The organism is Sphingomonas sp. 22176, from assembly GCF_052045505.1.
In the GTDB taxonomy this organism is placed as follows: Bacteria; Pseudomonadota; Alphaproteobacteria; order Sphingomonadales; family Sphingomonadaceae; genus Sphingomonas.
Genome location: NZ_JBQEPL010000001.1, coordinates 560,699 through 672,088, shown reverse-complemented (window position 1 = coordinate 672,088; position 111,390 = coordinate 560,699). Strand labels below are relative to the sequence as shown.

The 111,390-nt window shown below is 68.4% G+C and carries 106 protein-coding genes, 1 tRNA gene and 1 riboswitch (2 of these 108 only partly in view); of the genes, 54 read left to right on the top strand and 53 right to left on the bottom strand.

Annotated features, from left to right (window positions below; genetic code table 11):
* Positions 1-49: the start of an NAD(P)H-dependent flavin oxidoreductase gene (locus ACTJKY_RS03190; RefSeq protein WP_440844149.1), read on the bottom strand. It extends 983 nt beyond the left edge of the window; only the first 49 of its 1,032 coding nucleotides appear in the window; the start codon lies at positions 47-49; the stop codon falls past the left edge of the window.
* 135 nt (positions 50-184) lie between these two features.
* On the opposite strand from ACTJKY_RS03190, the gene ACTJKY_RS03185 reads away from it, so the two are divergent.
* A complete protein-coding gene (locus ACTJKY_RS03185; RefSeq protein ID WP_440844148.1) occupies positions 185-2,767 on the top strand; it encodes a glycosyl hydrolase 115 family protein in 2,583 nt (860 codons plus the stop codon).
* A 27-nt stretch (positions 2,768-2,794) separates the two neighbouring features.
* On the opposite strand, the gene ACTJKY_RS03180 is transcribed toward ACTJKY_RS03185, so the two are convergent.
* The gene (locus ACTJKY_RS03180; RefSeq protein WP_440844147.1) at positions 2,795-4,066 is read right to left on the bottom strand and encodes an aspartate kinase; all 1,272 of its coding nucleotides are present in this window, start codon (positions 4,064-4,066) and stop codon (positions 2,795-2,797) included.
* A gap of 58 nt (positions 4,067-4,124) precedes the next feature.
* Between ACTJKY_RS03180 and ubiG the strand changes: the two genes are divergently transcribed.
* Genes ubiG through ACTJKY_RS03160 form a run of 4 tightly spaced genes read left to right on the top strand, consistent with a single transcriptional unit; the run spans position 4,125 to position 6,081 of the window.
* Positions 4,125-4,856 (top strand): bifunctional 2-polyprenyl-6-hydroxyphenol methylase/3-demethylubiquinol 3-O-methyltransferase UbiG, encoded by a 732-nt coding sequence (ubiG, locus tag ACTJKY_RS03175; RefSeq protein WP_440844146.1) that lies wholly within the window; start codon positions 4,125-4,127, stop codon positions 4,854-4,856.
* 5 nt (positions 4,857-4,861) lie between these two features.
* On the top strand, positions 4,862-5,560 hold the full coding sequence (gene ung, locus ACTJKY_RS03170) for a uracil-DNA glycosylase (protein WP_440844144.1): 699 nt from the start codon (positions 4,862-4,864) through the stop codon (positions 5,558-5,560).
* A gap of 53 nt (positions 5,561-5,613) precedes the next feature.
* Entirely contained in the window at positions 5,614-5,832 is a 219-nt protein-coding gene (gene relB, locus ACTJKY_RS03165; protein WP_440844143.1) for a type II toxin-antitoxin system RelB family antitoxin, read from the top strand.
* 24 nt (positions 5,833-5,856) lie between these two features.
* Entirely contained in the window at positions 5,857-6,081 is a 225-nt protein-coding gene (locus ACTJKY_RS03160) for a type II toxin-antitoxin system RelE family toxin (protein ID WP_440845212.1), read from the top strand.
* Between the two features lie 36 nt (positions 6,082-6,117).
* Here ACTJKY_RS03160 and thiC read toward each other — a convergent pair whose 3' ends face one another.
* From thiC to ACTJKY_RS03135, 5 genes are all read right to left on the bottom strand, one after another.
* The gene (gene thiC / locus ACTJKY_RS03155) at positions 6,118-7,989 is read right to left on the bottom strand and encodes a phosphomethylpyrimidine synthase ThiC (protein WP_440844142.1); all 1,872 of its coding nucleotides are present in this window, start codon (positions 7,987-7,989) and stop codon (positions 6,118-6,120) included.
* A 44-nt stretch (positions 7,990-8,033) separates the two neighbouring features.
* Positions 8,034-8,144: riboswitch (TPP riboswitch) on the bottom strand.
* A gap of 67 nt (positions 8,145-8,211) precedes the next feature.
* The gene (locus tag ACTJKY_RS03150) at positions 8,212-8,919 is read right to left on the bottom strand and encodes a PEPxxWA-CTERM sorting domain-containing protein (protein WP_440844141.1); all 708 of its coding nucleotides are present in this window, start codon (positions 8,917-8,919) and stop codon (positions 8,212-8,214) included.
* Between the two features lie 131 nt (positions 8,920-9,050).
* Positions 9,051-9,905, bottom strand: coding sequence for a MipA/OmpV family protein (locus tag ACTJKY_RS03145; RefSeq protein ID WP_440844140.1), 855 nt, complete (start codon positions 9,903-9,905; stop codon positions 9,051-9,053).
* Positions 9,906-9,971: 66 nt separating this feature from the next.
* Positions 9,972-10,331 (bottom strand): DUF2141 domain-containing protein, encoded by a 360-nt coding sequence (locus ACTJKY_RS03140; RefSeq protein ID WP_440845210.1) that lies wholly within the window; start codon positions 10,329-10,331, stop codon positions 9,972-9,974.
* Positions 10,321-11,118, bottom strand: coding sequence for a sterol desaturase family protein (locus tag ACTJKY_RS03135; RefSeq protein ID WP_440844139.1), 798 nt, complete (start codon positions 11,116-11,118; stop codon positions 10,321-10,323). Before ACTJKY_RS03135 ends, ACTJKY_RS03140 begins: the two co-directional genes overlap by 11 nt.
* A 186-nt stretch (positions 11,119-11,304) precedes the next feature.
* Here ACTJKY_RS03135 and ACTJKY_RS03130 point away from each other — a divergent pair, with 186 nt between their 5' ends.
* Positions 11,305-13,770: a TonB-dependent receptor domain-containing protein gene (locus ACTJKY_RS03130; protein WP_440844137.1), complete on the top strand. Its 2,466-nt coding sequence runs from the start codon at positions 11,305-11,307 to the stop codon at positions 13,768-13,770.
* A gap of 40 nt (positions 13,771-13,810) precedes the next feature.
* Here the strand turns inward: ACTJKY_RS03130 and ACTJKY_RS03125 are convergent, their stop codons facing one another.
* Complete coding sequence (locus ACTJKY_RS03125; protein WP_440844135.1) at positions 13,811-14,605, bottom strand: PEPxxWA-CTERM sorting domain-containing protein; 795 nt, start codon at positions 14,603-14,605, stop codon at positions 13,811-13,813.
* 198 nt (positions 14,606-14,803) lie between these two features.
* On the opposite strand from ACTJKY_RS03125, the gene crtY reads away from it, so the two are divergent.
* From crtY to ACTJKY_RS03105, 4 genes are all read left to right on the top strand, one after another.
* A complete protein-coding gene (gene crtY, locus ACTJKY_RS03120) occupies positions 14,804-15,961 on the top strand; it encodes a lycopene beta-cyclase CrtY (protein WP_440844133.1) in 1,158 nt (385 codons plus the stop codon).
* Complete coding sequence (locus ACTJKY_RS03115) at positions 15,961-17,439, top strand: phytoene desaturase (protein ID WP_440844132.1); 1,479 nt, start codon at positions 15,961-15,963, stop codon at positions 17,437-17,439. The genes crtY and ACTJKY_RS03115 overlap by 1 nt, the downstream gene beginning before the upstream one ends.
* Positions 17,440-17,603: 164 nt before the next feature.
* A complete protein-coding gene (locus ACTJKY_RS03110) occupies positions 17,604-18,185 on the top strand; it encodes a TIGR00730 family Rossman fold protein (RefSeq protein ID WP_440844131.1) in 582 nt (193 codons plus the stop codon).
* On the top strand, positions 18,185-19,108 hold the full coding sequence (locus tag ACTJKY_RS03105) for a phytoene/squalene synthase family protein (RefSeq protein WP_440844130.1): 924 nt from the start codon (positions 18,185-18,187) through the stop codon (positions 19,106-19,108). The genes ACTJKY_RS03110 and ACTJKY_RS03105 overlap by 1 nt, the downstream gene beginning before the upstream one ends.
* Positions 19,109-19,114: 6 nt before the next feature.
* Here ACTJKY_RS03105 and ACTJKY_RS03100 read toward each other — a convergent pair whose 3' ends face one another.
* From ACTJKY_RS03100 to ftsE, 4 genes are read right to left on the bottom strand one after another with little or no spacing between them, the layout of a single operon-like run.
* Positions 19,115-19,798 (bottom strand): lysophospholipid acyltransferase family protein, encoded by a 684-nt coding sequence (locus ACTJKY_RS03100; protein WP_440844129.1) that lies wholly within the window; start codon positions 19,796-19,798, stop codon positions 19,115-19,117.
* Positions 19,798-20,337: a YdcF family protein gene (locus tag ACTJKY_RS03095; RefSeq protein WP_440844128.1), complete on the bottom strand. Its 540-nt coding sequence runs from the start codon at positions 20,335-20,337 to the stop codon at positions 19,798-19,800. Before ACTJKY_RS03095 ends, ACTJKY_RS03100 begins: the two co-directional genes overlap by 1 nt.
* Positions 20,334-21,218, bottom strand: coding sequence for a cell division protein FtsX (locus ACTJKY_RS03090; RefSeq protein ID WP_440844127.1), 885 nt, complete (start codon positions 21,216-21,218; stop codon positions 20,334-20,336). Before ACTJKY_RS03090 ends, ACTJKY_RS03095 begins: the two co-directional genes overlap by 4 nt.
* Positions 21,215-21,916, bottom strand: coding sequence for a cell division ATP-binding protein FtsE (ftsE, locus tag ACTJKY_RS03085; RefSeq protein ID WP_440844126.1), 702 nt, complete (start codon positions 21,914-21,916; stop codon positions 21,215-21,217). Before ftsE ends, ACTJKY_RS03090 begins: the two co-directional genes overlap by 4 nt.
* 167 nt (positions 21,917-22,083) lie before the next feature.
* On the opposite strand from ftsE, the gene ACTJKY_RS03080 reads away from it, so the two are divergent.
* The gene (locus ACTJKY_RS03080; RefSeq protein WP_440844125.1) at positions 22,084-22,779 is read left to right on the top strand and encodes a zinc-ribbon domain-containing protein; all 696 of its coding nucleotides are present in this window, start codon (positions 22,084-22,086) and stop codon (positions 22,777-22,779) included.
* Here ACTJKY_RS03080 and ACTJKY_RS03075 read toward each other — a convergent pair.
* On the bottom strand, positions 22,751-24,109 hold the full coding sequence (locus ACTJKY_RS03075) for an MATE family efflux transporter (RefSeq protein WP_440844124.1): 1,359 nt from the start codon (positions 24,107-24,109) through the stop codon (positions 22,751-22,753). The genes ACTJKY_RS03080 and ACTJKY_RS03075 overlap by 29 nt on opposite strands.
* A 129-nt stretch (positions 24,110-24,238) precedes the next feature.
* Between ACTJKY_RS03075 and ACTJKY_RS03070 the strand changes: the two genes are divergently transcribed.
* The 4 genes from ACTJKY_RS03070 to ACTJKY_RS03055 all read left to right on the top strand — a co-directional run bounded on the left by ACTJKY_RS03070 (position 24,239) and on the right by ACTJKY_RS03055 (position 29,054).
* Positions 24,239-24,325, top strand: a tRNA-Leu gene (locus tag ACTJKY_RS03070).
* A gap of 168 nt (positions 24,326-24,493) precedes the next feature.
* Positions 24,494-27,085: a TonB-dependent receptor gene (locus ACTJKY_RS03065; protein ID WP_440844123.1), complete on the top strand. Its 2,592-nt coding sequence runs from the start codon at positions 24,494-24,496 to the stop codon at positions 27,083-27,085.
* Between the two features lie 80 nt (positions 27,086-27,165).
* A complete protein-coding gene (locus ACTJKY_RS03060; protein WP_440844122.1) occupies positions 27,166-28,503 on the top strand; it encodes a M28 family metallopeptidase in 1,338 nt (445 codons plus the stop codon).
* A 14-nt stretch (positions 28,504-28,517) separates the two neighbouring features.
* Positions 28,518-29,054 carry an NADPH-dependent FMN reductase gene (locus tag ACTJKY_RS03055; RefSeq protein WP_440844121.1) on the top strand — a complete coding sequence of 179 codons (537 nt, stop codon included), beginning with the start codon at positions 28,518-28,520 and terminating at the stop codon, positions 29,052-29,054.
* 138 nt (positions 29,055-29,192) lie between these two features.
* Here ACTJKY_RS03055 and ACTJKY_RS03050 read toward each other — a convergent pair whose 3' ends face one another.
* From ACTJKY_RS03050 to argH, 5 genes are read right to left on the bottom strand one after another with little or no spacing between them, the layout of a single operon-like run.
* Positions 29,193-30,143, bottom strand: coding sequence for a zinc transporter ZntB (locus tag ACTJKY_RS03050; RefSeq protein WP_440844120.1), 951 nt, complete (start codon positions 30,141-30,143; stop codon positions 29,193-29,195).
* On the bottom strand, positions 30,140-30,895 hold the full coding sequence (locus ACTJKY_RS03045; protein ID WP_440844118.1) for an NAD(P)-dependent oxidoreductase: 756 nt from the start codon (positions 30,893-30,895) through the stop codon (positions 30,140-30,142). Before ACTJKY_RS03045 ends, ACTJKY_RS03050 begins: the two co-directional genes overlap by 4 nt.
* A complete protein-coding gene (gene lysA / locus ACTJKY_RS03040; RefSeq protein ID WP_440844116.1) occupies positions 30,892-32,151 on the bottom strand; it encodes a diaminopimelate decarboxylase in 1,260 nt (419 codons plus the stop codon). The genes ACTJKY_RS03045 and lysA overlap by 4 nt, the downstream gene beginning before the upstream one ends.
* A gap of 34 nt (positions 32,152-32,185) precedes the next feature.
* Positions 32,186-32,431, bottom strand: coding sequence for a hypothetical protein (locus ACTJKY_RS03035; protein WP_440844114.1), 246 nt, complete (start codon positions 32,429-32,431; stop codon positions 32,186-32,188).
* A complete protein-coding gene (gene argH / locus ACTJKY_RS03030; protein ID WP_440844113.1) occupies positions 32,428-33,804 on the bottom strand; it encodes an argininosuccinate lyase in 1,377 nt (458 codons plus the stop codon). Before argH ends, ACTJKY_RS03035 begins: the two co-directional genes overlap by 4 nt.
* Here argH and ACTJKY_RS03025 point away from each other — a divergent pair.
* Positions 33,803-34,387 (top strand): TlpA family protein disulfide reductase, encoded by a 585-nt coding sequence (locus ACTJKY_RS03025; protein ID WP_440844112.1) that lies wholly within the window; start codon positions 33,803-33,805, stop codon positions 34,385-34,387. The genes argH and ACTJKY_RS03025 overlap by 2 nt on opposite strands.
* Positions 34,388-34,389: 2 nt before the next feature.
* Here ACTJKY_RS03025 and ACTJKY_RS03020 read toward each other — a convergent pair whose 3' ends face one another.
* The 3 genes from ACTJKY_RS03020 to ACTJKY_RS03010 all read right to left on the bottom strand — a co-directional run bounded on the left by ACTJKY_RS03020 (position 34,390) and on the right by ACTJKY_RS03010 (position 38,189).
* Positions 34,390-35,328 (bottom strand): alpha/beta fold hydrolase, encoded by a 939-nt coding sequence (locus tag ACTJKY_RS03020; protein ID WP_440844111.1) that lies wholly within the window; start codon positions 35,326-35,328, stop codon positions 34,390-34,392.
* Positions 35,329-35,346: 18 nt separating this feature from the next.
* On the bottom strand, positions 35,347-36,261 hold the full coding sequence (locus ACTJKY_RS03015; protein WP_440844110.1) for a hypothetical protein: 915 nt from the start codon (positions 36,259-36,261) through the stop codon (positions 35,347-35,349).
* A gap of 107 nt (positions 36,262-36,368) precedes the next feature.
* On the bottom strand, positions 36,369-38,189 hold the full coding sequence (locus ACTJKY_RS03010; RefSeq protein WP_440844109.1) for an ABCB family ABC transporter ATP-binding protein/permease: 1,821 nt from the start codon (positions 38,187-38,189) through the stop codon (positions 36,369-36,371).
* 90 nt (positions 38,190-38,279) lie between these two features.
* On the opposite strand from ACTJKY_RS03010, the gene ACTJKY_RS03005 reads away from it, so the two are divergent.
* Positions 38,280-38,516 carry a hypothetical protein gene (locus ACTJKY_RS03005; RefSeq protein ID WP_440844108.1) on the top strand — a complete coding sequence of 79 codons (237 nt, stop codon included), beginning with the start codon at positions 38,280-38,282 and terminating at the stop codon, positions 38,514-38,516.
* Between the two features lie 131 nt (positions 38,517-38,647).
* Here ACTJKY_RS03005 and ACTJKY_RS03000 read toward each other — a convergent pair whose 3' ends face one another.
* The gene (locus ACTJKY_RS03000; RefSeq protein ID WP_440844107.1) at positions 38,648-39,556 is read right to left on the bottom strand and encodes a prephenate/arogenate dehydrogenase family protein; all 909 of its coding nucleotides are present in this window, start codon (positions 39,554-39,556) and stop codon (positions 38,648-38,650) included.
* Entirely contained in the window at positions 39,556-40,650 is a 1,095-nt protein-coding gene (gene hisC, locus ACTJKY_RS02995) for a histidinol-phosphate transaminase (protein WP_440844106.1), read from the bottom strand. Before hisC ends, ACTJKY_RS03000 begins: the two co-directional genes overlap by 1 nt.
* A gap of 90 nt (positions 40,651-40,740) precedes the next feature.
* Here hisC and metX point away from each other — a divergent pair, with 90 nt between their 5' ends.
* The 3 genes from metX to ACTJKY_RS02980 are packed head-to-tail and all read left to right on the top strand — an operon-like array spanning position 40,741 to position 43,315.
* Positions 40,741-41,865, top strand: a complete 1,125-nt coding sequence (metX, locus tag ACTJKY_RS02990; protein ID WP_440844105.1) for a homoserine O-acetyltransferase MetX — start codon at positions 40,741-40,743, stop codon at positions 41,863-41,865.
* Positions 41,862-42,455, top strand: a complete 594-nt coding sequence (gene metW / locus ACTJKY_RS02985) for a methionine biosynthesis protein MetW (protein WP_440844104.1) — start codon at positions 41,862-41,864, stop codon at positions 42,453-42,455. Before metX ends, metW begins: the two co-directional genes overlap by 4 nt.
* Positions 42,452-43,315 carry a pirin family protein gene (locus tag ACTJKY_RS02980; RefSeq protein WP_440844103.1) on the top strand — a complete coding sequence of 288 codons (864 nt, stop codon included), beginning with the start codon at positions 42,452-42,454 and terminating at the stop codon, positions 43,313-43,315. The genes metW and ACTJKY_RS02980 overlap by 4 nt, the downstream gene beginning before the upstream one ends.
* Positions 43,316-43,480: 165 nt before the next feature.
* On the opposite strand, the gene pgmG is transcribed toward ACTJKY_RS02980, so the two are convergent.
* From pgmG to ACTJKY_RS02965, 3 genes are all read right to left on the bottom strand, one after another.
* Entirely contained in the window at positions 43,481-44,869 is a 1,389-nt protein-coding gene (pgmG, locus tag ACTJKY_RS02975; RefSeq protein WP_440844102.1) for a phosphoglucomutase/phosphomannomutase PgmG, read from the bottom strand.
* Positions 44,870-45,006: 137 nt separating this feature from the next.
* Complete coding sequence (locus tag ACTJKY_RS02970) at positions 45,007-45,270, bottom strand: J domain-containing protein (protein ID WP_440844101.1); 264 nt, start codon at positions 45,268-45,270, stop codon at positions 45,007-45,009.
* Positions 45,270-46,064 carry a division plane positioning ATPase MipZ gene (locus ACTJKY_RS02965; RefSeq protein WP_121072932.1) on the bottom strand — a complete coding sequence of 265 codons (795 nt, stop codon included), beginning with the start codon at positions 46,062-46,064 and terminating at the stop codon, positions 45,270-45,272. Before ACTJKY_RS02965 ends, ACTJKY_RS02970 begins: the two co-directional genes overlap by 1 nt.
* Before the next feature lie 80 nt (positions 46,065-46,144).
* Between ACTJKY_RS02965 and panC the strand changes: the two genes are divergently transcribed.
* Complete coding sequence (gene panC / locus ACTJKY_RS02960) at positions 46,145-46,978, top strand: pantoate--beta-alanine ligase (RefSeq protein ID WP_440844100.1); 834 nt, start codon at positions 46,145-46,147, stop codon at positions 46,976-46,978.
* 90 nt (positions 46,979-47,068) lie between these two features.
* Complete coding sequence (locus ACTJKY_RS02955) at positions 47,069-47,365, top strand: hypothetical protein (protein ID WP_440844099.1); 297 nt, start codon at positions 47,069-47,071, stop codon at positions 47,363-47,365.
* Between the two features lie 6 nt (positions 47,366-47,371).
* Here ACTJKY_RS02955 and ACTJKY_RS02950 read toward each other — a convergent pair whose 3' ends face one another.
* Positions 47,372-47,842 carry a hypothetical protein gene (locus tag ACTJKY_RS02950; protein ID WP_440844098.1) on the bottom strand — a complete coding sequence of 157 codons (471 nt, stop codon included), beginning with the start codon at positions 47,840-47,842 and terminating at the stop codon, positions 47,372-47,374.
* Positions 47,843-47,994: 152 nt separating this feature from the next.
* On the opposite strand from ACTJKY_RS02950, the gene ACTJKY_RS02945 reads away from it, so the two are divergent.
* On the top strand, positions 47,995-49,647 hold the full coding sequence (locus ACTJKY_RS02945; protein WP_440844097.1) for a hypothetical protein: 1,653 nt from the start codon (positions 47,995-47,997) through the stop codon (positions 49,645-49,647).
* Positions 49,648-49,656: 9 nt separating this feature from the next.
* Here ACTJKY_RS02945 and ssb read toward each other — a convergent pair whose 3' ends face one another.
* Positions 49,657-50,244 (bottom strand): single-stranded DNA-binding protein, encoded by a 588-nt coding sequence (ssb, locus tag ACTJKY_RS02940; protein WP_440844096.1) that lies wholly within the window; start codon positions 50,242-50,244, stop codon positions 49,657-49,659.
* 62 nt (positions 50,245-50,306) lie between these two features.
* Between ssb and ACTJKY_RS02935 the strand changes: the two genes are divergently transcribed.
* Genes ACTJKY_RS02935 through ACTJKY_RS02925 form a run of 3 tightly spaced genes read left to right on the top strand, consistent with a single transcriptional unit; the run spans position 50,307 to position 53,813 of the window.
* A complete protein-coding gene (locus ACTJKY_RS02935; RefSeq protein ID WP_440844095.1) occupies positions 50,307-50,492 on the top strand; it encodes a DUF4169 family protein in 186 nt (61 codons plus the stop codon).
* A gap of 52 nt (positions 50,493-50,544) precedes the next feature.
* Positions 50,545-53,283 carry an ATP-dependent DNA helicase gene (locus ACTJKY_RS02930; RefSeq protein WP_440844094.1) on the top strand — a complete coding sequence of 913 codons (2,739 nt, stop codon included), beginning with the start codon at positions 50,545-50,547 and terminating at the stop codon, positions 53,281-53,283.
* Positions 53,280-53,813: a SixA phosphatase family protein gene (locus ACTJKY_RS02925; RefSeq protein WP_440844093.1), complete on the top strand. Its 534-nt coding sequence runs from the start codon at positions 53,280-53,282 to the stop codon at positions 53,811-53,813. The genes ACTJKY_RS02930 and ACTJKY_RS02925 overlap by 4 nt, the downstream gene beginning before the upstream one ends.
* A 3-nt stretch (positions 53,814-53,816) precedes the next feature.
* Here ACTJKY_RS02925 and ACTJKY_RS02920 read toward each other — a convergent pair whose 3' ends face one another.
* The 5 genes from ACTJKY_RS02920 to rpmF all read right to left on the bottom strand — a co-directional run bounded on the left by ACTJKY_RS02920 (position 53,817) and on the right by rpmF (position 56,833).
* Positions 53,817-54,146: a MerR family transcriptional regulator gene (locus ACTJKY_RS02920; protein ID WP_440844092.1), complete on the bottom strand. Its 330-nt coding sequence runs from the start codon at positions 54,144-54,146 to the stop codon at positions 53,817-53,819.
* A gap of 8 nt (positions 54,147-54,154) precedes the next feature.
* Entirely contained in the window at positions 54,155-54,463 is a 309-nt protein-coding gene (locus tag ACTJKY_RS02915; protein WP_313536955.1) for an integration host factor subunit alpha, read from the bottom strand.
* 133 nt (positions 54,464-54,596) lie between these two features.
* Entirely contained in the window at positions 54,597-55,568 is a 972-nt protein-coding gene (locus ACTJKY_RS02910) for a beta-ketoacyl-ACP synthase III (protein WP_440844091.1), read from the bottom strand.
* A 24-nt stretch (positions 55,569-55,592) separates the two neighbouring features.
* The gene (gene plsX / locus ACTJKY_RS02905) at positions 55,593-56,624 is read right to left on the bottom strand and encodes a phosphate acyltransferase PlsX (protein WP_440844090.1); all 1,032 of its coding nucleotides are present in this window, start codon (positions 56,622-56,624) and stop codon (positions 55,593-55,595) included.
* 29 nt (positions 56,625-56,653) lie between these two features.
* Positions 56,654-56,833 (bottom strand): 50S ribosomal protein L32, encoded by a 180-nt coding sequence (rpmF, locus tag ACTJKY_RS02900; protein ID WP_064310610.1) that lies wholly within the window; start codon positions 56,831-56,833, stop codon positions 56,654-56,656.
* Between the two features lie 202 nt (positions 56,834-57,035).
* Between rpmF and ACTJKY_RS02895 the strand changes: the two genes are divergently transcribed.
* The gene (locus tag ACTJKY_RS02895; protein ID WP_440844089.1) at positions 57,036-57,437 is read left to right on the top strand and encodes an MAPEG family protein; all 402 of its coding nucleotides are present in this window, start codon (positions 57,036-57,038) and stop codon (positions 57,435-57,437) included.
* 4 nt (positions 57,438-57,441) lie between these two features.
* Here the strand turns inward: ACTJKY_RS02895 and ACTJKY_RS02890 are convergent, their stop codons facing one another.
* Positions 57,442-58,122 carry an MBL fold metallo-hydrolase gene (locus ACTJKY_RS02890; RefSeq protein ID WP_440844088.1) on the bottom strand — a complete coding sequence of 227 codons (681 nt, stop codon included), beginning with the start codon at positions 58,120-58,122 and terminating at the stop codon, positions 57,442-57,444.
* Positions 58,123-58,202: 80 nt separating this feature from the next.
* Between ACTJKY_RS02890 and pabB the strand changes: the two genes are divergently transcribed.
* From pabB to msrA, 3 genes are read left to right on the top strand one after another with little or no spacing between them, the layout of a single operon-like run.
* Positions 58,203-59,969: an aminodeoxychorismate synthase component I gene (pabB, locus tag ACTJKY_RS02885; RefSeq protein ID WP_440844087.1), complete on the top strand. Its 1,767-nt coding sequence runs from the start codon at positions 58,203-58,205 to the stop codon at positions 59,967-59,969.
* A gap of 33 nt (positions 59,970-60,002) precedes the next feature.
* A complete protein-coding gene (locus ACTJKY_RS02880) occupies positions 60,003-61,202 on the top strand; it encodes a pyridoxal phosphate-dependent aminotransferase (protein WP_440844086.1) in 1,200 nt (399 codons plus the stop codon).
* Between the two features lie 45 nt (positions 61,203-61,247).
* A complete protein-coding gene (gene msrA / locus ACTJKY_RS02875; RefSeq protein ID WP_440844085.1) occupies positions 61,248-61,925 on the top strand; it encodes a peptide-methionine (S)-S-oxide reductase MsrA in 678 nt (225 codons plus the stop codon).
* A 281-nt stretch (positions 61,926-62,206) separates the two neighbouring features.
* On the opposite strand, the gene ACTJKY_RS02870 is transcribed toward msrA, so the two are convergent.
* A complete protein-coding gene (locus ACTJKY_RS02870) occupies positions 62,207-62,368 on the bottom strand; it encodes a DUF1674 domain-containing protein (protein WP_440844084.1) in 162 nt (53 codons plus the stop codon).
* A gap of 113 nt (positions 62,369-62,481) precedes the next feature.
* Between ACTJKY_RS02870 and ACTJKY_RS02865 the strand changes: the two genes are divergently transcribed.
* The 4 genes from ACTJKY_RS02865 to purH all read left to right on the top strand — a co-directional run bounded on the left by ACTJKY_RS02865 (position 62,482) and on the right by purH (position 67,886).
* Positions 62,482-63,762 (top strand): RsmB/NOP family class I SAM-dependent RNA methyltransferase, encoded by a 1,281-nt coding sequence (locus ACTJKY_RS02865; protein ID WP_440844083.1) that lies wholly within the window; start codon positions 62,482-62,484, stop codon positions 63,760-63,762.
* Between the two features lie 131 nt (positions 63,763-63,893).
* Positions 63,894-64,550, top strand: coding sequence for a ribulose-phosphate 3-epimerase (rpe, locus tag ACTJKY_RS02860; protein WP_440844082.1), 657 nt, complete (start codon positions 63,894-63,896; stop codon positions 64,548-64,550).
* Positions 64,547-66,277: a heparinase II/III family protein gene (locus tag ACTJKY_RS02855; RefSeq protein WP_440844081.1), complete on the top strand. Its 1,731-nt coding sequence runs from the start codon at positions 64,547-64,549 to the stop codon at positions 66,275-66,277. The genes rpe and ACTJKY_RS02855 overlap by 4 nt, the downstream gene beginning before the upstream one ends.
* A 40-nt stretch (positions 66,278-66,317) precedes the next feature.
* Positions 66,318-67,886: a bifunctional phosphoribosylaminoimidazolecarboxamide formyltransferase/IMP cyclohydrolase gene (purH, locus tag ACTJKY_RS02850; protein WP_440844079.1), complete on the top strand. Its 1,569-nt coding sequence runs from the start codon at positions 66,318-66,320 to the stop codon at positions 67,884-67,886.
* Between the two features lie 392 nt (positions 67,887-68,278).
* Here the strand turns inward: purH and ACTJKY_RS02845 are convergent, their stop codons facing one another.
* From ACTJKY_RS02845 to nadB, 4 genes are all read right to left on the bottom strand, one after another.
* Positions 68,279-69,787 carry a lipopolysaccharide biosynthesis protein gene (locus tag ACTJKY_RS02845; protein ID WP_440844078.1) on the bottom strand — a complete coding sequence of 503 codons (1,509 nt, stop codon included), beginning with the start codon at positions 69,785-69,787 and terminating at the stop codon, positions 68,279-68,281.
* Positions 69,784-72,540, bottom strand: coding sequence for a DNA polymerase I (gene polA / locus ACTJKY_RS02840; protein WP_440844077.1), 2,757 nt, complete (start codon positions 72,538-72,540; stop codon positions 69,784-69,786). The genes ACTJKY_RS02845 and polA overlap by 4 nt, the downstream gene beginning before the upstream one ends.
* Before the next feature lie 69 nt (positions 72,541-72,609).
* Positions 72,610-73,758, bottom strand: coding sequence for a serine hydrolase (locus ACTJKY_RS02835; protein WP_440844076.1), 1,149 nt, complete (start codon positions 73,756-73,758; stop codon positions 72,610-72,612).
* Between the two features lie 94 nt (positions 73,759-73,852).
* The gene (gene nadB / locus ACTJKY_RS02830; protein WP_440844075.1) at positions 73,853-75,457 is read right to left on the bottom strand and encodes an L-aspartate oxidase; all 1,605 of its coding nucleotides are present in this window, start codon (positions 75,455-75,457) and stop codon (positions 73,853-73,855) included.
* Between the two features lie 93 nt (positions 75,458-75,550).
* Here nadB and ACTJKY_RS02825 point away from each other — a divergent pair, with 93 nt between their 5' ends.
* Both ACTJKY_RS02825 and ACTJKY_RS02820 read left to right on the top strand, forming a co-directional pair.
* Complete coding sequence (locus ACTJKY_RS02825) at positions 75,551-76,444, top strand: alpha/beta hydrolase family esterase (protein WP_440844074.1); 894 nt, start codon at positions 75,551-75,553, stop codon at positions 76,442-76,444.
* A 37-nt stretch (positions 76,445-76,481) separates the two neighbouring features.
* Positions 76,482-76,874: a hypothetical protein gene (locus ACTJKY_RS02820; RefSeq protein ID WP_440844073.1), complete on the top strand. Its 393-nt coding sequence runs from the start codon at positions 76,482-76,484 to the stop codon at positions 76,872-76,874.
* A gap of 16 nt (positions 76,875-76,890) precedes the next feature.
* On the opposite strand, the gene ACTJKY_RS02815 is transcribed toward ACTJKY_RS02820, so the two are convergent.
* On the bottom strand, positions 76,891-77,808 hold the full coding sequence (locus ACTJKY_RS02815; RefSeq protein ID WP_440844072.1) for an ABC transporter ATP-binding protein: 918 nt from the start codon (positions 77,806-77,808) through the stop codon (positions 76,891-76,893).
* A gap of 67 nt (positions 77,809-77,875) precedes the next feature.
* Here ACTJKY_RS02815 and ACTJKY_RS02810 point away from each other — a divergent pair, with 67 nt between their 5' ends.
* Positions 77,876-78,106, top strand: coding sequence for a zinc-finger domain-containing protein (locus ACTJKY_RS02810; protein ID WP_084582405.1), 231 nt, complete (start codon positions 77,876-77,878; stop codon positions 78,104-78,106).
* Between the two features lie 49 nt (positions 78,107-78,155).
* Positions 78,156-79,583 (top strand): metalloprotease TldD, encoded by a 1,428-nt coding sequence (tldD, locus tag ACTJKY_RS02805; RefSeq protein ID WP_440844071.1) that lies wholly within the window; start codon positions 78,156-78,158, stop codon positions 79,581-79,583.
* A 21-nt stretch (positions 79,584-79,604) separates the two neighbouring features.
* Here the strand turns inward: tldD and ACTJKY_RS02800 are convergent, their stop codons facing one another.
* Positions 79,605-79,886, bottom strand: a complete 282-nt coding sequence (locus ACTJKY_RS02800; RefSeq protein ID WP_440844070.1) for a CcdB family protein — start codon at positions 79,884-79,886, stop codon at positions 79,605-79,607.
* Entirely contained in the window at positions 79,886-80,131 is a 246-nt protein-coding gene (locus ACTJKY_RS02795; RefSeq protein ID WP_440844069.1) for a type II toxin-antitoxin system CcdA family antitoxin, read from the bottom strand. The genes ACTJKY_RS02800 and ACTJKY_RS02795 overlap by 1 nt, the downstream gene beginning before the upstream one ends.
* A 50-nt stretch (positions 80,132-80,181) precedes the next feature.
* On the opposite strand from ACTJKY_RS02795, the gene ACTJKY_RS02790 reads away from it, so the two are divergent.
* Complete coding sequence (locus tag ACTJKY_RS02790; RefSeq protein WP_440844068.1) at positions 80,182-80,397, top strand: putative signal transducing protein; 216 nt, start codon at positions 80,182-80,184, stop codon at positions 80,395-80,397.
* Here ACTJKY_RS02790 and ACTJKY_RS02785 read toward each other — a convergent pair.
* The 3 genes from ACTJKY_RS02785 to ACTJKY_RS02775 all read right to left on the bottom strand — a co-directional run bounded on the left by ACTJKY_RS02785 (position 80,387) and on the right by ACTJKY_RS02775 (position 84,098).
* Positions 80,387-81,604, bottom strand: a complete 1,218-nt coding sequence (locus ACTJKY_RS02785) for a UbiH/UbiF/VisC/COQ6 family ubiquinone biosynthesis hydroxylase (protein WP_440844066.1) — start codon at positions 81,602-81,604, stop codon at positions 80,387-80,389. The genes ACTJKY_RS02790 and ACTJKY_RS02785 overlap by 11 nt on opposite strands.
* An 80-nt stretch (positions 81,605-81,684) precedes the next feature.
* Positions 81,685-83,031 carry a Gfo/Idh/MocA family protein gene (locus tag ACTJKY_RS02780; protein WP_440844065.1) on the bottom strand — a complete coding sequence of 449 codons (1,347 nt, stop codon included), beginning with the start codon at positions 83,029-83,031 and terminating at the stop codon, positions 81,685-81,687.
* Positions 83,028-84,098 (bottom strand): Gfo/Idh/MocA family protein, encoded by a 1,071-nt coding sequence (locus ACTJKY_RS02775; protein ID WP_440844063.1) that lies wholly within the window; start codon positions 84,096-84,098, stop codon positions 83,028-83,030. The genes ACTJKY_RS02780 and ACTJKY_RS02775 overlap by 4 nt, the downstream gene beginning before the upstream one ends.
* A 304-nt stretch (positions 84,099-84,402) precedes the next feature.
* On the opposite strand from ACTJKY_RS02775, the gene ACTJKY_RS02770 reads away from it, so the two are divergent.
* The 4 genes from ACTJKY_RS02770 (at position 84,403) to ribA (ending at position 89,569) form a co-directional block, all read left to right on the top strand.
* The gene (locus ACTJKY_RS02770) at positions 84,403-86,793 is read left to right on the top strand and encodes a DNA translocase FtsK (RefSeq protein ID WP_440844061.1); all 2,391 of its coding nucleotides are present in this window, start codon (positions 84,403-84,405) and stop codon (positions 86,791-86,793) included.
* Positions 86,794-86,907: 114 nt separating this feature from the next.
* Positions 86,908-87,501, top strand: coding sequence for a LolA family protein (locus ACTJKY_RS02765; RefSeq protein ID WP_440844060.1), 594 nt, complete (start codon positions 86,908-86,910; stop codon positions 87,499-87,501).
* Positions 87,502-87,731: 230 nt separating this feature from the next.
* A complete protein-coding gene (locus ACTJKY_RS02760; protein ID WP_440844058.1) occupies positions 87,732-88,514 on the top strand; it encodes an exodeoxyribonuclease III in 783 nt (260 codons plus the stop codon).
* The gene (gene ribA / locus ACTJKY_RS02755) at positions 88,511-89,569 is read left to right on the top strand and encodes a GTP cyclohydrolase II (RefSeq protein ID WP_440844057.1); all 1,059 of its coding nucleotides are present in this window, start codon (positions 88,511-88,513) and stop codon (positions 89,567-89,569) included. The genes ACTJKY_RS02760 and ribA overlap by 4 nt, the downstream gene beginning before the upstream one ends.
* Before the next feature lie 42 nt (positions 89,570-89,611).
* Here the strand turns inward: ribA and ACTJKY_RS02750 are convergent, their stop codons facing one another.
* Positions 89,612-90,310: an HAD family hydrolase gene (locus ACTJKY_RS02750; RefSeq protein WP_440844056.1), complete on the bottom strand. Its 699-nt coding sequence runs from the start codon at positions 90,308-90,310 to the stop codon at positions 89,612-89,614.
* Positions 90,307-90,975, bottom strand: coding sequence for a YggS family pyridoxal phosphate-dependent enzyme (locus ACTJKY_RS02745; RefSeq protein ID WP_440844055.1), 669 nt, complete (start codon positions 90,973-90,975; stop codon positions 90,307-90,309). Before ACTJKY_RS02745 ends, ACTJKY_RS02750 begins: the two co-directional genes overlap by 4 nt.
* A 61-nt stretch (positions 90,976-91,036) precedes the next feature.
* On the opposite strand from ACTJKY_RS02745, the gene ACTJKY_RS02740 reads away from it, so the two are divergent.
* Positions 91,037-91,519 carry a thiamine phosphate synthase gene (locus tag ACTJKY_RS02740; protein ID WP_440844053.1) on the top strand — a complete coding sequence of 161 codons (483 nt, stop codon included), beginning with the start codon at positions 91,037-91,039 and terminating at the stop codon, positions 91,517-91,519.
* Between the two features lie 14 nt (positions 91,520-91,533).
* On the opposite strand, the gene ACTJKY_RS02735 is transcribed toward ACTJKY_RS02740, so the two are convergent.
* Positions 91,534-92,262, bottom strand: a complete 729-nt coding sequence (locus ACTJKY_RS02735) for a hypothetical protein (RefSeq protein ID WP_440844051.1) — start codon at positions 92,260-92,262, stop codon at positions 91,534-91,536.
* A 208-nt stretch (positions 92,263-92,470) separates the two neighbouring features.
* On the opposite strand from ACTJKY_RS02735, the gene ACTJKY_RS02730 reads away from it, so the two are divergent.
* From ACTJKY_RS02730 to ACTJKY_RS02710, 5 genes are all read left to right on the top strand, one after another.
* Positions 92,471-92,908: a DUF3576 domain-containing protein gene (locus tag ACTJKY_RS02730; protein ID WP_440844050.1), complete on the top strand. Its 438-nt coding sequence runs from the start codon at positions 92,471-92,473 to the stop codon at positions 92,906-92,908.
* Between the two features lie 13 nt (positions 92,909-92,921).
* Positions 92,922-95,453 carry a leucine--tRNA ligase gene (leuS, locus tag ACTJKY_RS02725; protein ID WP_440844049.1) on the top strand — a complete coding sequence of 844 codons (2,532 nt, stop codon included), beginning with the start codon at positions 92,922-92,924 and terminating at the stop codon, positions 95,451-95,453.
* Positions 95,450-95,953, top strand: coding sequence for an LPS assembly lipoprotein LptE (gene lptE / locus ACTJKY_RS02720; RefSeq protein WP_440844048.1), 504 nt, complete (start codon positions 95,450-95,452; stop codon positions 95,951-95,953). The genes leuS and lptE overlap by 4 nt, the downstream gene beginning before the upstream one ends.
* Positions 95,950-96,972: a DNA polymerase III subunit delta gene (holA, locus tag ACTJKY_RS02715; protein WP_440844046.1), complete on the top strand. Its 1,023-nt coding sequence runs from the start codon at positions 95,950-95,952 to the stop codon at positions 96,970-96,972. The genes lptE and holA overlap by 4 nt, the downstream gene beginning before the upstream one ends.
* 163 nt (positions 96,973-97,135) lie before the next feature.
* Positions 97,136-99,883, top strand: a complete 2,748-nt coding sequence (locus ACTJKY_RS02710; RefSeq protein WP_440844045.1) for a glycosyl hydrolase 115 family protein — start codon at positions 97,136-97,138, stop codon at positions 99,881-99,883.
* On the opposite strand, the gene ACTJKY_RS02705 is transcribed toward ACTJKY_RS02710, so the two are convergent.
* Complete coding sequence (locus ACTJKY_RS02705) at positions 99,859-100,737, bottom strand: PEP-CTERM sorting domain-containing protein (RefSeq protein WP_440844044.1); 879 nt, start codon at positions 100,735-100,737, stop codon at positions 99,859-99,861. The genes ACTJKY_RS02710 and ACTJKY_RS02705 overlap by 25 nt on opposite strands.
* 93 nt (positions 100,738-100,830) lie before the next feature.
* Here ACTJKY_RS02705 and dinB point away from each other — a divergent pair, with 93 nt between their 5' ends.
* The 3 genes from dinB to ACTJKY_RS02690 all read left to right on the top strand — a co-directional run bounded on the left by dinB (position 100,831) and on the right by ACTJKY_RS02690 (position 105,379).
* Positions 100,831-101,916 (top strand): DNA polymerase IV, encoded by a 1,086-nt coding sequence (gene dinB, locus ACTJKY_RS02700; protein WP_440844043.1) that lies wholly within the window; start codon positions 100,831-100,833, stop codon positions 101,914-101,916.
* 92 nt (positions 101,917-102,008) lie between these two features.
* The gene (locus ACTJKY_RS02695) at positions 102,009-102,950 is read left to right on the top strand and encodes a YihY/virulence factor BrkB family protein (protein WP_440844041.1); all 942 of its coding nucleotides are present in this window, start codon (positions 102,009-102,011) and stop codon (positions 102,948-102,950) included.
* 65 nt (positions 102,951-103,015) lie between these two features.
* Entirely contained in the window at positions 103,016-105,379 is a 2,364-nt protein-coding gene (locus tag ACTJKY_RS02690; protein ID WP_440844039.1) for a hypothetical protein, read from the top strand.
* A 6-nt stretch (positions 105,380-105,385) separates the two neighbouring features.
* Here ACTJKY_RS02690 and ACTJKY_RS02685 read toward each other — a convergent pair whose 3' ends face one another.
* Entirely contained in the window at positions 105,386-105,775 is a 390-nt protein-coding gene (locus ACTJKY_RS02685; protein WP_440844037.1) for a four-helix bundle copper-binding protein, read from the bottom strand.
* Between the two features lie 134 nt (positions 105,776-105,909).
* Here ACTJKY_RS02685 and ACTJKY_RS02680 point away from each other — a divergent pair, with 134 nt between their 5' ends.
* Positions 105,910-106,134 (top strand): DUF3072 domain-containing protein, encoded by a 225-nt coding sequence (locus ACTJKY_RS02680; RefSeq protein ID WP_440844035.1) that lies wholly within the window; start codon positions 105,910-105,912, stop codon positions 106,132-106,134.
* A 12-nt stretch (positions 106,135-106,146) separates the two neighbouring features.
* Here ACTJKY_RS02680 and kdsA read toward each other — a convergent pair whose 3' ends face one another.
* The 3 genes from kdsA to ACTJKY_RS02665 are packed head-to-tail and all read right to left on the bottom strand — an operon-like array spanning position 106,147 to position 109,299.
* Complete coding sequence (kdsA, locus tag ACTJKY_RS02675) at positions 106,147-106,968, bottom strand: 3-deoxy-8-phosphooctulonate synthase (protein ID WP_440844033.1); 822 nt, start codon at positions 106,966-106,968, stop codon at positions 106,147-106,149.
* 11 nt (positions 106,969-106,979) lie between these two features.
* Positions 106,980-108,308, bottom strand: coding sequence for a cytidylyltransferase domain-containing protein (locus ACTJKY_RS02670; RefSeq protein WP_440844032.1), 1,329 nt, complete (start codon positions 108,306-108,308; stop codon positions 106,980-106,982).
* Entirely contained in the window at positions 108,301-109,299 is a 999-nt protein-coding gene (locus ACTJKY_RS02665) for a KpsF/GutQ family sugar-phosphate isomerase (protein WP_440844030.1), read from the bottom strand. The genes ACTJKY_RS02670 and ACTJKY_RS02665 overlap by 8 nt, the downstream gene beginning before the upstream one ends.
* Before the next feature lie 241 nt (positions 109,300-109,540).
* Between ACTJKY_RS02665 and ACTJKY_RS02660 the strand changes: the two genes are divergently transcribed.
* Positions 109,541-111,390 carry the 5' portion of a membrane-bound PQQ-dependent dehydrogenase, glucose/quinate/shikimate family gene (locus ACTJKY_RS02660; RefSeq protein ID WP_440844028.1) on the top strand. Its footprint extends 553 nt past the window's final position, so 1,850 of the gene's 2,403 nt are visible here — the first part of the coding sequence; it begins with the start codon at positions 109,541-109,543; its stop codon lies off the right edge, out of view.

Sequence of the window (111,390 nt, the reverse complement as noted above, 5' to 3'; positions counted from 1 at the left end):
CCATGCGGCGGGCCAGGCGCTCGGCGCCGATCGTGGAGGTGCTGGTCATCGGCCGCGCCTAGCGCTGCAAGCCCCGTTTCTGCAAGGCCCCGCAATCGCGAGTCCGTGCCGCTTTGGCGCTTGCCGCCATCGCCCCCGCTCGCCATGATAGCGCTATCAAGAACAAGAAACTCCAGGAGTTGCGATGTCCGGGCCCTTCGATCCCGCCCTTTCGGTCGATCGCCGTACGCTGTTGCAGGCCTCGGCCGCGGCGACGCTGGTTGCAGGCAGCGCGCGTGCCGGCACCGCTCCCGAGCCGCTGAGCCTGGTGGCGACGGGCGCGGGCTTCCCGCTGATCCGCGGTGGGGTAGCGGCGACGCTGCTGGTCGATTCCGGTGCCGACCCTGCCCTCACCCATGTCGCCGACGCCTTCGCGCAGGATCTGGCGCGCGTCGGCGGCACTGCACCCAAGCGGGTCCAGCGGCTCGAGGATGCGCAAGGCCCGGTGGTGCTGATCGCCCAGCTCGGCCACTCCCAGATCCTCGAAGCGCTGGTGCACGCAGGCCGTATCGATGTGCGCGACCTGGCTGGCCAATGGGAGGCCTATAGCCAGATCGTGCTCGACCACCCTGCCCCCGGCATCCCCCAGGCGCTGCTGATTATCGGGTCGGATCGGCGCGGCGCGGTCTATGGCACCTATGACGTGTCGCAGCGGATCGGGGTCTCGCCCTGGCACTGGTTCGCCGACGTGCCGGTGCGCCGGCGCGCGGACGTGACGCTCGCCCCCGGCAGCCGGCGTGACCAGCCGCGGGTGCGCTATCGCGGCTTCTTCATCAACGACGAGGATCCCTGCTTCAGCGGCTGGGCCAAGAAGCATTTCGGCGGGATCAACGCCGCGATGTACGCCCATGTCTTCGAGCTGCTGCTGCGGCTGAAGGGCAATTATCTGTGGCCGGCGATGTGGGGCAAGGCGTTCAACGACGACGATCCCCAGAACATGGTGCTCGCCGATGCGATGGGCGTGGTGATGGGCACCTCGCACCACGAGCCGATGACCCGCGCGCAGGAGGAATGGCACCGGAACAAGGACCAGGGCGTCACAGGCGGCAAATGGGATTACGCGACCAACGCCGACAATCTCCGCCGCTTCTGGCGCGGTGGGATCGAGCGGATGATGTCGAAGGGCGACGGCAAGGGCTATGACTGCCTGGTCACTGTCGGCATGCGCGGCGACGGCGACGAGGCGATGGCGGAAGGCACCGCGACGGAGTTGCTCGAGAAGGTCGTCGCCGACCAGCGCAGCATCCTCGCGGAGGTGACCAAGCGCCCGGCCGAGGCGACGCCGCAGATGTGGGCGCTCTACAAGGAAGTGCAGGATTATTACGATCACGGCATGCGCGTGCCCGACGATGTGACGCTGCTGTTCGCCGACGATAACTGGGGCCAGATCCGCCGGCTGGCGACCGCCGATCTCAACCGCAAGGGCGGTTACGGCGTCTATTATCACTTCGATTATGTCGGCGCGCCGCGCAACTACAAGTGGCTCAACACCAACCAGATCGAGAAGAGCTGGCAGCAGATGGACCTCGCCTGGCAGCGGGGCGCGCGCACCATCTGGATCGTCAATGTCGGTGACCTCAAGCCGATGGAATATCCGCTCAGCTTCTTCCTCGATCAGGCCTGGAATCCGGAGGCGATGACGCTGGAGGCGCTGACCGCCTACCCGGCGCGCTGGGCGGGCGCGGCGTTCGGTTCTGTGCACGCGGAGAAGGTCGGCGCGCTGCTCACCCGCTACGGACAGCTCGCCGCACGGCGGAAGCCCGAGCTGCTCGATGCCGACAGCTTTGCGCTCGGCCCGGCCCGCAGCGACGGCAAGCTCGACGGCGGAGAATTCGGCCGCGTGGTTGCCGAATGGGAGGCGTTGGAGCGCGACATGGCGGCGGTAAAACCGCGCATCGCCGCCGACGCGCGCGACGCCTGGTTCCAGTTGGTCGAGCACCCGATTATCGCCGTCGCGAACGTCTACCGGCTCTATTACGCCGCCGCGTGGAACCGCCGCCTCGCCGCTGCGAACGACGCGCGCGCCAATGCCTTTGCCGAGCAGGCCGAGCGCGCCTTCGCCCGCGATGCGGAGATCGCCGCCGCCTATCACGCGCTTAACGGCGGCAAGTGGGACGGGATGATGGCCCAAACCAATATCGGCTATACCAGCTGGCAGGAGCCCAAGCAGCAGGTGATGCCGGCGGTGCGCCGGGTTGAGGGCAAGGCCGAGGCGATCGTTTTCGTCCCGCCCACGCCGCCCGCCGAGCAGATCGTGATTGAGGCGCCGGACTTTGCCGCAGCCACCGGCGGCAAGGGCCTGAACTGGCGCCGCGTGCCGCATCTCGGCCGCACGCTGGGTGCGGTGACCACTTTCCCGCAGGGCCGCCCTGCGACCGCCGCCGCCGACGGCGTGCATGTCGACTATGCCGTGATGCTGCCCAAGGGCGGCCCGCTCACCGTCGCGCTGGAGCTGGTCCCGACGCTCGACACCACCGGCCGCAACCAGCAGCGGATCGGCGTGTCGGTGAACGACGGCCCGGTGCAGATCCTAACCGACACGCTCGTCCCCGCCCCCAACGACACCAAAACCCAGGCGCAGCGCGACTGGAACAAGGCGGTCGAGGAAAACGGCCGCACGCGCACCGCGCGCTTTCCCGCGGTGGCTGCCGGCCGGCATGTCGTGAAGGTCTGGCGCATCGACGACAATGTCGTCCTGCAGCGCCTCGTCGTGACGACGGGGGCGTAGCCGGATCGGCCACGCCCCCGCGCAAGATCAGGCGGCGACGTCTTCCGCGTCGAGGCCATAGGCGGTGTGCAGCACGCGCACCGCGAGTTCGGTATAATCCTCTTCGATCAGCACCGAGACCTTGATCTCGGAGGTGGTGATCGCCTGGATGTTGATACCGCGCGCGCCGAGCGTCTGGAACATGGTCGCCGCGACACCGGCATGGCTGCGCATGCCGACGCCGACCACCGACACCTTCGCCACCCGCGTGTCATGGCTGATGCTGCCGAAGCCGATCGACTCCTGCGACTGCGCCAGGATCTCCAGCGAGCGCGCAAGGTCCGCCGCCGGCACCGTGAACGTCACGTCCGTCGCGCTGGCGCTGCCGGCGCTCTGGTGCGCGATGTTCTGGATGATCATGTCGACATTGATGCTGGCATCGGCAAGCGGCGTAAAAATCGATGCCACCGCGCCGGGCTTGTCCGGCACGGCAGTCAGCGTGATCTTGGCCTCGTTCTTGTCGTGCGCGATGCCGGTGATGAGCTGGCGTTCCACGTCCTGAATCTCCTCTTCGCCCACGATCATGGTTCCGGGCAATGTATCTGCCATCGGCGCGTCGTCGCCCGTGAAGGACGAGAGCACCTGCACGCGAACCCCTTCCTTCATCGCCAGGCCGACCGAACGGGTCTGGAGCACCTTGGCGCCGACGCTGGCGAGTTCGAGCATTTCCTCATAGGTCACCCGCTTGAGCTTGCGTGCGCGGGGCACGATGCGCGGGTCCGTCGTGTAGACCCCGTCGACATCGGTGTAGATGTCGCAGCGATCGGCCTTCACCGCCGCCGCCACCGCCACTGCCGAGGTATCCGATCCGCCACGGCCGAGCGTGGTGATGCGATTGTCGTGCACGCCCTGGAAGCCGGGGATCACCGCGACTTCGCCCTTCCCCATGCTGGCGAGCAGCGCGTCGGTGCCGATGTCCTCGATCCGCGCCTTGGCGAAGGCGTCCGAGGTCTGCACCGGCAGCTGCCAGCCGAGCCAGGAGCGCGCCGGCACGCCGATCGCCTGCAGCGCGATCGCCAGCAGGCCGCTGGTGATCTGCTCGCCGGCGGAGACGACGACGTCATATTCCTTGGGGTCGTAGAGCGACGAGGCCTCGCGACAGAAACCGACCAGCCGATCGGTCTCGCCGGCCATCGCCGATACGACCACCGCGACCTGGTTGCCCGCCTCCCACTCGCGTTTGACGCGCGCGGCAACGCTGCGGATACGCTCGATCCCGGCCATCGATGTGCCGCCGAACTTCATTACGATACGCGCCATGGCTGGTTGCTTGTTTCCTGCCCTTGGGAGAGATGGGCGTGCCTGATAGGAGCCAGCGATGCCGAACGCAACAATAGCTACGATTGACCCCCGTGAAGCGGAACATTTCGGTCGTTTGGCGGTCGATTGGTGGAATCCTAAGGGCTCCTCCGCCATGCTTCACAGACTGAATCCTGCGCGGCTCGGCTATATCCGTCGCGCGATCGATGCGCACTGGAGCGGCGATTCGACAGATTTCATGCCGCTGACCGGCAAAACCGCGATCGACGTCGGCTGCGGTGCGGGCCTGCTGTGCGAGCCGCTGGCCCGGCTCGGCGCGCGGGTGACCGGCGTGGACGCGGCGGACGAGAATATCGGCGCGGCGCGTGCGCATGCCGAACAGTCCGGGCTGCCGATCGACTATGTCCATGGCGGCATCGAGGATCTGGACGGCCGGACCTTCGACCTCGTCACCTCGATGGAGGTGATCGAGCATGTCAGCGATCCCGCAGCCTTTGTGCGCGGACTGGCGGGAGCGCTGGCCGGGGGCGGGCTGATGGTGCTCTCCACCCCCAATCGCACGCCGCTGTCGCGCCTCGCGATGATCACGCTGGCCGAAGGCACCGGCGCGATCCCCAAGGGCACCCACGACTGGAGCCGCTTCCTCAAGCCCGAGGAACTGGAGGCGCTGCTGACCGACGCCGGCATGCGGGTGATCGACCGCCAGGGCCTGACCTTCTCGCCCACCCGCGGCTTCGTGGTGAACGAGCACGACGCGCTCAACTATCTGGTCACCGCGGTCCGGGCCTGAGCGCCATGTCGAGCGTGAAGCTGCACCCGAGCTGGCTCGCCCCGCTCGAGGAAGAGTTCGCCCAGCCCTATATGGCGTCGCTCCGCGACTATCTCCGCGCCGAGAAGGCGGCGGGGAAGCGCATCTTCCCGGCCGGCAGCGAGTGGTTCCGCGCGCTCGACCTGACGCCCTTGGGGCAGGTGCGCGTCGTGATCCTCGGCCAGGACCCCTATCATGGCGAGGGCCAGGCGCACGGCCTGTGCTTCTCGGTAAAGCCGGGCGTGCGGACGCCCCCGAGCCTGGTCAACATCTACAAGGAGATGGAAACCGACCTCGGCATCCCGCGCGCGCAGCACGGCTTTCTCGAGCATTGGGCGGAACAGGGCGTGCTGCTGCTCAACGCGGTGCTGACGGTGGAAATGGGTCGCGCCGCCGCCCACCAGGGCCGCGGTTGGGAGCGCTTCACCGACGCGGTGATCCGGCTGGTCAATGCGAAGGCCGAGCCGGTGGTGTTCCTGCTCTGGGGCAGCCACGCGCAGAAGAAGGCGGCGTTCGTCGACTCGATCGACAAGGGCGGCCGGCATCTGGTGCTCAAGGCCCCCCACCCCTCGCCGCTCTCGGCGCATTCGGGGTTCTTCGGGAGCCGGCATTTCAGCAAGGCGAACGCGTTTCTGGAAAACATCGGGCAGAAGCCGATCGATTGGGCGCTGCCGCCGCTGGGGTGAGGCGTTGTGGCTCCCGCCTGGCCGCGCTATATTTGTATAGCAAGGAGGCGGCCATGCTCGCGGTACGGATCGACGCAGACACGGAAAAGCGGCTGGAAGCGCTGGCGGCCCGGACAGGGCGGACGAAGACCTTCTACGCCCGCGAGGCAATCCTGGCGCACCTCGACGATCTCGAGGACTTCTACCTCGCCGAAGAGCGGATGAAGGATTTCCGCTCCGAGGACGCAATCCCGCTGGCGGACCTGAAGGCCGAGCTTGGTCTGGGCGATTGAGTTCGCTCCCGAGGCGGCAGGGAACTGCGCAAGCTCGGCAAGCAGGAAGCCGGCCGCATTCTCCGGACGCTGGAAAAGCGGATCGCGCCTCTGGAGGATCCGCGATCGCTCGGCGCCCCGCTGACCGGGGAACATAGCGGCTATTGGCGGTGGCGGATCGGTCACTATCGCATCATCGCGCGGATCCAGGATGCGCGGGTGGTCATCCTCGTCGTCCGCGTCGGGCACCGCCGCGAGGTGTATCGGTAGCCGGGCGGGCAAAACGCCCACCCGGCTCGATCGTCTTCAATCGTGCTCGCGGCCGCCCGCGCCCATGTAGAGCTCGCTGCCGGTCTCGCGGAACACCTTGCTCATCTCGGCCATTCCGGTCTCGGCATCCACCGTCGCCGGCGTCGCCGCGAGGAAGGTGTCGGCCGAGGCGTTCTGCTTGGCGGCGAAGTCGCGCACTTCCTGGGTGATCTTCATCGAGCAGAATTTCGGCCCGCACATCGAGCAGAAATGCGCGGTTTTGGCGCCCTCGGCCGGCAGCGTCTGGTCGTGATACTGCTCGGCGGTGTCCGGATCGAGCGACAGGTTGAACTGGTCGCGCCAGCGGAACTCGAAGCGCGCGCGGCTCAGCGCGTCGTCGCGCACCTTGGCCGCCGGATGGCCCTTGGCGAGATCCGCCGCGTGCGCCGCCAGCTTGTAGGTGACCACGCCCACCTTCACGTCGTCGCGGTCCGGCAGGCCCAGATGCTCCTTGGGCGTGACGTAGCAGAGCATCGCCGTGCCGTACCAACCGATCATCGCCGCGCCGATGCCGCTGGTGATGTGGTCATAGCCCGGCGCAATGTCGGTGGTCAGCGGCCCGAGCGTGTAGAAGGGCGCCTCGCCGCACGCCTCAAGCTGCTTTTCCATGTTCTGCTTGATCTTGTGCATCGGCACATGGCCGGGCCCCTCGATCATCACCTGCACGTCCTGCTCCCAGGCGCGCTTGGTCAGTTCGCCCAGCGTGTAGAGCTCGGCGAACTGCGCCTCGTCATTTGCGTCGGCGATCGAGCCGGGGCGCAGGCCATCGCCCAGCGAATAAGCGATGTCATAGGCCTTCATGATCTCGGTGATCTCGTCGAACCGCTCGTACAGGAAGGATTCGCGATGATGCGCGAGGCACCACTTGGCCATGATCGAGCCGCCGCGGCTGACGATGCCGGTGACGCGCTTGGCGGTCATCGGAATGTACGGCAGCCGCACGCCGGCATGGATGGTGAAATAGTCGACGCCCTGCTCGGCCTGCTCGATCAGCGTGTCGCGGAAGATCTCCCAGGTGAGGTCTTCGGCGATGCCGCCCACCTTTTCCAGCGCCTGGTAGATCGGCACGGTGCCGATCGGCACGGGCGAGTTGCGCAGGATCCATTCGCGGGTGTCGTGGATGTTGCGGCCGGTGGAGAGGTCCATCACCGTGTCCGCGCCCCAGCGGATCGACCAGACCAGCTTGTCGACTTCGCTCGCCACGTCGCTGGCGACGGCGGAGTTGCCGATATTGGCGTTGATCTTGACTAGGAAGTTGCGACCGATCGCCATCGGCTCGCTTTCCGGGTGGTTGATGTTGTTCGGGATGATCGCCCGACCGCGCGCCACTTCGTCGCGGACGAATTCGGGCGTCACATAATCGGGGATCTCGGCGCCCCAATCCTGGCCGTCGCGGATATATTCGGCGAGGCGTTCGCGGCCGAGATTCTCGCGCTCCGCGACATATTCCATCTCGGGCGTGATGATGCCGCGCCGGGCATAGTGCATCTGGCTGACGTTCATGCCCAGCTTGGCGCGCAAGGGGCGCTTGGCCACGTTCGGGAACTGCGGCACGCCGGCCGAGCGGTCGGGCCCCTTCAGGCCATTGTCCTCGGGGCGGACTTCGCGCGCGTCATAGGCCTCGACATCGCCGCGGCCGAGAATCCAGTCGCGGCGGATCGCCGGCAGGCCGGCCATGATGTCGATCTGCGCATTCGGATCGGTGTAGGGGCCCGAGGTGTCGTAGACGCGCACCGGTGCCTCGCCGCTGCCCGGCTCGAGCTGGATCTCGCGCATCGCAACGCGGTGCTTGCCGACATGGATCTTGCGACTGCCGCGGATCGGGCCCGTGGTGACGCCGATTTCGGTCTTGGCGGGGATGTCGGCCATGCTCGTCTACTCCTTGGGCGGACGTAGAGAGCGAACGGACCTCGGGGAACAAGACCCTCCCTCCCTACGCCGGTGTCAACCGGATCAGGTTCAGCGGGTCGAAGGCTGCAGCCTTCCTCTCAACCGCTGCGCCAGCGGTCCCCCGGGGAATGGACCCATGTACGCGGAAGCGGCGCGCCGGGCAATCCCGACGCGCCGCTTGCCTACCAAAGGTTAGGATGATCAGGCGAAGCGGGCGGCCGTCCGCGCACGGCGGCGGCGGAGTGCCCCGCCGGCCAGGCCGAAGCCACCGATCAGCATCGCCCAGGCCGCCGGCTCGGGAACACCCGCGCCCGCCGTCGCGCCGGCGCTGAACTCGGCCTGGAACTGCACGTCACCGTAGAGTCCGTGGATGTCGTCCCAGGGCCGCCCGGTGATCGCGTCGAGACTGTCGCCCGCATTCGTGTAGACGAAGTCGCCGCCGGTATAGGCATTGCTGCCGAAACTGCCTGCGGTGGGCATCCAGCTGCTCTCGCCGGCGAGGGGCTGCGTGAGGCCCGCGGTGGTGAGGAAGGCGACATAGCGCTGGCCCGCGCGCAGATCGAGCGCGCCCACGTCGAAGTGGAGCGCCTGGAATGCGTCGCCCGTGGTGCCGCCGAAGCTGCGTGCGTCACTGGCGTAGAGCGCGGTGCCGAGCGCCCCGGCGCCGTTCCAGGAATAGACATAGGCGCGCACCTTGGCCGCGCCGCCGCCGAGATAGAAGGTAAAGCCGTTCAGCGCATTGTCGCTGCCGACCGTGAAGGTCTGCCCATATGCCGGGGTGTAACGCGCGCCGAAATAATCGATCTTCGACGTATAGCCGCCGCTGGTGTCGATCGCGGATGCCGCGGCCGGCGCGGCCATCGTCGCACCGAGCACGCCCATGGCGCCAACCAATGCTGCAAGTTTCATGCATCCCCCCTGATGTTGCCCCGCGACCACCCAAGCCGCGAGTCCTGGACGGGCGCGCTACCCATCAAGACTCGCAGCGGCAATTCATAACTTGTTAAGAAATAGGCATTCGTCGCAATGTGGGACGCAGCTCAGAAGGTATAGGCAAGCCCCAGCGCGCCGTACCACTGGTTGCGCGAACCGGCGATGCGGACCACCGGCGAGTCCGCGGCATCGTCGAGCATCCGCCGATAGGCGACGCCGCCGACCACCGACAGGCCATGGGTGAGATCGCCGGTAAGCGCGACATTGCCCATCGCGCCCAGCGTCCAGTCCTTCCAGCCCTTGTGGGCGTAATAGACCGGCAGACCGCTGCGGGCACTGCCGCCGGGCGTCACGCCGAAATAGGTCTGGGCATAGCCGTCGCCCATGTAGTTCGCGGAGGCATTGAGCAGCACATAGGCCTTGCGGCTGAGCGGCGTGCCGTAGCTGACGGACGGCGACATCACATAGCTTTTGTGCACGTTGCCGACGTCATGGATGTAGGAGACGCTGGCGGTCAGCGTGTCATAGTCGCTGGTGATCAGCCCCTGCTTGGCGATGCCGACGAATCCGCCGGCCTCGATCGCGGTATCGACCTTGCCGAGCGCTGCCACCTGGCGGTCGTCGATCCGCGAGGTGCGGTTGAGGTTGACGTTGACCACCGGGCCGGCCTGGAAATCCCAGCCCGGGCCGTTGTTATCGGCGATCACGTCCGCCCAGGCGCGGCTGCCGAGCACGACGAAGTTGATGCCGGAGACGCGGCCGCGGACCAGCGGCGCTGCGGTGAGGACGTTCTTGTCCGAACCTTCATAGCTCGGCACCATCGCCGCGCCGACGCCGAGCGTCACCGTATCGCGGGTCGTGTCCGGCGGGGTATCCGTATTCTGCTGGGCGAAGGCAGGCGCCGCCGCGAACAGCGGGAGCGAGACGAGCGCGGCGCTCGCCGCGTTGCGCAGGAAAGACATCGAGTACTCCGGGAACAGGATCGTGGCGATCAGAACCCGGCAAACGCCTGCAATCCGGTGCAGTTCCTAGAGCAGGTAGCGCAGCTTCACTTCCTGCCGGTCGTTGCCGCCCTCGAGCGGGAACCGGGCGGCGGAGAAGCGCGGCGGTCCGAAGCCGATCACCGGGTTGCGCGAAAAGCCGAAGCCCTCGCGCGGAATGCCCATGAAGGTGTCGAGCTTGCCGTTGCCGTTGGCGTCGTGGATCACCGCCACCGCATAGTCGCCGGGGGCGAGGCCGCTGAGGCGCAGCTTGCCGTCGGCGGCGGGAATCGTCCGCTTGATCGCGCCGTGCCCGTCGCGACAATCGGGAAACTCGCTCGCGGCGGGCGCGATGCAGATCTGCAGAAGCCCGCGGGTCGAGCGCAGGCTGGTGAAATCAAGCTCCAGCGTCGCCAGCGGCGCGGCGCTGGTCAGCAGCGGCAGGGCGACGAGGGCCCAGGCGCCGCGCCGCAGGATCGAACCGCCCCAGCCCCTGGTCGGTGCCGCACAACCGGTCCCAGAACCGGAAATATAATCCATAGTTGCACCCATACCGCTCATGATGCCGCTGGTGATGGCTCGCCGTGATCAGCCACGCACCCAGAGGCCCCCGCCACATCCACGCCGGGAAGATTTCCCAGCCCATATGATTGGTCACCCCCATAACCGTCATGATCGTCAGCACCAAGCCGAGCGCGGCGACATGAATGGGAATTACGAAGACCAGCAGCGGAATCACGATCGCGCCGGACAGCGCCTCGCCCCAGTGGAAGCTCATTGCCGCCCAGGCGGTGGGCGGGCGGCTGGCATGATGGACGGCGTGATAGCGGCGGAACAGCGCGGGCACGTGCATCGCCCGGTGCGTCCAGTAGAACCAGGTGTCGTGGAGGAACAGGTAGAGGAACACCGACAGCGGCAGGTACCAGAGCGGCATGGCGTGGACATCGGCATAGATCCGCGTCCAGCCTTGCGCCTTCCAGCCCCAGGCGACGATGCCGGCGGGGATGCCGTAGATCGCTACGGAGGCGAGGCTCCAGCCGATCTCCATGCGGATCTGCCTGGACTGGCCGGCATAGAGGCCCGGATGGCGCAGCCGGGTCGCCAGCGCGAACCCCGCCGAGGCAGCGACATAGCGCACCCCGACGATCACCGTCATGGCGATCGCGGAGGCGAGGATGGCTAGGGCGATATCCATGCCTGCCGCTGCTACGCCTTCGCGCCGCCACCGGCAATGCGGCGCAACCCCGATTGTCGAGCCGCACGAATGTTGCCGGCCCGTAACACTCGTAATTCTACGAAGAAGCGCAGCACCTAAATATCAATATCCAACATCTTAGACTGCTCCGCCCAGAAGAACACATATGGGTCGGGAGAGGTTGTCGTGAAACTGCGGTATATGCTGCTCGCTTTTTGCGCGAGCGTCATCGTCCAGCCTGCATTCGCCCAGTCCACGGACGGTGCGCCCAAGCCCGCCAAACCCGCGCAAGTGCCGGAGAAGGAAGTCTTCTCGACAGGCGTCGCCAAGGGCCGCGATCGGCTGGACAGCGCGACCTCCACCAGCGCCTATCGCGCCGCCGAGTTCGAGAAGCTGGGCCCGCGCCCCTTGGGCGACATCCTCCGCACCATGCCCGGCCTCCGCGTCGAGAGCGGTATCGGCGAGGGCAATGCCAATTATACCGTGCGCGGCCTGCCGCTGGCAGCGGGCGGCTCCAAATACATGCAGTTCCAGGAAGACGGGCTGCCGGTGCTGGAGTTCGGCGACATCTTCAACGTCGCGGTCGACGTGTTCATGCGCGCCGATTTCAACGTCGCGGCGATCGAATCGATTCGCGGCGGCTCGGGCTCGACCTTCTCGTCCAACGCGCCGGGCGGGTTGATCAACCTGATCTCGAAGACCGGCGAGACCCGCGGCGGTGCCGTCCAGGCCAGCGTTGGCCTCGGCTATGGCGAGAAGCGTGTGGACATGGATTACGGCCAGCCGCTCGGCGACGGCTGGCGCTTCCATGTCGGCGGCTATTACCGCTCGGGCGAGGGCCCGCGCGACATCGGCTTTACCGGCTACAAGGGCGGCCAGTTCCGCTTCAACGTCACCAAGCAGTTCGCCGCCGGCTATGTCCGCGTCAGCGGCAAGTGGCTGGACGACCGCTCACCCACCTTCGCGCCCTATCCGATCAAGATCGGCGGCACCAACGACAATCCCGTGGTCAGCAGCGTCAGCGGCTTCGACATCCGCAAGGATTCGCTGCTTTCCCCGTTCATCGGCCCGGTCACCACGCTGGACGGCACCAACAAGCTGGCACGCTTTGACGTCGCCAACGGCATGCACGCCAAGAGCAAGACGATAGGCCTGGAGGCGCAGTTCGACGTCGCCGGGATCACGATCAGCGAACGTGCGCGCTATTCGGCCAATTCGGGCGACTTCCTGCGCGTCTTTCCCTCTGCCGTCGGCCCGATCGCGACGATCGCCGCCTCGCAGGCGGGCGCCGGCGCGGTGGCGACCTATGCCAGCGGCCCCAATATCGGCCAGCTGGTGCCGGTGAACGCCAACGGCAACGGCCTGCTCTCGTTCAACTATATGGCGCAGACCCGGATCGGCGCGCTCGACAATTTCACCAACGACATCCGCGCGACCAAGGTGTGGAAGCTCGGCAGGGGCGACCTGACCGTCACCGGCGGCCTCTACAAGGCCAACCAGAAGCTCTACGCGACCTGGCTGCACTCGGGCATCGATACCGACGTGGCCGGGGACGGCCAGACGGCGATGGTCAACGTCACCAGCGCGGCGGGCGTCGCGCAGACCCAGAACGGCTATTACACCTTCAGCCGCAACGGCAGCAAATTCCGCCGCATCTTCGACGTATCGTACGACATCCTCGCGCCCTATGGCTCGGTGAACTACCATATCGGCAAGCTCTCGATCGGCGGCAGCCTCCGCTATGATCGGGGCCGGGTGCGCGGTTCGCTGATCGGCGCGGATCTGGGCGGCGGCCGCGTTGGGCTGATAAGCTACGACATCAACGGCAACGGCGTGATCTCCGCGCCGGAGAAGCGCGTCGCCTTCCTGCCGCTCGATACCCCGGCGCCGGTGAACTATAATTACGGCTATTGGAGCTATTCGAGCGGCATCAACTACCGCGTCGCCGAGCCCTTCTCGGTCTTCGCGCGGTACAGCCGCGGCGCGCGCGCCAATGCCGACAAGATCCTGTTCACCCCCGCGGTGAGCGCAACCACCGGCGGCGTGCCCAACGCGGCGGACAAATATGACCAGGTCCGCCAACTCGAAGGCGGGTTCAAGTTCCGCAAGGCGGGCGCGACGCTCAACGTCACCGCCTTCCGTGCGACCGCGGACGACCATAATGTCCTCAACGGATCGGCCAACCAGACCATCCGCAGCTACCGCGCGACGGGCGTGGAGATGGAAGGCGGCTATCGCCGCGGCATCTTCAGCATCACCGCCGGCGCCACCTACACCACCGCCAAGATCACCAAGGACTTCCTGGATCCGACGCTGACCGGCAAGGAACCGCGCCACCAGCCGGCCTGGACGCTGGAGGCTACCCCGCAGATCGAGCTCCGCAACGTGACCGTCGGCGCGAACGTGGTGACGATCACCAGCAGCTATGCGCAGGACAGCAACTTGCTCAAGATGCCGGGTTTCACCGTGGTCAACGCCTTCCTGGTGGTGAAGCCGATCGACCGGGTACAGGTGATGCTCAACGCCAGCAACCTGTTCGATCAGGTGGGCTTCTTCGAATTCAACCAGAGCGAAGTGCCGGCAAACGGCATCGGCTGGGGCCGCGCGATCAACGGCCGCACCGTCTCGATGTCCGCCAAGCTCGCCTTCTGACGAGGAGGAGGCGCCGGTCCGCCCGGCGCCTCCCGCATTCTCAGGCGAATACTGGCTTCTTCGCCCGGCGGCGCAGCGCCGCGCCGGCAAAGCCGAAGCCGCCGATCAGCATCGCCCAGGCGGCCGGCTCGGGCACCGCGCTCGGCACCAGCGTGGCGGTGAGCGTCAGGTCGTCGATCGCGAGACCATGGTCCGAGCCGCCGACGTCGCGATCGGTCCAGCGGATGGCGAAGCCGCCGCCATCGGCGATCAGCAGGTTGCCGATCGTCGCACTGATGTCCGTGCGGTTGCCCGCGGCATTGCCGTCGAGCGCGCTGCTCGCGCTGCCCGAGCCGCTACCGTTCTTGATGCTGGCAAAGTCGAGCGCATTGAACGACGTCCAGCTGCCGTTCGACAGCGACGTGGCGTCGAGCGAATATTCAAAGCTGAGCCGGTCGCTGCTTGCGGTGCCGAGGCGCCACTGCTCGCCGAAATAGTCGAGCGTGATCGACTGGATCGCGCTGCCCAGCGCGTTGGTGAAGAAGGCGCCGAACAGAATCGGCGTCGCGCTGCCCGAGGTGACGCTGCCCAGCGCGCGCTCGCTGCCGGTGCCGAAGGCATAGGCGGTGCCGGTATTGGCGTTGCTCGTCGCATAGGCGTCGTCCGAACCGGCGGTGCTGCTGCCGCGCTCGTCGAGCTTCCAGCCGGTGGGCAGCGCCTTGCTGGTGCCGCTGGTCGCCAGCGTGTTGAAATTCTGCGTGTAGGTCTTGGTCGTCAGCGCGACCTGGGCCTGCGCGACGGGCGCGCCGAGCAGCGTGGCGGCGACCAACGTCGCGCCAAAAAGCTTCTTCTGCATTGTGTTGGTTCCCCTACTTCACAAACCGCCAGCGCGGTTCCCCGGCACTAGGGGCGAAGTGTGCAAGCCGTGTGACGATAGTTAAAAGAAAATGAACCACTTGGCCCTGCGCCGGGGCGCCCCCGGCCAGCGACCGTTTCGCCGCGCGCCCCCAAAGGCGGGGTTCCCTCACCCTCGGCCTTGGGCTAGGCGACGGCGATGCCTTCAACCATCAGTTGTGACGTCGCCATTGTCGGCGGCGGCCTTGCCGGCGGGCTTATCGCGCTGGCAATCCGGAAGAAGAAACCTGACTGCACCGTCCGGCTGATCGAAGGCTCGGCACGGATCGGCGGCAATCACCTCTGGTCGTTCTTTGCGGACGACGTCGCGCCCGAGCATCGCTGGCTGTCGGCGCCACTGATCGGCCATGGCTGGAACGGCTATGACGTCGCCTTTCCCGGCCATTTCCGCAGCCTGCCCTCACGCTACTACTCGGTCGAGTCCGAGCATTTCGATCGCGTGGTGCGCGCCGAACTGGGCGAGAAGAGCCTGTTGCTCGAGCGTGAGGCGGCGGACGTCACCCCCACTGCGGTGGCGCTGGCGGACGGCGATCTGGTCGAGGCCGAGGGCGTGATCGATTGCCGCGGCGTGGGTGATACCAGCGCGCTCCAGCTCGGCTGGCAGAAATTCCACGGCGCCGAACTGGTGCTGAGCGACCTGCACGACGTGAAGCGCCCGGTGATCATGGATGCGACGGTGCCGCAGATCGACGGCTATCGCTTCGTCTATTGCCTGCCGTTCAGCCCGACGCGGATGTTCGTCGAGGACACCTATTACAGCGACACGCCCTCACTCGACATTCTCGCCACCGGCGACCGGATCGAGGCCTATGCCGACGCCGCGGGCTGGCAGGTCGATCGCGTGCTGCGCGAGGAAGTGGGCAGCCTGCCCGTCGCCATGGGCGGCGATCATGCCGCCTATTGGGCCGCCGGCGGCCGCGGCATCGCCAAGGCGGGGATGAAGGCCGGGCTGTTCCACCCGATGACCGGCTATTCCTTCCCCGACGCGATCCGTACGGCGGCGCTGATCGCCGAGACCCGCGACTATTCGGGCGAGGCGCTGCACCAAATGCTGTATGGCTATTCCCGCGCGCTCTGGCGCAAGCGCGGCTTCTATCGCATGCTCGCCGCGATGCTGTTCAAGGCGGCCGAACCCGAGGAGCGCTATCGCGTGCTGGAACGATTCTACCGTCTGGATGCAGGACTGATCCAGCGCTTCTACGCCGCACAATCGACCTTCGGGGACCGCCTCCGCGTGCTGTCGGGCAAGCCGCCGGTGCCGGTCGGCCGCGCGCTTTCCGCGATCTGGGGCCGCTGATGCGCCGCGCAGTCGTGATCGGCGCCGGGTTCGGCGGCCTCGCCCTTGCCATCCGCCTCCAGTCGGCGGGGGTCGACACCACCGTGATCGAAGCCCGGGACAAGCCGGGCGGCCGGGCCTATTATTGGCAGCGCGACGGCTTCACCTTCGACGGCGGCCCGACGGTGATCACCGATCCGGATGCGCTGAAGGAGCTGTGGCGCCTGTCCGGCCATGATATTTCCGAAGACGTGAACCTCAAGCCGGTCACGCCCTTCTACCGTCTGTCCTGGCCCGACGGCACGACCTTCGACTATACCAACGACGATGCCGTGCTCGCGGGCGAGATCGCCAAGCTCGATGCGAACGACATCGCCGGCTATCGCAAGTTCCTCGACTATTCCGAGCGCGTCTATCAGGAAGGCTATGTGAAGCTGGGCGCCAAGGCGTTCCTGGACTTCAAGTCGATGCTGAAGGCAGCACCCGCGCTGATGCAGAATCAGGCCTGGCGGTCGGTCTATTCGGTGGTCGCGGGCTATGTGAAGAACGAGAAGCTGCGCGAGGCGCTGTCGTTCCACACGCTGCTCGTCGGCGGCAACCCGATGGCGACCAGCAGCATCTACGCGCTGATCCACAAGCTGGAGCGCGACGGCGGCGTCTGGTGGGCCGAGGGCGGCACCAACCGGCTGATCGCCGGCATGATCACCCATTTCGAACGGCTGGGCGGCACGGTGCGGATCGGCGATCCGGTCGACGAGATCCTGACGCTGGGCGATCGCGTCGTCGGCGTGCGCACCCATAGCGGCTTCGAGGTCGAGGTCGACGCGGTGGCGAGCAACGCCGACATCGTCCACAGCTACCGCGACCTGCTGCGCAATTCGCGCAGCGCACGCCGGACGGCCAACCGCCTCGTCAACAAGCGCTTCTCGCCCTCGCTGTTCGTGGTCCATTTCGGGCTGCGGGGTACCTTCCCGGACATCCCGCACCACATGATCCTGTTCGGGCCGCGCTATAAGGGGCTGCTCGACGACATCTACACCCACGGCGTGGTAAGCGAGGACTTCTCGCTCTACCTGCACCATCCGAGCGCTTCGGACCCAAGCATGGCGCCTGCGGGGCATTCGACCTTCTACGTGCTGGCGCCGGTGCCGCATCTCGGCAAATTCCCGGCCGACTGGAGCGAGGTGGGGCCGATCCTCGAATCGCGGATCCTCGCCGAGGTGCAGCGCCGCCTGATCCCCGATCTGGCCGAGCGGATCGTCACCAAGTTCCACTATGCGCCGACCGACTTCCGAGACGATCTCGCCGCGCATCACGGCTCGGGCTTCAGCCTGGAGCCGATCCTGACGCAGAGCGCCTGGTTCCGCGTGCACAATCGCGACGACGCGATCTCGAACCTGTATTTCGTCGGGGCGGGCACGCATCCGGGCGCGGGCATTCCGGGCGTGGTGGGGAGCGCCAAGGCTACCGCCGAGCTGATGCTGGGCGAGATGGCCTGAACCATTTTAAGCCCCTCCTCCTTGGAGGCGGGGTTGGGGGAGGGTTTCCAGAACCTCTGTTGGTCTCGGTGAGACCTTGCCCCCTTCCTCCAGGGAGGAGGGGCTAAGTACCCCCTCTCCCTCCCCGCCAAAACACGCTATCAGCCCCGCCACAGGAGCATCACATGAAGCGTATCGCCGTCTATTGCGGTTCGGCCAGCCCGGCCGACCCCGTCTATATCGAAGCCGCCCGCACCCTGGGCCGCACGCTTGCCGAGCGCGGCATCGGCGTCGTCTATGGCGGTGGCCGTCTGGGCCTGATGGGCGCGGTCGCCGATGCGGCGCTGGAGGCCGGCGGCGAGGTGATCGGCGTGATCCCGACCCTGCTCGTCAATGCCGAGGTCGCACATAAGGGCCTCACCAGCCTCGAAGTCTGCGAGACGATGCACGAGCGCAAGGCGCGCTTCACCGAGCTGGCCGACGGCTTCATCAACCTGCCCGGTGGCACCGGCACGATGGACGAGCTGTGGGAAGCGATGAGCTGGGCGCAGCTCGGCTACCACGCCGATCCGATCGGTCTGCTCAACATCGCCGGCTATTACGACAAGCTGGTCGAGTTCTGGGAGCATATGGGAACGGTCGGCTTCGTGCGGCCCCAGCACCAGGGGCTGCTGCTGGTCGACAGCACGATCGACGGCCTGCTGACCAAGATGGCCGAGGCCCAGCCGGTAGTGCCGATCGCGCAGCTGCGGCGCGAACAGCTGTAATGCGCTTTCCCGGCCGCGATGCGATCGTCGCGACCGCGGGCGAATCGATCGCCCGCGGCTCGCGCAGCTTTGCAGCGGCCAGCAAGCTGTTCGACCCCAAGACCCGCGAGCGCGCTTGGCTGCTCTATGCCTGGTGCCGCCGCTGCGACGACATCGTCGACGGCCAGGACCATGGCCATGGCATGACCCGCGTCGCCGATCCGGCCGCGCGGCTGGGCGAGGTGCGCGAACGTACCGCAGCGGCACTGGCGGGCGAATGGGTTGGCGATTCGGCGTTCGACGCACTGCGCATCGTCGCGGCCGAGACCGGCATGCCGCACCGCTTCGCCTGGGACCTGATCGACGGCTTCGCGCTCGACGCCGAGGATTGGCGGCCGCAGAGCGAGGACGATCTGTTGCGCTATTGCTACCATGTCGCCGGCGTGGTCGGCTGCATGATGGCGGTGGTGATGGGCGTGCGTCCGGATAACGAGGCAGTGCTCGACCGCGCCTGCGACCTCGGCCTCGCCTTCCAGCTCGCCAACATCGCCCGCGATATCGGCGAGGATGCCGAAGCGGGACGCTGCTATCTGCCGGCCGACTGGCTCGCCGAGATGGGGCTGACCGCGGCAGATCCGATGGCGGACCGTAATGCACTGGCGATACTCGGCACGCGCCTCGCCGATCGGGCGGAAGGCTATGAGATCAGCGCGCGCGGTGGTGCGGCGGCGCTGTCGTTCCGCTCGGCCTGGGCGGTGCTGGCGGCCGCGGACATTTATGGCGGGATCGCGCGGAAGGTGCGCGCGCGCGGCCCGCAGGCCTGGGACAGCCGCACCACCACCTCCGGCCGCGAAAAGCTCGGCGCGATCGTGAAGGCCTGGGGCGAAGCCCGCCGCCGGGCACCGACCCCGCGCCCGGCAGGATTATGGACCCGGCCGCGCTGACCCGGCTCAGCCGTTCAGCGCATTGATCGCCGCGTGCACCCGCGCCTCGACCTCGCGGCGGGGCAGGCCCGGCGGGATCGGATCGCCGAAGCGGAAGACGATTTCGCCGCGATGCATCCGCCCCTTGCGCGGCCAGACATTGCCGCTGCGCACCGCCACCGGCACCACCGGCAGGTCGAGCGCGCGGTAGAGCCCGGCAAAGCCCGAACGCAGCGGCGGCGCCTCGCCCGGCAGCACGCGCGTGCCCTCCGGGAAGATCAGCACCGAGCGCCCGGTCGCCCGCGCCGCCTGCGCCGCGCGCATCATCGCCCGCAGCGCCGTCGCATTGGCCTCGCGATCGACCACGATCGTGCCATAGCGCTGCGCCGCCCAGCCCCAGAGCGGGATCTTAGCCAGCTCGCGCTTCATCACCGTCGCCGGACTGCCGAGCATGCGGGTCAGCTCCAGCGCCTCGAAATAGCTTTCGTGCTTGCCCGCGAACAGCAGCTGCCCCTGGGGCACGGTCCCCTCGATCCGCACCCGCGCACCGACGATCCTGCGGACCATCCATTGCAGCAGCCACGCCCAGAGGTTCGAATAGGCGCGCAGGAACCGGCTGCCGAACAGCGCCGCGATCGGTGCGCCCAGCACCAGCACGATCGACATGCCGTAGAAGAAGATGCGGAAGAGAAAAGTACGCACCGCGTCCATCAATCGACCCCCAGCAGCAGCGCCCCCCGGCGCACCAGATATTTGTGATATTCGCGCAGCAGCATCCGCCAGCCGGGGGTGCTCGGCACGCCGTCGCCGACGATCGCCACCCCCTGCAATACATGGCGCAGCTCCAGCCGGGCGCGCGCCATGTGCCAGTCCGAGGTGACCAGCCTTACACTGCGATAGCCGTGATCGCGCACCCAGCGGCCGGTCTCGTCGGCATTGGAGCGGGTGTCCACGGCCTCGTGGCCGAGGTCGACGCAGCAGCGGAACAGCGCGCGCTCGGCGGGGAATTGCGCCGCCAACTCGTGGGGGCGCACGTCCGGATTGACCCCGCTGACCAGCATCCGCCTGGCATCCTCGCGGCGCAGCGCATCGAGCCCGCGCTGGATTCGCCCCGGCCCGCCGGTCAGCACCACAACCGCGTCGGTGCGATACGCGCCCAGCGGCTTGCCCAGGCTGAACAGGAACAGCGCGAAGCCCGCAGCCCAGGCGAGTGCCAGCAGCACCAGCAGGAAGAACAGCCGCCGGATCACAGCTTGCGCCCCAACGTGTGGAGCACGGTCAACCGCGTCGCCACGGTGGCGAGCAAGGCAAAGCCGATCGGCAGCAGCAGGAGCAGCGTCCAGTCGACCGGCGCCAGCGTCGCGCCGCCCAGCACTTCCGAGCCGGTGAGCGCCAGCTTGGTCTGGAACAAGGCGACCAACGCCAGCGCCGCCAGCGTGCCGATCGCGCCGCCGAGCAACGTGTCGCGGGCGATTCGGCGCTGGAGGAGGCGCGCTACCTGGAGGTCGGTCGATCCGAGCATGTGGAGCACGTCGATGGTATCGCGGTGCGTGTCCAGCCCCGCGCGCGCAACGAGCAGCGCGACACCCGCGGTCGCCGCCGCGATCACCAGCACCAGCCCGATCGCGACCAGCCCCAGCGCCCCGAGCAGCCCGCGCACCGGCGACAGCCAGCGCGCGCTGCTCTCCACCCGCGCCTGCGCGGCGACGCGCTGTACGGCGGCGGTCACCTGCGCGGCGGTCCCTTCTGCCGCGGTCACGTCGATCAACACCGGCATCGGCAGCTCGGGATCGAGCCCGACATCGCCGAGCCAGGGCTTGAGCAGCGCCGCCAGTTGGGCGCGATCGGCCTCGCGCACCCGGGTGACGCCAGGCACCTTGGCGATGGCGGCGACCAGCGCCTTGGCCCGCACGTCGCGCACGCCGGCATCGGGCTCGACCAGCTGCACGGTCAGCTGCCCGGCAAGCTGCCGATCGAGCCCGACGGCCGAGCGCGCCACGCCCAGTCCCAGCGCGCCAGCCAACACGGTGAGGAACAGCATGATCCCCATGATGCCCGCCATCACCCAGCCGCGCTGGCCCTGCCCGAGCAGCCGCAGGTCGATCGCGGCGCGGTGTCGGAAGCCGTTCATGCGCCCCCCGGCGGATGGCGGAGCAGGCCGCTGGGATCGACCAGCCTGCCCTTTTCGACGCGCATCAGCTGCGCGCGCGGGATGCGGCCGATCAGGTGCAGGTCGTGCGTCGCGACGACGATGGTGGTGCCCAGCCGGTTGAGCGCCTCGAACAGGTGCAGCAGGCGGTCCGCCATCTCGGGATCGACATTGCCGGTCGGTTCGTCGGCGACGAGGATCTCGGGCCTGGCGATCACCGCGCGCGCGATGGCGATGCGCTGCTGCTCGCCGCCCGACAGCGTCGGCGGCTTGGCGGTGACGCGCGCGCTCAGCCCCACCCAGGCGAGCATCTCCATCACCGGCGCCTCGATCTCGCTCTCGCGCACGCCCGCCACGCGCAGCGGCAGGGCGACATTGTCATAGGCGGAAAGCTGGGGGAGCAGGCGGAAATCCTGGAACACCACGCCGATCCGGCGGCGAAAGCCGGGCAGTCGCGCCCGGGGCAGCGCGCCCGCATCCTCGCCGAACAGCCGCACCGCGCCGCGGGTCGGCCGCTGGGCGAGGTAGAGCAGCTTGAGCAGCGAGGTCTTGCCGGCACCGCTTGCGCCGGTGAGGAAATAGAAGCCGCCCGTCGCCAGCGTGAAGCTCACGTCCGACAGCGTTTCCGGTCCGGTCCCATAGCGCAGGCCGACATTTTCGAAGTGCACGATGTTGCCCATGCGCCGTGCGGCCCGGCCTCCTGTTCGCGGTGGTCTCTGGCCGCCATCGCACAGCCCCGGATGCCGCTCAAGCCGCCGTCCGTCCCAAGCCGCTTGCTGGCCCGAATCGGCCCCGCTAGACTCGACCGTCCTGTCGCGTTTCGGGCAGGTACCAGGGGGTTTTGGGCATGATCTTGGAGTGCAGCCAGTGCGGATCGCGCTACGAGGTGCCGGATTCGGCGGTCGGCCCGGATGGCCGCACGGTGCGCTGCGCCAATTGCAAGCATAGCTGGTTCCAGTCCGGCACGCAGCTGGCGCCGGCCGCCCCGCCCCCCGCCCCGGTCGCGGCACCCGCGCCGGCGGTGGAGCCCGCGCCACGCCTCTCGCGCAGCGTCGCCGCGGCGGATCCCGCTCCGGAACCCAGCTACGATCCGTTCGACGAGCCCGCGCCGAAGAAAAGCAGCGGCATCCGCTGGACGATCGCGGCACTGGTCGCACTCGTCTCGGTGCTGCTCGGCGGCGCGGCGTTGCTTTACTGGAAGGCGCCGCAGGTGCTGACCCAGCTCGGCCTGCCGATTGGGGGCGCGAATGCGCAGCTGGTGTTCAGCGAGAAGAACGTGGCCCTGCAGGCCCGCGCCGACGGCAGCAAGCTGTTCATCGTCTCGGGCAAGGTGCTCAACGACAGTGGCGCGACGCAGCACGTGCCGGACATCCGCATCCAGCTGCTCGATGGCGAGCGCCGCGAAGTCTATAGCTGGCGGATCACTCCGCCGATCCGCACGCTGGAGCCCAAGGCAGGCTTCGACTTCAACGGCGCGAAGGTCGACGTGCCGAGCGGCGCCAAATCGGTGAAGCTCAGCTTCGTGAGCGAATTCGACGGGTGACGACGAGCAGGCGGCCGCCATCGAGCAGTGCCGCCGCGACCATGCCCAGCCCCGAGGCGAGCACCAGCGCCTGCGCGCCCCAGCCGGACTGGACCAGCCAGAGGCCCAGGCCGCCGGTCACCACGAAGAAGGCGAGGATGCCGTTGATGCCGGCGGCAACCTGGTCGCCCAGCGAACGCAGCGCATAGACGAACACCACCTGGACGCCATCGAACAGGATGAACGGCGCCCAGAGCAGCAGCATCGTCGCCGCCATCGCATGCACCTCGCCCGGCGCGGGGAAGCGCGCCACGACGAGCATCGGCACCAGCATCAGGCACGCCGCGAGCAGCCCGGTGGCGAGCGCCGCGAGCAATGCGGCGATGCCGGCCCGCCCCGCCGCCGCCTGCGGCACGCCCTCGCCCAGCGCATTGCCGACCCGTACCCCCGCCGCCGATCCCAGTCCGAGCGCCACCGCAAAGGTGACGTTGTGGATCGAGAAGACGATCTGGAAGGCATGGGCGGTGGTTTCGCCCAACCGGGTCGAGAGCGCGATCAGGATCGAGAAGCCGACCAGCTCGAGTCCGGACGCCACCGCCGGCACCACGCCGAATCGGGCAAGCGCCCAGGCACCGCGCCAGGTCTCCGCCCGCCCCCAGTCGCCGAGCAACCGCACCCCGCGCGGCTCGGCCCGCGGCAGCGTCCAGGCGGCGGCGAGCATGCCGGCCGCACCCAGCGCCGAGGCGATGGCGGTGGCCGCGGCAGCGCCCACGGCCCCCAGCGCCGGCAGTCCCCAGGCGCCGGTCGCCAGCAGCCAGGCGAGCAGCGCGTTGATCGGCAGCACCGCGAGGTTGACCACCGTCACCCGGGCCGGGCGGCTGACGCCTTCGAGGAAGAAACTCGTCGCGATGGTGAGCAGCTGGAAGGGATAGGCCAGCGCCATCACCTGCACCACCGGCGTGCTCGCCGCGACCAGATCGGGCGCGACGCCCACCCCGGCGAGCAAAGGCGCGGCGAAGCCGAACAGGATGCCCATGCTCGCCACGCCGAGCAGCAGCGCGAGCAGCAGGCCTTCGTGGAGCACGCGGCCGGTCTGGCGCAGCTCGCCCGCGCCGTCAGCGCGCGACACATGGACGAGGATGCCGGTCAGCGCCCCCAGGCCCATCACGATTCCCGGGAAGGTGATCGTCCGGCTCGCGCCCAGCGCCGCGACCTGGTGGGTGCCGGCCAGACCGACCACCACCACGTCCGTCACGTGCAGAATCGTCCAGTTGAGCCCGGTCAGCATCACCGGCCAGGCCAGCGCGAGGAGGCGGCGCGTTTCAGCGGTGAGCGGCGTGGCAACAGGCATGGCCCGGGGCATAGGCGGAAGCAACAATGCAAGAAACCCGCACAAAGCGGGTTGCCAGCCCCATTTCGCTTTGCTAGGGGCCGCTGCCTTACCAGCCGCTGGTATGGAAATGCCGGCGGAAATTCACGTGCGGTCGTGGCGGAACTGGTAGACGCGCAACGTTGAGGTCGTTGTGGCCGAAAGGCCGTGGAAGTTCGAGTCTTCTCGACCGCACCATGAATACAGAGGATGGGGGCTCCGGCCCCCATTTTCGCATCCGCGCGACATGCGGAACAACCTATTCGATAATCCGGCACAGTTTTGCGACATGTGCGTCGTACCCGCTTCATGAAAGGAAGCGGGCCTGCGGGCCCGCTTGTGATTCGAAAAAGGGACGGAGCAACGATGAAGCGACTGGGGACCACCCTGGCAGGACTGTTGGCGGGCGTATCGCCGCTGGTGGCGCAGGCACAGACGACGACGCCGGCACAGCCCTCGGGCGGTCGCCCCGGCTCGACCCGGCCCGCCGCCCCGGCGCAGGACGATCCCTATACCGACGAGATCGTCGTCACCGCCGGTCAACAACGCGGCGCTGTGAAGGGAGACATTCCGCCCGAAATCCAGCTCAACCAGGCCGACATTCGCGCCTATGCCGTGTCGTCGGTCGCCGACCTGCTCACCGAACTCGCGCCGCAGACCGGCAGTGGGCGCGGCAGCGGCATGCCGGTGGTGCTGCTCAACGGCCGCCGCATCTCCAGCTTCGCCGAAATCCGCGACCTGCCGACCGAGGCGATCGAACGCGTCGACATCCTGCCCGAGGAAGTCGCGCTCAAGTTCGGCTATTCGGCCGATCAGCGCGTGGTGAATTTCGTGCTGCGCGAGCGATTCCGCGCGCTCACCACCGAACTGCAGGGCGGCGTGCCGACCGAGGGCGGCAACAGCACCCAGCAGGGCCAGGCGGACATCCTGAAGATCAACCGCGATCGCCGCGTCAATCTCGACGTGAAGTACCAGGGCACGACCGCGCTGCTGGAAAGCGAGCGCAACGTGCTGCCGACGACCAGCGACGGCAGCGGCGTAAACCAGGCACCGTATCGAACGCTGGTCTCCCCCAGCCAGGACCTCAACATCAACGGCAGCTATGCCCGCAACCTCACCGAGAAGGTCGGCGCGACGGTCAACGGCACGCTCGAGGTGCAGCAGAGCGAGGCGCTGCGTGGCCTCGCGCTGTCGCAGACCGCGGCGCCGGTCGGGCTTTCCGCCGATCCCAGCCCGCTTACCGCCAGCAGCCGCACGATCACCGCGCACCTCGGCACCACGCTGAACGGCGACGGCCTGCCCTGGGGGAATGCCTGGGGCTGGTCGCTGACCAGCAGCTACGACCGCGTCGAAAGCAAGACGATCACCGATCGCGGCTTCGATACGCTCGGCGCCGCGCGCCCCGCCGATCGCGGCAATTCGACCTCGAACGTCGGCACCGTCGACGCGCTGATCCGCGGGCCGCTGTTCAAGCTGCCGGCGGGCGACGTCTCCACCTCGCTCAGGATCGGCGGCAGCCTGAGCGGGTATGATAGCACCAGCTTCCGCAACGGCGTGGCGCAGCCGCCCGCCTCGCTCACCCGAAACATCGCCAGCACCCAGCTCAACGTCGACGTGCCGATCGCCAGCCGCCGCCGCGACGTGCTCCAGCCGCTCGGCGACCTGACGATCAACGGCAACGTCGCCGTCCAGCACCTGTCGGATTTCGGCACGCTCACCACCACCGGCTACGGCGTGAACTGGTCGCCGCTGAAGCCGGTGCGGCTGATCGCTTCCTGGACCGACGCGGAGGACGCGCCGACCACCACCCAATTGGGCGGCCCGTTGATCACCAGCCCGAACACCCGCGTGTTCGACTATCGCACCGGCCAGACGGTGACGATTACCACCATCACCGGCGGCAACCGCGCGCTCCAGGCCGAGCAGCGCCATGTGATGAAGCTGGGGCTGGAGCTGCGCCCGTCCGAGAAGACCGATTTCTCGATTCGCGCCGACTATGTGACCAGCCGCATCCGCAACGACATCGCTTCCTTCCCCGCCGCTACCACGGCGATCGAGGATGCGTTCCGGAGCCGCTTCGTCCGCGACGACGACGGTACCCTGATCAGCATCGACAATCGCGCGGTCAACTTCGCCGAGAACAACACCAGGCAGCTGCGCTGGGGCTTCAACCTGTCGGTGCCGATCAAGTCGTCGCTGGAAAAGAAGATCGCGGCGATGCGCGCCCAGCGCGAGAAGGAGCGCGCCGACGCCATCGCTGCGGGCAAGCCGCTGCCGGCGGAAGGCCAGGCGCGGATGTTCGGCCAGGGCCAGAACGGGCAGCGCTCGCCGTTCGGCGGCAGCCTGTTCGGACCGCCCCCGGCACCTCCGGCGGGCGCGGCACCGGGTGGCGCTGGCGGTCCGGGCGGCGGCGGCGGCCCGGGCGGCGGTGGCCGCGGCCGCGGCGGCTTCGGCGGGCCCAATGGCGCGCTGGCCGGCCGGCTGCAGTTCAGCCTCTACCACACCTGGTATTTCAAGGATCAGATCAAGATCCGCGACGGCGTGCCGATCCTCGACCTGCTGCACGGCGATGCCGCCGGCAACAATGGCGGCCAGCCGGCGCACCAGATCGACGCGCAGGCCGGCTTCACCAAGGACGGCGTCGGCATGCGGCTCGGCTTCAAGTGGCAGAGCAGCACCAGCGTCTATACCGGGCTGAACAACACCAACCAGCTCAACTTCGGCGATCTCGGCACCTTCAACCTGCGGGTGTTCGCGGACCTCGGCCGCCAGTTCAAGCTGGTGCGCGAACATCATTGGCTGCGGGGCACGCGGGTGAGCCTGAGCGTCACCAACCTCCTCAACAGCCGACAGCGGGTGACCGACCAGACCGGCGCGGTGCCGCTCAACTACCAGCCCGATCTGCTCGATCCCACCGGCCGCGCGGTGACGCTCAGCATCCGCAAGCTGTTCTTCTGATCGCCAGGCGGGCGCGGCGCCGGTTGCGCGCCGCGCCCGCTTGGCCCATCACCCGGCACGAACCGAGTGGGGGATGGCGAATGAAGCGTGGGTTGCTGCTGGCGGCATGGGCCGCGGCGAGCGTGCTGGCGGTACCGGCACAGGCACAGGTGAGCGCCGACTGGGTGCGCGCGCACGAGACCTTCCTCGCCGGCGACGAGCTCCGCGGCCGCGGCAGTGCGACGCCCGATGAAGCGATCGCCGCTGCCTATGTCGCCGCGCAGTTCCGCGGCTTCGGCCTCCAGCCCGCACCGGGCATGGACGGCTATCTGCAGAAGGCGGAGATCGTCCGGCTGAAGCTCAAGGCGCCGATCACCCTCACCGCCAACGGCCAGGCGGTGCCCGGTGCCGTGCTGCTCGCCGGCGACGGCCAGGGCAGCGAAGGCGTGGCGCGGCTCACGCCCGCCAAGGCGATGTCGAAGATGGCCCCCGCGTCGGTGATGCTGGTAACCGGCGATATGCCGGCGATGCAGCTCTATCGCATGGCACGGGCGCTCAAGAACCCGCGGCTGCTGCTGATTCGCGAGAGCGCCGACACAAAGGCGATGGTCCAGGCGTTGCACGGCGAGCCGCGGCTGCCCGGCGGGCTGCGCGACGTGCCGCACGATCCGAGCCCTTCGGTCGTGGTGGTCCCGGCCGCAGCCTTCGACGGGCTCGCGGCGCAGAAGGACGTGAAGGTCTCGCTCACCGTGCCGGTGGAAGAAAAGGTCGCGACCACCACCAATGCCATCGGCTGGCTGCCCGGCACCGATCCCAAGGCAGGCGTGCTGCTGCTCAGCGCCCATCTCGACCATCTCGGCGTCCAGGCCGACGGCACGATCCTGCACGGCGCCAATGACGACGCCTCGGGCACCACCGCAGTGCTCGAACTCGCCCGCACGCTGGCCGCCAAGGGCCGCACCAAGCGCGGCATCCTGTTCGTCGCCTATGGATCGGAAGAGATCGGCGGCTATGGCTCGACCTATTTCGGCGCGCATCCGCCGGTGCCGCTCGACCAGATCGTCGCCAATGTCGAGGTCGAGATGATCGGCGCGCAGGATCCCAAGTTGCCCGCCGGCACGATGATGATGACCGGGTTCGAGCGTTCGACGCTCGGCGAGACGCTCAAGAGCCACGGCGCGCTGGTGACGGCCGATCCCTATCCGGAGCAGAACTTCTTCCAGCGGTCGGACAATTATTCGCTCGCGAAGAAGGGCGTCGTCGCCCACACGATCTCCGGCTGGGCGGTGGTGCCGACCTATCACAGCAAGGACGACACCGTCGCCAATATCGACATCCCCTTCATGACCCGCGCGATCCAGTCGCTGGTCGAGCCGCTCCACGCGCTGGCCAACAGCGACGCCAAGCCGGAATGGAAGCCCGGCGGCAAACCCGAATGATCGAACGAGGTAGCATGACCACCCCCCATATCGTCGCGCTCGGCGGAACGCTTCGCCCGCAGTCCAGCACCGCACGCTTGCTCAGCGCCGCGCTCGCCCGCGCCGAGGCGCGCGGCGCGCGCACCACGCTGCTCACCGGGCCCGACATCGTCTTCCCGCATTTCGAGCCCGAGCATGGCGACACCGACGCGAAGGTGATCCGCTTCGTCGAGACGCTGCGAACGGCGGACGCGGTGATCATCGGCTCGCCGGGCTATCACGGCACGCTTTCCGGGCTGGTGAAGACAGCACTCGACTATGTCGAGCTGCTCAGCCGCGACGACCGCGTCTATTTCGACGGGCTACCGGTGGGGCTGATCGCCACGGCGGCGGGCTGGCAGGCCTCGGTCGCGACGCTGCAGGCGCTGCGGACGATCACCCATGCGCTGCGCGGCTGGCCGACGCCGATGGGGATTGCGGTCAACACCGTGGAAGCGCCTGACGTCGAAGCGCACTGCCAGGGCTCGCTCGACGTAATGGTGGGGCAGATCTTCGACTTCCTGAAGTGCTAAAGCCCCTCGGTTCCGCATCCGTGCCCCTTTTGTCATTCCGGCGAAAGCCGGAATCCATTGCGGTCTCCGCAGCCTTTTTAGCTGCAGCGTAGTGGCGAATGGATCCCGGCTTTCGCCGGGATGACAGATGTCAGGAAGTCACTCGAACCAGTGGCGGCGCAGGAAATAGCCGGTGATGCCTAATGCCATCGCCAGGCACACGCCCACCACGCCCCAGAATGCCCAGGGCTCGTGCGCATAGGGGATGCCGTCGACGTTCATGCCGAGCAGGCCGGTCAGGAAGGTCAGCGGCAGGAACACCATCGCGACGATCGCGATCACCAGCGAGCGCTGGTCGAGCAGTTCGCCGCGCAGGTCGGTGAGCGTTTCGTGGGTCAGCGCGGCGCGTTCGCGGATGCTTTCCACCTCTTCGGCCATGCGCGCCGCGCGGTCGGCGGCGGCGGAGAGGTGGAGCCGATCGTCCTCGCGCAGCCAGTCGCCGGGCAACCCGGCCAGCTTCTCGATCGCCGCGCGCTGCGGGTTGAGGAAGCGACGATAGCCGATCGCCTGCACCCGCACCTTGTTGACCATCCGCCGCAGCTCGAAGGCGCGGTGGCCGGAAATCTGCTCCTCGCAATCGTCGAGGGAATCGCCGAGTTCGGCGACCACCGGATCGAGTTCCTCGGTAATCTGCGAGGCGATGGCGGCGATCAGGTCGCCCGGATCGAGGATCTTGCCGCTCTCCACTTCCTCGCGCACCGGCTGGAGGGCGTTGAGGTGCTTGCGCGTCACCGAGAAGACGCAGCCGCCCATCGCATAGATGCGGATCGAGGCGAGCGGATCGGAGGCGGTGGTGGCCTCGCTCGAAAGCCCGCGCAAATTGATCACCGCGCCGTCGCCCACCGCGTCGCAGCGGGGGCGCGTCTCGGTCGCGGTCAGCGAATCGATGACGTAGGGCGAGAGCTTGGCCTCGCCGCCGAGCCAGAGCTGGGCACGCTCGTCATTGGTGGTGAGGTGGATCCAGGTGAGCCCGCCGGTCTCGGCGAGCGCGGCGCGCATCGTTGGCTGCTCGACCTTCCCGTCCTTCACGACATAGGCGAATCCGCTCAACCCGCCATCTCCAGCCAGAGCGACAGGCCTTCGCCGGGATCGGCAGGGGGTCGGGCGACGAAGCGTGCGGCATCGGCACGCGCGCGGTTGAGGATGGCGTCGGGCACATCGCCTAGATGGAAAAGCCGATCGGCCTGCGCAAGCAGCCGGGCGTGACGCAGCGTGAGGTCCTCGGGATCGGGCGAGGTCAGCCGCAGCGTGACGAGTTGTGCCTGCGGTGCGGCGCCCTCGGCCAGCCAGCGATCGACATCGCCGTCGCCCGCCAGCAGGTCGAGCATCCCGCCCTCCCCCAGCGCATCGGCCAGCGCCCGGCGCCGCGCACCGGCATCGGGCCAGCGCGCCTTCATCGCCGCGCGGCTGCGGCCCAGCCCCTTGGCGAGCGCACCGAGGCTTGCCGGCAGCAACGCCTCCAGCCGCTGGCGCAGCGCCGCCGCCAGTCCGGCCGACACACCGCCGGTGCCGATCGCGATCAGCACCGGATCGCGGTCGACGATCGCCGGCAGCGTGAAGTCGCACAGCTCGGGCCGGTCGACGCAATTGACCAGCACGCCGCGTGCCTTGAGTCGCGCGACCACCGCTTCGGGCGCGTCGAGCGCGACGATGGCGAGCGCGGCCGTCTCGTCCTCGCCCACCACCTTCGCGCCGGCGCGGTCGAGCAGGCGGCGCTTGGCGTCCGCCGGCTCGCCCTCGCCGACCAGGATCACCGGCCGCCCCGCCAGTTTGACGAACAGGGGCAGCGCGGCGAGCGTCACTTCAGCCAGTCCGGCACGTCTTCGGCGGCCATGATCTCCTCGGCGGAGATGCGGCCGGCGACGATGGCGTAGCGGTCACCCGAGACCAGCACCTCGGGCACCAGCGGGCGGCTGTTATAGGTGCTGGCCATGGTCGCGCCGTACGCGCCCGCCGTTTCCAGCACGGCGAGGTCGCCGGACTTCACGGCGTCGATTTCGCGCGCCTTCACGAACACGTCGGTGCTTTCGCACACCGGCCCCGCAACGTTCGCGACGAAGCGCTCGCCATTGGGCTTCACCGCCGCGAAGCCGTGATAGGCGTCATACAGCGCCACCCGGGCGAGATCGTTCATCGCAGCGTCGACCACCACCCAGGGATGGACCTGCCCCGGCTTCACCCACAGTACTTCCGTCACCAGCACCCCTGCGCTGCCGGCGATGGTGCGGCCGGGCTCGAACATCAGCTCGACGTCCCAGTCCTTGGTCACCCGCGCGACCATCTCCGCATAGGCTTCCGGCGTCGGCGGCACTTCGCCGGGGCGATAGGCGACGCCCAGCCCGCCGCCGAGATCGACATGGGTGATGGTGTGACCATTGGCGCGGAGCTCGGCGAGCAGCCGGCCGACCCGCTCGAACGCGGCTTCCAGCGGCGCGAGGCCGAGCAGCTGGCTGCCGATATGCACCGCGATGCCGTGCAGATCGAGGCCGGGCAGATTGCCGAGCCGATCGAAGATCGCCGGCGCCTCGCCGATCGGCAGGCCGAACTTGTTCTCCGCCTTGCCGGTCGAGATCTTCTCGTGCGTGCCGGCATCGACGTCCGGGTTCACCCGCAGCGCCGCCCGCGCGGTGAGCCCGCGCTCGGCCGCCAGCGCCGCCAGCACTTCGCCTTCCTCGACCAGCTCGAGGTTGAACTGACCAATCCCGGCTTCCAGCCCCTTCACCAGCTCGCGACGGGTCTTGCCGACGCCCGAGAAGACGATGTCCTTGGCCGCGACTCCCGCCGCCAGCGCACGCGCCATCTCGCCGCCCGAGACGACATCGGCGCCGAAGCCCTCGTTCGCCAGCAGCTTGAGCACCGCGAGGTTGGGATTGGCCTTGATCGCGAAGGCGAGGTGGATGCGCCCCAGCGGCTTCAGCGCGTCGCGAAAGGCGCGGGCATTGGCCTGGAAGCGTTCGGTGGAATAGACATAGACGGGCGTACCCACCTCGGCGGCAATGCGCGCGAGGGGCAGCGATTCGACGTGCAGTTCGCCGTCGATCATCGAAAAATCGGTCATGAGCCTCTGGGTGCGGCGCGAATGGCCGCCAAAATCAGTTGGGTGGCAGGTCGAACTCGTCGCTCCGCCGCGCTTCGGACGCCTGGATCAGATCGTCGCTGCGCGCCGGGCGGGTCTGTGCCGACGGTTTCAGAAGAGCGGGAGGCGTGGGCGTCGCCGCGGCGCCATACGGCGCTACTGGCAGCGGTGCCCCCGGCCGCGGGGCCAGGGCCTCGCGCGCGCCGCAGCCGCTCAGTGCCAGCCCAAGGGCCGGGACGGTGAGCAGCAGTCGCTTCCTCATGCTTCCTCCTCACGGCCCTTGCGGGCCGCTGCTATCGCCGCGCGAACGCGCGACGGTGCCGTGCCGCCGAAGCTGGTCCGGCTGTTCACCGATGCGTCGACGCTGAGAACGCCGTACACGCGTTCGTCGATCCGTGCATCGATTTCCTTGAGCGCTGCGATCGGCAGCTGATCGAGCCGGATGCCGTCGGCTTCCGCCTTCGCCACCGCGCGGCCGGTGATGTGGTGCGCCTCGCGGAACGGAATGCCGCCCTCGCGGACCAGCCAGTCGGCAAGGTCGGTCGCGGTCGAGAAGCCGGCCTCGGCCGCTGCGCGCATCCGCTCCAGCCGGAAGGTGGCGCTCTCGACCATGCCGGTCATCGCCGCAATGCTGAGGCCGAGCAGGTCGTGCGCCTCGAACACCGGCGGCTTGTCGTCCTGCATGTCCTTCGAATAGGCGAGCGGCAGGCCCTTCATCGTCATCATCAGGCTGAACAGCGCGCCGCTGATCCGGCCCGAATGCCCGCGGACCAGCTCGGCTGCGTCGGGGTTGCGCTTCTGCGGCATGATCGAGCTGCCGGTCGACCATTGGTCGGACAGCGCGACGAAGCCGAAGGGCTGGCTGGCCCAGATCACGAATTCCTCGGCCAGCCGGCTGAGGTGGAGGCTGCACTGCGAAGCCGCCGTCAGATAGTCGAGCGCGAAGTCGCGGTCCGATACCGAATCGAGCGAGTTGCGGGTCGGGCCGTCGAAGCCCAGCGCCTTGGCCGTCGCCTCGCGATCGAGGTTGAAGCCGGTGCCGGCCAGCGCCGCCGATCCCAGCGGGCACAGGTTCATGCGGGCGCGGGCATCCTGCAGCCGCGAGCGATCGCGCGCGAACATCTCGAAATAGGCCATCAGATGGTGGCCCAAGGTCACCGGCTGCGCGACCTGGAGATGGGTGAAGCCCGGCATCACGCTATCGGCATGCTGCTCGGCACGCGCGAGCAGCGCGTCCTGCAGCGCGCCCAGCGCCGCATCGGCCTGGTCGATCGCGTCGCGCACCCAGAGGCGGAAGTCGGTCGCGACCTGGTCATTGCGCGAGCGTGCGGTGTGGAGGCGGCCCGCAACGGGACCGATCTTCTCCGCCAGCCGGCTTTCGGCGAGCATGTGGATGTCTTCGAGCGCCAGATCCTCGGGCACGCCGTTGGCGGCGAAGTCCGCGGCGACCTGCTCGAGCCCCGCGCCGATCGTCGCGGCGTCTTCCGCCCCCACGATCCCCTGCTGGCCCAGCATTGCGACATGCGCCTTGGAGCCGCGCAGATCCTGCTGCCACATTCGCTTGTCGAAGGGGATGGAGGCGTTTATCTCGCGCATCACCGCGGACGGGCCTTCGGCGAAGCGCCCTCCCCACATGGAATTGGAGCTGTCCTTGCGCTCGGTGATCGGTCTTCTCCTTCTGGGCGCCCTCGCACTGGGCGCGTGCGATAAGCAATCGCAGCCTTCTCAGCAAGCGAACGAAACTTCGCCCCCGGCAAACGCCGCTGCACCCGCGCCCAGCGGCGCGATCGACCGCAGCCACAAGGGGGAAGCGGCGCCGACGATTTCCTTCACCGATGCGGCGGGCAAGAAGACCACGCTGGCGGCCTTCAAGGGCAAGCCGGTGCTGCTCAACCTGTGGGCGACCTGGTGCGTGCCGTGCATCAAGGAAATGCCGACACTCGATACGCTGGCGGGCAAGGTGGGTGACACGCTGGTCGTCCTGCCGCTGAGCCAGGACCTCAAGGGCATGGAGGTCGTCGGGCCGTTCTTCCAGAAGAACGGGTACCAGCACCTCAAGCCCTATCTGGATACGGACACCGCGTTCAGCGTCCAGCTCGGCGTCAACCTGCCGACGACGATCCTGTATGATTCCACCGGCAAGGAAGTGTGGCGCGTCTCCGGCGAGTTCGACTGGGCCGGCGACCAGGCCGCCAAGCTGATCGCCGAAGCGAAATAAGCTTAGCCCATCCGGGCCAGTACCTCGCGCAGCCAGGCGTCGGTTTCGGCGGCGTGGGTAACCGGCAGCATGTGTCCGCCTTCGATCAGGGTGAGCGTCGCCCCCGGTATCTCCGCCGCGGTCCGCTCGCCCTGCAGCGCCGGGTCGAGCACCGTGTCGCCGCGCCCATAGAGGATGGCGACCGGCAGCCGCAGCGCGCCATAGTGCGGCACCAGCGCGCCCATCGCATCGCGCGCCATCCGCACCTCGAAGCTGCCCATCTGATAGGATCGCGGCCGCGCCGCCAGCGCCCCGCCCCCGGCGGCGGCGAAGTCCGCCGGCACCGGATCGGGGGCGAACACCGCCACGGCATTGCGGGGGCCGAACACCACCGCCATCGGCACCGCGATCGTCCAGGCGATCGATTCGCGCAGGCCCGGCGGCGCCATCAGCCCGCGGAACACCGCCGGGGGATTCTCCACCACCTGGGTCAGCGGCGCGATGAGCGCGAGGCCGCCCGGCACCTCCGGCCGCTCGACGGCCAGCGCCAGCGCCACCGCACCGCCCATCGAATGGCCGACGACGAGCGGCTTTTCCAGCCCCAGCGTCTCGATCAGCTCGGCGATCATCCGCGCCTGCCCGGCGAGATCGGGGCGCGGGCCGGTGAGGTGCGAATGCCCCCAGCCCGGCCGGTCGACCAGGATCACGCGGCGATCCGTGGCGAGATGCGAGGTCAGCGAATGGCTGAAGTTGCGCAGCTGGCCCATCAGCCCGTGGATCATCACGATCGCCGGACCCGCGGCATCCTGCGGCCCCAGCTCGACGACATGCAGCCGCGCGCCGGCGACATCGACGAGGCGCCCGTCGACCGGCACCATCTCCTCGGCCTTGCGCCCCGCCCAGGCCGACCATCCGGCCAGTCCCAGTACGCCCAAGCCTGCCAGTCCGAACGATATCCGCATGTGCGCCTCCCCTGTCGGTCAGCGGCTATAACCGGTCTTGCGGAGAAAGGCTGCCAGCGACTGCGGGAAGGTCGCATAGTGCGTTTGCTTGCCCGACGGGCAGCCACCGCCATTCCACTGCGCGGGGGGCACGGTGCAGTCCTGCCAGATATCGATGCCCTCGCGGTTGTAGTGGCGGAGCATCTGCCGCCACGCCGCCGCATAGAGCCCCATCCGCGCGGCCGTCGCAACATAGGCCGCGCAGCTGCCGTTGCGATAGCGCTGCGCCCGGTCGAAGCAGCGCTTGCGGAACACCGGCAGGTCTGGGCGAAAGGCGGCGGCATAGTCGGGCAGCCGAGAGGCATCGATCGGCCGTCCATGGCGGACGGTGAGGACGATGGCGGGCCGCGGCGTACAGGCGTTGCAGCCGAATGCGTAGGCGAAGGCGCCGTCTCCCAGCACGAAGTCGATGCGGCCGTCGCCGGACAGATCCTTCAACCGATCCGGCAGTGCGCCTTGAAGATAACCCGGCAGCCAAGTCTGCCGGAATCTGCGCCCGCGCGGAAACAGCAGTTGCTCACGCACATCGCCCGACGATCCACCCGACTGGTTCTCGATCACGACCCCGGGCCGCGCGTCCCCCCGCTCGAAGCGGACGACAGCGACGCGGTACCTTGACGACTGGCGATCGCCGAGCACGCGATAAATGGGCAGGCCAGGTGCATGGACCGTCACCAGCGGCTGGTTGTTCTGCGGGTCGAAGCGGCAGCCCTCCGTCTGCGGCGGCGTGGCGCAGGGCGCCGGTTCGATCTGGATGCGGATGCCGCCCGACCGCCAAGCGACTCGTCCGTCACTGGGCTTCCATGGGCGAAAGGTACCGAGCGGAACCTTGCCCGGCCTAAGCTTGGCGGCCGCGGGCACCCCAAGCGACAAGGCGGCAACGAGTACCGACACGGGCAATGACACACGCATGGATCCAGCGGCTCCGGTTCGAGGAACGCCGCAACTCTATCGGGCGCGCAATCCACCGTCCATCGACAGAACGAAACGCTCCGTCGCACTCATTCCGCGACCGGCGCCTCGCCTTCCTCGCGCTCCTGCGCCTGCCGGGCCCACATTTCGGCATAGATCCCGTCCTGCCGCAGCAGCTCGGCATGGGTGCCCTGCTCGACCACGCGGCCGGCCTCGAGCACGACGATCCGGTCGGCATGGACCACGGTCGAGAGCCGGTGCGCGATGACGATGGTGGTGCGGCCCTGCTCGATCGATTCGAGCGTCGCCTGGATGTCGGCCTCGGTGCGACTGTCGAGCGCGCTGGTCGCCTCGTCGAGGATCAATATGGGGGGGTTCTTCACCAGCGTTCGGGCGATCGCCACGCGCTGCTTCTCGCCGCCGGAGAGCTTGAGGCCGCGCTCGCCAACCCGCGTGTCGAGCCCGTCGGGCAGCGCCTGGATGAAGTTCGCGATCGACGCGCCGCGCACCGCATCGGCGATTTCCTCGGGGGTTGCGCCCTCGCGGCCATAGGCGATGTTGTAGCCGATCGTCTCGTTGAACAGCACCGTGTCCTGCGGCACGATCCCGATCGCGGCGCGCAGGCTCGCCTGGGTCACGTCACGGATGTCCTGCCCGTCGATGGTGATGCGGCCGCCGGTGACGTCGTAGAAACGGTACATCAGCCGCGCGAGCGTCGACTTGCCAGCGCCCGAGGGGCCGACCACTGCGACGGTGGCGCCCGCCGGGATGTCGAGGTCGATGCCCTTCAGGATCTGGCGATCGGCATCATAGCCGAACTGCACGCCCTCGAAGCGTACATGGCCCTGCTGGATCGCCAGCGGCTGTGCGTCGGCAGCGTCCTTCACCTCGGCGCCGGTATCGAGCAGGTCGAACATCGCGCCCATGTCGATCACGCCCTGGCGGATCGTGCGATAGACCCAGCCGAGCATGTCGAGCGGGCGGAACAGCTGGCTGAGCAGGGTCGACACCAGCACCACGTCGCCGGGCGTGAAGCGGCCTGTCGACCAGCCGAACACGATCAACGCCATGCCGGCCGCGAGCATCAGGTTGGTGATCACCGCCTGGCCGATGTTGAGCCAGGCGAGCGAGTTCTCGCTGGTGACGGCGGCCTTCATATAGGCCGTCATCGCCTTGTCGTAGCGCGCGCTCTCACGGGCTTCGGCGTTGAAATATTTGACCGTCTCGAAGTTGAGCAGCGAATCGACCGCGTGCGCGACGGCGCCGGTATCCAGGTCGTTCATCTGCTCGCGCAGCTTGGAACGCCAGTCGGTCACCCAGCGGGTGAAGGCGATATAGACCACCACCATCGCCAGCGTGCCGGCGACCAGCCACCAGCCGAAGCGGGTGCCGAAGATGCCCAGCACCATGCCGAGTTCAAGGATGGTCGGCGCGATGTTGAACAGCAGGAAATAGAGCATCGTGTCGATGCTCTTGGTGCCGCGCTCGACCACCTTGGTGACCGCACCGGTGCGGCGGTTGAGGTGGAAGCGCAGGGACAGCTGGTGAAGGTGGCGGAACACGTCGGAGGCGAGGCGTCGGGTCGCATCCTGCCCCACTCGCTCGAACACCGCGTTGCGCAGATTGTCGAACAGCACCGTGCCCAGCCGCGCGGCGGCATAGCCGGTGACGAGCGCGATGATCAGCCACACCGCGTCACGCGGGCCCGAAGCCATCCGGTCGATCGCCCCCTGCAGCGCGAACGGCGCGCCATAGACCTGCACCAGCTTCGAGCAGAGCACGAGCAGCAGCGCCAGCACGATCCGCACCCGCAGCGCCAGCGCATGGCGCGGCCAGAGGTACGGCAGGAAGCGCTTCATCGTGCCGAAAATGGGCCGGTCGAGCTTGGCGGACGAGGTTTCGGGAGGCATCCGCCCTAATCTGGGACGCCACGCCACGCGACGCAACCACGGGAACAGCCCGGAGGTCTGTCCGTTGAATCAGGCAGGAGGTCATCTGCCATGGACCAACTGCTCTACGTGCTGGCGATCATGGGCTGCAGCGACGATGCGCAAGCCTGCCGCCAGGTCCGCCTGGAACCCGTCAACTATACGTCGCAGGTCGCCTGCCAGGAAGCCATGGAGGGCGCGCTTCGTCGCGCCACCGATGTCGACTATCCCGTCGTGCAGGCCGCGTGCCAGCGCCGGAGCGAGCGACTGGTGTCACGCGAACCCCAGCAGCCGATTACCGGGGGCTGAGCCCACTCCAACAAGCGTCATCCCGGCGAAAGCCGGGATCCATTGGGGTCTCCGTCACGGCGTTTGCTGAGACGTAGAGGCGGATGGATTCCGGCTTTGGCCGGAATGACGACTTAAAGGGCAGGCAGCGCTTACTCGTGCGAACGCCCGAAGTCCGGCCGCGCGTCGTCCTGCCCCTGGTCGATGATCGAGCGGCGGATCGTGCGGGTGCGGCTGAACAGATCGAACAGTTCGTCGCCCTTGCCCCAGCGGATCGCGCGCTGGAGCGCGGTGAGATCCTCGGTGAAGCGCTGGAGCATGTCGAGCACCGCCTCGCGGTTGTTGAGGAACACGTCGCGCCACATCGTCGGGTCGGAGGCGGCGATGCGGGTGAAGTCGCGGAAGCCGCCGGCCGAATATTTGATCACTTCGGACTGGGTGACCTCTTCCAGGTCCGAGGCGGTGCCTACGATCGTGTAGGCGATCAGATGCGGCAAATGGCTGGTCACCGCGAGCACCCGGTCGTGGTGCGTCGGCTCCATCGTCTCAACCATCGCGCCCAGCCGCCGCCAGAATTCGCTCACGCGCTCCACCGCAAGCGGATCGCTGCCCTCGGGGGGCGTGACGATGCACCAGCGATGGTGGAACAGCGAGGCGAAGCCGGCGGTCGGCCCGCTATTCTCGGTACCCGCCACCGGGTGGGCGGGGATGAAGGTCGCGGACGGCAGCGCCGCGCGCACCGCCTCGATCACGCTTTCCTTGGACGAGCCGACATCGCTGAGGATCGCCTCCGCCGGCAGATCGGCAGCGAGTTCGGCCGCGACCGCGCCCATCGCGCCCACCGGCACGCACAGGATGACGAGGTCGGCATCGATCACCGAGGTGCCCGCGCTGTCTGCCACGTCGTCGCACAGGTCGATCGCCACCGCGGTTTCGCGCACGGCGGGATCGGCGTCATAGCCGGTCACCCGCACGCTCGGCATATGCTGGCGGATGCCGCGGGCGATCGACGAGCCGATCAGCCCCAGCCCGATAACCGTGACACGCGCGAAGGGCAGCATCAGGCGCCGAGCAAGCGGCGCAGCGAGGCCGCCACGCCCTTGATCTCTTCCTCGGTGCCGATGGTGATGCGCAGCCCGTGCGGCAGACCCTGGCCGGGCAGCCAGCGGACGATATAGCCGTCCTCCATCAGCTGCTTATAGGCCTGTTCGCCGGTCACCTCGCCCTCGAACAGGACGAGCTGGAAGTTCGCCTTGGAGGGCACCGCGCGGACGCCCTTGTTGCCCATGCTGGTGATCTCGTCGGCGAACCACTGGCGCCACTTGGCGTTGTGCGCGCGGCTATGCTCCACGAAGTCCTTGTCGCCCAGCGCCGCGATCGCCGCGCGGCCCGCGCCGATGCCGAACGCGAACGGCGCGCGGATGCGGTGCATCGCGGCGATGATGTCCGGGTGGCCATAGCCCCAGCCCACCCGCTCGGACGCCAAGCCGAAGATCTTGGAGAAGGTACGCGTCACCAGCACGTTGGTCTGGGTGCGGGCGAGCTCGAGGCCGCCATCGTCATCCTCGGGCTCGAGATATTCGGTGTACGCCTGATCGAGCACCAGCAGCACGCTCTTGGGGAGCGCGGCGTGCAGGCGGGCGATCTCTTCGCGCGCCGTATAGGTGCCGGTGGGGTTGTTGGGGTTCGCCAGGAAAACAACCTTGGTCTTCTCGGTCACGCAGGCGAGGATCGCGTCGACATCGGTCGCATAGTCGCGATCGGGGGCCACCACCGGCGTCGCGCCGACCCGCCTAGTGGCGATATCGTACACCGCGAAGCCGTAGCGGACATAGATGATCTCGTCGCCCACACCCGCGAACGCGCCGGCGGCGAGGTGCAGCACCTCGTCCGAGCCGGTGCCATAGACGATCCGCTCGGGCTCCACCCCGTAATGCACGCCCAGCGCCTCGCGCAGCGCGACCGCGCCGGCATCGGGATAGCGCTCCAGCTCGGTCGCGGCGGCGGCATAGGCGTCGCGCGCGGCCTGGGGCGTGCCGAACGGATTCTCGTTGGACGAGAGCTTGGCGGCGGGCTTGCCCGAATCGGTGGTGGCGCGGCCCGCGACATAGGGGGCGATGGCCATCACCCAGGGCTTGGGGACGGGTGCGTTCATGGGCCGGGGGATTGGCCGAACGGGGGCCGAATGGCAAGCCGTCCAGCAGGGATGCTTGAACGGACGCGCGGGTGCGCCTAACCGCCGGACATGTCCGATGATCCGCGTTTCGGCCTTCGCCGCTCGGTAACGCTGCCGGGGCCGTTGCGCCTCGACGGCGGCGTGCTGTTCTCGCCGGTCGACATCGCCTACGAGACCTATGGCACGCTGAACGCCGATGCGAGCAACGCCATCCTGGTCTGCCATGCGCTGACCGGCGACCAGCACCTCGCCTCCGAGCATCCCGTCACCGGCAAGCCCGGCTGGTGGGCGCGGATGGTGGGGCCGGGCAAGCCGATCGATACCAATCGCTGGTTCGTGATCTGCTCGAACGTGCTGGGCAGCTGCCTCGGCTCCTCGGGCCCGGCGACGATCAACCCGGCGACCGGCCAGCCTTGGGGCATGCAGTTCCCGGTGATCACCATCCGCGACATGGTCCGCGCACAGGCCATGCTGCTCGACCATCTCGGCGTGCACCGCCTGTTCGCGGTGGTCGGCGGGTCGATGGGCGGGATGCAGGCGCTGAGCTGGGCGGCAACCGTCCCCGAGCGCGTCCGCGCCGCGGTGGTGATCGCCTCGGCCCCGCGCCACTCGGCGCAGAACATCGCCTTTCACGAAGTCGGCCGCCAGGCGATCATGGCCGACCCCAAGTGGCGCGGCGGCGCCTATTACGAGGCGCAGGATCCTCCCGCAGCCGGACTCGCCGTCGCACGGATGGCGGCGCATATCACCTATCTGTCCGAAGCAGGGCTGACCGCCAAGTTCGGCCGCAAGCTGCAGGGTCGCGAGGCCAAGACCTTCGGCTTCGATGCCGACTTCCAGGTGGAAAGCTATCTGCGCCACCAGGGGCTGGCGTTCGTCGACCGGTTCGACGCCAACTCCTACCTCTACATCACCCGGGCGCTCGACTATTTCGATCTGGCCGAGGAGCATGGCGGGCTGCTCGCCAACGCCTTCCGGCAATCGCAGGCACGCTTCTGCGTGGTGAGCTTCGACACCGACTGGCTGTATCCGACCGCGGAATCGCGCAGCATCGCCCATGCCCTCAACGCTGCCGGCGCGCCGGCCAGCTTCGTCGAGCTCAGCTCGCCCTTCGGCCACGACGCCTTCCTGCTGGAGAGCCCCGAGCTGGACCGCGTGATCGGCGGCTTCCTTGCGGCGGGAGAACGCGCATGAGCCTTCGTCCGGACCTCGCGATCATCGCCTCCCATGTGAATCTCGGCGCGCGTATCCTCGACGTCGGCTGCGGCGACGGCGCGCTGATGGCGGCGCTGCGCGACGATCGCGGCTGCGACGCGCGCGGGCTGGAGCTGGAGCCGACCAACGTCGCCGCCGCCGTGGGCCGCGGTCTGTCGGTGATCCAGGGCGACGCCGATACCGACCTTGCCGACTATCCCGACGACAGCTTCGATTACGCCATCCTCAGCCAGACGCTGCAGACGACGCGTCGACCCGACTGGGTGCTCGAGCAGTTGCTGCGGATCGGTCGCCACGCCTTCGTCTCCTTCCCCAATTTCGCGCATTGGCGGGTGCGCGCCTCGCTGCTGTTCGGCGGGCGGATGCCGGTGACGCGGCTGCTGCCGATCGCCTGGTATGCGACGCCCAACATCCACCATGTCACCGTCGACGATTTCCGCGCGCTGGTGAAGGAACGCGGCATCGCGATCGAGGGCGCCTGGTTTCTATCGGGCGACCAGCAAACCGGCTCCGGGCTCGCCAACCTCCTGGCGGAACACGCCGTCTTCCTGTTGAGGCACGACCGATGACCGACGTCGCCCTGCTTTCCACCCATGCCGCCTATCGCGACGATATCGGCGACCTCGTCACCCGCCGCCCGGTGCCGGGCCCGGGGCTGGAGCAGATCGGCGCCTTCCTGTTCCTCAACCATCACGGACCGCAAACCTACCGCCCGAACAATGCCGGCCTGCCCTTCGGCCCGCACCCGCATCGCGGATTCGAGACGGTGACCTTCATCCTGGAAGGTTCGCTCGCGCACACCGATTCGGCGGGGCATGAGAGCATCATCCGCACCGGCGGCGTGCAGTGGATGACCGCCGGGCGCGGCATCGTCCATGCCGAGGTCTCGCCCGCCGAGTTCAAGCAGGCCGGCGGGCCGATGGAGATCCTCCAGCTCTGGGTGAACCTGCCGAGCCGCCTCAAGATGACCGCGCCGCGCTATGTCGGGCTGCAGGCGGAGGCGTTTCCAGGCGTGGCGGCGGGCGACGGCGCGACGGTGCATCTGGTTTCGGGTGACTTTGACGGCCGCACCGGCGCGATCGAGTCGCTGACCGGCGTGTTCCTGTGCTGGGTCGAACTGGCGGCAGGCGCGACGCTGACCTTCGACGGTCTCAAGGACCGCGACCTGTTCCTCTATGCGGTGCGCGGCGGGGTGCGGGTGGGCGATCGCGCGCTGCCGACCTGGCACCTCGCCAGCCTCTCGGCGGGCGACACGCTGACGCTCACCGCCGACGAACCCGCGCTGATCCTATTCGGCCATGCCGCGCCGATCCCCGAGCCGGTGGTCGCCCACGGCCCGTTCGTGATGAACAGCGTGCAGGAAATCCACCAGGCCTATGCCGACTACCAGCGCGGCACGTTCGGCGTGGCGGAGATTGTGGCGGGCTGAGCCCGCCCTACCCTCTTAGCCGTCATTCCGGCGAAAGCCGGAATCCATTGGGGTCGCCGTTACAGCAGGAGCGACGACCGAGTGGCGTCTAGATCCCGACTTTCGTCGGGATGACAGAGAAAAAGAGGCCGCCCCTGCTCCTCGCAGCGGGCGGCCCCTGCGCTATCAATGCGCCGCCTGCTCGCCGCGGACGATGCCGCTCTTGCCGAGCTGGTCGTCGATCTGCGCCATCAGGCGATCGAGACCTTCCTGGTCCTTCGCCTCGGCACGCGCAACGAGCACGTCCTGGGTGTTGGACGCGCGCAGCAGCCACCAGCCGTCGTCGGTGTTGACGCGCGCGCCGTCGGTGCGGTCGACCTGGGCGCCGTCGGCTTCCAGCCGGTCGAGCACTTCCTCGACGACCGGGAACTTGCGGCTCTCGTCGACCTGGAAGCGCATCTCCGGCGTGTTGACCATCGCCGGCATCTCGTCCTTGAGCTGGGTGAGCGACTTGCCGATCACGTGCACCGCCTGGATCAGGCGGATCGCGGCGTACTGGGCGTCATCGAAGCCGTAATAGTCCTGCGCGAAGAAGATGTGGCCGCTCATCTCGCCCGCGAGCGGGGCGCCGGTTTCCTTCATCTTGGTCTTGATCAGGCTGTGGCCGGTCTTCCACATCACCGGCTTGCCGCCCAGTTCCGCAATGCGGTCGTAGAGCGCCTGGCTGGCCTTGACGTCGGCGATGATCGTCGCACCCGGATCGATGCGCAGCACCGGCTCGGCGAGGATCGAGAGGAGCTGGTCGCCCCACACCACCCGGCCCTGGCCGTCGATCGCGCCCAGGCGATCGCCGTCACCGTCGAAAGCGAGACCGAAATCGAGGTTCTTCTCGGCGACGAGCTTCTTCAGATCGGCGAGATTCTTCTCTTCGGTAGGATCGGGATGATGGTTGGGGAAATTACCGTCCACATCGGTGAACAGCGTATGGTGCTCACCCGGCAGCAGCTTGACGAGCTTCTCGATCACCGGGCCAGCGGCGCCGTTGCCGGCGTCCCAGCCGATCTTGTACGAACCGCCGGCATAGCCGGCGATCAGGCGACTGACATAGAGGTCCTCGATGTCCGCGTCGGTCACCGTCTCGGTGCCGTCGCCCTCGTCCCAATCGCCTTCCGCCGCCATCTTGCCCAGCGTCTGGATGTCCTGGCCGAAGAACGAGCGGTGCTGGAACACCATCTTGAAGCCATTGTAGTTGCCGGGATTATGGCTGCCGGTAATCTGGATGCCGCCATCCACCTCCAGCGTTGCCTCGGCATAATATAGCATCGGCGTCGGGCCCATGCCGGTGCGCACCACGTCGCAGCCCGAGGCGGTCAGGCCCTCGATCAGCGCGGCCTCGAGCATCGGCGAGGAGATGCGGCCGTCACGGCCCACCGCCACCCGGCGGCCACCGGCGCGGCGCAGCAGCGTCGCGAAGCCGCGGCCGATCGCCCGCGCGTCGTCCGGACCCAGCGTCTTCCCCACGATTCCGCGGATGTCGTATTCGCGCAGCGACGTCGGATCAAAACGGTGCGTCATGTAAGCCCTCCCGAAGGTAAAGATGCGCGCCTCTTCCGCGACTCGAAACCAAGTTTCAAGCCGCCCGAGGCACGAATAGATTAATATTTTGCACTGCAACATCGTCGCAGGCAAATGTTACGTGAAGAGGACGGACCTCAGCCGCGCAGCAACGTATCGCGGGCCAGATTGATCCGTCGGGTAAGCTCGGCCGAGCCCCCCTTGTCGGGATGCAGCGCCGAAACGAGCCGGCGGTGCGCCGCGCGGATTTCGTCGGGCCCTGCGGCCGCATCGACGCCGAGGATCGCCCGCGCCTCGCTCTCGCCCAGCCGGGGCGGCGGCACGACAGGGGCCTTCTTCTTCGGCTGCAGCCAGCGCCACAGGATGTAGAGCAAAGCCGCCGCGATGAGGAGCTTCGCCATCAGGCGAACAGCGGCGCGTTGACGTCGGGAAGCGCCAGGCCGGCCATCATCTCGCGCAGCTCCTGCCGCGCTGCGACATGGCTGAGCCCCATCTCGCCGAACTCGCGCGAGTCTAGCATGGTCAGCCCCTGCGGGAACAGCTCGCGATAGATCACCCGCTCGGACAGGCCCGAGATCACCCGGAAGCCGACGCGCTTGGAAAGCTGGTCAATTGCCTCGGACACGCGCTTCATGTTGCGCGCCTCGATATGCTGCATGCGGTTGCGCAGCACCACCCAGTCGATCGTCTCGCCGTCCGCCTTGGCGCGGCGCTTGCGCGATTCCCAGATCATCTCCGAATAGAAGCTGGGGCGCGTCACCCGGAAGCTGTCGGGATCGACCTGGCCGATCAGGTCGAAGTCCACGAAGCTGTCGTTCATCGGGGTAACCAGCGTGTCCGCGTTGGTCACCGAGATGCGGGCGAACTTGTCGTCACGGCCGGGGGTGTCGATCACCAGGAAGTCGGCGCCTTCGCCGAGCCGGTCCAGCGTATCGGTGAAGAAGTCCATGCTCTCGCCGTCATGCGTCTCATAGACCGGCATCGGCAGCTCGCGGCCCATCCGGCGCATCGTCGCGCGGCGATTGTCGAGGTAGCGGCCCATCGTCCGCTGGCGGTGATCGAGGTCGAAACAGGCGACGCGCGCGCCCTTGGCGGCCAGCGCGATCGCCGCGTGCACCGCGGTGGTCGACTTGCCCGTGCCGCCCTTTTCATTGGCAAAAACCAGCACATGCAGTCGTTTAGCGGGCTGATTCAATGCAGCTATTCCTTCACTTGATCGGGCGGCCTCCCCCCCATAGAAGGCCCCGCTTCCGTTCATATCGAAAGTGCCCAAGCGTGCAAACCGTTCGCCAGATCGACGATCTTCGCCAGGCGCTGGACGCCTTCCGCAGCGAAGGCGCCCGGCTGGCCTTCGTTCCCACCATGGGCGCGCTGCATGACGGGCATATGGCGCTGGTCGAAGCGGCGAAGCGCGCCGGTACCCGCGTGATCGTGTCGATCTTCGTCAATCCGATCCAGTTCGGACCAAATGAGGACTTGGCAAAGTATCCGCGCCGTGAACAGGCCGATTCGCGGCTGCTCGCCAATGCCGGGGTCGACCTGCTGTGGATGCCCACGCCGGAGATCATGTACCCGGAGGGCTTCGCCAGCAGCGTGCGCGTCTCGGGGGTGAGCGAGCCGCTCGACGGCGCCCACCGTCCCGGCCATTTCGACGGCGTCGCGACCGTGGTCAGCAAGCTGTTCCACCAGGTGCAGCCGCATGTCGCGCTGTTCGGCGAGAAGGACTGGCAGCAACTCCAGGTGATCCGCCGCATGGTCGCCGATCTCGACATGGCGATCGAGATCCAGGGCGTCCCCACCCAGCGTGAGGATGACGGCCTCGCCCTCTCCTCGCGCAACGCCTATCTGATGCCCGAGGATCGCACCCGCGCGGTGGCACTGCCGCGCGCGTTGGGCGCCGCCGCCAAGACGATCGGCGAAGGCGGCGACCGCGAGGCGGCGCTCGCCCAGGCACGCGATACGCTGACCGCCGCCGGCTTCGAGGTCGACTATGTCGCGCTGGTCGACGGAGAAACGCTGGGCGAGCCGATCAGCGGCAAGTCGATGCGGCTGCTCGCCGCTGCACGGATCGGCGGCACCCGGCTGATCGACAACATCCCCGTACTATGAACTAATACGGTTAAGCCGTTTAACCTTTTATTGTCCTTACCCCCCCAAATTCGGAGTCAACAAGGGCACCGAATCCGGGGTGGAACGACGATGGCGAATAGTGAAAAAAGTGCGCGGTTTCTGATCGAGAGCCGGTTGCGTGATGCGGCGCGCGGTAGTGCCGATGCCTGTTTCGATCTTGGCGTCGTCTATTCGAGCGGGGCGGAAGGCATGACGATCGACTTGGTCGAGGCGCACAAATGGTTCAACATCGCCGCTATGACCGGCAGCGTCGAGGCCCAGGCCTGCCGCGCCGACATCGCCGAAGACATGACCGCGCGCGAGATCATCGAAGCGCAGAAGGCTGCCCGCGCCTGGCTGCGGGGTCTCGAGAGCCGCGCCGCCTGAGACGCCTCACGGCGCCTTCTGACCCCAGGTGATCGAAACGCGGGTGCGGCCGAGATGGCCTTCCACCACCACGCGCAGGCTGCGTTCGTTTTCCTCGCCCGCCTCGTAGCTGAAGCCGGTCTCGCGACGATATTTAAGGCCCGAGGCATTAGCCTGGGCGCGCGACCAGCCGAGCACTTGCTTTTCCGGCGCGTCCGTCTCGTAGACGAGATTGCCGCTGACATGCCGCCCCGGCAACCCATCGGGTGCCGCCGTACAGCTGAGAATCGTCGCATTGGCATAGACCGGCACGAAATCCGGCTTGTTGCTGCAATCGATCGCCGCCGAGACATTGGCCGGCACCCCCGCCGCCGCCGCGGACGCGACATTCTGCCCGACCGGATCATCGGTCGTCTGCTCGCCGCCACGGCCGCAGCCCGCGAGCAGCACGAAAGCCCCGACCAGCGTGGCGCGCGCGATGATGTGACGACGTTGCATCCTGGCCCCTTTTCCGCCCGGTCTGTCTTGCACCGGCGCTGCGGCTAGGAACGGCCCGGCCCGCGCTTTGCTCCCCGCCCTTGGTACGACGGACTGGCGCTGCTAGCGATGGATGCGGGCCGCACAGGTCCATCTGGGGGATTGCCGCACACATGGTTCGATTGTCGTCCGCCGGGCTGGCGCTGGCCGGTGCCCTGCTCGCGTTGCTCTTTTGCGGCGGCCTGCTGGTTTATGGCGCCGGGCGCGGCATCGATCTGACCGACGAGATCTTCTACCTCGTCTGGGCGCGCGATCCCGAGGCCTATGCGCTGCTCTACCAGCCCTTCGGTTATCTGCTCCACCCCCTCTACGCGCTGTGCGGCGGCGACGTGGCGCGCTACCGGCTGGCGGGATTTGCGATCACCGCGGCGGCAGGTGCGCTGCTCGGCCGGCAGCTCGCACCAGAGCCGGCAGAGCGCTGGGGCTTCGCGGTCTTCGGCGCGGCGGCGGCGCTGGTCGTCTATTTTCCCTGGATCATCACGCCCAGCTACAATTCCACCGCCAATGTCGGCGCGATGCTGGTGCTGACGGGGGTTGCAACGCTGCTGCGAGATCAGGCAGCTCCAGCGAGCGCGAGCCCAGCAGCGGTAACGATCGCCTTTGGCCTGTGCCTTGCCGCCTTCGCCAAGCCGCCGCTGTTTGCGCTTTGCGGCGTGCTGCTGGTCGTCCTCGCCGCCGCCGCATTCCGACGCCATCGATGGCGCGCGGTCGCTCTCGTTAGCGCGCTGCTCTTCGCGGCATTGCAGATCAACTTTTTCCTGCCCTTTCGGCAGATCCCGGCTTTGCTCGCGCGGATCGCGGCGAGCCAGCATATCCTCGCGCTGCCCAACACGCCGCTCCGCCTGCCGATCAAGGTGCTCGGCGACTGGGCGGCGGTGCCGCCCTTGCTGTCTGTGTCGACGCTGGCGGCGATCGGCGCACTGGCACTGCGGCGCGCGCGCTGGGGTAAATGGCTCGGCTACGCCGCCATCGCATTTGGCCTGCTCTATCTGGCGTCGACGATTCCCGACACGCTCGACGGCGGCATCCCCGAATTTCTGGGTCTGGCGCTGCTGCTGATCGCGACCGGCTATGCGGCGCTGGTCGCCCGCCGCGACGCGCTGCTGCTGGCGCTGCTCCTGATCGCCCCGTTCGCGGTGGCGCTGGGCACCTTCAACAACCAATGGGCGCAGCTGGATTTCAGCATGGTCTTCCCGCTGCTCGCGCTGTTCCGGCTGGCCAGCGAGGATGCCGTCCGCTGGCGGCAGGCGGCGGCCTATGCGCTGAGCATCGTCGCAGCCCCGCTGCTGCTGCTCGCGGCGGCAATGGCGCCCTACAGCCTGCCCGATTCGATCTTCGCGCAGACGATTCCCGTGCGCCACCCGCTCACCGGCAGCCCGTTGCTGGTCGATGAAGAGACCGCCGATTTCCTGAAGGGTGCGCAGGGCAAGGCCGCTGGCGCCATACTGGTGGATCTGTCCGGCACCGGCCCCGGCGTCGCCGCCGCGCTGGGGGCAAAGGCCCCGGTGCTGCTCTGGCTCAATCCGGCGACCGCGACCTGGCCCGATGTGGTGTGGGATCGCCTGAGCGAAGCGGAGCGGGAACACGCCTGGTTCGTGGTGCCGGTGCTGCCGCTGTTCGCGCCTTCGGGACCGGCGCGCTGGCTGGCCGCGCATCGCGGCGGCTATTGCGCGACCCCGCTGCCGCGCATGACTTTCTGGTGGGAGGAGCGGGCGCTCGAACTCTGGCGGCCCTGCGCCGCGCCCACACCGGGCGCAGGCCGCTAGGTCGGCCGATCAGAACGGCACGTCGTCGTCCAGATCGTCCGGGAAGCCACCGCCGAAGCCGCCGCCGCTGGCACCGGCACCGGCACCACCGCTGCGCTGGCCGCCACCGTTGAAGTTGCCGCCGCCGCGTGCCGCCGGTGCACCACCGCCGAAGCCGCCGCCGCCACCGCCGCCGCCGAACGATTCGTCCGCACCCCAATCGTCGCCGCCGCCGCTGCTGCTACGGCCGCCACCCTGGCCGCCGCCGGGGCCGTCGAGCAGCACCATCTGGGCGTTGAAGCCCTGCAGCACGATCTCGGTCGAATAGCGGTCGGCGCCGCTCTGGTCCTGCCACTTGCGGGTCTGCAGCTGGCCTTCGAGATAGACCTTGCTGCCCTTGCGCAGATAGCGCTCGGCGACGTTGGCAAGACCTTCGGAGAAGATCTTCACCGTGTGCCACTCGGTCTTTTCCTTGCGCTCGCCGCTGTTGCGATCCTTCCAGCTCTCCGAGGTGGCGATGCGCAGCTCGACCACCTTGCCGCCGTTCTGGAACGCCCGGCTCTCGGGGTCGCGCCCCAGATTGCCGACGAGGATCACCTTGTTGACGCTGCCCGCCATGCTGCAAAAACTCCGATATACGATGGTGCGCCCGCGTGCAGGGGCGCTAGAAAGACTCAAATATGGCCGACATCCTTAACCTGAACAAAGCGAGAAAAGCGAGAGCGAAAGCGTCGGCCGCTGCCGAGGCCGAGGCCAACCGCGCGCGCTTCGGCCGCACCAAGGCGGAAAAGGCGCGCGACGCCGCGGAGGCGGAGCGCAAGGTGCGCACGCTCGATCAGGCGAAGCGCGAGATGCCGGAGGAGTAAGCCCTCGGCTCGACGCTTTGCCGCTGTCAAAGCGGAACGCATCGTGTACAACATGCCCCGTCCGATGCTGCCGCCGCTTCCCTATCCCGCGCTTCACGCCAGCCATTCGGGCGTATGGATCGCCACGGCCGAAGGCACGCGCGGGTTGAGCCGGGGCGAGGCGATCCGCATTGCCGCCGATACGCCGGTGCTGCTGCTCAACGCCCCCCTGGTCGGGCAGCGGCTGGGGCATCCGGAGCTGAGCGGGCTCGACCTGCTCGAGCTCTTCGCCTTTCTCCGTCCCGCCCGCTTCATGGTGCCGACCCCCAAGGGCCTCGCCCGCGCCTGCGGCCTCGAGCCGCCCAAGGACGACGCCCAGGTTGCCGCCTTTCTGCGCGACGCCGCCGCGAATCTGCTCGCGCTCGCGGAGACCAACTGGCCCGAGCGCGAGGGCGCCTGGCACGGACTGCAATCACTCGGGCGGCTGCGCTGGCAATGGTCCGCCGCGCTCGGCCAGCGCATCGCCAAGCCCGAGCGCGCCGAGCGCTGGCTCTTCTCCAAGCTGCCCGAATGGGAGGAAGGCGCCCCCCGCCCCGCCCCGCGCACCATCACGCTCGATCCCGCGCAGGTCGCCGAGCGGCTCGCCCGCCTGACCGGCGCCACCGCCGAGCGTCGCCAGGGCCAGCGCGACTATGCCGAGGCGGCCGCCCAGGCCTTTGCCCCGCGCAGCGTGCCCGACACCCCCAATCTGGTGCTGGCCGAAGCCGGCACCGGCATCGGCAAGACGCTCGGCTATCTCGCCCCCGCATCGCTCTGGGCGGAGCAGTCGGGCGGCCCGGTGTGGGTGTCCACGTTCACCAAGGCGCTGCAGCGCCAGCTCGGCAACGAAGGCGAGCGGCTGTTCCCCGATGCCGAGCAACGCCGCGCGCGGATCGTCACCCGCAAGGGCCGCGAGAATTACGTGTGCCTGCTCAACCTGGAGGATGCGCTACAGGGCGGGTTCGCCGGGCGCGCTGCGATCCTCGCCCAGCTGGTCGCGCGCTGGGCAGCCTATACCGCCGACGGCGACATGATCGGCGGCGACCTGCCCGGCTGGCTCCCCACCCTGTTCCGCCGCAACGGCTCGACCGCGCTCACCGATCGCCGCGGCGAGTGCATCTATGCGGGCTGCCCGCACTATCGGAAATGCTTCATCGAGCGCGCCGCCCGGGCCAGCGCCGATGCCGATATCGTCATTGCCAACCATGCGCTGGTGATGGTTAACGCCGCGCGGGGCCGCGAGAATCAGACGCGCCCGACCCGCTATGTGTTCGACGAGGGCCATCACCTGTTCGATGCCGCCGACGCGATGTTCTCGGTGGCACTGACTGGCCAGGAATCGATCGAGCTGCGCCGCTGGCTGACCGGCCCCGAATCCGGTTCGCGCGGACGCCGCCGGGGCCTCGCTGCGCGCCTGTCCGACGTCGCCAGCTATGACGATGCCGGCGGCCGCGCCATTTCCGAGGCGGTCGACGCCGCGCGCGCGCTGCCGAGCGACGGCTGGCTCCAGCGCCTGGGCGAAGGCGAGCCCTTCGGCCCCATCGAGGCGCTGCTCGCGGCCGTGCGCGGCCTGGTCTATGCTCGCGATGCCAATGGCGCGGCCGATGCCGGCTACGGCCTGGAGACCGAACTCACCGAACCCGATCCCGCCCTGGTCGAAGCGGCCGGCAACGCCACCGCCGCACTCGACGCGCTGCTCCGCCCGATGGTCGTCCTCGGCCGCCGCCTCGAAGCGGTGCTGGCCGAGGCGCCCGACTGGATGGACGGCCCGGCGCGCGCCCGCATCGAAGGCGCGATCGCGTCGCTCGGCTGGCGGGTGGATACGGTGGGCGCCTGGCTGGCGCTGATCGCCCGGATCGGCGGCCCGGCCGATCCCGAATTCGTCGACTGGCTGGCGGTCGACCGCGTCGAGGGCCGCGAATTCGATATCGGCCTGCATCGCCACTGGCTCGACCCCGCCAAGCCGCTCGCCAAGACCGTGCTGGAGCCCGCGCACGGGGTGCTCGTCACCTCGGCGACGCTGCGCGCCGGCGGCGACTGGGACGTGGCCGAAGCGCGCTCGGGCAGCGTCCATCTGCTCCGCCCCGCCCAGCGTTTCGAGGCGAAGAGCCCGTTCGACTATCCCAACCAGGCCGAGGTACTGATCGTCACCGACGTGAAGCGCGGCGACCTGCCCGCGCTCGCCAATGCCTATGCCCGGCTGATCGCGGCGGCGGGCGGCGGCACGCTGGGACTGTTCACCGCGATCCGCCGCCTGCGCGCGGTGCATGCCCGCATCGCCGACCGGCTAGCGCGCGACGGGCTGCCGCTGCTCGCCCAGCATGTCGATCCGATCGACACCGGCACGCTGGTCGACATCTTCCGCGACGATCCCCGCGCCTCGCTGATCGGCACCGATGCGCTGCGCGACGGCGTCGACGTTCCCGGCGATTCGCTGCGGCTGGTGGTGATGGAGGGCGTGCCCTGGCCCAAGCCCAGCGTGCTCCATGCCGCGCGGCGGCTGGCGGGCGGCGGATCGGCCTATGACGACCGCATCGTCCGCGCCCGGCTCGCCCAGGCGTTCGGCCGGCTGATCCGCCGGGCGGATGATCGCGGCGCCTTCGTGCTGCTCTCCGCCGCCACGCCGTCGCGGCTGCTCGATGCCTTTCCGCCGGGCACGCGGATCACCCGCACGACGCTGGATCAGGCCGTTGAGCGGGTTCGGCTTTCCTTGGGGCCCGGGTTGCGGCATGAGGCGGGCGAAGCCGCCAGCGTCCAACTCGGGGAAGCATGAAGACCCTTCTCGTCCTCCGCCACGCCAAGTCCGGTTGGGACGATCCGGTCGCCCGCGATTTCGATCGGCCGCTCAATCCCAAGGGCCAGCGCGCCGCGGTAGCGATGGGCCGCTATCTGCGTGCGGAGGGACTGCGCTTCGACCATGCTATCGCCTCGCCGGCGGTGCGGGTGCAGGAAACGCTGGTGCAGGTATCGAACGGCTATGGCGAGACGATCGCGCCGGCCTGGGACAAGAGGCTCTATCTCGCCTCGCTCGGCACGCTGCTCGATGCGATCGAGGCGCTGCCCGATACTGCCGATGTGGTGCTGCTCTCCGGGCATAATCCGGGGCTGGAGGAGCTGGTGCTCGACCGCGTATCCGCCCCCGGCCCGTTGCGCGACGAAGTCGAGCAGAAATACCCGACCGCAACGCTCGCCGTGCTGCGCTTCGATATCGAGCATTGGGCCGAGGCGTCCGGCGCGGACGCCGAACTCGTCCGGTTCGTGCGTCCGCGCGATCTCGATCCCAGCCTCGGGCCCGATGCCTGAGGCCTAGCGGCCTTCTTCCAGGGCGTCGGACAGCGAGTCCCGGATCGCCTGCAGCTCGGCGGCCTTGCTTCGGCCGCGCGCTGCCTTTTCCTCCGCCAGCAGCTTCTGCACGCCGCGGATGGTGTAGCCCTCCTCGCTGAGGAGCTGGTGGATGCGGCGCACGAGCGCCACGTCATCGGGTCGATAATACCGGCGGTTGCCCGCACGGGTGAGTGGCTTCAGCTGGGGAAACCGGGTTTCCCAATAGCGCAAGATATGCTGCGGCCTGCCGATTTCAGCGGCGAGCTCACCTATGGTCCGCAACGCACCGGCGGCCTTCTCGGTCGCCGGCATCGCGGGCCTCAGCGGGCCGAGACGATGCGGTCGCGCATCATCTGGCTGGCGCGGAAGGTAAGCACGCGGCGCGGTGCGATCGGCACCTCCACCCCGGTCTTGGGGTTGCGGCCGACCCGCTCGCCCTTGTCCCGCAGCACGAAGCTGCCAAAGCCCGAGATCTTGACGTTCTCGCCCTTCGCCAGCGATTCGCACATGTGCTTCAGGATCTGCTCGACGATCCGCGAGGCGTCGGCGCGCGACAGCCCCACTTCGCGATGCAGCGACTCGGCCAAGTCTGCCCTGGTCAGCGTACCCGCAGCATTCATTCCGGCAATTCCTTTCGTGTACTCGGCTACCCGTATCAGATTGTTACGCGCTATCAAGAATGATCTTGAAGCGGCAGTAACGCCTCAGACATATTCTGGAAAAACACGTAACTCGTCCAAAATGGGGATATCATGCCAACGCTTAGAAGCGGATGACGGCTGCACCCCAGGTGAACCCACCGCCCATCGCTTCCAAAACGAGTAGGTCGCCGCGCTGGATGCGCCCATCCCGCACTGCGGTATCGAGTGCCAGCGGAACCGACGCGGCCGAGGTGTTGGCGTGGCGATCGACCGTGACGATCACCTTTTCGGGTGCGAGATCGAGCTTGCGTGCGGTCGCATCGAGAATGCGGGCATTGGCCTGGTGCGGCACCACCCAATCGACATCGCTCGGGCCAAGGCCCGCCATCGCGAGCGATTCGTGCATCACCGAGGCAAGGTTGGTGACGGCGTGGCGGAACACCTCGCGCCCCTTCATCCGCAGCTTGCCGACGGTGCCCGTGGTCGACACGCCGCCATCGACATAGAGCAGGTCGTTATAGCGGCCGTCGGCATGAAGCTTCGTGGAGAGGATGCCCTGCGGCGCCTCGCCCTCGGTATTCTGCGCCTCGAGCACGATCGCGCCGGCGCCGTCACCGAACAGCACGCAGGTGGTGCGGTCTTCCCAATCGAGCAGGCGGCTGAACGTCTCGGCGCCGATCACCAGCGCGCGGCGATGCACACCCGCGCGCAGCATCGAATCGGCGACCTGCACGGCATAGAGGAAGCCCGAGCACACCGCGGCCACGTCGAAGGCGACGCAATCGAGGATGCCGAGCGCGTTCTGCACGCGCGTCGCGGTGGCGGGGAAGGTCTGGTCCGGGGTGGCGGTGGCCAGCACGATCAGGTCGATCGAGGACGCCTCGATGCCTGCCGACTCCAGCGCCGCACGCGCCGCATCCGCGGCCAGCGTGCCCGTCGTCTCGTCGGGCCCCGCGAGGTGGCGGAAGCGGATGCCGGTCCGCTCTACGATCCATTCGTCGCTGGTATCGACGCGCTCCGCCAGCTCCGCGTTGGAAACACGCTGTGCCGGCAGGGCCGAACCCGTACCGAGAATCACCGAACGTACGGTCATGCGACCCCTTCTTATCCCGTCTTCCTACGCGGCCTTGGCCTCGAAGTTCCCCAGATCCTCGGCAATACGCCGGGTCAGTTCGTCGCGCACCATCTTGGCGGCGAAGCCGATCGCGGTATCCACGCCGACTTCGTTCGCGCCGCCATGGCTCTTCACGACGATGCCGTTCAGCCCGAGGAAAACGGCACCATTATGGTTGTTCGGGTCGAGATGGTGGCGCAGCAGGTCGGTCGCCGGCTTCGAAATCAGGAAGCCGAGCTTGGACCGCAGCGAGGAACTAAACGCGCGGCGGAGCAGATCCGCCACGAAACGCGCGGTGCCTTCGGCGGTCTTGAGCGCGATGTTGCCCGAGAAACCGTCGCAGACGATCACGTCGACATCGCCGCGCGACAGCCGGTTGCCTTCGATGAAGCCGGTGAAGTCGAGCGGCAGATGCTTGGCCGCACGCAGCTGGGCGGCAGCATCGCGGATGCTGTCGGTGCCCTTCATCTCTTCGGTGCCGATGTTGAGCAGCGCCACACGCGGGCGATCGAGATCGAGCGCAGTGCGGGCATAGGCAGCACCCATCACCGCGAACTGGACGAGATTGCGCTCGTCCACTTCGGTGTTGGCGCCGAGATCCAGCATCACCGTGTCGTTGGCACCGAGCGACGGCAACAGCGCGGCGAGCGCCGGCCGGTCGATCCCCGCCATGGTGCGAAGCGACAGCTTGGCCATCGCCATCAGCGCGCCGGTATTGCCCGAGGAGACGGCCGCGCCGGCACGCCCCTGCTTCACCAGATCGATGGCAATGCCCATCGACGTGGTCTTGGCACGACGGATCGCCTGGCTCGGCTTGGCATCGGACGCAACGACTTCGGCCGCGTGGACGATCTCCGACGCGGCTGCCAGATTCGGATGTGCCTTCAGGCCGTCGCGAATACGCGACTCGTCGCCGACGAGAAGGAACTCCATCCCCTCGAAGCGGCGACGTGCACGTGCGGCGCCGGCGAGCATGACGGCGACCCCCTCATCGCCGCCCATTGCATCGACGGCGATCCGCGAGGGAACAGTCATACCGGCACCCCCCCGTTGCGGAACGCGGTTCAGCCCTCGACCGAAACGATTTCGCGGCCGTTATAGTGACCGCAAGCGTTGCACAGGTTGTGCGGACGCTTGAGTTCGCCGCAGTTCGGGCACTCCTGGAACGACTCGACAGTGAGCGAATCGTGCGAACGACGCATGCCGCGCTTCGAGGGCGAGGTCTTTCTCTTAGGAACGGCCATTTCGGCACCTTCAACAAGCTAATGAATCAATAAGTCGCGATACGCCCACAGGGTGGTTCAGGCAAGCGACGGCTAGGCCGGCCGCTCGCCGGACCAGCGGACAGGTCACGAAGCGAGCCCGCGCGTATAGCGATTCTCGTCCACGTTGCAAGCAGAAGCCGCACGTGGCAGGGGTTCGCGCCTTGGTTTTAGGGGGACGCGCATGTTTTTTCTGCCGGTTACACTCTCCAGCGCGGGCGCGGCGGCGCTGCTCAACCTGTGGCTGGCGATTCGCGTCATCCAGATTCGCCACGCCGAGCGAATCCTGACCGGCGACGGCGGCAGCCCGCGACTCCTCGCGCGCATGCGCGCGCAGATGAACTTCGTCGAATACACGCCCTTCGTGCTGATCCTGATCGGCCTGATCGAGCTGGCCCAGGGCAGCAGCCTGTACCTCTGGGCGGTGGCCGCGGTGTACCTGCTCGGCCGCGTGGTGCACGGCATCGGCATGGACGGCTGGCGCCGTGGGCGCGAGATCGGCGCGGGGATCACGTTCCTGATCGTCGCCGGGCTGGGCCTCTATGCCGCGTGGCTCGGCTATCCGGGGTCGAACCCGCTCCACTGATCCGTCAGGCGCGCGCCAGCACCGAATCGGCGACGAACGGGTTGGTGCGCCGCTCCTGGCCGAAATTGCTCGGCTGGCCATGGCCGGGCACGAACACGGTCTCGTCGCCCAGCGGCCAGAGCCGGGTGGTGATCGCGTCGATCAGGTCCTGGTGATTGCCCAGGGGGAAGTCGGTCCGCCCGATCGATCCCTGGAACAGCACGTCGCCGACGATCGCCAGCTGCGATTCGGGATGGTGGAACACCACATGCCCCGGCGTGTGCCCCGGGCAGTGATAGACGTCGAGCACCAGTTCACCCACCGTCACCTGGTCGCCCTGCTCCAGCCAGCGGTTGGGCTCGAACGGCTTGCCGGGCACGCCATAGGCGCGGCCGTCATCCTCCAGCCGGGCGATCCAGTAGCGATCGGCCTCCTGCGGGCCCTCGATTGGCACGCCCAGTTCCTCGGCGAAGATCCCCGCCGAACCGCAATGGTCGATATGGCCATGGGTGATCAGCAGCTTCTCGATGGTGACGCCGTGCTGGGTCGCCGCGGCGCGCAGCCGGTCGAGGTCGCCGCCCGGATCGACGAACGCGCCACGCATCGTCCTGGTGCACCAGAGCAGCGTGCAGTTCTGCTGGAGCGGCGTGACGGGCACGATCGCCGCGCGGAGCGGCGGCTGGGCAGCGTTGGGATCGGAAGCCATGCCCCCTCGCTACCCCGCGGGCGCGCGCGCGGCAACCAAGGCTTGCCCTTCGCGGCGCGGCTCTGCATTTCAGCGGGCTGATGGTTTTGCGTCCCCCCTTCGTCCTGCTCGACGACGCGCGCGCCGATGGCGAGGCGCGACTCTATGTCGATCCCGTCGAGATCGTCGTCGCGCACCGCCTGGAGGAAGTCGCCCCTGCGCTGGACCGCCTGCGCGCGGCAGCGGCCGAGGGCCTGGATGCCGCTGGCTGGCTCGCCTATGAAGCCGGCGCCGCGCTCGAACCCGCCGCACCCGCGCGCGAAACGGACGGCCCGCTGCTCTGGTTCGGCCTGTTCCGCGGTCACCAGCGCTTGGCCGCGGGCGCGGTCCCCGCGCTGCTCCCCGATCCCGCCGGTGCCTGGGCCGGGCGCCCCCGCCCGCTGCTCGACCGCGCCGCCTACGACACCGCCCTCGCGCGCGTGCTCTCTTATATAGAAGCCGGCGACATCTATCAGGCCAACCTCACCTTCCGCGCCGAGGTGCCCATCGCCGGCCACCCGGCGGCGCTCTACGCGCTGCTTCGCGCCCGCTCCGCCGCTGGCCATGGCGCGCTGGTCGCGACCGGCGACCAGTGGCTGCTCAGCCTCTCGCCCGAGCTGTTCTTCACGCTGGACGACGGCATTCTAACCGCCCGCCCGATGAAGGGCACCGCGCCGCGCGACGCCGACCCCGCTATCGACGCCGCCCTCGCCGAAGAGCTCGCGACCGATCCCAAGCAGCGCGCTGAGAATCTTATGATCGTCGATCTGATGCGCAACGATCTCGGCCGCGTCGCCCAGCCGGGCAGCGTCGCGGTGCCGCAGCTCTTCCACGTCGAGACCTATCCCACCGTACACCAGATGACCTCGACGATCACCGCCCGCCTCGCCGAAGGGCTCGGAGCCGTCGACGCCCTTGCCGCGTTGTTCCCCTGCGGATCGGTGACGGGTGCACCAAAGATTCGTGCAATGCAGGTAATTGCCGAAATCGAACCCAGTGCGCGTGGCGTCTATACCGGTTCGATAGGGAGGATCGACGCCGATGGTGGGGCAGAGTTCAATGTCGCGATCCGGACCCTGGCCATCGATGCGGCCGGCCGCGCCCGCCTGGGCCTCGGCTCGGGAGTCGTCGCGGATTCCTATGCCGACAGCGAATGGGCGGAGTGCCGCGCAAAGGGGGCGTTCGTGACGATGGGCGAACCGGGCTTCGACCTGATCGAGACGATGCGCTTCGATCCCGAAGACGGCATCCTCCTGCTCGAACGCCATCTCGAACGGATTCGCGATAGCGCCGCCACCTTCGGCTTCCCGTTCGACCGCCATGTCGTCCGCAACGAGCTGCAGGCCGCCACCTTCCGCCTGCGCGATGCCGCCAAGGTGCGGCTGCTGCTCGGCCCGTCGGGCGCGGTGGCGATCGGCATCTCCCCGCCGCCGGCCCCGCCGGCCGGGCCGGTAAAGGTCCGGATCGTACCCCATTCGGTGCCGCGCGACGATTTCCGCCGCGCCCACAAGACCACCCGGCGGGCGCTCTACGACGAACCCCGCCGCGCCGCAGGCAGTTGGGAAGTGGTGTTCACCGAAGCCGAGGGCTATCTGACCGAAGGCAGCTTCACCGCGATCTTCGTCGAGCGCGACGGCGTGCTGGTGACCCCGCCTTTGTCGCGCGGGCTGCTCCCGGGCGTGCTCCGCGCCGAGCTGCTCGCCAGCGGCCGGGCGGTGGAAGGCGACCTCCGCCCGGAGGATCTCAGACACGGATTCCTGCTCGGCAACGCGCTGCGGGGACTGATTGCAGCCGTTACAGTTGCGGAAGGCGCCGAAGCGGACCTATAGGCGCGCATCTTCCCCGGAAAAGGCGTCTAGACCATGCAGACTTCCGCCGCGCTCCAGCGCATCCAGCCCTCCGCCACGCTCGCCATGACCAGCCGCGTGTTCGAGCTGAAGCGTGCCGGCGTCGACGTGATCGGCCTGGGCGCCGGCGAGCCCGATTTCGACACGCCCGATTTCGTCAAGGAAGCCGCGATCCAGGCGATTCGCGACGGCAAGACCAAGTACACCAATGTCGACGGCACGCCCGAGCTGAAGGACGCCGTGATCGCAAAGTTCAAGCGCGACAACGGCCTGGACTACACGCCCCAGCAGATCACGATCAACGTCGGCGGCAAGCACACGCTGTTCAACGCGATCGTCGCGACGGTGGAAGCCGGCGACGAGGTGATCGTACCTGCGCCGTATTGGGTCAGCTATCCTGACGTAATCCAGTTCGCCGGCGGCACCCCGGTGTTCATCGCCGCCGGTGCGAACCAAGGCTACAAGATCACGCCCGAGCAGCTCGAGGCAGCGATCACGCCCAAGACCAAGTGGGTGATCCTCAACTCGCCGTCCAACCCGACGGGTGCGGCTTATTCGGCCGCCGAGCTCAAGGCGCTGGGCGCAGTCATCGAGCGCCACCCGCACGTCTGGGTGTTCGCCGACGACATGTACGAGCACATCCTGTACGACGGCTTCGAATTCGCCACGATCGCGCAGGTCTGCCCGTCGCTCTACGAGCGTACGCTGACGGTGAACGGCTGCTCCAAGGCCTATGCGATGACCGGCTGGCGCATCGGCTTCGCCGGCGGCCCGGCGCCGCTGATCAAGGCGATCGCCAAGCTCCAGTCGCAGTCGACCTCGAACCCGTGCTCGATCGCCCAGGCGGCGGCCGTTGCGGCGCTGAGCGGCGACCAGAGCTTCCTCAAGGACCGCGCCGCCGCCTTCCAGACGCGCCGCGACCTGGTCGTCTCGATGCTCAACGAAATTGACGGCATGCACTGCCCGACCCCGGAAGGCGCCTTCTATGTCTATCCGGAATTCAGCGCGCTGATCGGCAAGACCACGCCCAAGGGCAAGGTGATCGCCACCGACGAAGACATGATCGGCTATTTCCTCGACGACGCCCGCGTGGCGGCGGTGCACGGCGCAGCGTTCGGCCTGTCGCCGGCGATGCGGATCAGCTATGCGACCTCCGAGGCGCTGCTCCGCGAAGCCTGCACCCGCATCCAGACGGCTTGCGCCGACCTGCGCTGAGGGACCTGTAACGCGGGGGCTTCTTCTTCCCTATATGGGGGTATCATGATCCGAAGCACGTTGAAGCTCCCGCTTTCCCTCGCTGCCCTTGCCGGCGGTGCCTTCCTGCTGATCGCGGCCGGTGGCTTGCGCATCGAGAAGGTGACCGCCGTGGCGGTGCCGCCGCCCGCGGTCGACGTCTCCAAGGCGAAGAAGCCGCAGACGGCGGTGTTCGCCGGCGGCTGCTTCTGGGGCATGGAGGCAGTGTTCCAGTCGGTGAAGGGCGTCCAGTCGGTCACCAACGGCTATGCCGGCGGCACCGCGGGCACCGCGACCTACGACCAGGTCAAGAACGAGAATACCGGCCACGCCGAGGCGGTGAAGGTGGTCTATGATCCCACCCGCGTCAGCTATGGCACGCTGCTCCGCGTGTTCTTCTCGGTAGCGCACGATCCCACCCAGAAGGGCGGCCAGGGCCCCGATCGCGGCCCCAGCTATCGCAGCGCAATTTTCCCGCAGACCGCCGAGCAGCGCCGCGTCGCCGGGGCCTATATCGCCCAGCTGACCCAGGCCAAGGCGTTCGCCAAGCCGATCACCACCAAGCTGGAGACGGGCAGCTTCTACCCGGCCGAGGAATACCACCAGGACTTCTTCTGGCGGCATCCGACCCACCCGTACATCATGCGCTGGGACCAGCCCAAGGTCGCCGCGTTCCGCTCGACCTACCCGCAGCTGGCGCACTGATCGGGCGCCTGTCCTACAGGCAGCGTTGCTGCTATGTTCGGCAGGTTCTTTGAATGTGTCGGCTATTCGCCTTGCGCTCTAATCCCCCTCCCGCAGGCGGGAGGGGAACAAGTGCGGTGTCCCTAAACTTCCTGAACTTCACCCGACGAAAACGCGCACGGGCCTAAACTTCGTAAACTTCGCCCCAGCGAAAACCGCATGAGCCTAAACTTCGTGAACTTCAGCCCCGCTGAAAACGCGCACGAACCTAAACTTCGTAAACTTCGCCGCCCACCCGGCCGTCAAAAATCGACCGCGATGCCCTTCAACTCCCAGTCGCCATAGCGGACGGGATCCTTGTCCAGCGGGTCCTGTTCGGGCCGCTGCATCGGTTCGGGCTTGGGCACCGGCGGGCTCTTCGAGAGATAGGCCGGGGGCTGCACATGGTCGGGTCGCTTGCCCATCGGGATTGCCTTCCTTGGTTGCCCGGCCCATGTCGGCCGCCAAAGGAGCATGGTCAAGTGAACGGTTGGGTAGCGCAGGCACGAGCAGACAATATGATGGGAGTGCGCTGACCATGGGCCGCCCGACCACCCGCCGCCCCGCCGAGCGCGAGCCCGATGCCCCCGGCGTCCCCGCCCGCCGCGCCGCGCTCAAGCTGCTCGATGCGGTGCTGCGCCGCGGGCTCGCGCTTGAACAGGCGCTCGACTCCGCCGCACAAGGGCTCGCCCCCAACGACCGCGGCCTTGCGCACGCGATTGCCGCCGAGGCGCTGCGCCGGCTGCCCGATCTCGACGCGCTGATCGATTCCGCCACCCGCCAGCGCCTGCCCGACGACGCCAAGGCCCGCTTCGCGCTGCGCATCGCGCTGGTCCAGGCGATCGCGCTCGGCACCCCCGGCCATGCCGCGATCTCGACGGTGCTGCCGCTGGTCGATGGCGGCCCGCGCAAGCTGGTGCACGGCGTGTTCGGCACACTGATGCGCGGCAACGCAACGCTGCCCGACGTGCCGATGCTGCCCGATCCGGTGGCGCTGCGCTGGCAGGCGCAGTGGGGCGACGCGGTGGTGCAGGCCGCATGCGAAGCCATCGCCACGCCGCCCCCGCTGGATCTCAGCCTCAAGACCGACGGCGTGACGGTCGAAGGCGCGACCAGCCTCGCCCCGCGCCACGCCCGGCTCGAACCCGGCACCAGCGTGCCCGACCTCCCTGGCTTTGCCGAGGGCGACTGGTGGGTGCAGGATCTCGCCGCCTCGATCCCCGCCCGCCTGATCGGCGCGGGCACCGGCACCGCGCTGGACCTCTGCGCCGCACCGGGCGGCAAGACGCTCCAGCTCGCCGCCGCCGGCTGGCAGGTGACCGCGGTCGACGTCGCCGAGAACCGCCTCGCCCGCCTGCGCGAAAATCTGGAGCGCACCGGCCTGTCGGCACAGATCGTCACCGCCGATTTGCTGACCTGGAACCCCGCCGCGCCCGCAGACGCCGTGCTGCTCGACGCGCCGTGCAGCGCCACCGGCATCTTCCGCCGCCATCCGGACGTGCTCCACCGCGTCCGCCCCTCGCTGATCGCCGAGATGGCGGAGCTGCAGGCCAAGCTGCTCGATCGCGCCGCCGCCTGGGTGAAGCCCGGCGGCACTTTGATCTTCGCCACCTGCTCGCTGGAGCCAAAGGAAGGCGAGGCGCACCTCGCCCCCTTCCTCGCCGCGCATCCCGAGTTCGAACTGGTGCCCGCGACCGCCGACGAGCTTCCCGCCGGCATTGCGCCGCGCGAAGACGGTTCGGTGCGCGTTCTACCGGGCATGCTGGCTGAGCAGGGCGGGCTGGACGGCTTCTTCATCGCCCGGTTTCGCCGCCGCTGATCGCACGTTCGGGGCCCTTCGTCCCGCCTGTGCAGCAAGCTGTGGATAAGCCTGTGGAAAAGCAATGCGCAACCGGTGGGCACCCGCCCCCTCCGGTTGCGCCCGACTCGCCCCTTCCCTAGGAGACGCCCATGTCCGTCCGCATCGCCCCTTCGATCCTCTCGGCCGATTTCGCGCGGCTCGGCGAGGAAGTCCGCGCCATCGACGCCGCCGGCGCCGACTGGATCCATGTCGACGTGATGGACGGGCATTTCGTGCCCAACATCACCATCGGCCCCGCGGTGGTGAAGGCGCTGCGCCCGCACTCGGCCAAGAATTTCGACGTGCACCTGATGATCACGCCGGTCGATCCGATGCTCGCCGCCTTTGCCGAGGCCGGGGCGGACACGATCTCGGTGCACCCCGAGGCCGGCCCACACCTCCACCGCACGCTCCAGACGATCAAGGCGCTGGGCAAGCGCGCCGGCGTGGTGCTCAACCCGTCGACCCCGGTCGATGCGATCGATTATGTGATGGACCTGGTCGATCTGATCCTGGTGATGAGCGTGAACCCCGGCTTTGGCGGGCAGAAGTTCATCATGAGCCAGCTGCCCAAGATCACCGAGCTGCGCCACCGCATCGAAGCGAGCGGCCGGGCGATCGACCTCGAAGTCGACGGCGGCATCGACCGCGAGACCGCCCCCAAGGCGATCGCCGCAGGTGCCAATGCACTGGTCGCCGGCACCGCGACGTTCACCGGCGGCCCGAGCCAGTACGCCGCCAATATCGCGGCACTGCGCGGGGCTTGACCGACCCGACACCGGACTCCGCCGCCGACGGAGCCGAAGAAGGCAAGCGGCTGATCCGGGTAGGCGGCGACCGCGGCCTGTCGCTGGCCGACCGCATCGCCGATCGCTTCCAGCGCCTCGCCTGGCGCTCGCCGCTCTATGCGATGCGGCTGAAGGGCCGGCATCCGCTCAAGCTGCTCACCGCCGCCGACGATCCGTTCTTCGGCGATCCGCAGCGCGGCAACGCCCTGCTCGACGGCGAGCTGCGGCTGTGCGGCGAGGTCCGGGCGGTCGAGACACTCGATTTCGCCAAGCCCGACTGGTCCCCCGCCTTCACCCAGCATCTCCAGGGCTTTGCCTGGCTGCGCGACCTATCCAGCGTCGCCACCCGCCAGCAGGGCGCGCCGATTGCCGAGGACCTGATGCGCCGCTGGCTCAAGGTGCACGGCGAGCAGGTCGCGGACCCGGCCTGGCGGCCCGATCTGGTCGGCCGGCGCATCCTTGCCTGGGTGGCGCATGCGCCGCTGATCCTGTCCTCCACCGACCAGGTCTATCGCTCGGGCGTGATGCATGCCCTGGCCCGCGGTGCCCGCCATCTCGACCGCAGCGCCGACAAGGTGCCGGTCGGCGTGCCGCGGCTCGCGGCCTGGGCGGGACTTACCGTCGCGGGCCTCGTCCTGCCGGGCGGCGACCCGCGCCGCGCCTTTGCCGAGGCCGGGCTCAACCGCGCGATCACCGCCTCCGTTTACGAGGACGGCGGCACCGTCGGCCGTTCGCCCGACGGCCAGCTCGATGCGATCCAGCTGATCACCCTGCTCTGCGAAACCTATGCCGCCCGCCGCATCGAGCCGCCGGCCTTCGTGCTCGGCGCGCTCAACCGGATGGTCGCGGCGCTGCTGGGCGTCTGCCACGGCGATGGCGGGCTCTCGAGCTGGCAGGGCTGCGCGCCGATCAGCGGGGAGTGGATCGAGCAGGCGATCGAGGCGACCGGCGTCCGCACCCGCCCACTCAAGCAGGCGCGTGACTGGGGCTATCAGCGCCTGTCCTGCGCCGGCACCGTGCTGATCCTCGACGCAGCCCCCCCGCCCGACGCCCGGGTGGCGCAGACCGGCTGCGCCTCCACCCTCGCCTTCGAGCTGTCGGACGGCGCGGACCGGATCGTCGTGAATTGCGGCGGTAGTCGCGCCGCCGATGCCCGCCTGCCCGCCGAGTTGGTCCAGGGCCTGCGCACCACCGCCGCGCATTCGACGCTGACGCTGGGCGACAGCAACTCCACCGCGATTCATGCTGACGGCACGCTCGGCCGCGGCGTCAGCGAAGTGGAGCTGGTCCGGCAGGAGACCGAGCATGCCAGCCGGATCGAAGCGGCACAGGACGGCTATGTCCGCCGCTTCGGGCTGCTCCACCGCCGCGAGCTCACCTTGTCGCACGACGGGCGCGACCTGCGCGGCGAGGATCTGCTGCTCCCCGCGGGCAAGCGGCGGATCGAGTCGAAGCCCTTTGCAGTGCGCTTCCACCTCGCCCCGCAGGTCGAGGCATCGCCCACCGCCGACGGCCACGGCGCGATCCTGCGCACCGCCTCGGGCATGCTCTGGCAGTTCCGCGCCAAGGGCGGCACGCTGGCGATCGAGGAGAGCCTGTGGATCGATGCGCGCGGACGTCCGCACGCCACCCAGCAGCTGGTGATCCATGGCGAGACGCCGGCGGGCGGCGCCAGCCTAAACTGGGTGTTCCACCGCTCCAAATAGGGCTTGCCCCGGCGCGCCCGATTGAGGAGAGGGGCGGGCCATGGACATCAAGATCACCCGCGCGCTCCTCTCGGTCTCCGACAAGACCGGGATCGTCGAACTCGGCCAGGCTCTGGCCGCCCAGGGCGTCGAGCTCGTCTCGACCGGCGGCACCGCCACCGCCCTCCGCAACGCCGGCCTGGAGGTCCGCGATATCTCGGACCTCACCGGCTTCCCGGAGATGATGGACGGCCGGGTGAAGACGCTGCACCCCAAGGTGCATGGCGGCCTGCTCTCGGTGCGCAACAATCCCGAGCACCAGGCCTCGATGGCCGAGCACGAAATCGCACCGATCGACCTCGTGGTGGTAAACCTCTATCCCTTCGCCCAGACCGTCGCCAAGGGCGCGGACCGCGACGAGATCATCGAGAATATCGACATCGGTGGCCCCTCGATGGTGCGCTCTGCCGCCAAGAACCATGAATCGGTAGCGATCGTCACCGATCCGGCCGATTATGCGCTGGTGATGGGCGGGACGACCACGCTGGAGCAGCGCCGCAAGTTCGCCGCCAAGGCCTATGCCGCGACGGCCGCGTATGACGCGATGATCTCCAGCTGGTTCGCCTTTGCCGACCAGGGCGAGGCCTTCCCGGAGACGCTCAATATCTCGCTGAAGCGCGGCCAGGCGCTGCGCTACGGTGAGAACCCGCACCAGCAGGCGGCCTTCTATGCCGCGACCGGCCCGGCCGCGCGCGGCATCGGCCAGGCCCGCCAGCTGCAGGGCAAGGAACTCAGCTACAACAATTACAACGACGCCGATGCGGCGCTCGAGCTGGTCAGCGAATTCCGCGACGGCCCGCCGACCGCGGTGATCGTCAAGCACGCCAATCCCTGCGGCGTGGCGAGCGGCGCGACGCTGGCCGAGGCCTATGCCGCAGCGTTCGCCTGCGACACCGTCTCGGCGTTCGGCGGCATCATCGCGGTCAACCGCCCGCTCGACCGCGCGACCGCCGAGCAGATCACCGGCATCTTCACCGAAGTGGTGGTAGCACCCGACGCCGACGAGGAAGCGCTGGCACTGTTCGCGGCGAAGAAGAATCTCCGCCTGCTGCTCACCGGCGAGCTGCCCGATCCGGCGCGCGCGGGCCTGTTCGCCAAGTCGATCGCCGGCGGTTGGCTGGTCCAGGGCCGTGACAACGGCATCGTCACGCGTGACCAGCTCAAGGTCGTCACCAAGCGCCAGCCGACCGAGCAGGAACTGGCCGACTGCCTGTTCGCCTGGACGGTGGCCAAGCACGTCAAGTCGAACGCGATCGTCTATGCCAAGGACGGCAGCACGGCGGGCGTCGGCGCCGGCCAGATGAACCGTCTGGAAAGCGCCCGCATCGCCGCGTGGAAGGCCAAGGACGCCGCCGACAAGGCCGGCTGGGCGACCCCGCGCACGATCGGCTCGGCGGTGGCGTCGGACGCGTTCTTCCCCTTCGCCGACGGTCTGCTGGCGGCGGTGGAAGCGGGCGCGACCGCAGTGATCCAGCCCGGCGGCTCGATCCGCGACGACGAAGTCATCGCGGCAGCCGACGAAGCCGGGCTGGCGATGGTGTTCACGGGCATGCGCCACTTCCGGCATTGAGGCACAGGCGCCGCGCTTCCGGTGGGGGCGCGGCGCAGCTCTTAAGTTTACGAAGTTTAGGCTGTGGCGCGTTTTTCCGCGGCCTGAAGTTTACGAAGTTTAGGCCCTCGCGCAGTTTCAGTCCCGCTGAAGTTTAGGAAGTTTACGTCCGTGCGCGTTTCGCGCCGGGGATATGTTCGAGCGCGTGCGCATCCGTGGATGCGCACGGCATGGAGTGGCTCGCGGGTTCAAAGAGCAGCGTAGAACATATGGGGATCAAAGCGGGCCGAGCAAGGTTTGCCAGGGATACCGCTTCGCTGGCTTTCCGGCGGCGGTGTGCGCTGCGCCGCCCCCTCCACCACCGCCTGCGGCGGCGGTTCCCCTCCCCCGGCTTCGCCGAGGGAGGGGAACGGTTAGGCAGTCTCGCCTGCCATTGCCTCGGCACGCGGCGCTTTGCGGAACAGGGCGCGGTCCTCAGGGCCGAAGCCGAAGCGGATGATCACGAACAGGAAGGTGGCCAGGATCGCCGGCATGCCCAGGCTCATCTCGGCCCATTCGAAACGGTGCGGCAGCGCGGTGAAGGCGCCCCCCACCAGCCCTGCGGTCGCCATCGCGGCGAAGAAGCTGGGGCGGATGCTCACCACCGGCGCGCCGAGCTTGGCCTGGAGCAGCAGGCCCTTCGCTATCGAACCGATCGTCAGCGAGAGCGCCAGCGCCACCGCCGGGCCCGCCGACTGCACCGGCACCGGCCAGCCCTGACCCCGCGCGACGAAGATCAGCACGAAGCTCAAGCCGATCTGCAGCATCAGCACGCAGATCGAGATCGCCAGATTGGTGTGCCGGGCGATGTAGATCAGCGCCGTCTCGCACACCGCTCCGGGCGAGGCGAGCACCTCGGCGAAGAGCAGGATGCACAGCACCGCCGAGCCGATCACGAACTCGCGGCCGAGCAGACCCATCACCCCCTCGGCGGGGATCGAGAACATCACGGCGAGTCCCGCCTGCGCGCAGAGGATCCAGAAGCCGACCTGCCGCACCTGGTTCGCCACTGCCGGGCGGTCACCCGCCGCGAGGCTCTGGGTGATCACCGGCCCCAGGATCGGATCGAAGCTCGATTTCAGCCGCTGCGGCACCGAGGCGACCTGCTGCGCCATGTAATAGATGCCGACCACCGAGGGCGCGAACAGCAGGCCGAGGATGAAGCGATCGACATTGCGCGTCGCCCATTCGATCGCGTCGGCCCCCGCCAGCGGCGCGTTGAGCCGCGCCAGACCCCAGATCTCCGCCGGCTGCGGCCTCCAGCCGACGGGCAGGCCATATTCGCGCACGAACGGCACGATCGAGGCAACCAGGGCCGCGCTCATCGACAGCACATAGGCCATCAGCAGCCCGTCGCGCGACGAGACGAAGGAGAAGACATAGGCCGCGATACTGATCGTCCACGGCTCGATGATCGCCCGCGCGGTCACTGCCGCGCCGATATTGTGGCGATAGGCCAGCGCGGAAAGCGACACGTCCGATAGCGCGATCGCGATCACCGCGACGGAAAGGAAGCGCTCCAGCCCCATCACCGGGCTGTTGGGGAACATCGCCTGCGGGAACAGCATCATGATGCCGCTGGCGATCAGCGCCGCGACGAAGGCCACGACCATTGCGTCCCACACGACATGGGTGTGCGGCCGATCGGTGCGCGACAGCGCCTGCGCCAGCCCGCGCTTGAGCCCGAGCGTCGCGACCAGCGCGACGAACTCGATGACCAGCACCGCGATGGCGTACCGCCCGACGATCTCCGGGCCATAGGAGCGCCCGGCGATGAACAGGAACGGCAGCCGCGCCACCAGCCGGATGATGAAGCCCAGCATGTTGGTGCGCCCGCCCTTGGCGAGCGCGTTGATATCCTTGGACGCTTCCGTCTGGCTCAATGCGCGGCGCCCCAGCTGGGCCCGACGCCGATCTCCACGCCCAGCGGCACGGTGAGCTGGATCGCCGGTTCGGCGGCGGTGGCCATCACCCGCTCTATGATCGGCCGGGCGGCCTCGACATCGCCTTCGGGCAGCTCGAACACCAGTTCGTCGTGCACCTGGAGGAGCATGCGGACCTTATCCAGTCCCGCCTCGCGCAGCGCCGGGACCATCCGGGTCATGGCGCGCTTGATGATGTCGGCGCTGGTGCCCTGGATCGGCGCGTTGATCGCGGCGCGCTCGCTGCCCGCCCGCTCATTCGGGTTGGACGCCTTGAGCCGCGGGAAGTGCGTCTTCCGGCCGAACAGCGTGGTGGTATAACCGCGCTCCTTGGCCTCGCGCAGCGTGTCGGCGATGTAGCGGTTGATGCCGGGGAAGCGCTCGAAATAGCGATTGATCATCGCCTGCGCCTCGTCCGGCGTCACGTCGAGCCGGCCGGCCAGCCCCCAGCGCGAGATGCCGTAGAGGATCGCGAAGTTGATCGTCTTGGCGCGGCCGCGAGTGTCGCGGTTCACTTCGCCGAACAGCTCCATCGCGGTCAGGCTGTGGATGTCATCCCCGTTCGCGAACGCGGTGCGCAGCGCCGGCACGTCGGCGATGTGCGCGGCCAGGCGCAGCTCGATCTGCGAATAGTCGGCGGAGAGGATGACGTTGCCCGGCTCGGCGACGAAGGCGTCGCGGATCTGGCGGCCGGTTTCGGTGCGGACCGGAATGTTCTGCAGGTTCGGATCGGTCGAGGAGAGCCGCCCGGTCTGCGCGCCGGTGAGGCTGTAGCTGGTGTGGACTCGGCCCGTATGCGGGTTGATCTGCGCCTGCAGCGCATCGGTATAGGTCGACTTGAGCTTGGAGAGCTGGCGCCAGTCGAGCACCTTCAGCACCATCTCGCGGCCGGGCGAATCCTTGTCGGCGGCGATGCGCTCCAGCTCGTTGACGTCGGTGGAATAGACGCCGGACTTGCCCTTGCGGCCGCCCTTGATCCCCATCTTGTCGAACAGCACGTCGCCCAGCTGCTTGGGGCTGCCGATGGTGAACTTGAACCCGGCGATGGCGTGAATCTCTTCCTCCAGCGCGGCGATCTGCTGCGCGAAGTCGGACGAGAGCTTCGCCAGCACGGCGGCATCGACCTTGATGCCGGTGGCCTCCATTTCGGCCAGTACGGACACGAGCGGGCGGTCGACGCTCTCGTAGACGCGGGTCACGCTCTCATAGGCGAGCCGCGGCTTGAGGCGGCGCCACAGCCGCAGCGTGACGTCGGCATCCTCGGCGGCGTAGCGGGTCGCGGCCTTGAGATCGACCTGGCCGAAGTTGAGCTGGCTCTTCCCCGTGCCGACCACGTCCTTGTAGGCGATGCAGCTGTGCGCGAGGTGGGTGGCAGCGAGCTCGTCCATGCCGTGGCCGTGCAGGCCGGCGTCGAGATCGAAGCTCATCACGATCGTGTCGTCATAGGGCGCGACGCGGATGCCCGCGCGGCCGAGCACGATCATGTCATACTTCAGGTTGTGCCCGATCTTGAGGACGGCGGGATCCTCCAGCAGCGGCTTCAACCGGGCGAGCGCCTCGGCCCGGTCGATCTGATCGGGCTTCTCGGCGAACATGTCGGTGCCGCCATGGCCGAGCGGGATATAGCAGGCGAGATTCGGCGCCAGCGCCATGCTGACCCCGACGAGATCGGCCTGGGTCGCATCGAGCCCGGTCGTCTCGGTGTCGATCGCCACCCAGCCCTGGTGGCGCGAGACGGTGATCCAGCGGTCGAGCGCGGTCAGATCGGTGACGGTCTCATAGCCGTCATGGTTGCAGGGCGGGTCTTCCTCGACGCCGGGGGTGTCGTGCGTCTCCACCGGCGCATCGGCCACCGAGGACAGGCGCGAGAGCAGCGTCTTGAAGCCGTGATGCTCAAGGAACGCGCGCAGCGGCGCGTCGGGGATGCCCTGCAGCTCCATCGCTTCCAGCGGTTCGGGCAGCGGCACGTCGCAGGCGAGCGTGACGAGTTGGTGGCTCAGCCGCGCGAGATCGGCATGCTCGATCAGATTATCGCGCAGCTTGCCCTTCTTCATCGACGGGGCAGCGGCGAGCACCGATTCGAGATCGCCATGTTCAAGGATCAGCTTGGCGGCGGTCTTGGGGCCGACACCGGGCACGCCGGGGACATTGTCGACGCTGTCGCCCATCAGCGCGAGCACCTCGCCGAGCTTCTCAGGGCCAACGCCGAACTTCTCGCGGGTATCGTCCGGGCCCATCCGCTTGTTGTTCATCGTGTCGAGCATGTCGACGGAAGGGTCCGTCATCAGCTGCATCAGATCCTTGTCGGAGCTGACGATGGTCACCGCCCAGCCCTGCGCCAGCGCCGCCTTGGTATAGCTGGCGATCAGGTCGTCCGCCTCCCAGCCCAGTTCCTCGATACAGGGCAGGCTGAAGGCGCGCGTCGCGTCGCGGATCATCGGGAACTGGGGGACCAGATCCTCGGGCGCGGGCGGGCGATGCGCCTTGTACTGGTCGTAGAGATCGTTGCGGAAGGTATGCTCGGACTTGTCGAGAATCACCGCCATATGGGTGGGCCCATCGGCCTTGTGGAGCGCGTCGACCAGCTTCCACAGCATCGCGGTATAGCCGTACACCGCCCCCACCGGCTCGCCATGCTTGTTGGTCAGCGGCGGCAGCCGGTGATAGGCGCGGAAGATGTAGCTGGAGCCGTCGACGAGATAGAGATGGGGCATGGGGCGGGAGATAGCAGCGCGGTGCGCCGCCGTCATCCCGCCGAGCCCCTTGTTTTCAGTCCGTGATTTTCAGGCGCCGGCCTGATGCTCGTCGACGACCGCGCGGACCACCGCGTGCATCAGTAGCTGGCGCTCGTTGATCGGGCGCGGCGTGTCGCCGATCATCACCGCCAGCGCATAGGACCGGCCGTCGGGCGCGGTGAGCAGCGCCACGTCGTTATAGCCGGCGGTGCGGCCGAACAGATCCTGGCCGGTGCCGGTCTTGTGGGCGAGCTGCCAGCCCGGCGGCAGCGCGCCGCGCAGGCGGAACTTGCCGGTGTGCGAGGCCTGCATCGTCGCGATCAGCCACTGGGTGGAGACGGGCGAGAGCAGTTCGCCGCGCTTCAGCCGGGCGAGCGCGCCGGCAATGGCGAGCGGTGCCGCACCGTCGGGCGGATCGGCGACATAGCGCTGATAGGCGGCGACGCGAGTCTCGCGGGGCAACTGCGCGCGGGCCACCGCGAAGCTGTTGCCCATCGAATATTCGGGCTTCCAGGCGGTCAGCCCCGAGGTGCCGAGCTGGAGCAATTTCTCGCCCGGGCCGAAGCGGATCGAGCCGAGCGCGTTGCGGGCGATGAACGAGCGGACCGCCGGCGGACCGCCGACGAGGCGCAGCAGCTTGTCGTTGCAGGTGTTGTCGCTCATCGTCAGCGCGCGGCGCAGGATCTCGCCGACCGTGCTCTGATAGCCCTGGTCGCCCTTCACCAGCGAGGCGACCGGCTGGTGGAACAGGGTGAAATCGGCGCGGGTGATGACCAGCGGATCGTTCAGGCGGATGCGGCCCTGGTCGACCTGGTCGAGCACGGTCATCGCCACCCACAGCTTGGAGACGCTCTGCTGCGGCAGCTTGCGCGCGCCGCCCTGCGAGGCGGTCCAGTTGCGGTCGACGCTGGTCACCGCGATGCCGACGACGCCGTCGAAACTATGGGCGACCTCGGCCAGGCGATTCACCAGCGCCGCGGGCGGCGGCACTTCCGGGCGGGGTGCTGCCTGGGCGCGCGGAATCGGCATCAGCTCGCCGTAATTGGGCGCGGGCAAATAGGCGGCGAGTTCGGGATGTTCGTGGACGGCGCAGCCCAGCAGCACCGCGGGTCCCAGCCCCGCAACGGTCAGCGCACGCTCGACTTTCGAAAACCGGATTTTACGCACCGCAACCAACCTCTTGCCCAGGTCCATCATGCGACCGCCCCTAGAGGCGGCAAAGCAAGGGATTCCCGCAATGCGACGAAGCGAGTCGGAGGAGCGACGAGGCGTGGATCCGTCCGCAACCCGATCAAGGCACCAGCACCGTGTCGATCGCCTCGGCCGCCGTCTCCGGATAGTCGAGCGTATAGTGCAGCCCCCGGCTTTCCTTGCGGTGGAGCGCCGAGCGGACGATCAGGTCGGAGCTCTCCAGCAGGTTGCGCAGCTCGATCAGGTCGGGCGTTACGCGGAAATGGCCGTAATAGTCGGCGACTTCCTCGCGCAGCAGCTTGATGCGGTGCGCGGCGCGCTCCAGCCGCTTGGTGGTGCGGACGATGCCGACATAGTTCCACATGAAGCGGCGGATCTCGGTCCAGTTCTGCTTGATGACGACTTCCTCGTCGGAATCGGTCACCCGGCTCTCGTCCCAGGGCCGGATCGCCGGCGGCGGGGCGAGATCGCCCCAATGCGCGCCGATGTGATTCGCCACCGCCTCGCCGAACACGAAGCATTCGAGCAGCGAGTTGGAGGCCAGGCGATTGGCGCCGTGCAGCCCCGACTGGCTGACCTCGCCCGCGGCATAGAGGCCCGGCAGGTCGGTCCGCCCGTCGCGATCGATCATCACGCCGCCGCAGGTGTAATGCTGCGCGGGGACCACCGGGATGGGCTCCTTCGTCATGTCGATGTCGAGGTCGAGCAGCCGGTGGTAGATGGTCGGGAAATGGTGCTGGACGAACTCGGGCCCCATGTGGCTGATGTCCAGGTGCACATAATCGAGGCCGAGGCGCTTGATCTCATGGTCGATCGCCCGCGCCACGATGTCGCGGGGCGCCAGCTCCAGCCGAGGGTCGAAATCGGGCATGAAGCGGTGGCCCGCCTCGTCGCCCGCTTCGGGGGGCAGCAGCAGATGCCCGCCCTCGCCGCGCACGGCTTCCGTGATCAGGAAATTCTTGACGTCGAGATTGTAGAGGCAGGTCGGGTGGAACTGCATCATCTCCATGTTGGAGATGCGGCAGCCCGCACGCCAGGCCATCGCGATGCCGTCCCCGGTCGCGCCGCGCGGGGCGGTGGAGAAGAGGTAGGTCCGCCCCGCCCCACCCGTCGCCAGTACGGTCGCGCGGGCGGTGAACAGTTCGACCCGGTTGGTCTGGCGGTTGAAGGCATAGACGCCCCAGACATTGCCGGCGCCCGAATAGCGGAGCTCATGCCGGCTGGTGGCGAGGTCGATCACCACCATGTCCGGCACCAGCGTGATGTTCGGATGGGCCTGCGCGGCGCGGAGCAATGCGGTCTGCACCGCGAGGCCGGTGGCATCGTCGACATGCGCGATGCGGCGGTGGCTGTGGCCGCCCTCGCGGGTGAGGTGCAGCGCATTGCCCTCGGTATTGAACGGCACGCCGAGCTGGACCAGCCGCTCGATCGCGGCGGGGGCATTCTCGACCACCATCTCCACCGTCGCGCGGTCGTTGAGCCCGGCGCCGGCGACCATCGTGTCCTCGATATGGCTTTCGAAGGTGTCGCCCTCTTCCAGCACCGCGGCGATCCCGCCCTGCGCCCAGGCCGTGGAGCCCTCGGCAAAGCCGCCCTTGGCCAGCACCGTCACCTTGAACCGGTCCGCCAGATGCAGCGCGGTGGTAAGCCCCGCCGCGCCGGAACCGAGGACCAGGACATCGCTTTGGTGATTGGTGTCGGACAAAGAGGCACTCCTTTGCGGCGCTTAAAGCGCGCATGCGCCGGGTTCCGCAATCCCTACCCTTGGGCATAAGGGGGTTGCGCATAGGAGAAGCAGATGCGGTTGGGCTGGTGGATCGGAGTGGCGATGCTGTTCGGCAGCGGCTCGGCACAGGCGGCGACGTGCCGGCTTGGGGCCGCTGGAACGACGGTGCCGGTGGCGATCGAGGGCACCGGCCGATCGATGCTGGTGCATGTCCCCGCCGGTCGCAGCGCCGCACGGCTGCCTTTGGTGTTCGTGTTCCACGGCAGCACCGGCAAGGGACGCGACATCCTCGACCAGTCGAAGCTGGAGGCGACCGCGGACCGCCACGGCTTCCTGCTCGCCGCGCCAGACGGCGGCATCCCGGCGGAGAAGGGCTTCGTGTGGAACATCCCCGGCGTGCCGACGGTGACTGGCAAGATCCCCGGCCCGGACGATGCGGACGATGTCGCCTTCGTGCAGACCGCGATCGACCAGCTCGCGGCCAAGGGCTGCGTGGACCGCGCGCGCATCTACGCCACCGGATATTCAGGCGGCGGGCGGATGACCTCGTGGCTCGGCTGCGTCGCCGCGGACCGCTTCGCCGCGATCGCGCCGGTGGTGGGCCTGCGCGCTGGCAATCCGCGCAAGGACCTGCCCCGCGTCCCCGATCCGGCGACCTGCACGCCCGCGCGGCCGATACCGGTGCTGGCGTTCGCCGGCGATGCCGACACCACTAACCCCATCCAGGGCGGCGGCGCGGGATACTGGCAATACACGATGCACACCGCGCTGGTCCGCTGGGCGGATCTGAACGGGTGCCGGGTGGGGCCCGTGGAGCGCGAGGTGTCAGCCGACGTGCAGGAAGAGCGCTTCAGCCGCTGCTCGGGCGGCGCGGACGTGGCTGGTCGGGTGAAACATGGCGCCGGTCATGTCTGGGTGGCGGACAACGAAGCAATGTGGGACTTTTTTGCAAAGTATCGACGATAGTCGTCTATAATGAGAGTGTTTCTCTGAGGACCTCGCTGTGGCTTTCGATCTGAAGAATGAGCATGGGCGCGAATTTCGTATCGGCGGCGGCCCGTGGGCAGTTTACCTGAACCTCGCCAGCTCCTTTGGCTGGCAACCTGAAGGTACCACCCTCGAAAGCGATCCCGATTGGCGAGGTGGCTATGACTCCAATGATGGGCAGACTGTCAGCGCTAGCGATGCGCATAATCTTTGCCGCCACCTGGTCACAGCGGCGCATCATCCCAAGTTCGGCTTTGCTGTCGCTGACGTAATCCGCCGCCTCGAAGAGCAAATCGAAGCGACCGGGAGGGCGATCCCAGATGCGATGCGAATCAAGCCCGATACGATCACGGAAAGCTTTAACGACGTCTGCTTGTTCCTGAACGAGGGCTCGTTCCAGATTTGGTGAAGACCTAAGCCTCTCCCTACCCCGCCCGCGTCAAATTCAGGAACACATCCTCCAGGTCCGCCTCGCGGGTCGACACGTCGACGATCCCCAGCCCCGCCGCCTGCACCGCGCCCAGCACTTCGCCGGCATTGGCCTGGTCCTTGCGGTAGGTGATCACCAGCACCCGCTCGCCCTTCAGCTCCACCTTCTGGAAGCAGGCATTGTCCGGTGCCGCAGCGATGTCGCGGTCCACCGTCACCTCGACCACCTTTTCCTGCGCCATGCCGACCAGCTCGCGCGTGGGCTTGTTGGCGATCAGCTGGCCGTGGTTGATGATGGCGATGCGGTCGCACAGCTCCTCGGCCTCTTCGAGATAGTGCGTCGTCAGCACCACCGTCACGCCGCGCTGGTTGAGCTGCTTCACATAGGCCCAGAGCTGCTGGCGCAGTTCGACGTCGACGCCCGCGGTCGGCTCGTCGAGCACGATGATCGGCGGCGAATGCACCATCGCCTTGGCAACCATCAGCCGCCGCTTCATGCCGCCCGAAAGCGTGCGCGAATAGGCATTGGCCTTGTCTTCGAGATGCACCGCGCGGAGCAGCGCCATCGCATCGAACGTGCCCTTCGGCACGCCGTACAGGCCCGCCTGGATCTCCAGCGTCTCCTTGGGCGTGAAGAAGGGATCGAACAGGATCTCCTGGTTGACGATGCCGATGCTCGCCTTGGCGTTGCGCGGATGCGCGTCGATGTCGAAGCCCCAGATCGAGACCTTGCCGTCGGTCTTGTTGACCAGCCCCGCCAGGATGTTGATCAGCGTCGACTTGCCCGCGCCGTTGGGGCCGAGCAGGCCGAAGATCTGCCCGCGCGGCACGTCGAAGCTCACCCCGTCGAGCGCGCGCTTGCCGCCCTGATAGGTCTTGCACAGAGTGTCGATCGCGATCGCTGCCTGGGTCATGGCCGGCAGCTTTAAGACCCTGCGCATCCGATTGCGAGCCCCCGCGCGCTTTGCTAAGGCGCGGGACATGATCGCCCCGCCCGAAGTCATCCGCACCGCCCACGCCCGCGTCGCCTGCGACGGCACCGGCCCCGGCCTGCCCGCAGCGCTCGGCCACCCGCGCGTCTATCTGCAAATCGATGAGACCGGCTATGTCGATTGCGGCTATTGCGACCGCCGCTTCGTGCTGATCGGCGGCCCTGCCGACGGCGCCGACCAGAGCCAGCTGCCCGACCACCCGGCAGGCGCCAGCATCTGATCGTCGCGGGAGCGCGTGACTCTGCGCACGCGCCTCCTATATCGGTAGGATGAGCATTCCCAACGATCCCCGCGCCTTCCTCTATCGCGACGGGCTTGATCCCGACGCTGCCGTTCGCTTGACCGCCGATGCGCTGGGCCAGGCTGAGGATGGCGAGCTCTATCTGCAATATCGCAAGTCCGAGGCGTTCGGCTTCGACGACGGCCGGCTGAAGACCGCCGCCTATGACACGCAGTCGGGCTTCGGCCTGCGCGCGGTCTCGGGCGAGACGACGGCCTTCGCCCATGCCAACGAGATCAGCGCCGCCGCGATCCGCCGCGCCGCCGAGACGATGGCACTGATCGATCCGGCCAAGCAGGGCAAAGCGCCCCCGCCCCAGGGCAACAACCGCCACCTCTATACCGATGCCGATCCGCTCGACCTGGTGCCCTTCGCCGACAAGGTGAATCTGTGCCAGACGATCGACGCCGCCGCCCGCGCCCGCGATCCCCGGGTGAAGCAGGTCTCCGTCAGCCTCACCGGCCAGTGGAGCGTCGTCGAGGTGGTGCGCGCCGACGGTTTCGTCGCCACCGATGTGCGGCCGCTGGTGCGGCTCAACGTCTCGGTGGTGGTCGAGCAGAACGGCCGCCGCGAGACCGGCAGCTTCGGCACCGGCGGTCGCGTCGTCTATGACCGGCTGTTCCAGCCCGAGACCTGGAACCGTGCGATCGACGAGGCGCTGGCGCAGGCGCTCGTCAATCTCGATGCGGTCGCGGCCCCGGCGGGCGACATGACCGTATTGTGCGGCCCCGGCTGGCCGGGCGTGCTGCTCCACGAGGCAGTGGGCCATGGCCTGGAGGGCGACTTCAACCGCAAGGGCACCAGCGCCTTTTCCGGCCGCATCGGCGAGCGCGTCGCGGCGGCGGGCGTGACGGTGGTCGACGACGGTTCGATTTATGATCGCCGCGGCTCGCTCTCGATTGACGACGAGGGCACGCCGACCCGCGAGACGGTGCTGATCGAGGACGGCATCCTCAAGGGCTATATGCAGGACCGGCTCAACGCCCGGCTGATGGGGGTCGAGCCCACCGGCAATGGCCGCCGCGAGTCGTTCCAGCACGCGCCGATGCCGCGGATGACCAACACTTTCATGAAGGGCGGCAAGGACGATCCGGCCGAGCTGCTGTCGCGCGTGAAGAAGGGCATCTACGCCAAGAGCTTCGGCGGCGGACAGGTCGACATCGTCTCGGGCAAGTTCGTCTTCTCGTGCACCGAGGCCTACCTCATCGAGAACGGCAAGCTGGGCGCCCCGATCAAGGGCGCGACGCTGATCGGCGACGGGCCGACCGTGCTCCACCGCGTCACCGGCATCGGCAACGACTTCGCGCTCGATGAGGGAATCGGCATGTGCGGCAAGGGCGGCCAGTCGATCCCCGCCGGCGTCGGCCAGCCGACCCTGCTGGTGGAAGGCCTGACGGTGGGCGGGACGGCGGCCTGATCCGTCGTCAGTAGCCCGAGATCAGCATGTCCAGCGCCCCGGCACGACATATTCCTGGTCGCGGACAGAGCCAATGCGCGCTCCAAGCTCCGCGAGCGGGATGGCAGCGGCGAAATGGGTGAGCATGATGCGCGGCGCGCCCTCGACCTCCAGCACCGGGGTGAGGCGCCGGTCGATCTGAACTGCCTCTTCTGGCTTAGCGAGCGGCACCACCAGCCGCGTGTTGAGGTGCTGCAGTAGGTCGTTCTGGCAGTCGAGCAGAAGCGTGCCGCCTCCGCCGCGATGCACATCGAACTTAGCCATCAGAAAAGGCGATGTTTCGCCAGCGGCAGGCCGTGCTGCTCGACCCAGGCATTGTTCGCCTCGATCGCCTCGCGATGCTGCTCCTGCCAGAGACGGTCCTGTTCCGTCTTGGTGGCGCTACGGATGGCGGCCTCACACACCTGCGAAAGATTCAGTCCCGCCTCGCGCGCGGCGGCGACGATACCCGTGTCGAGCGACAGGTTCACCGCCTTGCGCTTGCCGGACGCGATCGGATCGTGCTTCATGCGAACAAGCTATGCGCATGCCCCATGCGCGTCAATCATCGGAGGCCGGCATGGCGCTCGTCGAACTCGGCCGGTTCAACCGGCAGGAAGCCTTCATCGTCCAGGGCCGGCTGGAGGATGACGACATCCCCAGCTTCGTGTTCGACGCGGGCGCCAGCATTGCCGACGGCAGCTATCTGCTGATCCCGGTACGCGTGATGGTGGACGACGAGGACCTCGACGCCGCCCGCGCCATCGTCGACGCGGCGGGTGACCCTACGCCGTAATCCCCTGGAGCAGCTTGGGCACGTCACCGCTCTCGCCCCGCGCCTCGCCCATGAACCAGTTCTTCAGCGGCGGCAGCTTGTCCACCGCCGACAGGCCGAAGCGCCGCACCGCATTGGGCAGCGCGCCGGGGATGCCGAACAGCCGGGTGAGCCCGTCGGTCGCCAGCGAGACCATGAAGGTGTCGAGCCCGCGCCAGCGCTGGTAGCGGGCGAGCAGCTCGGGATCGCCCATGTCGAGCCCCAGCCGCTTGCCGTCGACCAGCACCTCGACCAACGTCGCCACGTCGCGGAAGCCGACATTGACGCCCTGCCCCGCGATCGGATGGATGCCGTGCGCGGCGTCGCCGACGAGCGCCAGCCGCTCGGCGGTAATCCAGGCGGCATGGTGGAAGCCCAGCGGATAGGAAGAGCGCGACGACAGCGGCCCCAGCTTGCCCAGGAACCCGCCCATCTTCTTCTCGGCCTCGGCCAGATAGGCGCGGTCGGAAATCTTGTGCATCGCCGCCGCGTCGCGGGCATGGACGGTCCACACCACCGCCGAGCGATGGCCGCGTTCGTCGTCGAGCAGCGGCAGGATCGCGAACGGGCCCTGCGGGTAGAAAATCTCGTAGGCGATGTTCTCGTGGGACCGCTCGTGGTTGAGCGTCGCGATCATCGCGGCATGGTCATAGGTCCAGCGCGCGACCTTGAAGCCGGCCGAATCACGGGTGGGCGAGTTGCGCCCCTCCGCCGCGATCAGCAGCTGCGCGCGCACCGTCGCCCCCGAATCGAGCGTCGCGACCACGCCGTGGGGGCCGCGCTCCACCGAAACCGCCTGAGTCTGCATCCGAACATCCGCCAGCGGCGCCGCCTGCGCCGCCTCGAACAGCGCGGTGCGCAGCACGCGATTCTCGAACATATGGCCGAGCGCGCCGTCATCGGCGTCCGGCGCGAAATCGAGCTTGCCCGGCTCCAGCCCGTCGGAGACGCGGATGCCCTCGATCGGGCACCCCTTCCCCGCCAGCCGCCCGGCGACGCCGATCGCCTCGAACATCCGCATCGGCGCGCTCGCGATCGCCGAGGCGCGGCCGTCGAAGCTCGCGCCGAGGATGGTTTCGGGGTCCGCCGGATCGATCACGATCGAGCTGATGCCATGCGCGTCGAGCGCAACCGCCAGCGCGCTGCCGACCAGCCCGCCGCCTAGGATGAGAATGTCCGCCTGGTCCATGGCCCTGCCCTAGCAGGTTCGCACGCGCCTGCCAGCCGTCAACAGGTGCAGGGGCGGGAAACCCCTGCACCTGCCCGACATCAATGCTGGTGGAGCCGCTCGATCATCCCGTCCATCCGCTTGGCGAGGAAGCCGGGCGAATAGCTGTCGCGATAGTTGCGCGGATCGGCCTTGGTCGAGGCCATCGGCTCGAACGGCACGAAGCTGGTGGTCAGCGCCACCGCGCCGCCCATCGTGCCCGCGCCCTGGATCGCCAGCGTCAGCTCGGTCACGTGGAGGATGAAATCGGGCGGGATCGGGCACGGCTCGCCCATCCGCAACGCGCGTGCGGTCTCGGCGACGCCGAGCATCTTGTCCTGCGCACCGACCTCGCGGCGCTTGGCGCCGGCGACCAGCTTCTTGAAGAACGAGGTCTTGCCCGCGGCATTGGCGCGCATCGTCGCGAACGACTTCCAGTGGCGGACGAAGGGCAGCACCCGCCCGCCGACGCCGAAGCCGCGGCCGAACAGCGGCTGGAGCCGCAGGCTGCGCGCCTTGCGGGCATTGAGGCTGAGCTGGGAGAAGCGCTCGAGGAACACCGGCGACTGGTAATGCCGATAGGTATCGGTGCTCAGCTCGCCCTCGTCGCCGATCACCCGCATGCGGTGGTCTGCCGGCGCCGCGATGCTGCAGGTGACGCGCGCGGTGACGCCGCTGACGAAATCGAGCGTCGCGACCGAAAAGTCGGGCGTGTTCGCCGGGTGCATCGGCTGGTCGGTCTTGTGCGGTACGACGACCTTGGAGAAGGCGGTGACCGAGCGCACCGGCCCGAACATCGCCAGCATCCACACCAGATGGTAGCCGACATGCTCGAAGGTGCAGCCCATTTCATATTCGTGGATATAGGGCCAGGGCGCGCCGGTGCGGCTGCGCCAGGTCTCCGGCTTCATCAGGTAGATGGGGTTGTCGTCGAACTCGGCATAGATCAGCAGCGGCTTGCCGATCGCGCCGTCGCGCACCGCTTTCCACATCGTCTGAACGCTGTCGCTGAGGAAGTTGCACGGCGCGCTCGACAGGACGAGCCCGCGCTCCTCGGCGATGCGGAACAGCGTGCGCGCCTCTTCCAGATCGGTGGTGAGCGGCTTTTCCGAATAGACGTTCTTGCCGCCTTCGAGCAGCGCGCGGGTCAGCTCGAAATGCGCCTCGATGGTGGTGAGGTTGAGCACCAGCGTGACCGCGGGATCGTCCAGGATCGCCTGGAGATCGGGATAGACCGAGAAGCCGTAATAATCGGACACCTTGGCCGAGCGGGCCAGATCGATGTCGTACACGCCGCGCACGTCGATCTCCGGATGCGCCCATGCCGTCGTCATGTAATGGTCGAACACATAGCCGCAGCCGATGATGGCCACGCCCGTCTTGCCCGTGGTTTCGCCCTGCATCTTCATTTGCCCTGTCCCCCGATCCGTTCGCGCACTGTGTCCATGGTTTCCATCACCGCGATGCTGTCCGCCAGCGTCATCTCCGGACTCTCCTGGAGCCCCGCGGCGAGGCAGCGGCCGACTTCTTCGACCTGATAGTGATAGCCGTTGCCGGCGAACAGCTGCCGGTCGACCTTGCCGCCGCGCGTCAGCAGGCCGTGGAGCTGCGACAGCTTTTGCGGCAGCCCCTGTTCGCGGAGCAGCGCCTTGCGGCCGAGCCCGGAGCCGCTCCCCTTCCGCCGCGGGGTCATCCGCTGGAGCCGCACGCCAAAGGGGCGGAAGATCGGGCCTTCGAACGCGACGCTGCCATGCGTGCCGCCGATGCGCAGGCCATTGTCGCCGAGCGCGCGCAGGCTGGTATTGACCGTCGCCACCACCCCGCCGGCGAAGCGCAGGCTGATCGCCGCATCTTCCTCGACGCCGGTATCGCCGATCCGGCCGAACGCCTCCACCGCCTCGGGCGCGCCGAACAGCCAGTGGAGCAGCGAGATCGGATAAACGCCGAGCTGGGCGAGCGCCCCGCCCCCGCGCTGCGGATCGAAGCTGGTGTTGGCGGCATCGGGCTCGTTGGTGAAGCAGAATGCGCCGTGCGCCTGGCGCGCCTCGCCGATCGCGCCGTCGCGGACCAGGTCGCGCAGGCGGCGGGCGGCGGGATTGAAGCGGGTCCACATCGCTTCCATGCAGAACACGCCCTGCGCGCGGGCGGCATCGGCGATGCGCCGCGCTTCCGCCACCGAGGAGGCGAACGGCTTCTCGATCAGAACCGCCTTGCCCGCCTCGATACAGGCGATCGCGTGGCGGGCATGTTCGGACGGCGGGGTGGCGATATAGGCGACGTCGAAGGGCGAGGCCGCGGTGACGCTGTCATAGCCCTCGGCCACCTCGGGAATCCCGAAGGCATCCGCAAAGCGCCGGCCCGACTCCGCACTGCGCGATACCACCAGCTGCGGCTTGGCGCCCTTGGCGTGACGAAGGCCCGAGACGAACTTCGCCGAAATCCCGCCGGTGCCGAATATCGCCCAACGTGTGTTCACTACTGAATCCCCCAACGTCGTTGCCGCATAGTGCCGGTAGCCAAGAACGTTCGGCTCCGTTGCTGATACTGTTCGCGGTTTCCACTAAAAGCAGCGACCGCGGAACCGTTCCACAGGCGCACCGATTCCGATGCGCGGTTCGTTAACGGCATAGCAGGGATGAACTTGCTGCGCCGCAAAATGTTCGACGAGCCGAGTCCCGCATGCGATGGTAAGCATGCCGTAGTCCCCCGCGCCTTGACGGCGGAGTCCGCAGGCGCGATGATTCCGCCACGTTTTTCCTTACAGATCCGGAGGCTGGGCGATGGCGTCCCGCGCAGAAGCGCCGCATTGGCGCGACACGATGAAGGCGGGTGTCCGCCGCGGCGGGTTCGTCCTGGCGGGCACGGCGCTGTTCGTGCTGACCGTCGCGCTCGTGCTGGCGATGCTGAGCTACCATGCCTCCGATCCGGCATTGAACACCGCCGCGGGCGGGCCGGTGCGCAACTGGCTTGGCCCGGTCGGCGCCTGGATCGCCGACATCCTCTACACGATCGTCGGCCTGCCGGTGCTGCTGCTCGCCCCCGTGGGACTATTGAGCGCCCACCGGATGATGATCGACCGCCCGATCGAGCACCCGCGCCGGATGATCGGCAGCGCGCTGGCCGCCACTACGCTCGCCGCGATCGGGCTCGGACTGCTCCATTTCGACTGGTCGCTGCCGCTCGACTGGCGGCTGCCGGCCGGCATGGGCGGGATGATCGGGCTTTCGATCGCGGGCGGCGTCGACTGGCTGATCGGGCTTGCGGGCGATCCGGCGGTGTCCTTCTGGGTCGGCCGCGGCATCGGGCTGCTGCTGCTGCTCGGCGGGCTATGGCTGTGGTGGATACGGCTCGAGTTTACCTCGCCGCTGCGCCTGTTCCGTATGCCGCGCTTCACCCGCTCGACCGGCGAGGCGCGAATCGTCACGGCCCCCGAAGGCGCGGGCTTCCGCGCCCGGCCGCAGACGGTGGCGGCGTTCGACGAGGATCCCGACGAGGACGACGACGACCTGCCCTTCGACCGCGACCCGCCCCGCGCCGCCGAACCGCGCCGCGTGGTGGTGCCGGACAACCGCCCCGGCCCGGTGATCGCCGACCGCACCATCGCCACCGCGCCTGCCCGCACCAAGCCGCCGGTGCAGGCCGCCCTCGACTTCAAGGACAGCTACCAGCTGCCCCCGCTCGACCTGCTCACCCCGCCCCCGGCGAATCGCACCGCGACGGTCGACAAGGCCGCGCTGGAGCGCAACGCCCGGCTGCTCGAAAGCGTGCTCGAGGACTTCCATGTCAAGGGCGAGATCGTCGAGGTCCGCCCCGGCCCCGTAGTCACCATGTACGAGCTGGAGCCGGCGAGCGGCATCAAGGCCAGCCGCGTGATCCAGCTGGCCGACGACATTGCCCGCAACATGAGCGCGATCTCGGCCCGCGTCGCCACCATCCCCGGCCGCACCGTGATGGGCATCGAGCTGCCCAATGCGACGCGCGAAGGCGTGAGCCTGCACGAGCTGATCGGCAGCCAGCAGTTCGAGGAACAGGGCGCCACCCTGCCGGTGGTGCTCGGCAAGAACATCGCCGGCGAGCCGGTGATCGCCGACCTGGCGCCCATGCCGCACCTGCTCGTCGCCGGTACCACCGGCTCGGGCAAGTCGGTGGGGCTCAACTGCATGATCCTGTCGCTGCTCTATCGGCTCACGCCCGAGCAGTGCCGGCTGATCATGATCGATCCGAAGATGCTGGAACTCAGCATGTACAAGGACATCCCCCACCTGCTTGCCGACGTGGTGACCGATCCGCCCAAGGCGGTGCGCGCGCTGAAATGGGCGGTGGAGCAGATGGAGGATCGCTACCGGATGATGGCCTCGGTCAACGTCCGCAGCCTGGCCAGCTACAACGACAAGGTGCGCACGGCGAAGGCCAAGGGTCAGACGCTCGGCCGCAAGGTGCAGGTGGGCTACGATCCCGAAACCGGCAAGCCGATCTACGAGGAAGAGACGCTCGACCTGCAGGTGCTGCCGCTGATCGTCGTCATCGTCGACGAGCTCGCCGACCTGATGATGACCGCGGGCAAGGAAGTCGAATTCCTCATCCAGCGGCTCGCGCAGAAGGCGCGCGCGGCGGGCATCCACCTGATCATGGCGACGCAGCGCCCCTCGGTCGACGTCATCACCGGCGTGATCAAGGCCAACCTGCCGACCCGGATCAGCTTCCACGTCACCTCAAAGATCGATTCGCGCACCATCCTCGGCGAACAGGGCGCCGAGCAGCTGCTGGGCAAGGGCGACATGCTCTACATGTCCGGCGGCAAGGGCATCACCCGCGTCCACGGGCCCTTCGTCAGCGACGACGAGGTTCAGGCGGTCACCGATTTCTGGCGATCGCAGGGGGCGCCGGATTACATCTCGGCGGTGACCGAGGAGCCCGAGGACGGCGGCTTCACGCTGGAAGGCGCACCCGACGGCGAGGACAGCCCCGAGGAGCAGACCTATCGCCGCGCGGTGCAGCTGGTGGCGGAGAGCCAGAAGGCATCCACCTCCTGGCTGCAGCGCCAGCTCCGCGTCGGCTACAATTCGGCGGCGCGGCTGATCGAGCGGATGGAGCGCGAGAATCTCGTCTCCAAGCCAGACCATGTCGGCCGCCGCGAAGTGCTGATGGATACCGACGGGCGGCCGCTCTAAGGCAAGCCGTAACGGGATCGAATCGGGTGGGGTGCGGGTTCACAGCCCGTTCAAGCCCCGCCCGCTACCCGGGCGACCAGCAATTCGGAGACGTTCCTCGTGTTTTCCCGTCCCTTGGCCTTGTCCTTGCTCGCCGCCCCGCTGCTCGTCGCGGCGGCGCCGGCGCCCGAGCTGGATCAGGTCCAGCAGCATCTGAAGGCGGTCACCAGCATGACCGCGGACTTCACCCAGGAAGACCGCAACGGCCGCGTCGTCGCCGGCACGATGACGCTGAAGCGCCCCGGCAAGATCCGCTTCCAGTACGAGAAGGGCGTGCCCCAGCTGATCGTCGCCGACGGCAGCAGCCTCTATTTCATCGACTATCAGGTGCGGCAGGTGCAGCGCTGGCCGATCGGCAATTCGCCGCTGCGCGTGTTGCTCGATCCGAATCGCGACATCAGCGGCTATGCGACAGTGAAGCCCACCGCCGATTCCCGTGTGGTCTCGGTCGAGGTGCACGACAACAAGCATCCCGAATATGGCCGGATCACCCTCGTCTTCCAGAAGGATGCGGCCGCGCCCGCCGGCCTCAAGCTCCAGGGCTGGGTCGCGCTCGACGCGCAGAACAACCGCACCACGATTCGGTTGAGCAACCAGCGCTTCAACGTGCCCGTCGGCGATTCGAGCTTCCGCTGGACCGATCCGCGTCCGCAGGGCCGCACGCACTAATTTCGCTTTCTGTGCAATCGTTCATCCAAGCGACAGGTTCGCCGGTCTAAGAGCGTAAGTGCGGATGGGGTTTTTGCCCGGGATTTTTCCCCCTGTTGCCCGGGCCTGGTACCCCTTCCCGCCTGCGTGACGAACGCTAGGTCGGCCCTCGCTCCATTGCCCCCGGAGCGGGGGCCTTTCCTTTTCCGGCTGGTCTGGCGCTCCGCCGAAGAATCGCTACATCGGCGCGCGTGAAGATCGCCTCCTGGAACATCAACTCCGTCCGCTTCCGCATCGCCATCGTCGAGCAGTTTCTGCGCGAGGAAGCCCCTGACATCCTGTGTCTCCAGGAGACCAAGGTGATCGACGGCGACTTCCCCGAGTCGCCGTTCCACGACCTGGGCTATGCCCATGTCATCAAGCACGGCCAACGGATGCACCACGGCGTCGCGATCGTCTCCCGCGTGCCGCTGGTGGAGGACGACCGGCTCGACTGGCAGGCCAACCAGGAAGCGCGCCATGTCGGCGTACGGCTGCCGAACGGCGTGCGACTCGAGAATGTCTATGTCCCCGCCGGTGGCGACGTGCCCGACCGGGAGGTGAACCCCAAATTCGGCCAGAAGCTCGATTTCGTCCAGCGGATGACCGAATGGTCCGAGGGCCTGAACGTGCCGACGATCCTGACCGGCGACTTCAACATCGCCCCGCTCGAATCGGACGTTTGGAGCCACAAGCAGCTGCTCGACGTGGTCAGCCATACGCCGATCGAGGTGGAGGCGCTGGGCCGCTTGCAGGCAGCGCATGGCTGGGTCGATCTCGGCCGCAAGTTCATCCCCGCGCCGCAGCGCTGCTTCACCTGGTGGAGCTACCGCGCCAAGGACTGGGCCGCCTCCGATCGCGGGCGCCGGCTCGACCATATGTGGGCCAGCCCCGAGGTTGCGGAAAAGGCGACGGCGCACAAGGTATGCGAGCCGTGCCGCTCCTGGCTCAAGCCCTCGGACCATGTGCCGATCGTGACGGAGTTCGACTTTTGACGAGTGCCCGCGCCGCCGCCAAAGCCGTGGACGCGCTGCGTCGCGGCTGGCCGATCGCCATCAAGGGGGCGGAAGGCACGCTCAAGCTGCTGGCGATCGAGACCGGCGACGGCGCGCGGCTGGCGGCGTTCGATCCCGCGGGCACCGCGCCGGTGCTGCTCTCGGCCGGCCGTGCGGCGACGCTCAAGCTCGCCAACCAGCGCGATGCCGCGACGCCCGATGCGCCGGTGCTGGTCGAGCGGGTCGACTGGCTCGATTTCGATGCGGCGACGGCGCTCGCCGACCCGCAGTTCGACCTCGCGACGCCGCTCAAGGGGCCCTTCCGCGCGATTCCGGTGGTGCAGCCCGATGCCGCGACGGCGGCGCTTCGGCTGGCGCGAATCGCCGGGCTGCTCCCCGCCTTCTTCGTGCTCGAAGGCGATGCCGAGGACGCGATCACGCTCGCCGATATCGACGCGCATGAGGATGCCGATCGCCTGCGCATCGTCGGCCGCGCCCGGCTGCCGGTGGAGGCCGCCGAGGATGCCGAGATCGTCGCCTTCCGCACCGACGAGATGCCGGGCGAGCATATCGCGCTGCTGATCGGCCAGCCCAATGGCGACACCCCGCTGGTGCGGCTGCACAGCGAATGTTTGACCGGCGACATGCTCGGCAGCCTCAAATGCGATTGCGGGCCGCAGCTCAAGGCGGCGATCGCGGAGATTTCCAAGAGCGGCTGGGGCATCCTGCTCTATCTGCGCCAGGAAGGGCGCGGCATCGGCCTGATCAACAAGCTGCGCGCCTATGCGCTGCAGGACCAGGGCTTCGACACGGTCGACGCCAACACCCGGCTCGGCTTCGCGATCGACGCGCGCAACTTCCGGGTGGCGGCGCGGATGCTGACCCTGCTCGGCCAGCCGCGCATCCGGCTGCTCACCAACAATCCGCAAAAGGTGGAGACGCTGCGGGCCGCGGGTGTCGACGTGCTGGAGCGGGTGCCGCACGTGCTGCCGGCCAACCCGCACAATGCGCGGTACCTGGCGACGAAGCGCGACCGGACCGGGCACGAGTTTTGACTCTAGCGTATCCTCCCCCGCCAGGGGGAGGATACGCTAAGGTCAGGCAATCAGCCGGGCGACGTCGTCGAAATCCTGCGCGATGTGGTGCACGCCCAGCGCCTTGAGCCGCTCGCCGTGATCGGCCGCGCAGTGGGTGCCGCCGCACAGCCCGATCACCGTCGCGCCCGAGGCGACCGCGCCCTTCACCCCCACCGGCGAATCCTCGAGGATCACGCAGTCCGCAATCGGCACGCCCAGCGCGGCGGCGGCGTGGAGGTAGAGGTCGGGCGCCGGCTTGCCGTTGGCGACATGCTCGCGGCCGCTGAACAGCTTGTCGCCGAACAGGTCGCGCACCCCCAGATGCCGGAGATGGGTGTCGAGCCAATGCGTAGGGCTGGACGAGGCGATCGCCTTGGGCAGGTCCGCAGGCAGGCTTTCGAGGAAGCGGAGCGCGCCCGCCACCGCGGGCAGCCCCTCCGAGAGCGCCCTCGCATCTTCCTCGGCGCGGGCTTCGTGGAAGCCCTCGGGCACCGGACGACCGATCCAATGCTCGACCGCAGCGAGGAAATCATGCCCCGCCAGCCCCATGAAGTGCGCCATCGAATGTTCGGGCGTGGTCGGGTGGCCGATGCTGGTCAGATAGTCGGCGATCTGCTTGTTGCCGGCATATTCGCTTTCGAGCAGCACGCCGTCGAAGTCGAAAATGATGCCGGCGAAGCGCATCGGGATCGTGCTGGACAGGCCCGTCATCGCGTTCATGCCCGGTCTCCGAACAGTGCCGTGCCGACGCGGATATGGGTGGCGCCGAGCGTCACCGCGGTTTCGTAGTCGCTCGACATGCCCATGCTGAGCCCGTCGAGGCCATGGTCGCGCGCCAGCTTGGCGAGCAGGGCGAAATAGGGTGCAGCCTCCAGCCCGGCCGGCGGCACGCACATCAGGCCGGCGACCGGCAGGTTCGCCGCGCGCGCCTCGGCGAACAGCGCGGGCAATTCGGCCACCGGGCAGCCGCCCTTTTGCGGCTCGTCGCCGATATTGACCTGGAGGAAGCAGGCCGGGCGGCGATCGGCCTTGTCCATGGCCTTGGCGAGCGCGCTCACCAGCGACGGCCGGTCGACACCGTGGATCGCATCGAACAGCGCGATGGCTTCGTCGGCCTTGTTCGACTGGAGCTGGCCGACCAGATGGAGTTCGATGCCCGAAGTTGTCTCGCGCAACTGCGGCCATTTGCCCTGGGCTTCCTGGACGCGGTTCTCGCCGAAGACGCGCTGGCCGGCGTCGATCAGCGGCTGGATCGTCTCCGCATCATGGGTTTTGGAAACCGCGATCAGGGTGATGTCGGCGGGCTTGCGGCCGGCGATCTTGGCGGCGCGGGCGATCGCGGTCTGCACCGCGGCGAGCCGCTGGCTGGCATCGTCTTGAAGCATGGGGCGGGCTATAGGCACCCGAATGCCGACCCGCCACCCCCCAATCCCGCGCCTGTGGCTGATGACCGACCCGCGGCTGGGCGACGCGTTATGGGCGGCGCTGGCGCGGCTGCCGCGCGGCAGCGGGGTGATCTTCCGCCATTACCACCTGCCGAGTGCCGAACGGCGCGCGCTGTTCGCCCGCATCGCCAAGGTGGCGCGACGGCGCGGGCTCGTGCTGCTGCGTGCGGGTGCGGAACCGATGCGCGGCGAGACGGGCACCCATGGGCGGCGCGGGCCCGGCCTCAGGACGTGGCCGGTGCATTCACGGCGGGAAGCGATCGCGGCGATCCGCGCCGGCGCCGATGCGCTGCTGGTCTCGCCGGTCTTCCCCACCCGCTCGCATCCGGGCGCCGCGGTGCTCGGCCCGGTGCGATTCGGGCTGCTGATTCGCGGCCTCACCGTGCCGGTCATCGCCCTCGGCGGGATGGACGCGGACAAGGCCAGGCGTCTCAAGCCGCTGGGTGTGCATGGGTGGGCGGCGATCGATGCCTGGACCCGCTAACCGGGTCCAGCAGATCAGAAGTGGAAGGCCGTGCCGATATAGATCGACTGGCTGTCGCGGCGCGTGTCTTCGTTGAACTGCACCAGGCGATCGCGCTCGCTCTTGTAGCGCACGCCCGCGGTCACATCGAGGCGACGCGACACGGCATAGGAGCCACCGAGATCGAACGAATAGCTTGGCTTGTCACCGATCAGCACCGGGGTGCCCGCCAGCGGACGATCCTCGGCCGCGGCGATGCGGCCGCTCAAGCGCTTGCCGGTGTAGCTGAGCGCCACTTCGGAACGATCGCGGCTGCCCGGCTGGGTGTTGGCCATGTCGATATGGGTCACGTCACCCGACACGGCGAGACGCCGCCAGCCCACGGCGACGCCCAGATTATAGGCGATCGGGGCGAGGCTGACCGACGCAGGCTTGGCGGCCGCGAGGCGGCTGCCGGTATCGACCGCGCGATTCGAGGCCGTGTTCACTGCCACGGTCACGCCGCGATTCGCCCCGGTGCGCGATTCGGCCGGGGTGAAGCGGAAGCTCGCCCCGTTCATGCCGCTGCGCGCCAGCATGGCGGCGAGCTTGGGATCGGCGGATGCCGGGGTAAACCCGCCGGCGCCCTGCGCCAAGGGTGCGGGGTGAACGGCCGCCTTTAGTGCGCGGTCTCGTTCCTGTGCCTGGAGCGTGGGCGCGACGAGGAACCCGGCGGCGCAAAACGCCCCCAGCCCAAGTCCCGACATCCAACGTACCAAGCGCATTTGCATACCTCTCTTATTGGGGGTCCCTACCATGGAAACAAAGCGACGTTCCACCGGTGGCAGCAATTTTCCCGGAGTGTTGCACGCAACCCACAGAATCGTACCATTCGTGACCAATCGGATACCAGCGCGTCGCGCCTTGCTCCCGCCACATCCCGCCCTATAGATGCAGGCACTCATTCCCTTGCCGGTAGGAAGTACGACGTCCATGAACCGCCTGTTGCGCTTTGCGATCCTGGGGTCGCTCGCTGTTTCCGCCTCCGCCTGCAGCCACCACAAGAAGGGCGTGAATCCGGATCTGGCGGCGTCGAAGGTGACGACGATCGGCGTCAACGCCTATCTGTGGCGCGCCACGCTGGACACGCTGAGCTTCATGCCGCTGCTCCAGACCGATTCGAACGGCGGCGTGATCGTCACCGACTGGTATGTGAACCCCAACGTCCCCACCGAGCGGATGAAGGTGACGGTTACCGTGCTCGACCAGGATCTGCGCGCCGATGCGCTGCGGGTCGCGGCGCTGCGCGAAGTGAACCGCAACGGCGCCTGGGTCTCCGCACCCGTGCAGGCCGCAACCGTCCAGAAGCTCGAGGACATCATCCTGACCCGTGCACGCGACCTGCGCCGCGCGGCCGTCGCGACCAACTAATCGGAATCCCAATATGGCGTCTCGCTTCAATCCCTTGAAGGCGGACGCGGCGTGGCAGAAGGCGTGGGAGGAAAACCGCACCTTCGCCGCCCGCGACGATTCGCCCAAGCCGAAGTCCTATGTGCTCGAGATGTTCCCCTATCCGTCGGGGCGCATCCATATGGGCCATGTGCGCAACTACACGATGGGCGACGTGCTGGCGCGCTTCCGCCGGATGAAGGGCATGGAAGTGCTCCATCCGATGGGCTGGGACGCCTTCGGCATGCCCGCCGAAAATGCCGCGATGGAAAAGAAGGTCCATCCGGGCGCCTGGACCCGCCAGAACATCGCGACGATGAAGGCGCAGCTCAAGCGCCTCGGCTTCGCGCTGGACTGGACGCGCGAGATCGCCACCTGCGAGCCTGACTATTACGGCCAGGAACAGGCACTGTTCCTCGACCTGTATGAGGCTGGCCTGGTCTACCGCAAGGAAAGCGCGGTCAACTGGGATCCGGTCGACATGACCGTGCTCGCCAACGAGCAGGTGATCGACGGGCGCGGCTGGCGCTCGGGCGCCCTGGTAGAGCGGCGCAAGCTCAACCAGTGGTTCCTCAAGATCACCGATTTCGCCGACGACCTGCTCGAAGGGCTGAAGGGCCTCGAGCATTGGCCGGACAAGGTGAAGCTGATGCAGGAAAACTGGATCGGCAAGTCGGAAGGCCTGCAGTTCACGTGGGCGTTGTCCAACGGCGAAGGGCTGACCGTCTATACCACGCGGCCGGACACGATCTTCGGCGCGAGCTTCGTCGCGATCGCGGCGGACCATCCGATCGCGCAGGCCCTCGCCGCGGGCAATCCGGAAGTGCAGGCGTTCATCGAGCGCTGCAAGCAGGGCGGCACCACCGCCGCCGAGCTGGAGACGCAGGAAAAGCTCGGCTGGAACACCGGGCTCACCGCGCAGCATCCGTTCGATGCGAACTGGCAGGTGCCGGTCTATATCGCGAACTTCGTGCTGATGGATTACGGCACCGGCGCGGTGTTCGGCGTGCCGGCGCATGACCAGCGCGACTTCGAATTCGCGACCAAGTACCAGCTGCCGATCCGCCGCGTCGTCTCCGAAGGCGACAAGACCGATCCTAAGTTCGACGGCACCGAGGCCTATACCGGCCCCGGCACGCTGGTGAATTCGCACTTCCTCGACGGGCTCGACGTCGTCGATGCCAAGCGCGAAGTGATCCGCCGCGCCGAGGAAGGCGGCTGGGGTACCGGCAGCACCGTGTGGCGCCTGCGCGACTGGGGCGTCAGCCGCCAGCGTTATTGGGGCACCCCGATCCCGATCATCCATTGCGAGGATTGCGGTCCCGTCGGCGTGCCCAAGGCGCAGCTGCCGGTCTCGCTGCCCGAGGATGTGACGTTCGACGTCCCCGGCAATCCGCTGGATCGCCACGCGACGTGGAAGCATGTCGATTGCCCCAAGTGCGGCAAGCCCGCGCGCCGCGAGACCGACACGCTCGACACCTTCGTCGATTCGAGCTGGTATTTCCTGCGCTTCGCCAGCCAGCCTTCGGACAAGCCGTTCGACAAGGCGGTGGCCGAGCAGTGGCTGCCGGTCGGCCAGTATATCGGCGGCGTCGAGCATGCGATCCTGCACCTGCTCTATGCGCGCTTCTTCACCCGCGCGCTGCGCCATATCGGCCGCATCGACGTGGCCGAGCCATTTGCGGGTCTGTTCACCCAGGGCATGGTCACCCACGCCAGCTACTATCAGCTCGAAGAGCATGAGGGGCTGGAGCGGAAGCTGTATTTCGAACCGACCCAGGTCTCGTTCCGCGCCGATGGCTCCGCCTATCTGACCGACACCGGCGCCGAGGTTACCGTCGGCCGCGTCGAGAAGATGTCGAAGTCGAAGAAGAACACCGTCGACCCGACCGAGATCGTCGACCAGTACGGCGCCGACGCGACCCGCTGGTTCGTGCTCTCCGACAGCCCGCCCGAGCGCGACCTCGAATGGAGCGAGAGCGGCATCGAAGGTGCCTGGCGTTTCGTCAACCGGCTGTGGCGCCTGTTCGACGGGCTGGAGCAGGCCGAAGGCGAGGACAAGGATCTCGACCGCAAGCTGCATCGTACCATCGCCGGCGTGGCCGAGGACATCGAGGCGCTGACCTTCAACAAGGCCGTCGCCAAGCTCTATGAGCTGACCGCGGCGATCGAGAAGGCCAAGCCTTCCGCCTCGCGCACCGCCGCCATCCGCGCGCTGGTCCGCATCGTCGCGCCGATGGTGCCGCACATCGCCGAAGAGGCCTGGGCGGCGATGGGCGAGACCGGCATGATCGCCGATGCCGAATGGCCGGCGGTCGATCCGGCGCTGCTGATCGACGACGAAGTGACGATCGCGGTGCAGGTCAACGGCAAGCTGCGCGATACGCTGGTGATGCCGAAGGGCGCCGCCAAGGACGTGGTCGAAGCCGCGGCACTTGCGTCGGACAAGATCGTTCGGCTGCTCGAAGGCAACGCACCGCGCAAGATCATCGTGGTGCCCGATCGATTGGTGAACATCGTCGCATGAACAAGACCGTCGCCCTGCTCGCCCCCCTCGCCCTCGCGCTTTCCGCGTGCGGGCTGCATCCGATGTATCAGGGGGGCAGTAGCGGCCCGGTGGCGACGACGCTGTCGGCGGTCGAAGTCGCGCCGATCCAGGGCCAGTCCGGCTGGCTGGTGTCCAATGCGCTCAAGGACCGGCTTGCCAACAATGGCGGTGCACCGGCGTACCGGCTCGAAGTGAAGCTCGACGACCAGATCATCGGGCTGGGCGTGCGGCGCGACGACTCGGTCTCGCGCGAGCGGCGGACGTTGCGCGCCCGCTATCAGTTGATCGACCTGCGGAACGGCCAGGTGGTGCTCGACGCCACCGCCGGTTCGGACGCGGGCATCGACGTGGTCGGCTCCGAATATGCCACGATCGCCGCCGAAAAGTCGGCGCTGGAGCGGCTCTCGGGCATCGTCGCCGACCAGATCGTCGCCCGGCTGGCGCGGACGGTGCGCGAGGGCGGCGCGCGGCCCAAGTGAAGGCCAATGCGGGCCAGATTCGCGCGGCGGTAGACTCGCCGAGGCCCGATACCCGGCTCTATCTGCTCCACGGCCCCGACGAAGCGGGCGCCGCCGACCTCGCCCAGCGGCTCGGCAAGGCGCTGGGGCCGGACGTCGAGCGCATCGACATCGACATGAAGATGCTGCGCGACCAGCCCGGGCTGCTGGCCGACGAGGCGGCATCGCTCTCGCTGTTCGGCGGGGCGCGCTACATCCGGGTTACCAATATCGAGGAAGGCGCGGCCGAGGCGATCGCCCTGCTGCTCGGCGCCGAGCGCGCGGGCAATCCGGTGGTGGCGATCGGCCCCAACCTCAAGACCAGCGGCAAGCTGGTAAAGGCCGCGATCGCCGCGCCCAGCGCGATGGCATTCGCCTGCTATGTGCCCGAAGGCGCGGGCGCCGCGCAGCTGGCGGGCACGATCGCGCGCGAGCATGGCCTGCGCCTCACCGGCGACGTGCCGCACCGGCTGGCGCTGGCCTCGGCCGGCGACCGCGCCGTGCTGACCCGCGAGATCGAGAAGCTGGCGCTGTTCCTCGATGCCGATCCCGAACATCCCCGCGATGCCGATGGCGCGGCGCTGGATGCGATCGGCGCTGACCTCGGCGAAGGCGAGCTGTTCGGCGCGATCGAGGCGATTCTCGACGGGCGCGTCGCCGAAGTGGGCGAGGAACTGGCCAAGCTCGGCGAAGGCGGCGGCTCGGCCATTCCCTTGATGCGCCAGCTGGTCCGCCGGCTGATGACGCTCGCCGAACTGCGCGCCGAGATGGACCAGGGTGCCAGCGTCGACGATGCGATGGAGCGCCACCGCGTCTTCTTCAAGGAACGCCCCGCCACCGGCCGCGCGCTCCGCCGCTGGTCCGCACCGCAGATCGCCCGCGCGATCGAGCGGGTGCGGCTGGCCGAGCGGGCGATGATGAGCAGCGGCAGCGCGGGGGAGTTGCTGGCCGAAGTGGAATGCGTGGCGATCGCCCGGGCTGCGGCACGGGCGAAGGGCTGACAACCTGCGCTCCCCTCCCGCTTGCGGGAGGGGTCGGGGGAGGGGCTGGACCATAGCAGCGCCTCTTCCACGTCAGTCCCTCCCCTAGCCCCTCCCGTAAGCGGGAAGAGGACGTTTGCTCCAGGGGATTCCCTTCCGCCGCTGCGCATGCTTCAAGCCCCGCATGCGCTATTTCGCCCTGCCCGCCCTGCTCGCCCTTCCCGTCGCCGCGCATGCGCAGCAGGCGGTACTGTTCGACGGCCGAACCACCGCCACCATCGTCCATGACGACGCGACCTCGGCGAAGCTCGCCGGGGATCTGCTCGCCCGCGACATCGGCAAGCGCGCGGGCAAGACGCCGCTGGTCGCGGGCGACCTCGCCGCCTGCGAGAAGCTCTGCGTCGTCATCGGCCAGAAGGACTCCACCCTCGTCCGCACCGTCGCCGCCGATACCAAGGTCGATCTCGCCGCCTTGGACGGCCAGTGGGAGCGCTATATCCGCGTCCTCGCCCCCTCGAAGCAGCATCCCGGCCGGTCCTATCTGCTGATCGCCGGATCGGACCCACGCGGCGCGATCTGGGGTACGGTGGACCTCAGCCGCGCGCTCGGCATCTCGGCCTGGGAATGGTGGGCCGACGTCACCCCCCGCCATGCCGACCGGCTGGTCGTCGACGGCCGCCGCCTGCTCTCCGACGCGCCCTCGGTCCAGTATCGCGGCATCTTCCTCAACGACGAGGATTGGGGCCTCCAGCCCTGGGCGGCCAAGACCTACGAGCCCGAGACCGGCGATATCGGCCCCAAGACCTATGCCCGCGTCTTCGAACTAATGTGGCGGCTCAAGGCCAATCTGATCTGGCCGGCGATGCACGAAAGCACCAAGCCCTTCTACCAGATCCCCGGCAATGCCGAGATGGCAAAGGCGTACGGCATTATCGTCGGTACTTCCCATGCCGAACCAATGATGCGCAACAACGTCCGCGAGTGGGACGAGAGGACGCAAGGCCCGTTCAACTTCTTCACCAATCGCGACCGCATGGTCGATTATTGGCGCCGCCGCGTCGACGCGGTGAAGGCGTACGAGAACGTTTACACGATCGGCCTGCGCGGCAAGCATGACTCGGCGCTGGAGGGTGCCAAGAGCCCCGAACAAGCGCTTGCCGCCACGGCCCAGGCGATCGACCTGCAGCGCGGCCTGCTCGCCGCCGCGCAGGGCAGGCCGGCGGACCAGATCCCGCAGGTGCTGACGCTCTATAAGGAGGTGCTCGACGTCTATCGCAGCGGGCTCAAGGTGCCCGAGGACGTGACGCTCGTCTGGCCCGAGGACAATTATGGCTATCTCGGCCAGCTGCCGACCGCCGCCGAGCGCGTGCGCAAGGGCGGATCGGGCCTCTACTACCACATCAGCTATTGGGGCCGGCCGCACGACTATCTGTGGCTGGCGACCACCCATCCCGCGCTGATCCGCGAAGAACTCGACCGCGCCTGGCAGACCGGCACGCGCAAGCTGTGGGTGGTCAATGTCGGCGACATCAAGCCGGGCGAGGTGCTGGCCAGCTACTTCCTCGACGTGGCGTTCGACGCGAAGCTGCTCAACAAGCCGGTGCGCACCCAGCTGTACGACTGGGCGACCACGCAGTTCGGCGCGCAGGGCCCCGCCGTGGGCGACGTGCTGATGGACTTTTACGACCTTGCCTGGGAGCGGAAGCCCGAGTTCATGGGCTTCAGCACCGTCGAGCCCGAGACGCCGATCCGCATTGGCGACTATGTCCGCACCGGCGGCGACGAGGCACAGGCGCGGATCGCCCGCTATCAGGCGCTGCTCGACAAGGCCGAGGCGCTGGCGGCGACGATGCCGGCCGATCGCCGCGACGCCTTTTTCCAGCTCGTCCTCTACCCGGTCCGCGGGGCGGCCAAGCTCAACGAGCGCAACCTCAAGCTCGATCTCGCCGCGCTCTATGCCCGGCAGGGTCGTGCCAGCGCCAATGCGCTCGCCGATCAGGCCCGCGCCGCCCACCAGGCGATCGTCGCCGACACCACCGCCTACAATGCCCAGAACGGCGGCAAGTGGCGCGGCATCATGGACATGGCCCCGCGCCAGCTCGCGGTGTTCGCCGAGCCGCCCACTCCCAGGATCGACCTCGCGCCCGTCGCCCCCTGCGGCGCCGATGCCCGCGCGCTCGCCTTCGCGCCGGGCAAGGCGGAAACGCGGTTCATGACCGTCTATGGCAAGGGCGCGGTGAGCGACTGGACCGTGGAGGGGCTGGAAGGCGTCGAACTCTCCGCCCGTTCCGGCCGGCTCGATGCGAGCAACGGCTATGAGATGCGCGTTGCCGTGACCTATGACGGCAAGGGCGCCATCGCTGCCGGCAAGATCCGCTGCAACGGCGCGATGGTCTATCTCGAGCCGGTGCTCCAGCCCTTCCCCGCCGGCGACGCGACGCCGGAGGTGAACCACATCATCTCGCTGACTCCGGCGGACCTCAAACTGGCCGGCGCGCCGTGGGAGCGGATCGCGGAACTAGGCTCGCGCGGCGCCGTGCTGCGCAGCAAACTCGACCTGTCCTCCAGCGACCACGCCGATGCCGCGGCTCCGCTTGTCCTGCCCTTCGTGCTGGGCAACAAGGGCGATGCCGAGCTCAGGATCGTCGCCCTGCCGGTCCACGCCCTCACCTCCGCCAACAAGCTGCGGCTGGGCGTACGGGTGGATGGCGGGGCGATCACCGTGCTGGACTATGAGACCCATGGCCGCAGCGATGAATGGAAGGCCAACGTCCTCTCCAACACTGCGGTGCGCACGCTCAAGCTGGGCCTGCTGGCCGCGGGTGCACACAAGATCGAAGTGTTCGCGATGGACCCCGGCTTCCTGCTCGATCGGATCGACGTGCGCCTCGACGGCGCCCCCGATACTTACGGCGCGCCGCCGACCCGCTGAGCCGCCAGCTCGGCGGCGGCGACGTCGCGCAGCCGCCGGGCGACCTCGGGGTTGATCCCGAGATCCTCCGCGGCGCGCTCGCGCGGGCCGAGGCTGCGCGGATCGCGGCCGGTGATCCCGCCGAATTCGACCAGCGCCTCCAGATAATAGCCCTCGGCGCTGGCGTGATACTGGTCCCAGGTCCACAGGCTGAACTGGCCCCAGGCGATGCCGTCATAGGGATTGGCATCGGCAAAGCCGTCGCGGATCGCGCGGTTCCAGGCGGTGCCGACCGGCAGCACGCCGTGGATGCCAGCGCCCGGCACCAGCCCCAGCCGGTTGGCCGCCAGCAGGTCTTCCGCCATCCGGTAGATCGACGAGCCGTGCCAGTGCCCGCCCGGCCGATAGGTCTGGTCGGCGCGCGACCAGGTCGCGACCAGCTCCACCTGCGCCGCGGGATTGCGGGCATGGACCAGCGCGGCGATGGCGCGGGCGGCGGCGAGGTGGCGGGTGGGATCGCCCGGCCGCTCGGCATCCAGCGTGCTGAAGCCCTGCAGCACCACCACGTCCCAGCGCCGATCGATCAGCGCACGACGGTTGGCGAGGTGCCAGGCAAGATCCTTGCCGGGCGAGGTTTCCAGGCTCACCTGCCAGTCGAGCCCGGATTCGATTGCGAAGGTGCGGAACAGCGCAGGCACACCGCCGATCCCCTCATGGTTGAGGTCCATCACGCGGTCCGGCCGATAGCGCATCACCGGCGAATTGGCGCCGAAGGTAAAGCTGTTGCCGATGAACAGGATCGTCTTCGCCGCCGCGGGCAGTGTCCACAGAAGACAGGCGAGCAGGAGGGCGAAGCGGCGAGGAAACGTCTGCATGCCTTCTCCCTTAGCCGCGCACCTGCCCGTTTCACAATGACTTGGACCGGAAACGCTGTTCCCTATTCGTTCATCCGGCGGTATATCGGCGCCATGGCTGCGCCGCCCATCCGGAAGATCCTGCATATCGACATGGATGCGTTCTACGCCTCGGTCGAGCAGCGCGACGATCCCAGCTTGCGGGGCAAGCCGGTGGCCGTGGGCTCGGCCGCGGCGCGCGGGGTGGTGGCGGCGGCAAGCTATGAGGCGCGCACCTTCGGGGTGCGCTCGGCCCTGCCCTCGGTCACGGCGCTCAGGCGCTGCCCGGACCTGATCTTCGTGCGGCCGCGCTTCGACGTGTACAAGGCGGTGTCGCAGCAGATCCACGCAATCTTCGCCGACTATACCGATCTGATCCAGCCGCTGTCGCTCGATGAAGCCTATCTCGACGTGACCGCGGATCGCCGCGGGCTCGGCACCGCCTGGGCGACGGCGAAGGAGATCCGCGCGCGCATCCTGGCCGAGACCGGGCTCACCGCCTCGGCCGGCGTCTCGTACAACAAGTTCCTCGCCAAGCTCGCCTCGGACCATCGCAAGCCAAACGGCCAGTTCGCGGTGACGCCCGAGATGGGCGCCGCCTGGGTGGAGACGCTGCCGGTCTCGCGCTTCCACGGGGTGGGGCCGGTCACCGCCGCCAAGATGCAGCGGCTGGGGATCGAGACCGGGGCGGACCTGCGCGCCAAGTCGCTCGACTTCCTCCAGCAGCATTTCGGCAGCAGCGCCGAATGGTATCACCAGATCGTGCGCGGCGTGGACGAGCGGCCGGTAAACCCCAACCGCGAGCGCAAGTCCTCGGGCTCCGAGACCACCTTCAGCCGCGACCTGACCGAGGATGCCGAGATCGAAGCGGCAGTGCTGGGCCAGGCGGACGACGTGTGGGAATGGTGCGAGCGCACCCAGGGCTTTGGCCGCACCGCGACGGTGAAGATCAAATATGCCGATTTCCAGATCATCACCCGCAGCCGCAGCCACACCGCCCCGATCACCAGCCGCGAGCAGCTTCATGCCGCCAGTATCGCGCTGCTGCGCTCGGTGCTGCCGACGCCCAAGGGCATAAGGCTGGTAGGCGTGACCGTCTCCAATTTCGAGCGCGGGCTGGCAGAGCCGCTGCCGTTGTTCGGACATGCGGACGCGCAGTAACCGCCGCGTTCTCAATAGCCTGCACCTTGGGACGCAAGGAACCGGGCCCAAGGGTCGCGCGCTTTCCCGCGACAAGAAACAGGGGAAGCAGGATGGATCCGAAGGGGCGCGACGCGCACAGCCCATGGGCGATGCCTTGGGCGGGATGGAAGTCCGTGCTGTGGCGCAGCTGGAACGAGGCGAGCGACGACAATATCGGGCTGATCGCCGCCGGCGTGGCGTTCTACGGCTTCCTCGCGCTGGTGCCGCTGCTCGGCGCGGTGGTGCTGAGCTACGGGCTGATCGCCGACCCGGTGACTGTGCTGCACGACGTCCGCGCGCTTTCCACCGTCCTCCCGCGCGACATCGCCGCGGTGGTGGGCGACCAGCTGCTCGGGCTGGTCCACAGCCCCGATGGCCAGAAGGGCTTCGGCATCCTGATCGCGCTGGCCATCGCGCTGTTCGGCGCGCGCAACGGCGCCGGGGCGATCATCGCCGCGCTCAACATCGCCTATGAGGAGAAGGAGAAGCGCAACTTCATCTGGGTGAACGTGACCGCCATCGCGATCACCGTCGGCGCCGTGTTCGCAGCGGTGCTGGCGGCGGGGGCGATGACGGCACTCGGCGCGCTCGATCACCTGCTGCCCTTTGCCCCCGACGCGCTGCTCGTGCTCGGCAAGATCGCGAGCCATGTGCTGCTGACGCTCGCCGGCACCGTGGGTGCAGCGGCGCTGTATCGTTGCGGCCCGTCGCGGGCGAAACCGCGCTGGGCCTGGATCACGCCGGGATCGCTGCTCGCGGCACTGCTGTGGCTGGGGCTGACCCTCGGCTTCGGCGCCTATGTCCGCTATGTCGGGCGCTTCGATGCGACCTATGGCGCGCTCGGCACGATCGTCGCGCTGCTCACCTGGCTCTACCTCTCGGCCTATATCCTGCTGTTCGGCGCAGAGCTCAATTCGGAGCTGGAGCACCAGACCACGCACGACACCACCACCGGCGCACCCCAGCCACTCGGCCAGCGCCGGGCCTGGGTGGCGGACAATGTCGCCGAGTGATTGACGACAACGGCTCGTCGCGCAGGCCATGGCCCTGCCCTGCCCGCTTCCCCTATAGCGGCGCGATGCGTCGACTTCCCCTGATCCCGCTACTGCTGGCGCTGCTCTGCGCCGCGCTCCCCGCCCAGGCCCAGCAAAACGCCTTCGACCTGGTCGGGCCGGACCTGAAGCTGACGGTCACGCGCGGCAACACCACGCTGCCGATCGGCGCGGTGCCCTCGCTCCAGCCGGGCGACAAGGTCACGGCCGAAGCGGCGCTGCCCCCCGACCAGTCGGCGCATTATCTGCTGGTCGTCGCCTTCCTGCGCGGCGCGACCAACCCGCCGCCCAAGGACTGGTTCTTCGTCGCCGAGACGTGGCGCAAGAAGAAGAACAAGCTCGAACTGACCGTGCCGGACGGCGCCGAGCAGGCCGTGCTGCTGCTCGCGCCGGACACCGGCGGCGGGTTCGATGCGGTGCGCGACGCGGTGCGGGGGCGACCGGGCGTGTTCGTCCGGGTGGCGCAGGACCTGTTCCAGGCCTCGCTCGATCGCGCGCGGCTCGATGCGTTCGTGAGCGCCATCGCGCGGATCGGCGACACGGCCCCCGAGCGGCTCGCCACCGCCGCGCCGGTGCTCGCCAATGCGCTGCGGATCAAGCTCAACGCCGAATGCCTTTCTCGCCCGCGCGGGCTGCAGGCGGCCTGCCTCACCCAAAATCGCGATTCGCTGGTGCTGCAGACCCAGCGCGGCACCACCCTGGCCGAGACGCTGACCGGCACCCCCGCCGACCTCGCCTACAGCATCGCCGCGACGCCCCAGGCGGGCGGCGGCTATTACAGCTCGTATATCGGGCTGGCGCGCGACGTGGCGAAGCTGTTCGGCGCGTTCCGCAGCCCGCAATATCAGTATCTGCCGGCGCTGGCGCTCGGTCGCGGCGACACGCTGAAGCTGCTGCTCAACGCCGCGCCTTCGTTCCAGAGCCCGCGCTCGGTGCTCGCCGCGCCGCTGCCGCCGATCGGGCCCGCCACGCCGCCGATCTGGCAGGCGGGCGGGCCGACGCCGGTGTGCCTCGCCAAGCCCGATCTGGTGCTGCCGCTGGAGGACGCGCCGCTCCTCTACGCCACCGATTTCGGCCGATCGCTCTCGGTACGGGTGACCAGCAACGAGGGCGCGACGCGCGACTTCCCCGTGCTGCCCGATGTCGAGAAGGGCGGCGTGAAGCTGGACGGCGCGGTGCCGGCGGATCTCGGCACGGTTTCTAACGCGGTGCTGCAGGGCCGCTGGGGCTTCGACAGCTTCTCCGGCCCGCGGCTGCCGGTGCAGCTCGACACCATGGGCGCGTGGCGCGCGGTGCCGGACAGCAATGTCGTGGTGGGCCGCGAGCATCCGCTGGTGCTGCGCGGCGGGGCGGCCTTCTGCGTCAGCCAGATCGCGCTGAGCGACGCCGCCGGCACGCGCACCCCGGTGCCGTTCAAGGTGACCGGGCAGGACGAGCTGACCATGACGCTGCCGCTCAAGGACGCCAAGCCCGGCGCCCTGACGCTCAATGTCGCCCGCTTCGGCAGCGCGCCGCCGGACACGATCCCGCTGGTCGCGCGGCTCGAGGCGAGCCGGCTCGATCGCTTCGTGGTGCACGAAGGCGATGCCGAGGGGGTGCTGGAAGGCGCGCGGCTCGATCAGGTCGCGGGGCTCGACTGGCACGGGCTGCACTTCAGCGCCGGCGCCCTGTCGCGCGTCGGCGAGGGCGACCGGCTGGCGCTGATCGCACCGGGCCCGATCCCCGCCGGCGACGGCGAGGCGGTGGTGCGGCTCCGCGACGGGCGCAGCGTAAAGCTGGCGGTCCGCGCAACGGCCCCCCGCCCCGCGGCCACCCTGCTCAGCCGCGCGGCGAGCGGCAAGCCCGCCACCGGCGCGCTGCCGATCACCCTGCCCGACGGCGTGCTGCCCGCCGACGCCGCGATCGACTTCTCGTTCAAGGTCACCCGCGGCACGCTGGGGGATAGCGGTACGGTCGAAATCGCCGGTGGCGACGGTCCGAGCGCCCGCCTCGCCTTCCGTGACGGCGCGCTCCAGCGGGTCGGCGGCGATGTGGTGGTAGCCCATTTCGTGCCGCGCGCGCTGCTCGGCGCCGGCATTGCCGGGCCGCTACGCTACCGGCTGGTGCAGGACGGTACGCCGGGAGATTGGCAGCCGCTGGTCACCCTCGCCCGGCTGCCGGAGCTGACCGGGCTCGCCTGTCCCGCCGAGGCCACGCCGTGCACGCTGACCGGGCAGGACCTGTTCGTGCTCGCTGCGATCAGCGACAAGCCGGACTTCACGAGCGCCACTGCGGTACCGCTCGGCTTTGTCGGCAGCAGCATCGCGCTCCCACGCCCGGCGGGGAAGACCTTGTATCTGCGGCTGCACGACGCGCCGGACAGCGTCGCGACGGTGGCGCTGCCCGGCTGATCGGGCTTACTGCACGCTGGGCAGCGCCGCGCGGCAATCCTCGGCACATTCGCGGCACATCGTCGCGCAGAGCCGGCAATGTTCGTGGTCGTGCTTGGCGCATTCCTCGGCACAGAGTTCGCAGGCGCGGATGCACGTCTCCAGCATCGTCCGCAGCATCGCGATGTTCTGCCCGGTGCGCCGCGTCGCCAGCCGTGCGGTCGCCGCGCAGACATCGGCGCAATCGAGGCAGCTGCGCACGCATTGCCGCATGTCCATCGCTTCGGCGACACAGGCGTCGGCGCAGCTGGTGCACATCAGCGAACATAGCATGGCGTGGCGCGCCGCCTTGGCGAGCGCGGCGTTGGCATCGGCGCCCACATCGGGGTGCAGCGCGATCATCTTTTCGAGGGACATGGGATGGCTCCTTGCTGGCCGGCATCGGTCGCCTTCCCAACGGGCCGGAGCGCCGAGGGTTCAGATAAAAGACCGGGGAACCAGCGCGTTGCGCCGCCCGTTGTCGAACATAACAGGAACTTCAGGAGGCGATCATGGCCGAACCACTGCACAATCCGAAGCTCGACGAACATCCCGGCTCGAACACCGAGAAGGATCCCGACGACTGGGTATCGGGCGACGATCCGATGACCGGCGCGCAGGCCTCCTACCTCACCACGCTGCTCGAAGAAGCGGGCGAGCCGCCGATCGAGGGTGATCTCAACAAGGCCGAGGCCTCGAAGCGGATCGATGCGCTGAAGGAACAGCTGGGCCGCTGAGCGGCGCCAGGCTCAGCCCGCCTTGGCGAGGCCGTCGAACGCCTTGAGGCGGGTGAGCAGCGCGCGCATCTGATCGAGCGGCACCATGTTGGGGCCGTCGCTGGGGGCGGTATCGGGCGCCTGATGCGTCTCGACGAACACCGCCGCCACGCCCACCGCCACCGCGGCGCGTGCCAGCACCGGCACGAACTCGCGCTGGCCGCCCGAACTGGTGCCCTGCCCGCCCGGCTGCTGCACCGAATGGGTGGCGTCGAACATCACCGGATAGCCGGTCTCCGCCATGATCGGCAGCGACCGCATGTCGCTGACCAGCGTGTTGTAGCCGAAGCTGGCGCCACGCTCGCACAGGATGATGTTCTCGTTGCCCGACGAAGCCAGCTTGTTGGCGACGTTCTTCATGTCCCAAGGCGCGAGGAACTGGCCCTTCTTCACGTTCACCGCACGACCGGTCTGGGCGGCGGCGATCAGCAGGTCGGTCTGGCGGCAGAGGAAGGCCGGGATCTGCAGCACGTCGACCACCTCGGCCACCGGTGCGCACTGGCCGGCATCGTGCACGTCGGTCAGCACCGGGCAGCCGAACTGCGCCTTGAGGTCGGCGAACACCTGCAGCGCCGCCTCCATGCCGATCCCGCGCGGCGCGTCGATCGAGGTGCGGTTCCCCTTGTCGAACGAGCTCTTGTAGATGAAGCCGATGCCGAGTTCGGCGCACAGCGTGGTCAGCGCCTCGGCCATGAAGAAGGCATGGTCGCGGCTTTCCATCGCGCAGGGGCCGGCGACGAGCACGAACGGCTTGTCGTTGGCGATCTCGAGGGCACCGACCTTGACCGTCTTCATTCCCGAATCCTTCAGAACGTGCCGCAATCGGCGAGGATAGCATCCACGTCGCGGCCGCGTGCAGCCTGCATGCGGATCGTCGCTTCGTTGGACAGCACGTCCCACGCCGCCGCTTCGATCTGCGGCCATAGCGTCCTCGGCACCGCGACGATACCGTCATGATCCGCGAAGATGACGTCGCCATTGGCGATGCGCACCTCGCCCATGGTGATCGGGCGGTTCATCGCCTTGACCGTGCCTTCGTACTTGATGTCGTCGCAGGTCTGGCTGCGCGCATAGACCGGCAGGCCCAACGCCCGCACGTCGGCAGTATCCCGCGTCGCACCGTCGATCACCGCGCCCACCGCGCCCGATCGGATCGCGAGATTGGCGTTGAGATCGCCGAAATAGGCGAAGTCGGGCAGTTCGGTGGCGACCATGATCACGTCGCCGGGGCGCACGAAGCGATAGGATTGCAGCGCGCCATAGATGCCGTTCCACGCGCCGCCGGGCTCGCGATCGGGCCTATTGGGCAGCGCGGCGAGCTCGAGCGTCTTGGCGCGGCCGAGGAACTTGCCCCCCGTGGTCGGGCGCAGCGCCTTGGGCAGCACCACGCGCTGGCCGCGCTCCTTCAGGATGTCCGACAGCAGCGGCGAGGAGAGGTGCGGCAGCATCGCGCGGAAGCGGGAGACTTCCGCCTGGCGGAAGCCCGCCGCCACCGTCTCGGCGATTACCAGGTCGTGATGATGATTGATGTCGATCTGTTCGATCGGATCGAGATCGAACAGGATCGGGCGGGTGCCGAAGCGGCGCGTCGCCGGGCCCTCGCCGGTTCGGCGGACGATGTACAGGCTCATTGCCTCGACGATGGTTTCCGGCAGCTCGACGCTGTTGGGGATGCGGCCGGTGCCATAGGCGGGGCCCTGGCCGGTCCAGCAATATTGCTTGGCGCGGGTGACTGCCACCAGGCTGTCCGCCTCCGGATCGGCGAGCAGCCGCTCGATCGCGCGGCCGATCGTCTCGGCGGTGACGAAGGGCGCGGTGCAGAGCAGCTGGATCCAGATATCGGCGTCGGGGCGCTGCGCGCATTCCCAGGCGAACATGCCGTGCCCGTCGGTGGCGTTGGTGGCGAGTTCGGCGGGGCGCTGGAGCCAGGTGACCGGCAGATCGCTCGCCAGCTCGGCCATCGCCGCGCTTTCGGTATCGAGGCAAACTTCGCTGATCGCCGGGCAGTCGAGCGCCTGCAGCAGCTTGCGGCGGAACAGGTGCTCGCCGTCGAGGATGCGCGTGTTCTTGTCCGCCACGCGCTCGCTATTGCCCTTGGCGGGAACGAAGGCGACGATCTTCAGGGGCTTAGCCATTCAACAAGTCCTTGGCGTGCAGCATGCCGTGCAGAAGCCCCGCACCGTCGACCACGGGCAGGACCGAATAGCCGCCTTCGCGCTGGCGCAGCAGCAGGAGCGCGTCGCCCAGCGTGGCGGCAAGGTCGATCACCTGGGGGCGCGGCTGCATCAGCGCACGGGCGGGGGTATCGTAGACGTCCCGGCGGGACTGGAAATGGCGGCGAATGTCGCCGTCGACGACGAGGCCGAGCAGCTTGCCGTCCTCGCCCACCACACAGGCGGCCCCCATCCGCCCGCGCGACATCATGGCGAGCAGATCGGCGACCGGCGCGTCCGGCCCCACCATCGGCAGCTCTTCCCCCGTGCGCATCAGCGTGCGCAGCGGCAACGACTGGCGGCCGAGCAGCCCGGCGGGATGGTGGCGGAGGAAATCGGCGCGGGTAAAGCCATGGGTACGGCTGACCGCGACCGCCAATGCGTCGCCGATCGCGAGCTGCAAGGTGGTGCTGGCCGTTGGTGCCATGCCGATATGATCGGCTTCGCAGGCCGTGCAGGCCGGAATCAGGATATCGACGGCGCGGCCGAGCGGGGAATCGGGGCGGCCGATCACGCCGATCAGCACGCAGTTGCGGCCCTTGAGCACGGGCAGGATGCGCAGGATCTCGTCGGTGGTGCCGCTGTTGGAGAAGAGCAGCACGACATTGCCGTCCTGCACCGCGCCCAGATCGCCATGCGCCGCCTCGCCCGCGTTGAGCGCGAAGGCCGGTGTGCCCAGGCTGGAGAAGGTCGCCGCGACCTTGGCGGCGATCAGCCCGGACTTGCCCATGCCGAGGCAGGTGAGCGGGCTCGCCTGCCCGGCGATCACCGCGACGGCGTCGCCCAGCGACGGCGGCAAGGCGGACTCGAAGGCTTCGAGCGCACGGCGTTCGGCGGCGATCACCTCGGCCGCCCAGGCGAGTGCGGGCGCAGGCGCGGCATCGGCGCGCCGTGCGATCACGGCATGCTTCATGCCCCGCGGCTCCCGGCGACGGGCCGCCCGCAGGAATGCGCGTCGGACGAGAGAGATGCCGCCAATGCCTGCTCCGTTACGAACCCGGGCCAAGACGCCCATTGGTTTCTTATAGGAACCGCCACGCTTCGGCCGGGCGCGACGCTAGGAAAAACTTGCCTAGTTCGGGACGGGGCCGGAACCGCGGCGCGGCGCACCGGTTGGGCGGGCATCTCCCCGCGACGTGAATCGGAACGTTCCCATGGCCGACCATCAACGATCCTCGCGATCGCTCACCATCCTTGCCGTGATCGTGGCGCTGATCGGCCTGGCGATCGGCGGCGGCGGGCTGTGGCTCGCGCTGCTGGGGGGATCGATCTACTATCTGCTGGCAGGGCTGGCGCTGCTCGCCACCGCCTGGCTGCTGTACCGGCGGCGTGCGACGGCGCTGACGCTCTATGCGGTGCTGCTGGTCGCGACGATGGTCTGGGCGGTCGCCGAGGCCGGCTTGGACTTCTGGGCGCTCGCCCCGCGTGGCGACATACTGGTGCCGCTCGGCATCGTGCTGGCGCTGCCCTTCGTCACCCGGCGGCTGGGCTCGCCGCGCTGGCCGGGCCGCGCCTGGCCGCTGGTCGGCAGCCTCGGCATCGCGGCCCTCGTGTTGCTCACCACCGCCTTCACCGACCCGCACGACCTGGCCGGCGAGCTCCCCGGCGCCCGCGGCGTCGCGCCGGCCAGCGTGCTGGGCGGCACGCCCAAGGAGGACTGGAACGCCTATGGCCGCTCGTGGCGCGGCGATCGCTGGTCGCCGATCGACCAGATCACCCCCGTCAATGCGGCCAAGCTTGAAAAGGCCTGGGAATTTCACACCGGCGATCTCAAGACCGGCGCCGATCCGGACGAGTTCACCTATGAGGTGACCCCGATCAAGGTCGGCAACCTCGTCTATCTCTGCTCGCCCCACAACATCGTCTTCGCGCTCGATGCCGAGAGCGGCAAGCAGGTGTGGCGCTACGATCCCCAGATCCGGTCCTCGCAGGAGATGCAGCACCTCACCTGCCGCGGCGTTTCCTATCACAGCAACGGCGCCGCCCCCGGCACCGGCGGCGTGTGCGCCAACCGGATCCTCATGGGCACCAACGACGCCCGGCTGATCGCGCTCGACGCCGCGAGCGGCCGCCCCTGCCCCGGCTTCGGCACCAATGGGCAGGTCGATGTGTGGCCGGGCCTGCCAGGCCAGCAGCGCGGCTGGTGGCAGATGACCTCGCCGCCCGTGATCGTCGGCAACCTCGCGGTGTTCGGCGGCGCGGTCTATGACAACAAGACGACCTTCATGCCCTCTGGCGTGGTGCGCGGCTATGACGTGAACACCGGCCGCGCGGTCTGGGCGTTCGATCCGGCCAATCCGAACGACACCACCCCCAAGGCACCCGGCACCGGCCGCTACACGCCGTCGAGCCCCAATAGCTGGACGATCGCCGCCGCCGATCCCGCGCTCGGCCTGGTCTACATCCCGACCGGCATGGCCGCGATCGACCAATGGGGCGGCCGCCGCACGCCCGAAACCGAGCGCTTCGCCACCTCGGTGATCGCACTGGAAGCCGCCACCGGCAAGGTCCGCTGGACCTTCCAGACCGTCCATCACGACCTGTGGGACATGGACGTCCCCGCCCAGCCCGCGCTGGTCGACCTCAACCTGCCCGGCAAGGGCCGCGTGCCGGTGCTGATCCAGTCGACCAAGACCGGCAACATCTTCGTGCTCGACCGCCGCACCGGTAAGCCGGTGGTGCCGGTGCGCGAGATTCCGGTGCCGCAGGGCGCAGCACCCGGTGACCACACCTCCCCCACCCAGCCCGAATCCGCGCTGAGCCTGATGGAGAAGACCCGCGTCACCGATGCGGACATGTGGGGCGCGACGATGTTCGACCAGCTCGCCTGCCGCATCAAGTTCAAGCGGCTGCGCTACGAAGGCCCATACACCCCGCCCTCGCAGCAGGGCACGCTCGTCTTCCCCGGTAATTTCGGCGTGATGGACTGGGGCGGCATGGCGATCGATCCCGTGCGCATGATCGCCTTCGCCCACCCGAACTATATGGCGTTCGTCGACCGGCT

Excerpts from the sequence above, each read along its gene's own strand:
- ACTJKY_RS03185 (WP_440844148.1), top strand. The coding sequence starts at position 185 with ATGTCCGGGCCCTTCGATCCCGCCCTTTCGGTCGATCGCCGTACGCTG.
- ACTJKY_RS03180 (WP_440844147.1), bottom strand. The coding sequence starts at position 4,066 with ATGGCGCGTATCGTAATGAAGTTCGGCGGCACATCGATGGCCGGGATC.
- ubiG (WP_440844146.1), top strand. The coding sequence starts at position 4,125 with ATGCCGAACGCAACAATAGCTACGATTGACCCCCGTGAAGCGGAACAT.
- ung (WP_440844144.1), top strand. The coding sequence starts at position 4,862 with ATGTCGAGCGTGAAGCTGCACCCGAGCTGGCTCGCCCCGCTCGAGGAA.
- relB (WP_440844143.1), top strand. The coding sequence starts at position 5,614 with ATGCTCGCGGTACGGATCGACGCAGACACGGAAAAGCGGCTGGAAGCG.
- thiC (WP_440844142.1), bottom strand. The coding sequence starts at position 7,989 with ATGGCCGACATCCCCGCCAAGACCGAAATCGGCGTCACCACGGGCCCG.
- ACTJKY_RS03150 (WP_440844141.1), bottom strand. The coding sequence starts at position 8,919 with ATGAAACTTGCAGCATTGGTTGGCGCCATGGGCGTGCTCGGTGCGACG.
- ACTJKY_RS03145 (WP_440844140.1), bottom strand. The coding sequence starts at position 9,905 with ATGTCTTTCCTGCGCAACGCGGCGAGCGCCGCGCTCGTCTCGCTCCCG.
- ACTJKY_RS03135 (WP_440844139.1), bottom strand. The coding sequence starts at position 11,118 with ATGGATATCGCCCTAGCCATCCTCGCCTCCGCGATCGCCATGACGGTG.
- ACTJKY_RS03125 (WP_440844135.1), bottom strand. The coding sequence starts at position 14,605 with ATGCAGAAGAAGCTTTTTGGCGCGACGTTGGTCGCCGCCACGCTGCTC.
- crtY (WP_440844133.1), top strand. The coding sequence starts at position 14,804 with ATGCCTTCAACCATCAGTTGTGACGTCGCCATTGTCGGCGGCGGCCTT.
- ACTJKY_RS03115 (WP_440844132.1), top strand. The coding sequence starts at position 15,961 with ATGCGCCGCGCAGTCGTGATCGGCGCCGGGTTCGGCGGCCTCGCCCTT.
- ACTJKY_RS03110 (WP_440844131.1), top strand. The coding sequence starts at position 17,604 with ATGAAGCGTATCGCCGTCTATTGCGGTTCGGCCAGCCCGGCCGACCCC.
- ACTJKY_RS03105 (WP_440844130.1), top strand. The coding sequence starts at position 18,185 with ATGCGCTTTCCCGGCCGCGATGCGATCGTCGCGACCGCGGGCGAATCG.
- ACTJKY_RS03100 (WP_440844129.1), bottom strand. The coding sequence starts at position 19,798 with ATGGACGCGGTGCGTACTTTTCTCTTCCGCATCTTCTTCTACGGCATG.
- ACTJKY_RS03090 (WP_440844127.1), bottom strand. The coding sequence starts at position 21,218 with ATGAACGGCTTCCGACACCGCGCCGCGATCGACCTGCGGCTGCTCGGG.
- ftsE (WP_440844126.1), bottom strand. The coding sequence starts at position 21,916 with ATGGGCAACATCGTGCACTTCGAAAATGTCGGCCTGCGCTATGGGACC.
- ACTJKY_RS03080 (WP_440844125.1), top strand. The coding sequence starts at position 22,084 with ATGATCTTGGAGTGCAGCCAGTGCGGATCGCGCTACGAGGTGCCGGAT.
- ACTJKY_RS03075 (WP_440844124.1), bottom strand. The coding sequence starts at position 24,109 with ATGCCTGTTGCCACGCCGCTCACCGCTGAAACGCGCCGCCTCCTCGCG.
- ACTJKY_RS03065 (WP_440844123.1), top strand. The coding sequence starts at position 24,494 with ATGAAGCGACTGGGGACCACCCTGGCAGGACTGTTGGCGGGCGTATCG.
- ACTJKY_RS03060 (WP_440844122.1), top strand. The coding sequence starts at position 27,166 with ATGAAGCGTGGGTTGCTGCTGGCGGCATGGGCCGCGGCGAGCGTGCTG.
- ACTJKY_RS03055 (WP_440844121.1), top strand. The coding sequence starts at position 28,518 with ATGACCACCCCCCATATCGTCGCGCTCGGCGGAACGCTTCGCCCGCAG.
- lysA (WP_440844116.1), bottom strand. The coding sequence starts at position 32,151 with ATGACCGATTTTTCGATGATCGACGGCGAACTGCACGTCGAATCGCTG.
- ACTJKY_RS03035 (WP_440844114.1), bottom strand. The coding sequence starts at position 32,431 with ATGAGGAAGCGACTGCTGCTCACCGTCCCGGCCCTTGGGCTGGCACTG.
- ACTJKY_RS03025 (WP_440844112.1), top strand. The coding sequence starts at position 33,803 with ATGGAATTGGAGCTGTCCTTGCGCTCGGTGATCGGTCTTCTCCTTCTG.
- argH (WP_440844113.1), bottom strand. The coding sequence starts at position 33,804 with ATGTGGGGAGGGCGCTTCGCCGAAGGCCCGTCCGCGGTGATGCGCGAG.
- ACTJKY_RS03020 (WP_440844111.1), bottom strand. The coding sequence starts at position 35,328 with ATGCGGATATCGTTCGGACTGGCAGGCTTGGGCGTACTGGGACTGGCC.
- ACTJKY_RS03010 (WP_440844109.1), bottom strand. The coding sequence starts at position 38,189 with ATGCCTCCCGAAACCTCGTCCGCCAAGCTCGACCGGCCCATTTTCGGC.
- ACTJKY_RS03005 (WP_440844108.1), top strand. The coding sequence starts at position 38,280 with ATGGACCAACTGCTCTACGTGCTGGCGATCATGGGCTGCAGCGACGAT.
- ACTJKY_RS03000 (WP_440844107.1), bottom strand. The coding sequence starts at position 39,556 with ATGCTGCCCTTCGCGCGTGTCACGGTTATCGGGCTGGGGCTGATCGGC.
- hisC (WP_440844106.1), bottom strand. The coding sequence starts at position 40,650 with ATGAACGCACCCGTCCCCAAGCCCTGGGTGATGGCCATCGCCCCCTAT.
- metX (WP_440844105.1), top strand. The coding sequence starts at position 40,741 with ATGTCCGATGATCCGCGTTTCGGCCTTCGCCGCTCGGTAACGCTGCCG.
- metW (WP_440844104.1), top strand. The coding sequence starts at position 41,862 with ATGAGCCTTCGTCCGGACCTCGCGATCATCGCCTCCCATGTGAATCTC.
- ACTJKY_RS02980 (WP_440844103.1), top strand. The coding sequence starts at position 42,452 with ATGACCGACGTCGCCCTGCTTTCCACCCATGCCGCCTATCGCGACGAT.
- pgmG (WP_440844102.1), bottom strand. The coding sequence starts at position 44,869 with ATGACGCACCGTTTTGATCCGACGTCGCTGCGCGAATACGACATCCGC.
- ACTJKY_RS02970 (WP_440844101.1), bottom strand. The coding sequence starts at position 45,270 with ATGGCGAAGCTCCTCATCGCGGCGGCTTTGCTCTACATCCTGTGGCGC.
- ACTJKY_RS02955 (WP_440844099.1), top strand. The coding sequence starts at position 47,069 with ATGGCGAATAGTGAAAAAAGTGCGCGGTTTCTGATCGAGAGCCGGTTG.
- ACTJKY_RS02950 (WP_440844098.1), bottom strand. The coding sequence starts at position 47,842 with ATGCAACGTCGTCACATCATCGCGCGCGCCACGCTGGTCGGGGCTTTC.
- ACTJKY_RS02945 (WP_440844097.1), top strand. The coding sequence starts at position 47,995 with ATGGTTCGATTGTCGTCCGCCGGGCTGGCGCTGGCCGGTGCCCTGCTC.
- ssb (WP_440844096.1), bottom strand. The coding sequence starts at position 50,244 with ATGGCGGGCAGCGTCAACAAGGTGATCCTCGTCGGCAATCTGGGGCGC.
- ACTJKY_RS02935 (WP_440844095.1), top strand. The coding sequence starts at position 50,307 with ATGGCCGACATCCTTAACCTGAACAAAGCGAGAAAAGCGAGAGCGAAA.
- ACTJKY_RS02930 (WP_440844094.1), top strand. The coding sequence starts at position 50,545 with ATGCCCCGTCCGATGCTGCCGCCGCTTCCCTATCCCGCGCTTCACGCC.
- ACTJKY_RS02925 (WP_440844093.1), top strand. The coding sequence starts at position 53,280 with ATGAAGACCCTTCTCGTCCTCCGCCACGCCAAGTCCGGTTGGGACGAT.
- ACTJKY_RS02920 (WP_440844092.1), bottom strand. The coding sequence starts at position 54,146 with ATGCCGGCGACCGAGAAGGCCGCCGGTGCGTTGCGGACCATAGGTGAG.
- ACTJKY_RS02910 (WP_440844091.1), bottom strand. The coding sequence starts at position 55,568 with ATGACCGTACGTTCGGTGATTCTCGGTACGGGTTCGGCCCTGCCGGCA.
- plsX (WP_440844090.1), bottom strand. The coding sequence starts at position 56,624 with ATGACTGTTCCCTCGCGGATCGCCGTCGATGCAATGGGCGGCGATGAG.
- rpmF (WP_064310610.1), bottom strand. The coding sequence starts at position 56,833 with ATGGCCGTTCCTAAGAGAAAGACCTCGCCCTCGAAGCGCGGCATGCGT.
- ACTJKY_RS02895 (WP_440844089.1), top strand. The coding sequence starts at position 57,036 with ATGTTTTTTCTGCCGGTTACACTCTCCAGCGCGGGCGCGGCGGCGCTG.
- ACTJKY_RS02890 (WP_440844088.1), bottom strand. The coding sequence starts at position 58,122 with ATGGCTTCCGATCCCAACGCTGCCCAGCCGCCGCTCCGCGCGGCGATC.
- pabB (WP_440844087.1), top strand. The coding sequence starts at position 58,203 with ATGGTTTTGCGTCCCCCCTTCGTCCTGCTCGACGACGCGCGCGCCGAT.
- ACTJKY_RS02880 (WP_440844086.1), top strand. The coding sequence starts at position 60,003 with ATGCAGACTTCCGCCGCGCTCCAGCGCATCCAGCCCTCCGCCACGCTC.
- msrA (WP_440844085.1), top strand. The coding sequence starts at position 61,248 with ATGATCCGAAGCACGTTGAAGCTCCCGCTTTCCCTCGCTGCCCTTGCC.
- ACTJKY_RS02870 (WP_440844084.1), bottom strand. The coding sequence starts at position 62,368 with ATGGGCAAGCGACCCGACCATGTGCAGCCCCCGGCCTATCTCTCGAAG.
- ACTJKY_RS02865 (WP_440844083.1), top strand. The coding sequence starts at position 62,482 with ATGGGCCGCCCGACCACCCGCCGCCCCGCCGAGCGCGAGCCCGATGCC.
- rpe (WP_440844082.1), top strand. The coding sequence starts at position 63,894 with ATGTCCGTCCGCATCGCCCCTTCGATCCTCTCGGCCGATTTCGCGCGG.
- purH (WP_440844079.1), top strand. The coding sequence starts at position 66,318 with ATGGACATCAAGATCACCCGCGCGCTCCTCTCGGTCTCCGACAAGACC.
- polA (WP_440844077.1), bottom strand. The coding sequence starts at position 72,540 with ATGCCCCATCTCTATCTCGTCGACGGCTCCAGCTACATCTTCCGCGCC.
- ACTJKY_RS02835 (WP_440844076.1), bottom strand. The coding sequence starts at position 73,758 with ATGATGGACCTGGGCAAGAGGTTGGTTGCGGTGCGTAAAATCCGGTTT.
- ACTJKY_RS02825 (WP_440844074.1), top strand. The coding sequence starts at position 75,551 with ATGCGGTTGGGCTGGTGGATCGGAGTGGCGATGCTGTTCGGCAGCGGC.
- ACTJKY_RS02815 (WP_440844072.1), bottom strand. The coding sequence starts at position 77,808 with ATGACCCAGGCAGCGATCGCGATCGACACTCTGTGCAAGACCTATCAG.
- ACTJKY_RS02810 (WP_084582405.1), top strand. The coding sequence starts at position 77,876 with ATGATCGCCCCGCCCGAAGTCATCCGCACCGCCCACGCCCGCGTCGCC.
- tldD (WP_440844071.1), top strand. The coding sequence starts at position 78,156 with ATGAGCATTCCCAACGATCCCCGCGCCTTCCTCTATCGCGACGGGCTT.
- ACTJKY_RS02800 (WP_440844070.1), bottom strand. The coding sequence starts at position 79,886 with ATGGCTAAGTTCGATGTGCATCGCGGCGGAGGCGGCACGCTTCTGCTC.
- ACTJKY_RS02795 (WP_440844069.1), bottom strand. The coding sequence starts at position 80,131 with ATGAAGCACGATCCGATCGCGTCCGGCAAGCGCAAGGCGGTGAACCTG.
- ACTJKY_RS02790 (WP_440844068.1), top strand. The coding sequence starts at position 80,182 with ATGGCGCTCGTCGAACTCGGCCGGTTCAACCGGCAGGAAGCCTTCATC.
- ACTJKY_RS02785 (WP_440844066.1), bottom strand. The coding sequence starts at position 81,604 with ATGGACCAGGCGGACATTCTCATCCTAGGCGGCGGGCTGGTCGGCAGC.
- ACTJKY_RS02780 (WP_440844065.1), bottom strand. The coding sequence starts at position 83,031 with ATGAAGATGCAGGGCGAAACCACGGGCAAGACGGGCGTGGCCATCATC.
- ACTJKY_RS02770 (WP_440844061.1), top strand. The coding sequence starts at position 84,403 with ATGGCGTCCCGCGCAGAAGCGCCGCATTGGCGCGACACGATGAAGGCG.
- ACTJKY_RS02750 (WP_440844056.1), bottom strand. The coding sequence starts at position 90,310 with ATGAACGCGATGACGGGCCTGTCCAGCACGATCCCGATGCGCTTCGCC.
- ACTJKY_RS02745 (WP_440844055.1), bottom strand. The coding sequence starts at position 90,975 with ATGCTTCAAGACGATGCCAGCCAGCGGCTCGCCGCGGTGCAGACCGCG.
- ACTJKY_RS02740 (WP_440844053.1), top strand. The coding sequence starts at position 91,037 with ATGACCGACCCGCGGCTGGGCGACGCGTTATGGGCGGCGCTGGCGCGG.
- ACTJKY_RS02735 (WP_440844051.1), bottom strand. The coding sequence starts at position 92,262 with ATGCGCTTGGTACGTTGGATGTCGGGACTTGGGCTGGGGGCGTTTTGC.
- ACTJKY_RS02730 (WP_440844050.1), top strand. The coding sequence starts at position 92,471 with ATGAACCGCCTGTTGCGCTTTGCGATCCTGGGGTCGCTCGCTGTTTCC.
- leuS (WP_440844049.1), top strand. The coding sequence starts at position 92,922 with ATGGCGTCTCGCTTCAATCCCTTGAAGGCGGACGCGGCGTGGCAGAAG.
- lptE (WP_440844048.1), top strand. The coding sequence starts at position 95,450 with ATGAACAAGACCGTCGCCCTGCTCGCCCCCCTCGCCCTCGCGCTTTCC.
- ACTJKY_RS02710 (WP_440844045.1), top strand. The coding sequence starts at position 97,136 with ATGCGCTATTTCGCCCTGCCCGCCCTGCTCGCCCTTCCCGTCGCCGCG.
- ACTJKY_RS02705 (WP_440844044.1), bottom strand. The coding sequence starts at position 100,737 with ATGCAGACGTTTCCTCGCCGCTTCGCCCTCCTGCTCGCCTGTCTTCTG.
- dinB (WP_440844043.1), top strand. The coding sequence starts at position 100,831 with ATGGCTGCGCCGCCCATCCGGAAGATCCTGCATATCGACATGGATGCG.
- ACTJKY_RS02695 (WP_440844041.1), top strand. The coding sequence starts at position 102,009 with ATGGATCCGAAGGGGCGCGACGCGCACAGCCCATGGGCGATGCCTTGG.
- ACTJKY_RS02690 (WP_440844039.1), top strand. The coding sequence starts at position 103,016 with ATGCGTCGACTTCCCCTGATCCCGCTACTGCTGGCGCTGCTCTGCGCC.
- ACTJKY_RS02685 (WP_440844037.1), bottom strand. The coding sequence starts at position 105,775 with ATGTCCCTCGAAAAGATGATCGCGCTGCACCCCGATGTGGGCGCCGAT.
- ACTJKY_RS02680 (WP_440844035.1), top strand. The coding sequence starts at position 105,910 with ATGGCCGAACCACTGCACAATCCGAAGCTCGACGAACATCCCGGCTCG.
- kdsA (WP_440844033.1), bottom strand. The coding sequence starts at position 106,968 with ATGAAGACGGTCAAGGTCGGTGCCCTCGAGATCGCCAACGACAAGCCG.
- ACTJKY_RS02670 (WP_440844032.1), bottom strand. The coding sequence starts at position 108,308 with ATGGCTAAGCCCCTGAAGATCGTCGCCTTCGTTCCCGCCAAGGGCAAT.
- ACTJKY_RS02665 (WP_440844030.1), bottom strand. The coding sequence starts at position 109,299 with ATGAAGCATGCCGTGATCGCACGGCGCGCCGATGCCGCGCCTGCGCCC.